Source organism: Paenibacillus sp. RC21 (assembly GCF_044907935.1).
In the GTDB taxonomy this organism is placed as follows: Bacteria; Bacillota; Bacilli; order Paenibacillales; family Paenibacillaceae; genus Paenibacillus; species Paenibacillus terrae_A.
This window is the reverse complement of record NZ_JBIYCS010000005.1, coordinates 230,687-346,029: the sequence shown is the minus strand read 5'-3', so window position 1 is coordinate 346,029 and position 115,343 is coordinate 230,687. Positions and strand designations below refer to the sequence as shown.

Annotated in this window: 114 protein-coding genes, 1 pseudogene and 2 riboswitches (1 of these 117 cut by a window edge); of the genes and pseudogenes, 87 read left to right on the top strand and 28 right to left on the bottom strand. The window is 47.6% G+C overall.

Features of this window, described 5'->3' with window-relative positions:
* The 11 genes from ABIA61_RS18690 to ABIA61_RS18640 all read left to right on the top strand — a co-directional run.
* Positions 1-614, top strand: the 3' portion of a protein-coding gene (locus ABIA61_RS18690) for an SDR family oxidoreductase (RefSeq protein WP_283653239.1). 85 nt of this gene lie to the left of the window's left edge; 614 of the gene's 699 nt are visible here — the last part of the coding sequence; its start codon lies off the left edge, out of view; the stop codon is at positions 612-614.
* A 350-nt stretch (positions 615-964) separates the two neighbouring features.
* Positions 965-1,516 (top strand): TetR/AcrR family transcriptional regulator, encoded by a 552-nt coding sequence (locus ABIA61_RS18685; protein ID WP_283653238.1) that lies wholly within the window; start codon positions 965-967, stop codon positions 1,514-1,516.
* Positions 1,517-1,680: 164 nt separating this feature from the next.
* On the top strand, positions 1,681-2,637 hold the full coding sequence (locus ABIA61_RS18680) for an IS30 family transposase (RefSeq protein WP_404521983.1): 957 nt from the start codon (positions 1,681-1,683) through the stop codon (positions 2,635-2,637).
* 119 nt (positions 2,638-2,756) lie between these two features.
* Complete coding sequence (locus ABIA61_RS18675; protein ID WP_404581116.1) at positions 2,757-3,980, top strand: MFS transporter; 1,224 nt, start codon at positions 2,757-2,759, stop codon at positions 3,978-3,980.
* Positions 3,981-4,110: 130 nt separating this feature from the next.
* Entirely contained in the window at positions 4,111-4,422 is a 312-nt protein-coding gene (locus ABIA61_RS18670) for a LiaF transmembrane domain-containing protein (protein ID WP_283656324.1), read from the top strand.
* Positions 4,423-4,506: 84 nt separating this feature from the next.
* Complete coding sequence (locus tag ABIA61_RS18665; RefSeq protein WP_283653236.1) at positions 4,507-5,178, top strand: PspA/IM30 family protein; 672 nt, start codon at positions 4,507-4,509, stop codon at positions 5,176-5,178.
* 7 nt (positions 5,179-5,185) lie between these two features.
* Positions 5,186-5,674, top strand: coding sequence for a PspC domain-containing protein (locus tag ABIA61_RS18660; RefSeq protein WP_404519509.1), 489 nt, complete (start codon positions 5,186-5,188; stop codon positions 5,672-5,674).
* Entirely contained in the window at positions 5,674-6,378 is a 705-nt protein-coding gene (locus ABIA61_RS18655; RefSeq protein WP_283653234.1) for a PspA/IM30 family protein, read from the top strand. Before ABIA61_RS18660 ends, ABIA61_RS18655 begins: the two co-directional genes overlap by 1 nt.
* Positions 6,379-6,525: 147 nt before the next feature.
* Entirely contained in the window at positions 6,526-7,173 is a 648-nt protein-coding gene (liaF, locus tag ABIA61_RS18650; RefSeq protein ID WP_283653233.1) for a cell wall-active antibiotics response protein LiaF, read from the top strand.
* A 15-nt stretch (positions 7,174-7,188) separates the two neighbouring features.
* A complete protein-coding gene (locus tag ABIA61_RS18645; protein ID WP_283653232.1) occupies positions 7,189-8,268 on the top strand; it encodes a sensor histidine kinase in 1,080 nt (359 codons plus the stop codon).
* Entirely contained in the window at positions 8,246-8,896 is a 651-nt protein-coding gene (locus tag ABIA61_RS18640; protein WP_044648538.1) for a response regulator, read from the top strand. The genes ABIA61_RS18645 and ABIA61_RS18640 overlap by 23 nt, the downstream gene beginning before the upstream one ends.
* Before the next feature lie 143 nt (positions 8,897-9,039).
* Here ABIA61_RS18640 and ABIA61_RS18635 read toward each other — a convergent pair whose 3' ends face one another.
* Positions 9,040-9,675 (bottom strand): hypothetical protein, encoded by a 636-nt coding sequence (locus ABIA61_RS18635; RefSeq protein WP_283653231.1) that lies wholly within the window; start codon positions 9,673-9,675, stop codon positions 9,040-9,042.
* Between the two features lie 50 nt (positions 9,676-9,725).
* Here ABIA61_RS18635 and ABIA61_RS18630 point away from each other — a divergent pair, with 50 nt between their 5' ends.
* The 3 genes from ABIA61_RS18630 (at position 9,726) to ABIA61_RS18620 (ending at position 14,124) form a co-directional block, all read left to right on the top strand.
* The gene (locus tag ABIA61_RS18630) at positions 9,726-10,490 is read left to right on the top strand and encodes a YwmB family TATA-box binding protein (protein WP_349361972.1); all 765 of its coding nucleotides are present in this window, start codon (positions 9,726-9,728) and stop codon (positions 10,488-10,490) included.
* 186 nt (positions 10,491-10,676) lie between these two features.
* Complete coding sequence (zwf, locus tag ABIA61_RS18625; protein ID WP_283653229.1) at positions 10,677-12,233, top strand: glucose-6-phosphate dehydrogenase; 1,557 nt, start codon at positions 10,677-10,679, stop codon at positions 12,231-12,233.
* A gap of 310 nt (positions 12,234-12,543) precedes the next feature.
* Complete coding sequence (locus tag ABIA61_RS18620) at positions 12,544-14,124, top strand: peptide chain release factor 3 (protein WP_044648542.1); 1,581 nt, start codon at positions 12,544-12,546, stop codon at positions 14,122-14,124.
* A gap of 146 nt (positions 14,125-14,270) precedes the next feature.
* Here ABIA61_RS18620 and ABIA61_RS18615 read toward each other — a convergent pair whose 3' ends face one another.
* A complete protein-coding gene (locus ABIA61_RS18615) occupies positions 14,271-14,504 on the bottom strand; it encodes a small acid-soluble spore protein SspI (protein ID WP_044648543.1) in 234 nt (77 codons plus the stop codon).
* A 160-nt stretch (positions 14,505-14,664) separates the two neighbouring features.
* On the opposite strand from ABIA61_RS18615, the pseudogene ABIA61_RS18610 reads away from it, so the two are divergent.
* From ABIA61_RS18610 to yunB, 18 genes and pseudogenes are all read left to right on the top strand, one after another.
* Positions 14,665-15,330: pseudogene (locus ABIA61_RS18610) on the top strand (potassium channel family protein); the annotation flags it as partial.
* Positions 15,331-15,370: 40 nt separating this feature from the next.
* Complete coding sequence (locus ABIA61_RS18605; protein ID WP_404519512.1) at positions 15,371-16,159, top strand: TrmH family RNA methyltransferase; 789 nt, start codon at positions 15,371-15,373, stop codon at positions 16,157-16,159.
* Between the two features lie 231 nt (positions 16,160-16,390).
* Positions 16,391-17,830 carry a 6-phospho-beta-glucosidase gene (locus ABIA61_RS18600; protein ID WP_404519513.1) on the top strand — a complete coding sequence of 480 codons (1,440 nt, stop codon included), beginning with the start codon at positions 16,391-16,393 and terminating at the stop codon, positions 17,828-17,830.
* A gap of 274 nt (positions 17,831-18,104) precedes the next feature.
* Positions 18,105-18,935 (top strand): BglG family transcription antiterminator LicT, encoded by an 831-nt coding sequence (gene licT, locus ABIA61_RS18595; protein WP_404519515.1) that lies wholly within the window; start codon positions 18,105-18,107, stop codon positions 18,933-18,935.
* A gap of 251 nt (positions 18,936-19,186) precedes the next feature.
* Positions 19,187-21,061 (top strand): beta-glucoside-specific PTS transporter subunit IIABC, encoded by a 1,875-nt coding sequence (locus tag ABIA61_RS18590; RefSeq protein WP_404519516.1) that lies wholly within the window; start codon positions 19,187-19,189, stop codon positions 21,059-21,061.
* A gap of 283 nt (positions 21,062-21,344) precedes the next feature.
* Positions 21,345-21,950 (top strand): bifunctional transcriptional activator/DNA repair enzyme AdaA, encoded by a 606-nt coding sequence (locus ABIA61_RS18585; protein ID WP_283653224.1) that lies wholly within the window; start codon positions 21,345-21,347, stop codon positions 21,948-21,950.
* Positions 21,931-22,446: a methylated-DNA--[protein]-cysteine S-methyltransferase gene (locus tag ABIA61_RS18580; RefSeq protein WP_404519517.1), complete on the top strand. Its 516-nt coding sequence runs from the start codon at positions 21,931-21,933 to the stop codon at positions 22,444-22,446. The genes ABIA61_RS18585 and ABIA61_RS18580 overlap by 20 nt, the downstream gene beginning before the upstream one ends.
* Positions 22,447-22,448: 2 nt before the next feature.
* Positions 22,449-23,267, top strand: a complete 819-nt coding sequence (locus ABIA61_RS18575; RefSeq protein WP_404581115.1) for an SPL family radical SAM protein — start codon at positions 22,449-22,451, stop codon at positions 23,265-23,267.
* Positions 23,268-23,338: 71 nt separating this feature from the next.
* Positions 23,339-23,956, top strand: a complete 618-nt coding sequence (locus ABIA61_RS18570) for a DNA-3-methyladenine glycosylase family protein (RefSeq protein ID WP_404581114.1) — start codon at positions 23,339-23,341, stop codon at positions 23,954-23,956.
* Between the two features lie 19 nt (positions 23,957-23,975).
* Positions 23,976-24,665, top strand: coding sequence for a DNA alkylation repair protein (locus tag ABIA61_RS18565; protein ID WP_404519520.1), 690 nt, complete (start codon positions 23,976-23,978; stop codon positions 24,663-24,665).
* A gap of 70 nt (positions 24,666-24,735) precedes the next feature.
* Positions 24,736-25,788 (top strand): response regulator, encoded by a 1,053-nt coding sequence (locus ABIA61_RS18560; RefSeq protein ID WP_404581113.1) that lies wholly within the window; start codon positions 24,736-24,738, stop codon positions 25,786-25,788.
* A complete protein-coding gene (locus ABIA61_RS18555) occupies positions 25,764-26,330 on the top strand; it encodes a helix-turn-helix transcriptional regulator (protein WP_404581112.1) in 567 nt (188 codons plus the stop codon). Before ABIA61_RS18560 ends, ABIA61_RS18555 begins: the two co-directional genes overlap by 25 nt.
* Positions 26,331-26,353: 23 nt before the next feature.
* Positions 26,354-28,210, top strand: coding sequence for a sensor histidine kinase (locus ABIA61_RS18550; protein WP_283653218.1), 1,857 nt, complete (start codon positions 26,354-26,356; stop codon positions 28,208-28,210).
* 99 nt (positions 28,211-28,309) lie between these two features.
* Positions 28,310-29,674 (top strand): ABC transporter substrate-binding protein, encoded by a 1,365-nt coding sequence (locus ABIA61_RS18545; protein WP_283653217.1) that lies wholly within the window; start codon positions 28,310-28,312, stop codon positions 29,672-29,674.
* Between the two features lie 32 nt (positions 29,675-29,706).
* Entirely contained in the window at positions 29,707-30,609 is a 903-nt protein-coding gene (locus ABIA61_RS18540; protein ID WP_404581111.1) for a carbohydrate ABC transporter permease, read from the top strand.
* Between the two features lie 2 nt (positions 30,610-30,611).
* Positions 30,612-31,448 carry a carbohydrate ABC transporter permease gene (locus ABIA61_RS18535; RefSeq protein ID WP_283653216.1) on the top strand — a complete coding sequence of 279 codons (837 nt, stop codon included), beginning with the start codon at positions 30,612-30,614 and terminating at the stop codon, positions 31,446-31,448.
* An 83-nt stretch (positions 31,449-31,531) separates the two neighbouring features.
* Positions 31,532-32,461, top strand: coding sequence for an aldo/keto reductase (locus ABIA61_RS18530; protein WP_283653215.1), 930 nt, complete (start codon positions 31,532-31,534; stop codon positions 32,459-32,461).
* Positions 32,462-32,607: 146 nt separating this feature from the next.
* Complete coding sequence (yunB, locus tag ABIA61_RS18525; RefSeq protein ID WP_283653214.1) at positions 32,608-33,411, top strand: sporulation protein YunB; 804 nt, start codon at positions 32,608-32,610, stop codon at positions 33,409-33,411.
* 28 nt (positions 33,412-33,439) lie between these two features.
* On the opposite strand, the gene ABIA61_RS18520 is transcribed toward yunB, so the two are convergent.
* Positions 33,440-34,543, bottom strand: a complete 1,104-nt coding sequence (locus ABIA61_RS18520; protein ID WP_283653213.1) for a M23 family metallopeptidase — start codon at positions 34,541-34,543, stop codon at positions 33,440-33,442.
* 249 nt (positions 34,544-34,792) lie between these two features.
* Here ABIA61_RS18520 and lipA point away from each other — a divergent pair, with 249 nt between their 5' ends.
* Positions 34,793-35,695: a lipoyl synthase gene (gene lipA, locus ABIA61_RS18515; protein WP_283653212.1), complete on the top strand. Its 903-nt coding sequence runs from the start codon at positions 34,793-34,795 to the stop codon at positions 35,693-35,695.
* 24 nt (positions 35,696-35,719) lie between these two features.
* Positions 35,720-36,646 (top strand): YutD family protein, encoded by a 927-nt coding sequence (locus ABIA61_RS18510; protein ID WP_283653211.1) that lies wholly within the window; start codon positions 35,720-35,722, stop codon positions 36,644-36,646.
* Between the two features lie 144 nt (positions 36,647-36,790).
* On the opposite strand, the gene ABIA61_RS18505 is transcribed toward ABIA61_RS18510, so the two are convergent.
* Together ABIA61_RS18505 and ylbJ are read right to left on the bottom strand one after the other, a co-directional pair.
* Complete coding sequence (locus ABIA61_RS18505; RefSeq protein ID WP_014277899.1) at positions 36,791-37,594, bottom strand: NAD kinase; 804 nt, start codon at positions 37,592-37,594, stop codon at positions 36,791-36,793.
* Between the two features lie 66 nt (positions 37,595-37,660).
* Positions 37,661-38,995, bottom strand: a complete 1,335-nt coding sequence (ylbJ, locus tag ABIA61_RS18500) for a sporulation integral membrane protein YlbJ (RefSeq protein WP_283653210.1) — start codon at positions 38,993-38,995, stop codon at positions 37,661-37,663.
* Between the two features lie 414 nt (positions 38,996-39,409).
* Between ylbJ and ABIA61_RS18495 the strand changes: the two genes are divergently transcribed.
* Both ABIA61_RS18495 and ABIA61_RS18490 read left to right on the top strand, forming a co-directional pair.
* Positions 39,410-39,787 (top strand): globin domain-containing protein, encoded by a 378-nt coding sequence (locus ABIA61_RS18495; protein WP_044645421.1) that lies wholly within the window; start codon positions 39,410-39,412, stop codon positions 39,785-39,787.
* Positions 39,788-39,829: 42 nt separating this feature from the next.
* The gene (locus ABIA61_RS18490; protein WP_283653209.1) at positions 39,830-40,540 is read left to right on the top strand and encodes a DUF2225 domain-containing protein; all 711 of its coding nucleotides are present in this window, start codon (positions 39,830-39,832) and stop codon (positions 40,538-40,540) included.
* Positions 40,541-40,629: 89 nt separating this feature from the next.
* Here the strand turns inward: ABIA61_RS18490 and ABIA61_RS18485 are convergent, their stop codons facing one another.
* A complete protein-coding gene (locus tag ABIA61_RS18485) occupies positions 40,630-40,866 on the bottom strand; it encodes a hypothetical protein (protein WP_082067120.1) in 237 nt (78 codons plus the stop codon).
* Positions 40,863-41,033 (bottom strand): YycC family protein, encoded by a 171-nt coding sequence (locus tag ABIA61_RS18480; RefSeq protein ID WP_283653208.1) that lies wholly within the window; start codon positions 41,031-41,033, stop codon positions 40,863-40,865. The genes ABIA61_RS18485 and ABIA61_RS18480 overlap by 4 nt, the downstream gene beginning before the upstream one ends.
* 96 nt (positions 41,034-41,129) lie before the next feature.
* On the opposite strand from ABIA61_RS18480, the gene ABIA61_RS18475 reads away from it, so the two are divergent.
* On the top strand, positions 41,130-42,917 hold the full coding sequence (locus ABIA61_RS18475) for a M3 family oligoendopeptidase (RefSeq protein WP_404581110.1): 1,788 nt from the start codon (positions 41,130-41,132) through the stop codon (positions 42,915-42,917).
* A 260-nt stretch (positions 42,918-43,177) separates the two neighbouring features.
* The gene (locus ABIA61_RS18470) at positions 43,178-43,579 is read left to right on the top strand and encodes an O-methyltransferase (protein WP_283653206.1); all 402 of its coding nucleotides are present in this window, start codon (positions 43,178-43,180) and stop codon (positions 43,577-43,579) included.
* 124 nt (positions 43,580-43,703) lie between these two features.
* Here ABIA61_RS18470 and ABIA61_RS18465 read toward each other — a convergent pair whose 3' ends face one another.
* Both ABIA61_RS18465 and ABIA61_RS18460 read right to left on the bottom strand, forming a co-directional pair.
* On the bottom strand, positions 43,704-43,943 hold the full coding sequence (locus ABIA61_RS18465; RefSeq protein WP_044645425.1) for an alpha/beta-type small acid-soluble spore protein: 240 nt from the start codon (positions 43,941-43,943) through the stop codon (positions 43,704-43,706).
* A gap of 90 nt (positions 43,944-44,033) precedes the next feature.
* Positions 44,034-44,999, bottom strand: coding sequence for an aldose 1-epimerase (locus tag ABIA61_RS18460; RefSeq protein WP_404519526.1), 966 nt, complete (start codon positions 44,997-44,999; stop codon positions 44,034-44,036).
* A 458-nt stretch (positions 45,000-45,457) separates the two neighbouring features.
* Here ABIA61_RS18460 and trpS point away from each other — a divergent pair, with 458 nt between their 5' ends.
* Entirely contained in the window at positions 45,458-46,447 is a 990-nt protein-coding gene (gene trpS, locus ABIA61_RS18455; RefSeq protein ID WP_283653204.1) for a tryptophan--tRNA ligase, read from the top strand.
* A gap of 46 nt (positions 46,448-46,493) precedes the next feature.
* Here the strand turns inward: trpS and ABIA61_RS18450 are convergent, their stop codons facing one another.
* Positions 46,494-46,661 carry a hypothetical protein gene (locus ABIA61_RS18450; protein ID WP_014277888.1) on the bottom strand — a complete coding sequence of 56 codons (168 nt, stop codon included), beginning with the start codon at positions 46,659-46,661 and terminating at the stop codon, positions 46,494-46,496.
* A 120-nt stretch (positions 46,662-46,781) separates the two neighbouring features.
* Between ABIA61_RS18450 and ABIA61_RS18445 the strand changes: the two genes are divergently transcribed.
* The gene (locus ABIA61_RS18445) at positions 46,782-47,003 is read left to right on the top strand and encodes an alpha/beta-type small acid-soluble spore protein (RefSeq protein ID WP_025686385.1); all 222 of its coding nucleotides are present in this window, start codon (positions 46,782-46,784) and stop codon (positions 47,001-47,003) included.
* Positions 47,004-47,264: 261 nt separating this feature from the next.
* Here ABIA61_RS18445 and ABIA61_RS18440 read toward each other — a convergent pair whose 3' ends face one another.
* A complete protein-coding gene (locus ABIA61_RS18440; protein WP_283653203.1) occupies positions 47,265-48,248 on the bottom strand; it encodes a metal-dependent hydrolase in 984 nt (327 codons plus the stop codon).
* A 204-nt stretch (positions 48,249-48,452) separates the two neighbouring features.
* Between ABIA61_RS18440 and cyoE the strand changes: the two genes are divergently transcribed.
* Positions 48,453-49,397 (top strand): heme o synthase, encoded by a 945-nt coding sequence (gene cyoE / locus ABIA61_RS18435; protein WP_283653202.1) that lies wholly within the window; start codon positions 48,453-48,455, stop codon positions 49,395-49,397.
* Positions 49,398-49,513: 116 nt separating this feature from the next.
* Here the strand turns inward: cyoE and ABIA61_RS18430 are convergent, their stop codons facing one another.
* From ABIA61_RS18430 to ABIA61_RS18420, 3 genes are all read right to left on the bottom strand, one after another.
* Entirely contained in the window at positions 49,514-49,855 is a 342-nt protein-coding gene (locus ABIA61_RS18430; RefSeq protein ID WP_283653201.1) for a toprim domain-containing protein, read from the bottom strand.
* Between the two features lie 165 nt (positions 49,856-50,020).
* Positions 50,021-50,137 (bottom strand): sporulation protein YjcZ, encoded by a 117-nt coding sequence (locus tag ABIA61_RS18425; protein WP_235332204.1) that lies wholly within the window; start codon positions 50,135-50,137, stop codon positions 50,021-50,023.
* A 127-nt stretch (positions 50,138-50,264) separates the two neighbouring features.
* Positions 50,265-51,434 carry an MFS transporter gene (locus ABIA61_RS18420; RefSeq protein ID WP_283653200.1) on the bottom strand — a complete coding sequence of 390 codons (1,170 nt, stop codon included), beginning with the start codon at positions 51,432-51,434 and terminating at the stop codon, positions 50,265-50,267.
* A 213-nt stretch (positions 51,435-51,647) separates the two neighbouring features.
* Between ABIA61_RS18420 and ABIA61_RS18415 the strand changes: the two genes are divergently transcribed.
* From ABIA61_RS18415 to ABIA61_RS18385, 7 genes are all read left to right on the top strand, one after another.
* Complete coding sequence (locus ABIA61_RS18415; RefSeq protein WP_044645433.1) at positions 51,648-52,133, top strand: hypothetical protein; 486 nt, start codon at positions 51,648-51,650, stop codon at positions 52,131-52,133.
* Between the two features lie 16 nt (positions 52,134-52,149).
* The gene (locus tag ABIA61_RS18410; protein WP_404519531.1) at positions 52,150-53,301 is read left to right on the top strand and encodes a transglutaminase domain-containing protein; all 1,152 of its coding nucleotides are present in this window, start codon (positions 52,150-52,152) and stop codon (positions 53,299-53,301) included.
* A gap of 20 nt (positions 53,302-53,321) precedes the next feature.
* Positions 53,322-55,406: a peptidoglycan D,D-transpeptidase FtsI family protein gene (locus tag ABIA61_RS18405; RefSeq protein WP_404581109.1), complete on the top strand. Its 2,085-nt coding sequence runs from the start codon at positions 53,322-53,324 to the stop codon at positions 55,404-55,406.
* Between the two features lie 180 nt (positions 55,407-55,586).
* The gene (locus ABIA61_RS18400; RefSeq protein ID WP_283653198.1) at positions 55,587-57,665 is read left to right on the top strand and encodes a peptidoglycan D,D-transpeptidase FtsI family protein; all 2,079 of its coding nucleotides are present in this window, start codon (positions 55,587-55,589) and stop codon (positions 57,663-57,665) included.
* An 82-nt stretch (positions 57,666-57,747) separates the two neighbouring features.
* Positions 57,748-58,497 (top strand): Cof-type HAD-IIB family hydrolase, encoded by a 750-nt coding sequence (locus ABIA61_RS18395; RefSeq protein ID WP_404581108.1) that lies wholly within the window; start codon positions 57,748-57,750, stop codon positions 58,495-58,497.
* A gap of 54 nt (positions 58,498-58,551) precedes the next feature.
* Positions 58,552-59,031 (top strand): DUF456 domain-containing protein, encoded by a 480-nt coding sequence (locus ABIA61_RS18390; protein ID WP_283653196.1) that lies wholly within the window; start codon positions 58,552-58,554, stop codon positions 59,029-59,031.
* Between the two features lie 131 nt (positions 59,032-59,162).
* Positions 59,163-60,797 (top strand): putative polysaccharide biosynthesis protein, encoded by a 1,635-nt coding sequence (locus ABIA61_RS18385; protein ID WP_283653195.1) that lies wholly within the window; start codon positions 59,163-59,165, stop codon positions 60,795-60,797.
* A 29-nt stretch (positions 60,798-60,826) separates the two neighbouring features.
* On the opposite strand, the gene ABIA61_RS18380 is transcribed toward ABIA61_RS18385, so the two are convergent.
* On the bottom strand, positions 60,827-62,116 hold the full coding sequence (locus ABIA61_RS18380; RefSeq protein ID WP_404581107.1) for a DUF2515 family protein: 1,290 nt from the start codon (positions 62,114-62,116) through the stop codon (positions 60,827-60,829).
* A 219-nt stretch (positions 62,117-62,335) separates the two neighbouring features.
* Here ABIA61_RS18380 and ABIA61_RS18375 point away from each other — a divergent pair, with 219 nt between their 5' ends.
* From ABIA61_RS18375 to ABIA61_RS18340, 8 genes are all read left to right on the top strand, one after another.
* Entirely contained in the window at positions 62,336-62,680 is a 345-nt protein-coding gene (locus ABIA61_RS18375; RefSeq protein ID WP_137060148.1) for a thioredoxin family protein, read from the top strand.
* Positions 62,681-62,894: 214 nt separating this feature from the next.
* Complete coding sequence (locus tag ABIA61_RS18370) at positions 62,895-63,827, top strand: COX15/CtaA family protein (protein ID WP_283653193.1); 933 nt, start codon at positions 62,895-62,897, stop codon at positions 63,825-63,827.
* Positions 63,828-63,957: 130 nt separating this feature from the next.
* Complete coding sequence (locus ABIA61_RS18365) at positions 63,958-65,724, top strand: UbiD family decarboxylase (protein WP_404581106.1); 1,767 nt, start codon at positions 63,958-63,960, stop codon at positions 65,722-65,724.
* Positions 65,725-65,776: 52 nt separating this feature from the next.
* Positions 65,777-66,496: a Cthe_2314 family HEPN domain-containing protein gene (locus ABIA61_RS18360; RefSeq protein WP_404519535.1), complete on the top strand. Its 720-nt coding sequence runs from the start codon at positions 65,777-65,779 to the stop codon at positions 66,494-66,496.
* A 131-nt stretch (positions 66,497-66,627) separates the two neighbouring features.
* Positions 66,628-66,767, top strand: a riboswitch (SAM riboswitch).
* 112 nt (positions 66,768-66,879) lie between these two features.
* Entirely contained in the window at positions 66,880-67,902 is a 1,023-nt protein-coding gene (locus ABIA61_RS18355) for a methionine ABC transporter ATP-binding protein (protein ID WP_404581105.1), read from the top strand.
* Positions 67,899-68,567: a methionine ABC transporter permease gene (locus ABIA61_RS18350; protein ID WP_044645445.1), complete on the top strand. Its 669-nt coding sequence runs from the start codon at positions 67,899-67,901 to the stop codon at positions 68,565-68,567. Before ABIA61_RS18355 ends, ABIA61_RS18350 begins: the two co-directional genes overlap by 4 nt.
* 75 nt (positions 68,568-68,642) lie before the next feature.
* A complete protein-coding gene (locus ABIA61_RS18345) occupies positions 68,643-69,485 on the top strand; it encodes a MetQ/NlpA family ABC transporter substrate-binding protein (RefSeq protein ID WP_044645446.1) in 843 nt (280 codons plus the stop codon).
* A gap of 144 nt (positions 69,486-69,629) precedes the next feature.
* A complete protein-coding gene (locus tag ABIA61_RS18340; protein WP_283657298.1) occupies positions 69,630-70,394 on the top strand; it encodes an SDR family oxidoreductase in 765 nt (254 codons plus the stop codon).
* A 91-nt stretch (positions 70,395-70,485) separates the two neighbouring features.
* Here the strand turns inward: ABIA61_RS18340 and ABIA61_RS18335 are convergent, their stop codons facing one another.
* The gene (locus ABIA61_RS18335; RefSeq protein WP_013311836.1) at positions 70,486-70,731 is read right to left on the bottom strand and encodes a NifU family protein; all 246 of its coding nucleotides are present in this window, start codon (positions 70,729-70,731) and stop codon (positions 70,486-70,488) included.
* Between the two features lie 87 nt (positions 70,732-70,818).
* Here ABIA61_RS18335 and ABIA61_RS18330 point away from each other — a divergent pair, with 87 nt between their 5' ends.
* Positions 70,819-71,076 (top strand): YuzB family protein, encoded by a 258-nt coding sequence (locus tag ABIA61_RS18330; protein WP_134912826.1) that lies wholly within the window; start codon positions 70,819-70,821, stop codon positions 71,074-71,076.
* Between the two features lie 120 nt (positions 71,077-71,196).
* Here ABIA61_RS18330 and ABIA61_RS18325 read toward each other — a convergent pair whose 3' ends face one another.
* Both ABIA61_RS18325 and mqnE read right to left on the bottom strand, forming a co-directional pair.
* Positions 71,197-72,264: an NAD(P)/FAD-dependent oxidoreductase gene (locus tag ABIA61_RS18325; RefSeq protein WP_283653187.1), complete on the bottom strand. Its 1,068-nt coding sequence runs from the start codon at positions 72,262-72,264 to the stop codon at positions 71,197-71,199.
* Between the two features lie 265 nt (positions 72,265-72,529).
* Positions 72,530-73,636: an aminofutalosine synthase MqnE gene (gene mqnE, locus ABIA61_RS18320; protein WP_283653186.1), complete on the bottom strand. Its 1,107-nt coding sequence runs from the start codon at positions 73,634-73,636 to the stop codon at positions 72,530-72,532.
* Between the two features lie 372 nt (positions 73,637-74,008).
* On the opposite strand from mqnE, the gene ABIA61_RS18315 reads away from it, so the two are divergent.
* On the top strand, positions 74,009-74,368 hold the full coding sequence (locus ABIA61_RS18315; RefSeq protein WP_014277861.1) for a HesB/IscA family protein: 360 nt from the start codon (positions 74,009-74,011) through the stop codon (positions 74,366-74,368).
* Between the two features lie 221 nt (positions 74,369-74,589).
* The gene (locus tag ABIA61_RS18310) at positions 74,590-75,363 is read left to right on the top strand and encodes an S-layer homology domain-containing protein (RefSeq protein WP_283653185.1); all 774 of its coding nucleotides are present in this window, start codon (positions 74,590-74,592) and stop codon (positions 75,361-75,363) included.
* Positions 75,364-75,524: 161 nt separating this feature from the next.
* On the opposite strand, the gene ABIA61_RS18305 is transcribed toward ABIA61_RS18310, so the two are convergent.
* Both ABIA61_RS18305 and ABIA61_RS18300 read right to left on the bottom strand, forming a co-directional pair.
* Positions 75,525-75,659: a hypothetical protein gene (locus ABIA61_RS18305; protein WP_404529633.1), complete on the bottom strand. Its 135-nt coding sequence runs from the start codon at positions 75,657-75,659 to the stop codon at positions 75,525-75,527.
* 54 nt (positions 75,660-75,713) lie between these two features.
* On the bottom strand, positions 75,714-75,941 hold the full coding sequence (locus ABIA61_RS18300; RefSeq protein WP_283653184.1) for a helix-turn-helix domain-containing protein: 228 nt from the start codon (positions 75,939-75,941) through the stop codon (positions 75,714-75,716).
* A gap of 351 nt (positions 75,942-76,292) precedes the next feature.
* Here ABIA61_RS18300 and ABIA61_RS18295 point away from each other — a divergent pair, with 351 nt between their 5' ends.
* The 10 genes from ABIA61_RS18295 (at position 76,293) to ABIA61_RS18250 (ending at position 84,087) form a co-directional block, all read left to right on the top strand.
* The gene (locus tag ABIA61_RS18295) at positions 76,293-76,658 is read left to right on the top strand and encodes a hypothetical protein (protein WP_283653183.1); all 366 of its coding nucleotides are present in this window, start codon (positions 76,293-76,295) and stop codon (positions 76,656-76,658) included.
* A gap of 191 nt (positions 76,659-76,849) precedes the next feature.
* Entirely contained in the window at positions 76,850-78,424 is a 1,575-nt protein-coding gene (locus ABIA61_RS18290) for a sigma-70 family RNA polymerase sigma factor (RefSeq protein WP_404581104.1), read from the top strand.
* A 391-nt stretch (positions 78,425-78,815) separates the two neighbouring features.
* On the top strand, positions 78,816-79,562 hold the full coding sequence (locus tag ABIA61_RS18285; RefSeq protein ID WP_283653181.1) for a TetR/AcrR family transcriptional regulator: 747 nt from the start codon (positions 78,816-78,818) through the stop codon (positions 79,560-79,562).
* 26 nt (positions 79,563-79,588) lie between these two features.
* Positions 79,589-80,335, top strand: a complete 747-nt coding sequence (map, locus tag ABIA61_RS18280) for a type I methionyl aminopeptidase (protein ID WP_404581103.1) — start codon at positions 79,589-79,591, stop codon at positions 80,333-80,335.
* 468 nt (positions 80,336-80,803) lie between these two features.
* The gene (locus tag ABIA61_RS18275; RefSeq protein WP_283657297.1) at positions 80,804-81,733 is read left to right on the top strand and encodes a DMT family transporter; all 930 of its coding nucleotides are present in this window, start codon (positions 80,804-80,806) and stop codon (positions 81,731-81,733) included.
* 85 nt (positions 81,734-81,818) lie between these two features.
* Positions 81,819-82,433: a hypothetical protein gene (locus tag ABIA61_RS18270; protein WP_283653179.1), complete on the top strand. Its 615-nt coding sequence runs from the start codon at positions 81,819-81,821 to the stop codon at positions 82,431-82,433.
* Between the two features lie 10 nt (positions 82,434-82,443).
* A complete protein-coding gene (locus ABIA61_RS18265) occupies positions 82,444-82,788 on the top strand; it encodes a YkvA family protein (RefSeq protein WP_283653178.1) in 345 nt (114 codons plus the stop codon).
* Positions 82,789-82,818: 30 nt separating this feature from the next.
* Complete coding sequence (locus ABIA61_RS18260; RefSeq protein WP_283653177.1) at positions 82,819-83,157, top strand: hypothetical protein; 339 nt, start codon at positions 82,819-82,821, stop codon at positions 83,155-83,157.
* A gap of 6 nt (positions 83,158-83,163) precedes the next feature.
* On the top strand, positions 83,164-83,454 hold the full coding sequence (locus tag ABIA61_RS18255) for a hypothetical protein (protein WP_014277850.1): 291 nt from the start codon (positions 83,164-83,166) through the stop codon (positions 83,452-83,454).
* Positions 83,455-83,766: 312 nt separating this feature from the next.
* Positions 83,767-84,087: a hypothetical protein gene (locus tag ABIA61_RS18250; protein WP_014277849.1), complete on the top strand. Its 321-nt coding sequence runs from the start codon at positions 83,767-83,769 to the stop codon at positions 84,085-84,087.
* Positions 84,088-84,238: 151 nt separating this feature from the next.
* On the opposite strand, the gene ABIA61_RS18245 is transcribed toward ABIA61_RS18250, so the two are convergent.
* The 3 genes from ABIA61_RS18245 to ABIA61_RS18235 form a co-directional block, all read right to left on the bottom strand.
* Positions 84,239-85,093, bottom strand: a complete 855-nt coding sequence (locus ABIA61_RS18245) for a 1,4-dihydroxy-6-naphtoate synthase (protein WP_283653176.1) — start codon at positions 85,091-85,093, stop codon at positions 84,239-84,241.
* Complete coding sequence (locus tag ABIA61_RS18240) at positions 85,094-85,753, bottom strand: futalosine hydrolase (RefSeq protein ID WP_283653175.1); 660 nt, start codon at positions 85,751-85,753, stop codon at positions 85,094-85,096.
* 259 nt (positions 85,754-86,012) lie between these two features.
* Positions 86,013-86,258 (bottom strand): hypothetical protein, encoded by a 246-nt coding sequence (locus tag ABIA61_RS18235; RefSeq protein WP_044645463.1) that lies wholly within the window; start codon positions 86,256-86,258, stop codon positions 86,013-86,015.
* 307 nt (positions 86,259-86,565) lie between these two features.
* On the opposite strand from ABIA61_RS18235, the gene ppk1 reads away from it, so the two are divergent.
* Positions 86,566-88,680, top strand: coding sequence for a polyphosphate kinase 1 (ppk1, locus tag ABIA61_RS18230; RefSeq protein WP_283653174.1), 2,115 nt, complete (start codon positions 86,566-86,568; stop codon positions 88,678-88,680).
* Here the strand turns inward: ppk1 and ABIA61_RS18225 are convergent.
* Positions 88,640-90,187: a Ppx/GppA phosphatase family protein gene (locus ABIA61_RS18225; RefSeq protein WP_283653173.1), complete on the bottom strand. Its 1,548-nt coding sequence runs from the start codon at positions 90,185-90,187 to the stop codon at positions 88,640-88,642. The genes ppk1 and ABIA61_RS18225 overlap by 41 nt on opposite strands.
* Positions 90,188-90,405: 218 nt before the next feature.
* Here ABIA61_RS18225 and ABIA61_RS18220 point away from each other — a divergent pair, with 218 nt between their 5' ends.
* Both ABIA61_RS18220 and sda read left to right on the top strand, forming a co-directional pair.
* Positions 90,406-91,062 carry a YheC/YheD family protein gene (locus ABIA61_RS18220; protein WP_283653172.1) on the top strand — a complete coding sequence of 219 codons (657 nt, stop codon included), beginning with the start codon at positions 90,406-90,408 and terminating at the stop codon, positions 91,060-91,062.
* Positions 91,063-91,344: 282 nt separating this feature from the next.
* Complete coding sequence (gene sda, locus ABIA61_RS18215; RefSeq protein ID WP_007431918.1) at positions 91,345-91,488, top strand: sporulation histidine kinase inhibitor Sda; 144 nt, start codon at positions 91,345-91,347, stop codon at positions 91,486-91,488.
* A gap of 161 nt (positions 91,489-91,649) precedes the next feature.
* Here sda and ABIA61_RS18210 read toward each other — a convergent pair whose 3' ends face one another.
* Positions 91,650-92,654 carry an NAD(P)/FAD-dependent oxidoreductase gene (locus ABIA61_RS18210; protein ID WP_283653171.1) on the bottom strand — a complete coding sequence of 335 codons (1,005 nt, stop codon included), beginning with the start codon at positions 92,652-92,654 and terminating at the stop codon, positions 91,650-91,652.
* 245 nt (positions 92,655-92,899) lie between these two features.
* On the opposite strand from ABIA61_RS18210, the gene ABIA61_RS18205 reads away from it, so the two are divergent.
* From ABIA61_RS18205 to ABIA61_RS18190, 4 genes are all read left to right on the top strand, one after another.
* On the top strand, positions 92,900-94,090 hold the full coding sequence (locus ABIA61_RS18205; RefSeq protein ID WP_283653170.1) for an NAD(P)/FAD-dependent oxidoreductase: 1,191 nt from the start codon (positions 92,900-92,902) through the stop codon (positions 94,088-94,090).
* Positions 94,091-94,258: 168 nt separating this feature from the next.
* Entirely contained in the window at positions 94,259-94,765 is a 507-nt protein-coding gene (locus tag ABIA61_RS18200; protein WP_283653169.1) for a MarR family winged helix-turn-helix transcriptional regulator, read from the top strand.
* 118 nt (positions 94,766-94,883) lie between these two features.
* A complete protein-coding gene (locus tag ABIA61_RS18195) occupies positions 94,884-96,221 on the top strand; it encodes an HlyD family secretion protein (protein WP_283653168.1) in 1,338 nt (445 codons plus the stop codon).
* Positions 96,218-97,384, top strand: coding sequence for an ABC transporter permease (locus ABIA61_RS18190; RefSeq protein ID WP_283653167.1), 1,167 nt, complete (start codon positions 96,218-96,220; stop codon positions 97,382-97,384). The genes ABIA61_RS18195 and ABIA61_RS18190 overlap by 4 nt, the downstream gene beginning before the upstream one ends.
* 123 nt (positions 97,385-97,507) lie before the next feature.
* Here ABIA61_RS18190 and hemQ read toward each other — a convergent pair whose 3' ends face one another.
* The gene (gene hemQ, locus ABIA61_RS18185) at positions 97,508-98,287 is read right to left on the bottom strand and encodes a hydrogen peroxide-dependent heme synthase (protein WP_283653166.1); all 780 of its coding nucleotides are present in this window, start codon (positions 98,285-98,287) and stop codon (positions 97,508-97,510) included.
* A gap of 347 nt (positions 98,288-98,634) precedes the next feature.
* Between hemQ and ABIA61_RS18180 the strand changes: the two genes are divergently transcribed.
* The 4 genes from ABIA61_RS18180 (at position 98,635) to uvrC (ending at position 104,125) form a co-directional block, all read left to right on the top strand.
* Positions 98,635-100,152 carry a replication initiation and membrane attachment family protein gene (locus tag ABIA61_RS18180; RefSeq protein WP_404581102.1) on the top strand — a complete coding sequence of 506 codons (1,518 nt, stop codon included), beginning with the start codon at positions 98,635-98,637 and terminating at the stop codon, positions 100,150-100,152.
* A gap of 333 nt (positions 100,153-100,485) precedes the next feature.
* The gene (dnaI, locus tag ABIA61_RS18175; RefSeq protein ID WP_283653164.1) at positions 100,486-101,433 is read left to right on the top strand and encodes a primosomal protein DnaI; all 948 of its coding nucleotides are present in this window, start codon (positions 100,486-100,488) and stop codon (positions 101,431-101,433) included.
* Positions 101,434-101,558: 125 nt separating this feature from the next.
* Positions 101,559-101,876: a thioredoxin gene (gene trxA, locus ABIA61_RS18170; protein WP_010347861.1), complete on the top strand. Its 318-nt coding sequence runs from the start codon at positions 101,559-101,561 to the stop codon at positions 101,874-101,876.
* 158 nt (positions 101,877-102,034) lie between these two features.
* Positions 102,035-104,125, top strand: coding sequence for an excinuclease ABC subunit UvrC (uvrC, locus tag ABIA61_RS18165; protein ID WP_283653163.1), 2,091 nt, complete (start codon positions 102,035-102,037; stop codon positions 104,123-104,125).
* On the opposite strand, the gene ABIA61_RS18160 is transcribed toward uvrC, so the two are convergent.
* The gene (locus ABIA61_RS18160; protein WP_404581101.1) at positions 104,094-105,824 is read right to left on the bottom strand and encodes a CPBP family intramembrane glutamic endopeptidase; all 1,731 of its coding nucleotides are present in this window, start codon (positions 105,822-105,824) and stop codon (positions 104,094-104,096) included. The two genes, uvrC and ABIA61_RS18160, sit on opposite strands and share 32 nt — an antisense overlap.
* A gap of 262 nt (positions 105,825-106,086) precedes the next feature.
* Positions 106,087-106,236: riboswitch (cyclic di-AMP (ydaO/yuaA leader) on the top strand.
* 541 nt (positions 106,237-106,777) lie between these two features.
* On the opposite strand from ABIA61_RS18160, the gene ABIA61_RS18155 reads away from it, so the two are divergent.
* Positions 106,778-108,118, top strand: a complete 1,341-nt coding sequence (locus ABIA61_RS18155; RefSeq protein WP_283653161.1) for a TrkH family potassium uptake protein — start codon at positions 106,778-106,780, stop codon at positions 108,116-108,118.
* Between the two features lie 48 nt (positions 108,119-108,166).
* The gene (locus tag ABIA61_RS18150; protein ID WP_044645478.1) at positions 108,167-108,835 is read left to right on the top strand and encodes a potassium channel family protein; all 669 of its coding nucleotides are present in this window, start codon (positions 108,167-108,169) and stop codon (positions 108,833-108,835) included.
* Positions 108,836-108,850: 15 nt separating this feature from the next.
* On the opposite strand, the gene ABIA61_RS18145 is transcribed toward ABIA61_RS18150, so the two are convergent.
* Positions 108,851-109,756: a LysR family transcriptional regulator gene (locus ABIA61_RS18145; protein WP_044645479.1), complete on the bottom strand. Its 906-nt coding sequence runs from the start codon at positions 109,754-109,756 to the stop codon at positions 108,851-108,853.
* Between the two features lie 226 nt (positions 109,757-109,982).
* Here ABIA61_RS18145 and ABIA61_RS18140 point away from each other — a divergent pair, with 226 nt between their 5' ends.
* The 5 genes from ABIA61_RS18140 to ABIA61_RS18120 all read left to right on the top strand — a co-directional run bounded on the left by ABIA61_RS18140 (position 109,983) and on the right by ABIA61_RS18120 (position 115,320).
* Positions 109,983-110,657: a succinate dehydrogenase cytochrome b558 subunit gene (locus ABIA61_RS18140; protein WP_283653160.1), complete on the top strand. Its 675-nt coding sequence runs from the start codon at positions 109,983-109,985 to the stop codon at positions 110,655-110,657.
* A 106-nt stretch (positions 110,658-110,763) separates the two neighbouring features.
* Complete coding sequence (gene sdhA / locus ABIA61_RS18135; protein ID WP_283653159.1) at positions 110,764-112,509, top strand: succinate dehydrogenase flavoprotein subunit; 1,746 nt, start codon at positions 110,764-110,766, stop codon at positions 112,507-112,509.
* 28 nt (positions 112,510-112,537) lie between these two features.
* Positions 112,538-113,305 (top strand): succinate dehydrogenase iron-sulfur subunit, encoded by a 768-nt coding sequence (sdhB, locus tag ABIA61_RS18130; RefSeq protein ID WP_014277823.1) that lies wholly within the window; start codon positions 112,538-112,540, stop codon positions 113,303-113,305.
* A 172-nt stretch (positions 113,306-113,477) separates the two neighbouring features.
* The gene (locus tag ABIA61_RS18125) at positions 113,478-114,287 is read left to right on the top strand and encodes an AAC(3) family N-acetyltransferase (protein WP_283653158.1); all 810 of its coding nucleotides are present in this window, start codon (positions 113,478-113,480) and stop codon (positions 114,285-114,287) included.
* Between the two features lie 88 nt (positions 114,288-114,375).
* Positions 114,376-115,320, top strand: a complete 945-nt coding sequence (locus ABIA61_RS18120; protein WP_404581100.1) for a metallophosphoesterase — start codon at positions 114,376-114,378, stop codon at positions 115,318-115,320.
* The last annotated feature ends 23 nt before the right edge of the window (positions 115,321-115,343 follow it).

The window sequence follows — 115,343 nt, the reverse complement described above, 5'->3', positions numbered from 1 at the left end:
GGGCTAAGGTTTATGCTGGTGCAAGAAATCCGGATTCCGTTGACATTCCCGGTGTAACACCTGTAAAACTTGATATTACCAATCCTCAAGAGGTATCTGCAGCTATTCTGGCAGCTAAGGATGTTACGCTTCTGATCAATAATGCAGGCACGTCTACAGGCGCTTCTTTGCTTGACGGAGATCTCGATAAAATACACTTGGAGTTTAATACACACGTCTTTGGCACATTATCCATGGTTCGTGCTTTCGCGCCTATTATTGCAAAGAATGGCGGGGGTTCAATTCTGAATATTCTTTCCGTATTATCTTGGGTTAGTATGGGAAGTGAAGGCGCGTATACGGCTGCAAAGGCGGCAGAGTGGGGAATGACAAACGCACTGCGCTTAAATCTGTATCCTCAAAAAGTGAGGGTAGCTAGCTTGCATGTGGGATTTATGGACACAGACATGACGGCAGGCATTGAAGCTCCCAAATCCAATCCTGCGGATATTGCAAAATTGGCTATCGATGGTTTAGAATCCGATAGTTTTGAAATTATCGCCGACAACGTGAGCCGCACTGTCCAAAGCGGTCTTGCCGGCGGTGTTGCCGCGATATACCCACAGCTAACCTAAGGTGATTTTACGAATTTCTTTGTTGAAGGAAAGGGAGCTAATAATACCAAGCATGAATCAACATATTTCAGCATTCAAAAGTCTGCCATTAAAAAAATCTCTCCGATTTTTAGATCCTGACTAATTCAGGATTCAAAATTTTGGAGGGATATTTTTTTGATAACATGCTGTAACGGGCTCTAAACTTTTGACTTACAAAGCGGTTGAAAAGGGCTTCAGGGCCCCTCCTTTTTATTATATTTATGTTTTAGAGCAATGTAAATTTGACGGGTTTTTTAATTATGTAGTAGGATATTGGTACTGAAAAAACGTTTATAGTTTTATTTGGTATAAAGGAATGAGGGATGAATATGAAGGAAAGGATTTTAGAAGCTTTTGTGGAGGAGGCGCATGAAAGCGGTTTGAAATTTACCATGGATGATCTTGCGAAAAGACTTGCTATTAGTAAGCGCACCTTATATGAGCATTTTTCGTCCAAAACACTCATTTTAGAAACGCTTATAGAGCGTACGAATGATGATATGATTCGAAAAACCGAGCAAATTGTCGAAAACGATCAATTAACCTTGCTAGAGAAGATTAAGCAGTCGATCAGGGTCATACCGCAATATTATGAGTTTTATGATTTGCGAATACTGGATCAAATGAAAAAATATTATCCTGAGCATTGGAAAAGGATGTATACCGATTTGAATGATTGGCCCCAGATCAGAACATTAATCCAGCAGGGCATCCAGGAAGGGATTATTGTAAATAAAAACGAGGCTCTCATCATGAGACTTATTATTGATTCTATAAATTTAACGCTTGATCAGCGATTTTTTCTGGATAACAGCGTGACGGTAGAGGATGCTATTTATTCTATTGTAGATATATTGTTATTTGGACTGGTCGAAAAATAGAAAATGGCCTCAACAATATGTTACATATTTGAAGAGGTCATTTTTTTATAAGACGGATTGTAATATGAAGTGCGACACCCGCTGGAAATAAATAAAAAAGGGCCCATGGCCGGATTCGTGTAGAATGAAGTTACCACACCACCTTCTACAAAGGAGAATCCACCATGAGCTACTCACATCTTAGCATAATCGAACGAAGCAAGCTAGAAATCCTGCATCAGCAGGGGAAAAGTGCAAGAGCTATTGCCGTGGAGTTGGGACGACATCATGCGACCATTTGCCGTGAAATCCGCCGGAATGCTCAGCTACCCTCCTACGAAGCAGAAAGCTCCCAACACGCTTACAAGGAGCGCCGTAAAGCTTCTGTACCCCCAGGCAAATGGACAGAAGAACAAGCCAAAGAGCTGGAAGAAAAGCTACAGGCGACCTGGTCTCCGGAGCAGATCGTGGAGCGTTTTAGAACAGAAGGCGAGCCCACCGTGTGCTGCAAAACCATCTATCGCTGGATCTATGCCGGTCGCCTTGCCCAAGCGGACGTGAAGGTGCTGCGGCACAAAGGTAAACGGCAACAGCCTGCTGAAAAACGAGGGAAGTTTGCCGTGGGCAAGTCGATTTCCGAACGCTCCAAGGAGGTGCGTTCTCGGGAAACCTTTGGACACTGGGAGCTGGATACGGTGGTGTCTGGTCGAGGAAAAAGTAAAGGCTGTGTGGCGACCTTCATTGAACGGAAGACCCGCCTGTACACTGCGATTCAAATGCCGGATCGCACAGCCTTGTCGATGGAGATTGCCTTTGGCGTAGCAGCTTCACAGTACCCCGCTGGAGCGTTTCGAACCGCTACGGCCGATCGTGGAAAGGAGTTCGCTTGTTATGCAAATCTGGAAGCCACACATGGCGTGCAGATCTACTTTGCTGACCCATACTCTTCCTGGCAAAGAGGGTCGAATGAGAATGCGAACGGCTTGCTTCGAGAGTTCTTTCCTAAAGGCACAGACTTTGCCCAAGTATCCGATGGGGCATTGGAGCTTTCGCTTGATTTAATCAACCATCGCCCCCGAAAATGTCTGGGGTGGAAAACTGCTCACGAATCTTTCACACAGGAATTGTCGCACTTAGCTTGACAATCCGTCATAAGAAAACTAATAAAACAATTTAAGTTTTATTGTTTCCGAAGATACGGTAAGCAAGTTTAAGAAATGATAAATAATAAAAGATACACAGGAAAAGGAAGGGTTGAAACATGTCTATGCTGACACGAAATCGGGGAGCTATGCTGTTACTGATGCTTAACATCTTTTTGGCATTCATGGGAATTGGATTGGTTGTTCCCGTATTACCTAAATTTATAAGCGAGCTGGGAATGAATGGCTCATCGATGGGACTGATGGTCGCGGCTTTTGCCCTGACACAGCTTTTATTATCACCATTGGCGGGCAAGTGGTCTGATCGTTATGGACGTAAAAAATTGATTGTTTCGGGTATGTTTATTTTTATGTTATCCGAGCTTGTCTTTGGGCTGGCTAGTTCTGTACCTACATTGTTTGTAGCTCGAATCATGGGTGGGGCGGGGGCCGCGCTGCTTACTCCTTCTATAATGGCGTATGTCGCTGACGTGACCTCATTCGAGGAAAGAGGCCAGGGAATGGGGATGATTAACGCGGCGATTAACACTGGGTTTATTATCGGACCAGGCATTGGTGGTTTGCTGGCCACGTACGGCATACGTATTCCCTTTTTTGCAGCCGCAGGAGCTGCGGGGATAGCCGCTATCTTGTCTTTGCTAGTGCTACCCGAATCCTTAAGCAAGGAAAAGCAACGGGATAATAGAGAGCTTCCGCTGCAAAAGGAAAACCTTTTGCAGCAGTTTGCCAAGTCGTATCGTTCTCCTTATTTCATGGGATTGGTCATTGTGTTTGTGGTTGCTTTTGGGCTGGCTAACTTTGAAACGGTGTTCGGATTGTTTGTAGATCATAAATATGGTTTTACGCCAGTGGATATTGCCATCATTATAACCACAGGTTCCATTCTGGGGGCAGTTGTCCAAGCGACTATATTTGGCTGGATTATTAATCGTTTTGGCGAGAAAAAGGTCATTCATATCTGTCTGGCAGTTGCGGGACTATTCATTTTTCTGACACTGTTTGCCGAGCAGTACGCCATGATTATGCTGACGACCTTCATCATTTTTCTGGCCATGGACATTCTTCGTCCGGCGGTAAGCACATCCTTATCACGGCAGGCCGGGGACGAGCAGGGGTTCGTGGCTGGAATGAACTCATCTTATACAAGTTTGGGTAATGTGATCGGACCACTGATTGCAGGACTGCTGTTCGATGTTCATATTAACTTGCCTTATATGGTTGCAGCTATAGCGTTACTGGCTTGTCTCGTCCTTTCACTACGCTCCAAGCAAGCGGGTGAGCAACAACCAACAGCCCGTGCGGCAGAACAACATAGAGGGTGATAGCCGCAGGTCTGTATGCACCCCCGACTTAGGTCTAGGTTCAAAAACCGTCTGGGGTCCGTTTTGGCGAACTCCGGATCAGCGTACAATAAGGACATAAGCAAGACACAGTGAAAGGCGGTGAGAGATGATGAGAGTTAACAAAGGGAATGGGTTGGCTATTGTACTGATTGTATTGGGTTCGATTATGCTGCTCGGTAAGTTTACTCCATTTTTCGGTTACTTTATAGGACACTTGATCGGTTACTTAATCCCGATAGCGATGATCATGCTAGGTTACTACGGTGTGAAAAGAGGAAATGTGGTCTTCGGCTGGATCGTACTTGTAATCGGGGTACTGGTTTTACTCGGCAAACTGTCATGGCTTTTGGGGCCGCTGCTGGCAATTGGTTTAATCATATTTGGTGTTTCACTGCTGAGTGACCGCAGAAGACGTTACTGAGATTGATGGATTCGCGGGTAATGTGAATTACAGAAACGAAGTATGAAGATATGAAAATACGAAATGTGAAAGGAGCAGACGCAAATGAGTGTGTTTCGTAGAATGCGTGATATTACCGTAGCGACCTTCAATGAGCATTTGGAACAAAGTCAAGAACCGATACAACTGATTGATCAGTTCTTGTATAACACCCGCGAGGATATTGCCGAAGCGGAAAAGCTTCATCAGCAATATGCAGTGCACACAAGACAGATGAAGCAACAGCTGGATCACGCAGTGTCCATGCAGATTAAACGGGAGGAACAGGCGCTGCTGGCTTTAAAGGCAGATGAAGAACACATTGCAAAGCTGGCCCTTCAGGAAAAAATGCTGTATGCAGAAAAAGAAGAGCAGTATAGAGAGCTGTGGGAGCAGAGCCGTGAATCGCTACGTGAATTGGAGCATCAGCTAGATACCTTAAAAACGGAATATCAAACGGTAAACAGTAAGCGCCAGTATTATGCGGCACGTGTACAAACGTTGAGACTCCAGCAGCAGATGAACGAACGGGCAGGTACATACGGTGGACGAAATGTTCCCCGAATGTTCAACCGCTTGGAAGATCGGGTAGCCGATATGGAAGCAGAAACGCTGAGCTTGCGTGATTTGCGGCGGGGAGAAGGCGGTCACACGCAGGATGCCCATGGCGGCGAATCGCTGCTCGAACAAGAGTGGGCGAGACTGAAGAGCAAGCTGAACAACAGCGGGAAGGAGTAAGTTGATTATGACCCGAATTTACCGATCAAACCGGGATAGAGTATTAACAGGTGTATGCGGCGGTCTTTCTGACGCAACAGGGATGGACTCAACTTGGATTCGTATTCTGGTTGTGATCAGTTTCTTTATAACAGCAGGAACCACATTTATGCTGTATGTAATTGCGGCGCTGGTTATCTCCAAGGAGCCGAGATCTCCTTATGATGGAGGATTTGGTCCCAACAGTGGGCCTTACAATCAACAGGATTCACGCTATTATGGCGGGAACAGCACCGGTTCACAGTACGGACCGGGAACTGGTTACAATCAGGGCGGAGCATACGGTAATCCGAGCCAATCTTTTGGTCAAGATGCCCGTCATTCATCCAAATTTAACACAGGTCCTAACAGTGATCTGGATTCCATGATGGAAGATATCGAGAGAAAAGCAATGAAAAAAGAGTTGGCAGAGTTACGCAAAAAAGTAGAGCAATTCGAGAAGGGAGATCGTAAATAATGGGAATCTTTAAAAGAATGAAGGATATGACAAGAGCATCGGTGAATGAAGTGCTGGATAAAGTGGAAGACCCGATTATTATGCTAAACCAATATCTGCGTGATATGGAAGCGGAAATTCACGAGGCAGAAGTAACGGTTGCCAAGCAAATGGCAAATGAACGTCGCATGAAACAGCGCTTGGAGGAAGCAGTAAGAGTATCTAATGAGCGTGAACAACAAGCAGAATCCGCATTGCGGAACGGCCAGGAGGAAGTAGCGCGCAAGCTGCTGGGCGAAAAGATCTATTTTACACAAAAACAAGATGAATACCGCGACCTGCACACGCAAGCCGAGCTTCAAGCCAAAGAATTGGTGCAACAGCTTCACGACATGAAGGATGAGTTCTACAAAATGCGCAACAAGCGCAATGAGCTGGTATCCCGCGCTCAAATGGCAAAAGCCAAAAAACAAATGTCGCAAATCAACAGTCTGCACACGATTGAAAGCGGATCTGCTTCGCTGGGCTTTCACCGCATGGAAGAAAAAATCATGCAAATGGAAGCAGAAGCTGACGTACTGCGTGCCCCTTACCGTCAAGCTCCGGGAGAAGCGTACGTCAATCCGGCAGAGGCTGAAAAACTGTTCAAAGTGAATGAGCAGCTTCAACAGCTCAAATCCAAAATTCAAACGGGTGCTAAACCAGTAGATATAAAGAAGGACTGACTACTCGAAAATAAGACATTATGATATGCTGTATGGAATGGACACTGGTCAATTATAGTGCTCAATCTGTATGGTTCGGGAAAGCCATATGGCGGAATGTCGCGCCACTATGGCTTTTCCTTCCTGTATAAATAAAGGGGGTGCAGCATGGAGAAAAGGAAATCAGTCTTGGCACTGGCAGGTATCGCAATCGGGATTATCATTTTATTCGGTCAGTGGATTGGCTTCCTCTCCGTGATTGCACTGATCCTGATGTTGGCCGGAATATATAAGATTCGTAATTCCAAAATCAAAAAGGGCTATACAATGCTCGCAATTGGGGCAGGGCTGCTCGTACTGGATCATTTATTTCTTTTTGTGGTAGTAACTCTAGGGTCGCTAGCTGCATTCTATTCACGTTCAAGAAAGCTGCATAAGGGTCAAAGCTCGATATTCAAGCACAATTTTATATCCAATCATAAATGGGACGAAGTGCCGTGGAGCTTGCGCAGCACAAGTATATGGCATGTGGTTGGGGATGTGGATGCTGATTTGACGTTGGCACTTCCGGAAGAACGTGAACCCGTTATATTTTTGCAGGGGATCTTCGGTGATATTGACATCACGCTACCGGATAATTACGGTGTAGAGGTGGAAATGTTCGTGTTGTTCGGGCAGATTCAATTTGACCGTGATCATGAGGCGGGTATGCTCAATCGTCTGGTTTGGAAGTCACCCAATTATGCACAGAGTGAATATAAAGTGAAGTTTGTCATTTCGTATTTGGCGGGCGATGTGCGCGTCCGATTTTATTGATCAGGAGGAGCCGGGATGAATCATAAAAAAACGTCCAACATGGTAACCCGCAGTATGGGTGAAGGTATCCTCCTGTGTGTTGTTGTGGGCGTAGTTGTTTTTTATATGCTGTATACATATGGATATGTGAAGTCGTTCCCAACCTGGGGAATGATATTGAAATTTGTGGGAGCCGTCGTCATGGTACTGATTGGCACCGGGGCAATATACGGTTTTTATGAGAGCTACCGCTTCAAAAGCAGGCTGGAAAAGCTGCGGGAGACGCTGCTGATGTGGGAAAAGGGGACCCCTGCCCGGGAGCTGCCGCCACTGGGTCATGATGAGTTGGGCAGGCTGGGTGAGCAACTGGAGCGAATCGGGCACAAATGGCAAGAGCAGGTTACTTCTTTGCAACGCCTGTCCACCAACAATGCACAGCTGGCAGAGCAGGCCAGAGTAACCGCGATTGTCGAGGAAAGGCAGCGATTGGCGAGGGAGCTACATGATGCAGTGTCGCAGCAATTGTTCGCCATTTCGATGACGGCGACGGCTGTAGGCAGGACGCTGGATAAGGATTTTGATAAGGCGCAGCGTCAGGTTGCATTGATTGAAGAAATGTCCTCGGTGGCGCAATCCGAAATGAGGGCGTTACTGCTTCATTTACGACCTGTTTATTTGGAAGGCAAGCGGCTGGAACAGGGATTACGTGATTTAATACAGGAATTGCAGGCCAAGGTTCCCATGGAGATTGATTTTGAGATGGAGAGCGGAGTACAGTTGGTTAAAGGCATTGAGAACCATTTGTTTCGCATCGTTCAGGAAGCTATGTCTAATACGTTGCGTCATGCCAAAGCAAGCCGCATGGAGATTCGTATCGTGCAACGCCCGGATTCCGTTCGGTTAACGATTAGGGATAACGGAATTGGATTCGAGCTGGACGAGAAAAAGCAGACTTCGTATGGATTGTCCACGATGCAGGAGCGGGTCAGCGAGATTGGAGGAGCTATACAGTATATAACGGCTCCGGAGAAAGGAACACGAATTGAGGTATCGGTGCCGGTTATAAATGATGAAAGCGGAAGGAACGATGATCATGGAAACGGAATTGCCGATTAGCGTACTGCTGGTAGACGACCATGAAATGGTGCGGATTGGTCTGGCGGCGGTGTTGGGCACGGAAGAAGGCATTGAAGTGGTAGGCGAGGCCGGGAGCGGGGAAGAAGGCATACGACTGGCTACGGAATACAAGCCGGACGTGATTTTAATGGATCTGGTTATGGACGGCATGGATGGAATCGAGACGACTCGCCAAGTGACACGCCTGCTTCCAGAGACGAAGGTCATCGTACTGACGAGTTATTTGGACGATGAGAAAATGTATCCGGTTATTGAAGCGGGCGCGTTCAGCTATCTGCTCAAAACCTCCCGTGCATCCGAGGTTGCGGATGCGATCCGTGCAGCGGCACGCGGACAGTCCGTGCTGGAATCGCAGGTGGCTTCCAAGATGATGAATCGATTTCGCCAGCCGCAGGCTGAAGCGCCTGCGCATGCGGAACTGACGGATCGTGAAATGGAAGTACTCCGGCTGTTGGCACAGGGTAAATCCAATCAGGATATTGCAGATGAGCTGATCATCGGGATCAAGACAGTGAAATTTCATGTCACGAACCTTCTGGCCAAGCTGGGGGTAGAGGACCGCACACAGGCGGCAATCTATGCCTACAAAAACGGATTAGCGGAGTAGCGTGTAGAACGGACTGATACTATGAAATACAAAAGAATGGAGTCATTTTACGCTGCTGAACAGGTTCCAAATTAAATAGGTGAATACAACGAACCGGAGACTTGTAGTAGTTCTCCGGTTTTTTTTCGATCCTTAAACGGTATTTAAATAAGTAAGAACAGAAAGGCGATTAAGGCCAAATCCAGCGCAAGTCCGGCTCCGTATCCATATCCACCATATCCGCCGCCATAGCCTGGTCCACCATTTCCATATCCACCTGTGTCATAGGGAGGGGATGGACTGAGGGGCTCCCTAGTGGGTTTGATTAAACTGCTTATTTTGGCAGAGGAATTTGCTTTGTTTTTAGAATTTCTTTTTTTCTTTTTGGAGGATATCTTCTTGGCTTCTTGTTTTCCCTTGTTATTATAGTTTCCGGCGTAGAGACTATTAGAAAAGGAGGATGGATATCCGTTCAGCATCAGCTTACCTTTGCCACACCCGCTGAGAATGCCAACATGTCGTGTACCGTCATGCAGAACAGCACAGACCAGACGTCCACGGTGAGGTGCCACATTGGCTTCATTTACAGGATATATGGGAAACATGATTTCACCTCTTTCTGAATAAGATACGTTGTGATCATAGTCTATTCTCACGCTGCCTATAATGTATGGTCGAACACCCAGCAGGTGAACGAATATTTTTAAAAGATGTTCTTCTGCTTCTAGCGTGTATAAAACCTCTTGCAACGGGAAAGCTATTGATAGATTGATAGAATCCAAGCCAGCCGAAAAAAACATCCAGAATGTGCCTCCAGGAATCGGATGCTTGTGGAGCGGGAGGAACCATGATGTTAAAAGCAGAGGTCATCAAAAAAGGGATTGTCGCTATCGCGGTGTTCGGAACGTTGCTGTTACTGGTAGGCTGGCGTTACGGGACGTTTCAAGCTACCGGATATGATTCCCTCAAGGCAGGAACGGACTTGCGCTCTGTATTGACCGTCTCGGATCAGGCTCCTGGTACACTGGATAAGCTGGTTGTGAAATGGCAAGGTAACTGGACTTCTTACGGTGATGATCCAGCAGCCATGGCGGCCCGGATAGCCGATCAACTGAATATTCCCGCCGTAAGCAAGGTTGAGGAAAATGGACACACGGTGTATCGATCTGTTGGCAGTAGCGGAGAACTGAAAATCCGCTTAAATGTGATGGAACAGCTAGCTGGTCAATGGTATACGGTCGTTCAACTTGAGAGTAGCAATGCAGGACGTGAGCAGTTAATCCGACTGCATGAACTTTGTGCTGAACAATTGGCGGCTGTGGGAGTACAAGCAGTATGGAATACGTCCATTCAGCATTCGCTGAAATCAAATGAGCCCGTGGACCAACTGATGAAGCTGACAGAGACACGTTTAGCAGGAAGCTTGTCCATGAAAGCAAAAGAAAGATATACAGATGCGACGACGGTAGCTGTATCCTATGAAGCACCGAAGCTACCTCTGACAGTTCAAAGTGGTGAGCATCAGGTGCATATGCAGATGGCTGTGCATGAAGATGAGGAGCATCAGGATACTCGTATTACGATCGGTTTTCCGCTGATTACGATAGAATACTGACTTATAAGGTAAATTTATGATTCATCGGATAGCTTATCCATGCTGAATATGCTAAAATGTCATCAAATCTTCAGTTCCATGTTTGTCGAAAATCAAGTATGATCTTGAATAAATATACACAATACTACATGCGGATTTCGAGGGTTGTGGAAGCGGAATCTTGTCATGGGAAGAATGAGGTACTTCATGGCTGACATACCTAATAATGAATCTGTTGTGATGCAAGGCGCTGTGTTATTTATTTTTGGTGCTACGGGCGATTTGGCCCGCCGCAAGCTTTTTCCTGCGATCTACAGCTTGTACCGCGAAGGGAAGCTGGGTGAGGATTTTGCCGTTATTGGCGTAGCGAGACGCCCTCGCACAGAGGAAGAATTCCGTAATGACCTGTACGCTTCGATACAGGAGTTTAGCCGTTACAAGGCAGAAAACGATCAAGAATGGCAGGCATTTGCCGAGCATTTTGAATATAAATCACTGGATATCAACAATGTCGAAGGATTTCATGAACTGAAACAGCAGACAGAGACCATAGAGAAGAAATTCAGCATTCCGGGGAACCGTTTGTTTTATTTGGCTTTGGCCCCTGAACTGTTTGGAAGCGTATCGGAGAGCCTCAAAGAAGGCGGTATGATGGATGGCAAGGGCTGGAATCGTCTTGTCATTGAGAAGCCGTTTGGTTATAACCTGGAATCTGCGCAAGAGCTGAATGTTGAAATACGCGAAGTATTTGAAGAGGAAGAAATTTATCGGATTGATCACTATCTTGGTAAGGAAATGGTGCAAAATATCGAAGTCATCCGCTTCGCAAACGCCTTCTTTGAACCATTGTGGAATAATAAGCATATTTCCAATGTGCAAATTACGCTTAGTGAAACCGTGGGCGTAGAGGAACGCGGAGGTTATTACGATCATTCCGGCGCTCTGCGGGATATGGGACAGAACCATATGCTGCAAATGCTGACGATGATTGCAATGGAACCACCGAGTCGTTTGCTCCCTGAGGATATCCGTGATGAAAAGGTGAAAGTGCTGCGTTCGTTGCGTCCTTTTGAATCCGCAGAGGATGTGTTGACTAATGTGGTACGTGGTCAATACACGGAAGGAAGCTATCGCGGTCAGCAGTTGCCGGGGTATCGTGAAGAGGACAAGGTTGATCCACAGTCGAGCACAGAGACTTATTTTGCTTCACGCGTATTTGTGGATAATTTCCGTTGGGCAGGGGTTCCTTTCTACATTCGTACTGGCAAACGTCTTCCTGTAAAGACAACCGAAATCGTTGTGGAATTTAAGAGCATGCCTACGAACGTATATCTTGGTCAAAAGCATAAGCTGGAACCGAACTTGCTCGTGATCCGGGTTAATCCGATGGAGGGCATTTACATCAAAATTAATGCCAAGAAGCCGGGTTCGGAATCGGATATTGAACCGCTGGCTATGGATTTCTGCCAAAGCTGTATGGTCGGCATCAACTCACCTGAGGCTTATGAACGGTTGTTGATGGACGCGATTGAAGGGGACTCTACGTACTTCACGCGTTGGGATGAGGTTGCGACAGCATGGAGATTCGTGGATCGGATCGCCAAAGCATGGCAACAAGCCCCGGATACGCTGGAAACCTATGCTGCAGGCTCATGGGGACCGGAAGGAGCTCATAAGCTGCTGGAGCAAGATGGCTTCAAATGGTGGCCAGTCAGTGGCCAGGATGAAGATAATGTCATCTGGCGGGTAGGCGGCACTCAGTAATCCTGATAATTGTTCAGCATCCCCCTACGTCCTGTTCAGGATGTAAGGGGATGCTTTGCGTTCGGAGTGTGCTATAATAACTTAGTCTCAGGTTTTCAGTTTGCAACTGATTATACGTTAAAGGCAGGCTAAAACATGTAAATAGATCGTATTTATAATGAATATGGTAACGGAGTACGTCGAATACTGGATCTAACGGTAAAGAAACCGATAGCACCGATGAAATTACGAAAACAGGCGTGCATCATGGCCTTTTTATGAATAGCTTGAGCAGGAACGCAATGGATTTGATCATGAAGGGATATGTGAAATGAGTAAAACACTGGATATACTTCAACAGGAAGTCGACAAACGGCGCACGTTTGCGATTATTTCTCACCCGGATGCGGGGAAAACGACACTGACGGAGAAGCTGCTGCTGTTCGGGGGCGCGATTCGTCTTGCCGGTTCAGTTAAAGCGCGTAAGGCAAGCAAGCACGCCACGAGTGACTGGATGGAGATTGAAAAGCAGCGGGGAATTTCGGTCACATCCTCAGTTATGCAATTTGATTATAATGGGCATCGCATTAACATTCTGGACACCCCAGGTCACCAGGATTTTAGTGAAGACACTTATCGTACATTAACAGCAGCGGATAGCGCAGTCATGCTGATTGATGTAGCGAAGGGTGTGGAAGCGCAAACGATTAAGCTGTTTCAGGTTTGTGCCAAGCGTGGCATTCCGATTTTCACCTTCATTAACAAGCTGGACCGTGAGGGACGCAGTCCTTTTGATCTGATGGAGGAGCTGGAGCAGGTGCTCGGCATCCGTTCGGTGCCTATGAACTGGCCAATTGGTACAGGACGTGAGTTGTGTGGTGTCTATGACCGTGTCAAAAATCAGGTCGAGCTGTTTCAGGGAGACGACCATTCCACGATCAAGGTACAAAAAGTGGAGGGTTACAATGATCCAATCATTCGCGAAATGGCGGGTGAATATTTGCATGACCAATTGTGTCAGGATCTGGAGTTACTCGATGTTGCGGGTGACCCTTTTGACATGGAGAAAGTACAGCGCGGGGAATTAACGCCTGTATTCTTCGGTAGTGCGATTAATAACTTTGGAGTTCAAACGTTTTTGGAAAACTTTCTTCAGCTTGCCCCTAAGCCGGAGCCGCGTCACAGTACAGCGGGGGAAATCGAGCCGACGAACGAGAAATTTACCGGCTATGTATTTAAAATTCAAGCAAACATGAACCCGGCTCACCGTGACCGCATCGCATTCCTGCGTATTGTGTCTGGTAAGTTCCAACGGGGGATGAGTGTTAAGCATGTACGGATGGGCAAGGAGATTAAGTTGTCCCAACCACAGCAGTTTCTCGCGCAGGACCGCGATATTGTCGAGGAAGCTTTCCCGGGCGATATTATCGGCTTGTTTGATCCGGGTATTTTTCGTATTGGGGATTCCCTTAGTCAAGGTGGAGAGGTTGTATTTGATGAGTTGCCAACCTTCTCGCCTGAGATTTTTGCCAAGGTAACGGTGAAAAATGCCTTGAAGCACAAGCAGTATTTGAAGGGTATTGACCAGTTGACCGAGGAAGGTATGATTCAGGTGTTCCGTACGGTAAGCTTTGACGATACGTTGCTGGGCGTTGTCGGTCAACTGCAATTTGAAGTATTTGAGTACCGCATGAAGGGTGAATATGGAGTTGATGTACAGCTTCAGCGTATGCCATTCCAGTTTGCACGCTGGATTGTGGATGATCAGATTGATCCAAGCAAATTCCGTATTAACTCTACGTTGGTGAAGGACAAGAAGGGCAATTATGTTGCCTTGTTCGAAAATGAGTATGCGATGCGGACAGCTATAGAGAAAAATCCTACAGCTAAGTTTTTGGAGATGGCTCCATAAGATTAGGATTTGATAAGCAGGACAGGAATGAAAATTGTTATTTGATCTGTACAACGAATAGTCCACTCGGTGTTACGGCGAGTGGACTATTCTCGTATACGGCCAGTAGGATGAAGCAGGATTGAACAAAAGTTTGAATATAGGACTTAGGTTAGCGGGACGGGCTTGATTTTATCAAGCTGCTCATGTGCCAGGTGGACAAACTCTTGTTGCTGGGTCTGGTTCATGTGCTTCCATGCCACCTCAAGAATGACACCCAATCCGGGCAAAGCGGCCTCTGGTCCATCCACTGACCCGATAATCATATCGGTAAGATCAGCTTCTGATTTGCCGTGAACTTTGTGAACAATGGCTTGTCGTAAATCCAGTGTAATGGGCATGTGTACCTCCCGTATGTTTGTAATCGTTGTCGGATGTATTATGGCTTGGGCTGCTGCCCGGTATACATGAAGAAGCATTTGGCATAAGCATGCCAAATTTATGTTTTTGGCGGGTTATGCTATACTATGACGGACAGTATGGTGATCGGGAGGTAAGGAAGGAATGGCTAAGAAGCAGTATGCGGTAATCGGTATGGGTCGTTTTGGCTCCAGTGTTGCCACTGCATTGAGCGAAATGGGTTTTGACGTGCTGGCGATTGATTCGGACGAGCAGCGCACACAGGAAATGTCGAATATTGTGACACATGCAGTATCTGCCGATTCGACGGATGAGGAAGCGTTACGAGCACTTGGCATCCGTAATTTTGATGTCATTGTGGTGGCGATTGGCGAAGATATACAGGCAAGTATATTGACGACATTAATCCTCAAGGATATGGGGGTGCCAGCTCTGATCGTAAAAGCGCAAAATGAATTGCACGGGAAAGTGCTGCAAAAAATAGGCGCGGATAAGGTGGTTTATCCTGAGCGGGACATGGGGTTACGAGTAGCCCATCATTTGACGTCCCCGAATATTCTGGATTATATTGAGCTGTCCAAGGATTATAGTATTCTGGAGATAAAAGCCGCAGATTCCATGATAGGAAAAAATTTGAAGGAACTTGATATACGCGCTCGTTTTGGCTGTAACGTGATGGCGATTCGCCGAGATCAGGAAATGAATATCTCCCCTTATGCTGAAGATCGGCTGGAGACGGGGGATGTGCTTGTTATTGTAGGCCACAAGGATGATTTAACCAAGCTGGAGCTAGCTTTTGCAGTGTGATGATAAATCATTTATTTATAAAGGAACGGACGGATAACGAATGGAAATCATTTCACCAAACAATACACGTGTAAAAGAATGGGCACAACTGCTGGAAAAAAAGCATCGCACCCGGCAGCATAAATATATCGTCGAGGGCATTCATCTGGTGCAGGAAGCGCTGCGTTCGAACGCGGTTGTCGAAAGCGTTGCCTATGATTTGGACAAGGGCATTCCTGCCGAGTTGAATGGCCTGGACCAAGCAGACCAGCCGGTGGAATGGGTTCCCGTGTCGGCGGCGGTCATTGCCAAATGCACCGATACGAAGACACCGCAGTCCGTTTTTGCTATCGTGCACAAGGAGGAGCGCGGCGCATTCCCGGCGTTGCTGGAGCAGCCGGATGCGCTGGTGATGGTGCTGGACGGGGTACAGGACCCCGGCAATGTAGGCACCATCATCCGTAGTTCCGACGCCGCCGGAGCCGCAGGCGTCATTCTGGGTCACGGCTGCGCCGACCTGTACAACCCGAAGACGATCCGCTCTACGATGGGATCGTTTTTTCACCTGCCCGTGATTGAGGGCAGTCTGGAGGAGCTTTTGCCACAGGCTAAAAGCAAAGGTGCCCGACTGATCAGCACCTCGCTGGACGCAAGTCTGTCGTGCTATGCCGTTGATTTGCGTGTTTCTACTTGGTTTGTGATTGGGAACGAAGGCCAAGGTATTTCCGCTGCTACCGCACGTATGGTGGATGAATCGGTGTTCATCCCGATGCAGGGGCAGGCGGAATCGCTGAACGCAGCGATGGCCTCCACGGTGCTGCTTTTTGAGGCGATGAGACAGCGAAACTAGTGGAAATAACTATATATTTGTCGATTGTAGCATCAAATCAATTTGACAGGCTTCCAAATCTTTGTTAGAGTTTCAATCAAATACGTATAACCTTTTCATGGGATGTTACCGTTAGGGCATAACCTGAACCGGCTTGTCTACACTACACGTGTATCTGGGCTAGTTTGGGTTTTTTTATTTCTCCAACCCCTTTCGGCTTTCCCCCATCACACATTTGGAAGGAGAACGTTTATGTCCAGCTTTATTTTTCCGAAAGACTTTTTATGGGGTGGTGCTCTTGCTGCCAATCAGGCCGAGGGTGCTTATCTGGAAGACGGCAAAGGATTGAGCCTGGTGGATCTGTTGCCGACTGGAGAGAAAAGAAGAAGTATCATGCAGGGGAATGTTCCCTCGCTCATTCCGCTCGAAGGCGAATTCTATCCTTCTCACGGAGCGATTGATTTTTACCATCGCTATCGCGAGGATATTGCGTTATTTGCGGAAATGGGTTTCAAGGCGCTGCGTGTTTCCATTGCTTGGGCCCGTATTTTCCCAACGGGAGAAGACGCCACGCCGAATGAAGCCGGGTTACAATTTTACGATGATCTGTTCGACGAATTGCTTAAACATGGCATCCAGCCAGTGGTTACCCTCGCTCATTTTGACGTACCGGTAAATCTGATTGATAAATACGGCAGCTGGCGAAGCCGAAAACTGGTTGCTTTGTTTGAAACATATGCCAAAACAGTATTCGCCCGTTACAAAGATAAAGTGAAATATTGGATGACGTTCAACGAAATTAACATGCTGCTCCATTTGCCGTTTATTGGTGCCGGGCTTGTATTTCAAGAAGGTGAAAACGTCAAACAAATTCAGTATCAGGCTGCACATCACCAGCTTGTTGCAAGTGCATTGGCTGTAAAAGCGTGCCACGAGATCATTCCAGACGCCAAGATTGGCTGTATGCTGGCTGCCGGCAGCTTCTATCCGTATACGTGTAATCCCGAAGATGTTTATCAAGGAATGGAAAAAGACCGCGAGTCCTACTTCTTCATTGACGTGCAGTCACGCGGGGAATATCCTGGTTATGCGAAGCGCTTCTTCAAGGATCATGGACTCTCCATCGAGATGGAACCGGACGACGCGGACATTTTGAAGCATCATACCGTTGACTATATCGGATTCAGTTATTATTCTAGCCGGACGACCAGCACAGACCCGGAAGTTGTCAAAAACATGACGAGCGGCAATGTGTTTGGCTCCGTATCCAACCCGTATCTGGACAAGTCCGATTGGGGCTGGACGATTGATCCGAAGGGGTTCCGTATCACGGCAAACCAATTGCACGACCGCTACCAAAAGCCTCTGTTTGTGGTGGAAAACGGCTTTGGTGCCAACGACGTGGTTTCTCCTGAAGGAGAAGTCAACGACGATTACCGGATCGACTATTTGAAGCGGCATATTGCGGAAATGGGCGAGGCTCTTCAGGATGGGGTTGAGATTATCGGTTATACGAGTTGGGGTCCTATTGACATCGTCAGCGCTTCCTCTGGAGAGATGAAAAAACGCTACGGCTATATTTATGTGGACCGGGATAACGAAGGCAACGGCTCGCTGAACCGGATTAAAAAGAAAAGCTTCCACTGGTACAAAAACGTAATTCATTCCGATGGCGAGAATCTGGGAGAGTAACGTCCCACAAGAAAATAGATCGGACATCCCGTAAGTATGGGGATGTCCGGTCTTCGTTTCTTGGTTGAAAGCGTTGACAATCGACCCTCTTCGGGCTATACTTGACGCAATTCCATCATTTTTAGGATTGTTACTGCATAGGCAGGCAAAACCTAAGCCACGAATAAGCGGATATTACAGTCTTGTTTATTTGTTGAGCTTTGGTTTTTTCTGTTTGTCAGAAACAGGATGGAATAGGTGTGGCTCTTGCTGGCATATGGAACGGGGGATCGAGATGAAAATAGCAAAGGTCATCAACAATAATGTAATTAGTGTCTACCAGACGGACGGTACAGAACTCGTGGTGATGGGCCGCGGGGTTGCTTTTAAGAAAAAGCCTGGAGAAAAAGTAGATGAAACCAGAATTCAGAAAGTATTTGCCCTGAAAAACAAGCAGACGTCCGACAACTTCAAAATGCTGCTGCGTGAGGTTCCGCTGGAACTGATTGTGATTGTGGAAGAGATCATTAATGATGCCAAGCATAATTTAAACAAAAAGCTGAACGAAAATATTTATGTTTCCTTGACTGACCACATCAATTTCGCCGTTGAAAGATACCAGGAAGGATTGGAGATCAAAAACGCGTTATTGTGGGAAGTCAAGCAGTTGTACAAAGAAGAATTTGCGATCGGTCTGAAAACGCTAGAACAAATTAAACAAAAGCTCGATATTGAACTGCCTGTGGACGAAGCGGCTTTTATCGCGATTCACATCGTGAATGCCGAAATGAACGAGGAAGTTATCACCACAATGAGTATTACAAAATTTATGCAGCAAATTATCAATATTGCAAAATATCATTTTAAGGTCGATTTTGACGAGGACTCTCTGAGTTATTTCCGCTTTATTACGCATCTGAAATTTTTCGCCCAGCGTGTGTTTAAGGGGAATCACTACGAAAACAACTACGATCATTTGTATGACATGATCAAGGAAAAGCACAGAGACGCGGCTGCTTGCACGGAGAAAATCGGAGCTTTTGTGGAAAAAGAATACAACCACGAATTGACGAACGAAGAAAAGCTGTATCTGACCGTGCATATTGAGCGGGTGGTTAACAGATAAGCTGGATTTTTCCTGCAAACAGGATAGAGAATATATGGGTAAATATTTTTATTGACAGATATGGTTGATTAATTATATTATGAGAACAACAGGAATTTAATACAGCTTTAACTGGGATTGTTACTGGTTATGCAGGCAAAACCTAAGTCATGAAAAATTGCGGGACAAAAAGCGCCCACCATTTTTCAAGGCTTAGGTTTTTTGTGTGCCTAAATACGTAAAATGCCCATTAGAACATGGAGGTGTCTAGCATGAGTTATGAAAAATTGGCTAAGGAAATTGTTGACCTGGTAGGTGGTGAAAAAAATGTGGTATCCCTCGTACACTGTGCCACCCGCTTGCGTTTTGTGCTAAAGGACGAGGCGAAAGCGGACAAAGAAAAACTGGAAAAAACCGATGGGATCATCACGGTTAAGCAGAGCGGTGGTCAGTTTCAGGTCGTAGTCGGTAACAAAGTACCGGAAGTATACAGTGCTATCAGCAAGGTATCCAACATTTTGGACGAGTCCAAAAAAGATGAAAAACCTGCTAAAGCCAACAAAGGCTTCGGTGCCATTATAGACGTTGTTTCCAGTATTTTTGCACCGCTACTCGGAGTCATGGCGGGAGCCGGTATTCTGAAAGGCCTGCTGCTTATTGCCAGCAACGCTGGATGGCTGACACCAAAGGACACTACCTACATTATTTTGCTGGCTGCCGCGGATAGTCTGTTTTATTTTCTGCCCCTCCTGTTAGCGGTTACAACGGCCCGGAAATTTGAAGGTAACATCTTCGTTGCCCTGACGATTGCCGGAGGATTGCTTTACCCGTCCATCGTCACGTTGAAAACGGAAGGTACACCTACTGACTTTTTCGGTATTCCAATTGTCATGATGAGTTATTCGTCTACGGTTATTCCCATTATTATTGCTATCATTGTCATGAGCAAGCTGGAAAAATGGTGTAACCGGTTGATCCATGAAAGCGTCAAAAATTTTATTACGCCATTGATCCTGCTCGTGATTATGCTTCCTCTGACTTTGATCGTGTTTGGTCCATTCGGGGTCTACGTGGGCAACGGTATCGCAACTGGACTCATTGCCGCGTTCGGCTTCAGCCCGTTGTTGGCTGGCGCAATCATGGGTGCTTGCTGGCAAATTCTCGTTATTTTCGGCGTCCATTGGGGTCTCGTACCTGTATTTATTAATAACATTGCTGTGAACGGAAGAGACGGAATCAAACCTTCCGCTGCGGCTTCCATCTTCGCTCAAACCGGTGCTGCGTTTGGTGTCATGCTTAAAACAAAAAATAAAAAGTTGAAGACCTTGGCGGGTTCCGCTACGCTTACCGCATTGTTCGGTATCACAGAACCAGCCGTATATGGAGTCACGCTTCCGCTGAAACGTCCGTTTATTGCAGGTATTATCGGCGGTGCTATCGGTGGTGCAATTATCGGCCAAGCGGGAACGCAAGCATTCGCTTCCGGCGCGCCGGGACTGCTGACCTTGCCCATCTTCTACGGCCCCGGCGGACAAGGCTTCCCGGGACTGATTTTAGGAATTTCGGTATCGTTTCTGGTTTCAGCCATTCTGACTTATATTTTAGGGTTTGAAGATCCGGTTGAAGCGGAAGAATCACCCGAAAATTCGACTAAAGAACCAGTTCATACAACAGATGTTTCTAACGAAGAGGTATTTAGTCCGATTGAAGGAACCGTTGTCTCCCTCTCGGAAGTTCCCGATCCCGCATTTGCGTCGGAGGCTATGGGTAAAGGCGTCGCCATCGAACCGACATCGGGCAAAGTTGTAGCCCCTTTCGACGGGACGATTACCGTGGCGTTCAAGAAAAAACATGCGCTTGCGGTTGTTTCGCCCCAAGGCGCAGAAATTCTGATTCATGTGGGAGTAGACACGGTTAGGCTGGACGGTAAACATTTTATCTCCCATATCAAAGAAGGCGACCAGGTAAAAGCGGGGGACCTTCTGCTCGAATTTGACGTTGAGCAGATCAGGGCAGAAGGCTACCCTACGATTACGCCGATTATCGTTACGAATTCTTCCGCTTATTCAGAAATCCTTCCAACCACCAAAGGACAGGTGCAGATGCAGGACCCACTGTTAAAACTGTTCGGCGGTACGAATGAGTAAGAGGGAATTGCCTGAATACGTCTGTTGAATAACCAGAATAAGTGATTTAGTGAGTTGAACAAGCCGCTCTTTTCGGGGTTAGTAGGATACAAACCTATAACCGAAGAGGCGGCTTTGCGTATTATCAGGTTAGCTGGTTTTTATGAATAGGTGGCTCCGATGGAGTCATCTTTTTTCGTTATCTTGCCTTTACATTCCAAGAGGGGTACATATGTTCACTGTTTGGTTTATAATTTAAACATAGATATGTGGGAGGCTACATCGCAAATGAGAGGTGAATGTAATGAAGAAATCCGAGTTGCCCATAACTAGCGAGAAGTGGAAAGCTATTGTGGAGAACGACAAGTCTTATGATGGTGAATTTTTTTATGCTGTGAGGACAACAGGAATATTTTGTCGCCCCTCCTGCAAATCCCGCCCTCCCAAAAGAGAAAACATCCGCTTATTCAAAACAGCAGAACAGGCTTTAGCGGAGCATTTTCGACCATGCAAAAGGTGTAAACCGACGGGGCAACGCTTGCCTGATCATGAATGGATTGCGTTGGTTACAGAGTATGTGGATTCTAACTATAAGGAAAATTTAACGCTGCACTTGCTTGCAGAAATGAGTCATGGGAGCCCTTACCATTTACATCGTACCTTCAAGCGGGTCATGGATATAACCCCGATGGAATATATACAGCAAACCAGATTGGAACAAGCCAAGCAACAGCTAATGAACTCGGATAAGTCAGTTGCGGAAGTAGGGGAGAGCGTAGGTCTGTCCAATACCCCTTACTTTTCTACGTTATTTAAAAAGAATACAGGCTACACGCCTTTGCAATATCGCCACCTTAAATCAGAAAAATTACAAAATGGAGGTATACATCATGTTAACCCAAACCCCTAAAACGATCTATTGGTCATTGTTAACCCATGAAGATTGGAATTTATATATTGCAGCTACACCGGATGGATTATGTTATGTAGGCTCACCCGATAAACCTTTAGAGGAATTGGCTTTGTGGGCAGGAAGCCGATTTCCTGGCAGTCCATTGGTTGAAGATGATGAGGTCTTGCAGCCCTATGCCACAGAACTAATGGAATACTTTCAAGGGAAACGCACAAGTTTTACCGTTCCTTTTGACTTTCGGGGGACTGCGTTTCAAATGGCGGTCTGGAACGCGCTGTGTGGCATTCCGTATGGAGAGACACAATCCTACTCAGACATTGCCCACGCTATCCAAAAGCCTGCCTCTGTTCGGGCGGTGGGGGCTGCAATCGGTGCTAACCCGATTCTGGTCACCGTCCCATGCCATCGGGTCATCGGCAAAAATGGTGCTTTAACCGGATATCGCGGTGGTTTGGACATGAAAGTAAAGCTTTTGCAGCTTGAAAGAGGTTAACAATGGAAGCACATCATATATACAAATCCCCCAATACCCTTCTGAATAAAGGAACAGGCTTCTTGTCCGGGTATACGCACTCGCTAAATCCGTATACAGGCTGCACATTTGGTTGCTCGTATTGCTATGTGCGCCAAATGCCAGTCTCCACGTTCCGTAAGGAAGCTTGGGGAACATGGGTTGATATTAAAAAGCAGGCGGCAGATATTCTTCGCAAGGAGCTTCGGCGGGCCAAATCCAGGGGGAAAGTCACTATTTTTATGTCTTCCAGCACAGATCCTTATCAACCTGTCGAGTACAAGGAAGAAGTGACCCGTTCACTGCTGGAGGTGATGGTGGAAGATCCGCCGGATTTCCTGTTTGTACAGACTCGCAGTCCGCTTGTACGGCGGGATATCGACCTGTTGCTCCAACTAGAGGATCGCGTACGGGTGAGCATGACGGTAGAAACAGACCTCGAAGATATACGCAAACATTTTACGCCGGATGCGCCCCCTATTCAGGCCCGTTTCAAGACGCTGCAACTGTTAAAAGAGGCAGGAGTACCGACGCAAACCACAATCGCTCCGATGCTTCCAAGTAGCGAACATTTTGCGGACAAGCTTTTGCCACTGGTCAACCGTATCTGTATTGATGATTATTTTATGGGAGACGGCAGTGGAGGAAGGCGTACACGAAGCTTAAATATCGGTGCGCTGTACGAGCCGTTAGGGCTGGAGGATTGGTATCATCCGGCTGCCTACAAGGCGGTCTACGAACAATTTCGCAACGTTTTTCCTGAAGAACAGCTTTTTGTGAGCCGTGAAGGATTTGAGCCCTGAGTTTGGAATAGACCTCATTCCAATGGAATGTGGGTGGGACAGTATAAGGGTTTTAGAGGGGGAAGTTGAGTTTGCAAACTGTGATCACGAGAAATTTTGACTATGGGGAGAAGGAAATCAATTATCTGAAAAATGTGGATACCGTACTCGGTACAGCAATGACGCAAATGGGCAAGGTTGAACGAGTGATTATTCCCGATCTGTTCGCTGCGCTTGTTCATGCGATTGTGGGACAGCTTATTTCTGCCAAGGCGGTTCAAACCATATGGGCAAGAATGCAGGAGAAGCTGGGTGCGATGAATTCGGAAAATATAGCGACCCAGTCGGTTGAAGCTATTCAAAGCTGTGGTATAACGATGAAAAAGGCGGCTTGTATCCTGAATATAGCCCAAACGATAGAGCAGGGTTTGTTGGATTTGCAGGAATTATATGAACTCTCCGATACACAAGTGATTCAAAAACTGTCCTCGCTGCATGGGATAGGTCCGTGGACGGCTGAAATGATGCTGATTAATTCCATGGAACGTCCGGATGTCGTCAGTTGGGGCGATATAGCTATTCGGCGGGGGATGATGAAGCTGTACAATCTGGATACACTTACCAGGGAGCAATTCGAGGAGTACTGTCGAGTCTATTCGCCTTATGGTTCGGTGGCCTCTATTTATTTATGGAGTATTTCATTTCGTTAAGGATCAGGGAGTGGGAATTGTGAAAACAACAATCAGAGAACAAATACTATTATATGTCGATTCAGATTTTCAAAAATTTACGGCGGCATTGCTTCCGAATATTGATAATGTGCTGGGCGTACGTCTGCCGGTACTACGTAAGCTGGCTCAGGATATTGCCAAGGGCGATTGGCATCTCTACCTTGAAACCGCTGAAAGTGAACATTTCGAAGAAGTAATGCTACAAGGTATGGTGATTGGCTATGTGAAAGCAGATATAGAGGAAGTTTTGGGCTACGTCGCCAGTTTTATTCCTAAAATTGATAATTGGTCAGTGTGTGACAGCTTCTGCGCCGGATTAAAATGTACGAAAAATCATAAGGAACGGGTATGGGACTTTATCCAGCCGTATCTGTCATCCAGAAAAGAATATGAAATTCGGTTTGGAGTGGTCATCCTTCTGAATTTTTATATTGAGGAAGAGTATATCATCCGGGTACTGCAATGGATGGATCAAACCCACCGTGAGGATTATTATGTACAAATGGCGGTCGCATGGGCAATATCTATCTGTTATATCAAGCTGCCTGAGATGACGATGAATTACTTGAAAAACAATACACTGGATGATTTTACGTTCAATAAAGCTTTGCAAAAGATCACGGAATCATACCGGGTGGATCAGGAAACGAAAACAACCATTCGCAGTATGAAGCGAAAAAGAAATTAGGATTGGACCCCACCTGTAAGTGTTATACTGAAAAAAACATGCGTGTATGAAAACGACAGGAGGGGAGTCAGTGAATTCGATCCCGCTGGGAGTGCTTGTTGTAGATGATGAAACTAGACAGCGTCGAGGGTTGGCTGCCATGGTCAGGGATTTACGTCCCGAATACGAGGTATGGGAAGCCAAGAACGGGAAAGATGCTCTGACCATTTCGTTGTCCAAACCGATCCAGATCGTTTTTACAGATATTCAAATGCCGATTATGAATGGACTTGAATATCTCCAACAATTGAGAACATCCGGTCAGCATGAGACCAAAGTTATTTTAGTGACAGTCTACCAGGAATTTAGCTATGCACAGCAGGCGGTGCGGTACGGGGCGAATGATTATTTGGTGAAACCCGTGCAATCGCAGAAGCTAATTGAAGTGATTCAACACATGGAAAAGGTAATTGTACAAGAACAGGAAGCACTCAGCGAAAATCGAACGGCGTTGAACCAGATCGAGCAGAGTATGCCTGCATTTTTGGAGCATTTGTTTAGCAAATGGGTGACAGACAAGTTACAGGCTCACGAGAAAAGCCTGTTAAAGAGTCACTTTGGATGGCAGGGGCTAGGAGAGGTTCTCGCGTTGGGAGCATCTGCCTCCCGCCCGGAGGATATTCATGAGTGGGATTCCCTACTCCGTAATACGGTTGCTGAAATATTGCGGCCTTGGGCGTCATCTGTCGTGTTTCCACTCGAATCCCATAAAGAGCATGTGGTCGCAGTTGTAAATTGGAAGGACAGGGTTGAAGGTAAGGAGGCCAAAAGTGCACTTCAAGTTGGACTGGAAAAGATGGGGCAGCAGCAATCTATTTCGATCTGGTCTGCTTGGGGTCAACCTTTTGATTTTGATGAGATGCAAATAAGCCAATCTCTCGAAAAGGCCGTTCGCCTCATCTCCATGCGTTTTTATACCCCTCACATCAGATGTTTGGACCTTGTCGTTTCAGATGATGAACAGCCGGTACAGGAAATGAGCGCACACGAACAAATGACCAATTTGAAATTTATTGAAAGCGCTATCTCGAATGAAGAGACCGATCAGCTATTGGATAGGTGCAACATTTCATTGGACGAATGACGCAAGGGTATCCTGCACCTGAAGCGCTTAAAACGAAATTGATACAGCTCCTATTGGTTAGTTTACAAAGGTTAAATATAGGGTGGAGTGAAGAATTTTACTCGCGTCATTCGGAGCAGATGAACAAAGCTGTCTTGGAAGCCACATGTCTTCAGGACCTCCAGGATCGTGTTGCATCATGGCTTAAAGAACTGATCCTTGAGCTTCATAGCGGTTCCAAAGGCGAACCCATTATGAAAAAGTGCAAGGAATTTCTGGACACGCACCTACATGAAGACCTAAGTCTGGAGATTGTGGCCCGGCGCTTCCACTATAATGCGTCCTATTTTAGTATTCTGTTCAAAAATTATTTTGGACTCTCGTTCACAGAATATATGGTGAAGCTCAGGATGCAAAAGGCTCAGCACTTACTGCTGCATACAGACGCCAAGGTCGTAGAAATTAGTAGACAGGTTGGTTATAAAGATATCAAGTATTTTTTTAAAGTTTTCAAAAAAAACGTAATGCATACACCGGAAGAATTTCGTAGGAAATTTAATTGATCGTTAGGGGAAAGGAAGGTACGATGCGCCAAGTTAAATATATGTATCAAAAATTTTTGGACAGTAGCTTTCGTACGAAATTGATGCTGTCCTATTTTTTGTTGTCTGGTTTTATGGTTTTGATCCTGGGTTTTGTTTACTTCGAAACGAGCGCACGGAATATTACTACAAACGTAACAGATAGCGTTACAAGCGTTCTGCGTAGTAATAACCAGCTGCTGGATAACAAGCTAACTGCTATTCAAAAAACCGTAGATATGATTCCGATCGACCATGACCTTCTTCAGACCATTACGGACGTGGATATTTCGGATTCTTCATCGCTTTTACGAGCTGATCGCAGCATTACGAAAATTTTGTACAGATACTTTGGCAATATGGAGGAAGTATACGCTTCCCAGATTATGACGCGAAATTATGCATACGGAAGCACCAATCGGATGTATATTCCCGTTCAGCCGTTTTATTCTTCTCCCTTGGCGACAACGGCGGTGGAAGCAGAGGGGGCTACCAAGTGGATTCCCGCCTATTCGTATGCCGATACATTTCATCAGCAGGATTTAAAACGAGGCTCCTATGAGTTTAGTTCTTTATTTGCTGTGGTGAAGCAGCTTCACTTGACTGCAATAGATGATGCGGGAACCTTCCACACGCTTCCGGAGGGAAAGGAAAAGCCAATACTTATATTGAATTTCCGTCCTGACTTGTTAAAAGGGGGTTTTGAAGATTACGCAGCCCGTAGCGGATTTGCACATCTATCCTACGGTATGATTCATGATAAAAACGGGATGGTCATTAGTTCAGACCTACAGCAACAAGAGGGAGAGCCCGTGGCGGATTGGCTTAAGGATGCCATTACTTCGGAACAAGGGATGAAAATGGTAAACGTTAAGGGTCAAACTATCCTACTTGTTTACGAAGCGATGAAGACAACAGGCTGGGTATCTTATATAGCTATTCCCATGGAAGATGTATTGGAACATCTGTCGACGATTCGCACCTACACGTTGTTTTTTTTAGGCTTTATGATGCTCATTGCCGTTATCCTTGCTTATTTACTGTCTGTATACATCAGCAAGCCCATCACGGATATGAAACAGGCGATGAAAGTGATGGAGAAGGGGCATTTTGATATTCGAATTCCTGAACGAGGCTATGATGAACTAGGGGATCTGGTGATCCGATTTAATCAAATGAATGAAAAAATTAAAGATTTAATCGAGGAAAATTACAAATCACGCCTGCGAGCCAAAGAGTCGGAGTTAATGGCACTTAATCTACAGCTTAATCCTCATTTTTTGTATAACACCTTAACGACCATGTATTGGATTGCATTAGAACATAAACAGCAAGGATTAGGGCAGATGATCATTAGTCTGGCGGAAATGCTGCAAATTACGACCCGAAACAAAAACGACACATGGAGCTTGGAGACAGATCTGAATTGGCTGGAAAAATACATTTATATTATGCAGAATCGCTTTGAGGACAAGTTTACGGTGGAATATGATATTGATCCGGTTTTGCTTCAGATGGAAGTTCCCAAACTTTTTTTACAGCCTTTCGTGGAGAATTCAATTATTCACGGCTTCGCCGAAATGGAATCAGGTGGTCGGATTAGGATCACAGCCTGGATCGAGAAGCAATTGGTGTGTTTTAAAGTCGAGGATAATGGATTAGGAATTCAAGAAGATCATATACGCCGAATTCAAGCTGGAGAAATCCGTTCAACGGGCATTAAAAATGTAGACAGAAGAGTACGGCTGTTATATGGGATGGAATATGGGGTTACGCTCCACTCGCCAGCAGGCAAGGGGACATTTGTCCTGATTCGAATCGGAGAAATTCATAGATCTAATCAAATGACACCAATCCAATGAGAGTACGACTTTTAATAATGTAAGCGTTTGCTAAAATGGGTTTAGTGACGAAGTAACAAACGAAAGGATAAAAAAATAAACGGTTTGGGGGCGTTACTCATGTTAAAACGAAAGTTATGGATCGTCTGCATGTGCTTGATCGTTGGGCTTATGTCAGCCTGTAGTTCAAATGAGAGCAGCAGCAAGCCAGTAGATTTGCAGGGTCACGAGCAAGTGACACTGACTTATGCCAGTTGGGGGAGCACCAATGAAAAGAAAGTTCAACAGGAAATCGCCAAAAAATTCACAGAGAAATATCCGTGGATCAAAATCAACTATATGCATATCCCCGGGGACTACGTTACCAAATTAACGACGATGTTTGCTGCCAATCAGGCACCCGATGTATTTCCCATTTATAAAGCACAGGCTCTGCAATGGGCCGAACAAGGCAAACTATATAATTTAAATGAATTTTTGAAGGAGGATAAGGAGCTAACGAAGGAAAGTCTCATTCCTAATTCAGTCATCTATTGGGATAAGGACAAAGTGGCAGGGATCAAGGTAACTGAGGAAGCCTTCGCGCTCTATTACAATAAAGATTTGTTTGATAAGGCTGGTGTTGCTTTGCCGCCAGTAAAGACTGAGGAGGCTTGGACATGGGAGCAGTTTTTAGAGACCGCACAAAAGCTCACCATTGATAAAGCGGGAAATAATGCGCTCAGTCCCAATTTCGATGCAAGTAACATTAAACAGTATGGAGTTCGGTTTGACACATGGATGTGGCATCTGCTTGTGCCTTCCAATAACGCAAGTGTCATTTCAGACAAAGGGGACTCGCTTAATCTTGAGAATCCTGATGTGATTGAAGCTGTTCAGAAGATGGCTGATCTGATCAACGTTTATCATGTGGCACCGTCGCCGACGCAGTCCAAAAATATACCTTCCCCAGCCGTAGCACTGCAAAGTAAACGTGTAGCGATGGATCTGGATGGGCAGTGGGTTCAACTGGATCTTGGAGAATCGAAGGTGAATTTCGGTGTAGGCGTGTTACCTAAACTGAAAAGCAGCAAAACGATCCTGTTTGGCGAACCGGAAGTGATTTCTGCCAAAACCAAACATCCTGAAGAAGCATGGATGTTTTATAAATTCTTGCTGGATGCTGAAAGCGGACTTGACATGCATTCTAGCGGATTGTGGATGCCTGTCATGAAAAAATGGTACACCGAACCAGACTTGATTAGCAAATGGGCGGATGTTAAACCAGGTCATGCGGATGGGTACCGTGATGCTGTCATGAACCAAACGCTGCATAACGGTGTCAATTCTTACGACTATTATCTGAAAAACTCGGAAAAAATCAATGCTATCATTAACCCGGCGTTGGATCAGGTATGGCTAGGCAAGAAAACGGTGGAGCAAGCATTCAAGGAGGTTTCCGCAAAGGCTAACGCGGAATTTAAGGGTACGTATCCGAAAGAATAGGGTGAATGTTTTGACAGAAAGAGAGGGATAGAATGCAATCATTATCTTCTATTCGCAAGAGAGAAAATGGGTTGGGGTGGCTTTTTGCCGCCCCTGCTATTCTCGGCTTTGTCATTTTTGTTCTGGGACCGATGATCGCCAGTCTGTGGTTCAGTCTTACTGATTATAAGGTTGCTTCACAGGCCCATTTTATTGGTCTGGATAATTACATCCAATTATTTGACGGAACGGATCAGTTTTTTTATAAATCGCTTGGGGTTACGTTTTATTATGTGTTTCTGAGTGTGCCCCTTCAAATTATTGTAGCTTTCTTTTTGGCGATATTACTTAATCAAAAGGTAAAAGGTCTGGCTTTTTTCAGGACTGTTTTTTACCTGCCGACCATTGTGCCACTTATTGCATCGTCTATGATTTGGATGTGGCTGTTTGATCCGGATCTTGGCTTGCTAAATGTGGTCCTGCGTGCGCTGCATTTGCCCGAAAGTCAATGGATTTATAGCGAAGGGTCGGTAGTCCCTACTCTTGTTTTAATGAGTTTATGGACCGTTGGAGGGAGCATGATTATTTTTCTGGCGGGCTTGCAGGATATACCTAGACATTATTATGAAGCCATTGAAATTGACGGTGGGAATGCTCTTCACAAGCTTATCTATATTACAATTCCATTGACATCGCCCACTATTTTCTTCAATACGATTATGGGCTTCATTGGAGGCTTTCAGGTGTTTGTTCAGCCTTACGTCATGACACAGGGCGGACCCAACAACTCCAGCTTGTTTTATACATTTTATTTGTTCCGTGAGGCATTTACGTTTTCGAATATGGGTTATGCCTGTGCTATTGCCTGGGTGCTCTTTATTGTCGTTTTGATATTCACTGCCTTTCTGTTCAAGACGGCCCGAAAATGGGTGTATTACGAAGGCGGGGGGGCTTGAGGATGAAAAAACGTGGTTGGAGCTGGAGCAGGGTGTTGCTATACACAGTTCTCATTGTGGGCTCACTTTTTTGCATGTTTCCTTTTTACTGGCTGGTGCGAAGCTCCATGATGGATTTAAGCCAAATTTTCCTGATCCCGCCAAAATGGATTCCCGAGCCTTTTGTATTCGAGAATTTTTTACAGCCGTTTGAAGAATTATCGTTTGGGCGCTATTTTGTGAATACGTTTATCGTCGTTGCAGGGACTTTGGCGGGTGTACTTCTGTCGAGTACGATTTCTGCTTATAGCTTTGCACGAATGAGATGGAAGGGAAGGGATAAGGTATTTGCCGTGCTATTAAGCAGCATGATGCTGCCGTTTGCGGTTACGCTAATACCGTCTTTTATTGGTTGGCAGGCATTAGGCATGGTCAATTCGTACGTTCCACTGGTGTTACCTTCGTTTTTTGGTGGAGGCGTTTTTAATATCTTTTTGCTCAGACAATTTTACATGACTCTTCCGCGAGAACTGGATGAAGCTGTATTTGTGGATGGAGGCAACCATTTTACCATCTTTACTCGCATTATTTTACCTTTGTCGAGGTCGGCAATTTTGGTTATCGGATTGTTTACATTTTTGAATACATGGAATGATTTTATGGGACCGCTGGTTTATCTTAATGATGAGAGCAAATTTACGTTGGCGATTGGGCTACAGCAGTTTCAGGGAATATATTCGGCTCAATGGGGCGTTTTGATGGCAGCTTCTTTAATTGTTGTCTTGCCTGCTATTATTTTGTTTGCCATAGGACAGAAGTATTTTATGGAAGGGATTGCCTTAACGGGGATTAAAGGATAAGAGCCACTGCCAGGTACGCACTTTGATTTTTTTGGAATTTAATATTAAAATGGAAGTAACTTTCGAAAAGGAGATGACGTGAATTGGCAGAGCAAGTGCGTATTGGCAAAACAGATCTATATGTAAAGCAAATCGGTTTGGGTGCAAATAAGGTGGGAGGACATAATCTTTTTTCCGGTTTGAACGATGAAACGGGCAAAGAAGTCGTTCGCACAGCTTTGGACAACGGCATCAATTTTCTGGATACGGCTTTTATTTATGGACCTGAGCACTCAGAGCGGTTGATCGGTGAGGTGCTGAAGGAGCGCGGTAAACGTGAGGAAGCTGTCATTGCGACCAAGGGGGCACACAAATTTGTGAACGGAGAGGTTGTTGTTGACAACTCGCCTGCTTTTTTACGTGAATCCGTCGAATCCAGTCTGAAAAGATTGCAGACCGATTATATTGATCTGTTTTATATCCATTTCCCGGATGAAGCTACGCCGAAGGCAGAGGCTGTCGGAGAATTGAAGAAGCTCAAGGACGAAGGCAAAATCAAGGCCATAGGCGTATCTAACTTTTCCATTGAACAACTTAAGGATGCGAATAGTGACGGCTATGTAGATGTGCTTCAATCCGAATATAATTTGCTCCAACGGGAAGCGGAAAAGGAACTGCTGCCTTACACCAAGGCCAATGGCATTTCGTTTGTGCCTTATTTCCCGCTGGCTTCCGGATTGCTGGGCGGTAAGTATACGAAAGACACAACCTTCACAGACAACAGAGCGAAAAGTCCATTATTCCAGGGAGAGGCATTTGCTCGTAATTTGGACAAAGTGGAGCAGGTACGGCAGATTGCCAATGCGTTGAATGCAGAGGTCGCTCATGTTGTGCTCGCATGGTATCTGACCCGCGATTCGATTGATGCCCTCATTCCAGGGGCGAAGGGGCCGGAGCAGGTTCTGGCGAATCTGAAAACGCTGGATGTTCAACTGAGCCAGGCGGATATTGAAAAGATTGACCGTATTTTTTAAATATTTTGCGAAATCCTGAATTAAGAGTCACATCGGGAATTATATATTTTTAGCACACCCAAGGGAGCTGCCGGACGGGCAGCTTCTTTTTCGTGTACCCCTCGCATATCCTTGTAGGGTAAGCTCATCGCTGCGGGGGGATCGGGATGAAGAGAAGACCGCATTGGCATAGCCGGCCCAACAGAAGAAGACAAGGCAGACGCAGAGTATGGCTCATTGTGGGGCTGATACTGCTGGTAGGAATCGTACAGATTGCCTCTTATGTGGAGCAGCATTTGAAACCGCCTATGATGCATTTGGCAAAAGTGCGGGTCAAGCAAATGGCGACGGAGGCCATTAATTCAGCGATTACTGCGCAGGTGGAGCAGGGGGAGACCGCTGATAAACTGATCGAATGGAGAACGGATGCGCAAGGGAAAACCTCCGGCTTTGTTCTGAATTATGCGGAGCATATGAGAATTACTTCGGATACGCTCAAGGCAGTCAAGGCAACGATGGACAGCATGAGCCATTTTGATGAGAGCGTTCCAATCGGTCAGGCATTGGGTAGTCCGCTGTTGGCAGCCTATGGCCCGAAGGTTCCACTCAAGGTGGAGCCGCATGGAGCAATCAAGGTAGATTTAAATACACGTCAGCAGGATGCGGGCATCAACATGATTTTGGTGGAGGTGTATATTCGGATTACGACGGAGGTGTCCGTCGTGATTCCTTTTGAAATGCAGCCTCAGATTGTGGAGACGGAAATTCCGGTGTCTTATTTGCTCGTGGTGGGCAATGTCCCGATGTACTACTATGATAATCAGGGTAAGCCCGTTGGTAAAAATGGAGCCATCGCCCCTAATTTGGCGCTGCCACCCCATTCGATAGAGAGAGGCGCTGCGGATTCCGGCATAGAGAGTGTTCCACAGATGCAGCAAGACGAACCCACCACTTCATCTCCAACGCCATAAGCGAAGGCAAGTGGAATGTGAAGGGACCTTATGTGGAGGTCCCTTTTACTTTACTGGTTTTGAGCGCTTTACGCTCCGTTTGCTCCCATTGTCTTAATAACGGATACGGGTCAAAGGACCAGTCCATCCAACCGTTGTCCCGGTATATGCCGTAGTGCAGATGTGGCGGGAATTTACCCTGGGTACCGGGCTTGCCGTAACCCGAGCTTCCGACCCAGCCGACAATCTGACCTGGCTTGACAATGTCCCCGTTGTGAACGGTCTTGTCAAAGCCAGAGAGGTGCGCATAGTAGTGATAGCGGTTGCTGAGATCCCGAATCCCGATTCGCCATCCACCGAATGGATTCCAGCCTTTCATTTCCACTACGCCGTAGCAGGTACTGCGAACCGGAACGCCATAGCCAGCGAATAGGTCTGTTCCTTCATGAATGCGGTAACCGCCCCAGCTCCGACGACTGCCCCAAGTGCTGCGATAGCTATAAATGCTGCCCAAGGGAAGCGGGAAGGCTTGTTTGCCAAGCTCCAGCTTTCCATATGTCCGATACAGCTTGGCAAACTGCTGTACCCTTTGAACGGCACGGCTGTTGTGGTAATATTCCCATACCGCAATGGAAAACTCATCCTCTGTGCTTCCATATTTACCGAGATAAGAGGCGATGCTGAACAGCAAGTCCCTGTCATCATCACGGTTAGCAATTCCGTCACCCGAACCGTCCTGTCCCAATCCGGAAAAAAAAGAAATGGAACGTGGATGCCGATCCTCGGGATCAGGGTTCATCAGACCCGACCAGACGGGGGCGGTGACAAAGATACCTGTGACTCGCTCCGCATGCTTGCGATCCTTGGGATGCGCAATCGTAAGTGTACGTTCATACTGGTCGATAGCGGCCAGCCTGTACCAGGGAATCCCTGTCAAGGCTTCGACGGAACGATATAGAGCAAGCCTGAACGTATACAATGATGACTGGGAATTTGGAGTAGCCACATGTGCTTGCTGAATGCTTTGGGATGATGTTTGTAAAGGTTTGGCCAAGGCCTGAGCAGGAAGCGGACAGGCCATTGTTAATGTAGTAGCACATAACAGCAGCGGCAACAGGCGAACAGCGCGGACTGTACGTTTAGGGTAAGGCACGTGAACCAACCTCCTCATAAGGGAGCTTGACAGCCCCCGTAGATTACAGGCCCGCATCCAACGGCATCGGTACGGGCGCTTTGGTTTAGATTGAGCCATATCCGTCGCTTTTATCCATATAAGGATTTTACTTTTCCGGCATCAAAGTCATATCAAAAAGGGAACAATGAATGGAGGTTTTTCCATGGCTTTCATGTTATAATGTATGGCAATGACAGCCCAAGCTTATCAGAAAGAAGGTCTATGCCATTGTCTAGAAAAGTGAAGGAAGCCAAGCCCGACTGGATTCGTATTAAACTCACGACAGGCGATAACTATCAGGAAATCAAGAGCATGATGCGTTCCAAGACATTACATACCGTATGTGAGGAGGCGCGATGCCCTAATATATATGAATGCTGGGCCAACAGGACAGCTACATTTATGATTTTGGGTGATATTTGTACGCGTGCGTGCCGTTTTTGCGCAGTGAATACGGGAATGCCTACGGAACTGGACTTACAGGAGCCTGAACGCGTCGCGGAAGCGGCTGAAAACATGAACTTGAAACACTGTGTCGTAACCAGTGTGGCCCGCGATGATTTGAAGGATGGGGGAGCCACTATATTTGCAGAAACGGTGCGGGCGATTCGTCGTCGTTTGCCTTTTTGCAGCGTAGAAGTGTTGATTCCCGATTTTATGGGCGATATCGAATCGCTGCGTATTGTCATGGATGCCAAGCCAGATATTTTGAATCATAATATTGAAACGGTGGAGCGGATGTCCGATAAAGTTCGGGCCAAGGCCAAATACCGTCGCTCCCTGGAGCTTCTTCAACGTGCAAAGCAATTAAATCCGTCCATCCCTACCAAATCCAGTATCATGCTGGGTGTGGGAGAAGAGTGGGACGAGATCTTACAAACCATGGATGATCTGCGTAAAGTCGATTGCGATATTATGACAATTGGACAATATTTGCAGCCATCCGAGAAACATTTGTATGTGCAAAAATATTACCCACCGGAAGATTTTGCGAAGTTAAAGGAAGAGGGATTACAACGGGGGTTCAGCCACGTCGAATCTGGTCCGTTGGTCCGCAGCTCCTACCAAGCGCATGAGCAGGTGAAATCTGCCGCTCAGCATAAGGAAGAAGGCGCCCTTTCGCAGGCTTGATCCGGGAAAGGCGGTCAGATTAGCTTGTTTCATATCGGTGGTAAAAACTATGAAGTGTTGCAGGATCACAAGAACGGGTGGAATCCCGAAGCTTTTCGTGATCGGTATAGTGAAGTGCTGGAGCGCTATGATTATATTATTGGTGACTGGGGTTACAATCAGCTACGTCTAAAGGGTTTTTACCGTGACGGGCATCCCAAGGCCAACAAAGATACATCCATAGCAGTACTGGACGATTACATTAATGAATATTGTAATTTCGGTTGTGCTTATTTTGTGCTGCTTAAGAGCCGCGAAGTGCTCAGCAAGAATGAAAACAATGATGAATCCGTTTCCCCGGATCATCAACAGTTGGCAGAACCTCAAGCGGAACCAATGGAAACGGTTGGAGCCGGAGAGCCGCAAGAAGTGCTGCAACGCGCAGACGGAGAAGAACGGGAATGGCCGGAGCCAAGTCGCGAGTCCAGGGAAACCGAGGAGCTGCGAGTGGAGCAGCCGCGTGAAGCTCAGGAAATTCGGGACTCACGGGAGTTGCAACAACGGGAACCAAGGGAAGTCCAGGAACCGCGTGAGCGACAGCCACGAGAATTCCGTGAAAGTCGTCCGTCCAGAGAAGGACGTGAAGGGAATCGACAGCGTGAGCCACGAGAAGCACGTGATTCGCGTCAGCCGAGAGAACCACGTGAGGCGAAGGATGGACGAATTTCCGGTGAAGGGCAGCAAGCCCGGGAACCACGGAAACAGCGTAATCAGCAAGGGAATTTCGAGAAAAAGGAATCCCGTGGCCCACGCTATGAGCGTCAACCGAAGGAAAACCGGGAGGGACGGCAAGTCCGCGTCTCACGTGATTCTGGAGGCCAGCGTCAGGCGCAGCCTGCTGCCAAAGCCGAAAGAGCTGAGGGAAGCAAAAAGAATAAAACATTCACAGCTCCACAACAAAACGGTTCCTGAATTTCAGGAGCCGTTTTTGTTTACTGGTAAAAAGATCAACTATGGATTGAGTTGGTCCTATCATACAAGCAAAAAGAGCCAAGGTTGGCTCTTTTTGCTTGTACTAGTACTTTTAAGTTCTATGTGTATTCGAAAGCAGCTTGCCTAATTAAGAAAGGCAATGCGTACCCGATCCCAAAATGGAAAGGGACGATAACGAGCGAAGCTGACTTTGTGACTGGAGACCTGACAACGAACAGAAATCAAATCATCCACAGGGAAGTTCAGATGATCTACCGTCAACAGAAGACGCTGATCTTTTCTCGAAAAAATATCACAATGATGGTGCTTGGGCAGCAACAATGGCGATCCAAGTGTCCGATACACCCGGTTGTTAATGGAAGCGATCTCGGTTAATTGCAACGCTTCAATGGTGGGGTGAACCATAGCTCCGCCGAGTGCTTTGTTATAGGCAGTCGTACCTGAAGGGGTAGAAACGCATATTCCGTCTCCGCGGAACATTTCGAAAGTGACATCGTTAATATCCACTTGTGCAACGACAGTGCCATCGACCCCTTTTAACGTAAATTCATTCAACGCAATAAAAGAAGCATTTCCCGACTTCTTGTGAATCTCCAGCTCGATCAATGGATACTTGACGATTCTCGGTTTAAGGGGTCCCTCTGATCCGCTTTGGCTCATCAGGTGGATTAGCTCCTCCAGCTCGTCCGCACGCCAATCGGCATAAAAGCCCAGATGACCGGTATGTACACCAACAAAGGCTATATCCGAAAGTCGGTCGATGAAGGTATGAAACGCATGCAGCATAGTACCGTCGCCTCCAATAGACACGACGATTTCCGGCGATTCGGCATCCAGCTTGAAATTCTTTTCTTGGGCAAGACGGTGAAACTGCTGACTCAAGTCCATGGAGTGCTGATCCCCGCGATCCAGAACATAATATCTCAAGATGAAAAGCTCCTTTGTCATGGGTATATACCGATCATAATCAATTATGAGCAAGAACACAATCGTTCATTGCCTGGACGCTCCCCTCAGACGTGCGAATAAGCGGCTTGTGCCTGCACTCAACCAAGAGAGACAGAGCATGGCTATCAGCAGGCAGGTAAGGAATAGCAGGCTTTGCCACAGCACAGTGGATGAGAAGCCGGGAGACCAGGTGATAACGTATATCGGAGAAAAGACCGGCGAGCTTCCCTCACCCATGAGCGGACGCCATAGCACGAGAGCCAGCAGAGCAGAGATGATGCCGTGCGCAGCCCGAGCCAGCAAAAACGGCAGGTACCGGAGATTCGTCGTATTCAAAATACTCGCGACCTGTGCATGAACCGATAGTCCGCCCCAGGAGAGCACAAAGGCTGCTGCGGCTACCTTGAACGGCAAAGCCGCTCCTGTGGCTTCACCAGCGGCTTGTGACCCTAAAGTGACTTCGAAAATACCACCTACAATGGAATCTGTTAACGTAGGAGGAAGGCCGCAGGCGGACAACAAGCTTGCTGTAAGCAGACGAAGCCCACTCATTAAACCGGAGTTCGTCAAAGCTTCCAGAATGACGCAGAAGAATACAACCAGTCCTCCTACGACAATAATAAGACGGAGGGAGGAAGCAATGGCTTGACGGAGCAGCTCCCCAAACGGACGGCCATCTTCCAAGCGTGCTGTATGCATAGCAAATAACGCTTGGCGCAGTCGTCCGCGTCGTTGCGCAGAAGACGCATCTAATTTGGCATTTGGAGCGACAGCGAGGGATGTTGGTGTTGGCTGCCCGGTGTGGCCAGCTGCGGTTACAGCAGACGGGGGACGGTTGCCGTGAGTATCATCGTCCCCCGAGCGGGAACCGTGAAAGCGCATGAGCAGGCCGATGATCAGCACGCCACCATAATGGGCAGCGCCCAGCACGACTGCAATTTCAGGCTGATGGAAGAAGCCGACGGAAACGGCACCGATCAGGAATATCGGATCAGAGGAAGTTGTAAAGGCGACCAGCCGTTCTCCTTCGATACGGGTGATCCATTTTTGCTCCCACAGCTTGGCCGTTAATTTGGCTCCAATCGGGTAGCCGGATGCACAACTGACAGCGGCAACAAAGCCTCCGCAACCGGGTACACGGAACAAAGGCTGCATAAGCGGGTCCAGCAGTGTACCTATAAAATGAACGATGCCAAAACCGAGCAGCAGCTCGGAAATAACGAAAAACGGGAACAAAGACGGAAACAGCACGTCCCACCAAATGGCTAGACCACGAAGTCCGGCATTCAGAGAAGATTGCGGGTGCGCCGCCATAAGTATAAATAGGAATAGCAGCATAAGAATGAGCAAAGGGAGTGAGTAACGGCGGTACAGCGGCATAGAGGCCCCTCCTTTGGAGTTCTACTACTATTTCTATGGACGAGGATGGACAAAGAGTACCAAAAAGTCAAGAAAGCGTTTGCGCGAAATGCTGTATTTTTGTAAAGATTATGTTAAAATTAAAAAAACAACGATCCATAACCTTAAGGATGGAGTGATCAGGATGAGTATCGTTGCCGGTCTGCTCGTATGTGCTTTTGTGTATGTTATTCGTGCCTCTCTCGTCCATCCCGGTGAAGAGGATTGGCGGAGTTATTAGCTGTGTTTGTAGAATGGCGGACCTGTTTGTAAGTCGTGCAAGCCTGTCTGTATATGTGAAATGATAAGATGACGCTTATTCTTAGCGTCATTTTTTGTTTTTTGTTATAATACGGGTGTATATTTATTACCATAGCACAGAAAGTTGGGGGAAAAGTGAATCCTAGCCTGAGCATTTATGACAATCTTGGGGGTGCGGAAGGCGTTCGTGCTATTATTGAGGCCTTCTACCCGAGAGTTTATAAAGATCCGTTGTTAAGTCCGCTGTTTCCTGAAGACATAGAGTCGGTCAAGGAAAGACAGTATATGTTCCTGAGCCAGTTTTTTGGCGGACCATCCCTGTTTTCAGATGCCTATGGTCACCCGATGTTACGTGCCAGACATATGAAGTTTCCCGTAACGGAGGAGCGAGCAGAGGCGTGGTTGTCCTGCATGGCGGGTGCGTTAACGGATACAGGCATTGAGGAGCCGCTTCGTTCATTTATACTTAACCGATTGTCCGGTCCTGCGCATCATTTTGTAAATACCCCGTAAACTTGCGGGGATTGCCGAATTTTGGAGAGGGTTGTAAAAACATTGGAACTTGAACCGTTATATCAGATTAAAATCTCTTGTCCGCTTTGTGAAGAAGAATTTCAGACATCTCGTGTCAGACCGAGCCTAAAGAAGGCAATTCGTACGGATTCAGACTTCTGCGCGTATTACAAGAATGAAAATCCCGATTTTTATGTCGTACGGGTTTGTCCTCATTGCGGATTTACCTCGACAGAGCATTCTACCGTTCAGTTAAGCGATCAACAGAACAAGCTGTTTAAGGACAAAATTGGTAATCGCTGGCAATCCCGTGAGTATAGCGGACATCGCAACTGGGAAGAGGCGCTGGAAACGTACAAGCTGGGTTTACTGTGTGCGCAGGTCATCGGGGAAAAGGAACGGGTGATAGCCAGCCTGCTACAGCATATCGCGTGGATGTACCGATACCAGGGGAACGAGGAGCAGGAGCTTCGGTTTCTAAAGTTTAGTCTGGACTCCTATATTCGAGTCTATGAGTTGGAAGGTGTCGGGGCGAATAATGCCAAGCTTCTCTATCTGATTGGAGAATTGCATCGACGTACAGGCAACTTTAACGAAGCGGTTCGCTGGTTTTCACGTGTCATTAATGACAAGAAAATTATGGATGCGGCTATGATCCGGGCTTCCCGTGAACAATGGGCTGTATTGAGAGAACAAATGCTGGCTAAAGATATTCAACTGCCGGAGGAAATGCAGGACGCAAGCTCCTCCTGATAAAAAAGGTGTGCACTATGGCCGGTTCAGGCTCATGGTTCACACCTTGTTTATAAAAAAGGTTACCTTTCTCAATACTGCCTCATGAATTAATGATGGCGCAGGGTGGTATCTGACAGCAGATAATCGTTGTCACAATCCACCAAAGTAATCCTGCTGTGGCAGCATGGAAACACAAGCAGCTTTTTCATACCTTCATGTATGAGCTTAAGCTCTTTGGGCTTTAGGGGTAGCAGGACGTTCTCATGGTCGCAAAACGGACAATATTGTACATAAACGTCTCCCATGACAATGTCATAAGGCCAGGTTTTGTGAAAAGGAATCATGATTTGTCCGATTCACCGCCGTTCGGGTTAGCGGTTTCTTCTTTGGCCAGTTCGGCCAGCTTTTGCATCAGAATATGCTGGGGTGTATGCATGAGATGTTCCAGCGGAATGCCGAGCTTTTCGGATAATTTCACAGCCGTTTCCGGCGAAATTTGTAAAGGTCTCATCCTGTATTCCTCCCAATTGTAGTGATTTTACCATCACGATGTAGCTTTATTGTATATGAAACCACATGATTCGCCAAAAAGAAAGGTGGAACTGCTATGAAAACACCATTGAAGCAAACATGGGATTTGGAATCCATATTTAGTGGGGGGTCTTCCTCTCCCTCATTTAAAGCATTTTTGGAGGAACTGGAGAGCAAGGTTCAACAATTGCAGTCCCAGCTTAAATCAGCCAAGGTACCGCAAACGGTATTGGATACCGAGCGTCTGGATAGTGTGCTGAGCGCTATGCAAGAGCTGTTTAACGGAGCATCGCAAGCAGGTTCCTTTGTTTCCTGTCTGACTGCTCAGAACCAACATGACAAGCAGGCTGTTGAACTGGGCGCACGCATAAATACGCTGTATGCACAGGGGAAAAGTGCTTTGGTTTCATTCCAGAACTTGCTTGCACAAACGAGTGAAGACATTTGGCAGAAGTGGATGGAACGGGAAGCGATTAAGCCGATCTCTTTTGTCCTGAATGAATACCGGAACGAGGCTCGTGAGAAAATGGCACCTGAGCTGGAAAGTCTGGCATTGGATTTGGCTGTGGACGGCTACCACGGTTGGGGTGATTTTTATGACACGATTGTCAAAAATATGACGATCCCTGTTCCAGAGAATGGAGAAATCGTAAATCTGTCCGTAGGGCAGGCTGCCAACAAGCTGGATGAACCGGATCGTAGTGTGCGTCAAGAAGTGTTCACACGTTGGGAAGAAGCATGGACCAAGGTTGAGGACTATTGTGCGGATACGCTTAATCATCTGGCAGGCTTCCGCCTCAAGCTGTATGAAAACCGGGGCTGGACGGACGTGCTCAAGGAGCCGCTGGAGATCAGCCGCATGTCGGCACAGACGCTGGATACAATGTGGCAGGTCATTAATGAAACGAAGCCTGTGCTGGTTAAATATCTGGAGCGGAAGGCGAAGCTGCTGGGCCTGGAGAAACTGTCGTGGCATGACGTTGAGGCCCCACTGGGAACGTCTACTACTAAAATCCCATACGACGATGCAGCCGTAACAATTGTTGAGCAATTCGGTAAATTCAGTCCAAGAATGGCTGATTTTGCTCAAATGGCTTTTGAGAAAAGCTGGATTGAAGCAGAAGATCGTCCGGGCAAACGTCCTGGTGGATTCTGTACTTCCCTTCGTCTTAGTAAAGAGACCCGTATTTTCATGACCTACGCCGGATCGCCTTCCAACGTTTCGACACTGGCCCATGAGCTTGGACACGGTTATCATCAGCATGTGATGAATGAATTGCATCCATTGAATCAAAATTATGCGATGAACGTAGCCGAGACGGCTTCGACGTTGGCAGAACTGGTTGTATCGGATGCTTTGCTGGAGGCTGCCGAGGGTCAGGAGAAGGTAGCATTGCTGGAGGATAAAATTCAGCGCGGCGTAGCCTTTTTCATGAATATCCATGCCCGCTTCCTGTTTGAAACCCGTTTTTACGAGCTGCGGAAAAAAGGGGTCGTAGGAGCGCAACAATTGGGAGAATTAATGGAGCAAGCACAGCGTGAAGCGTTCAGCGGCGTTTTGGATGAGGCTCACCCTCATTTTTGGGCATCCAAGCTGCATTTCTATATTACGAACACTCCATTCTACAACTTCCCATATACGTTTGGATACATGTTCAGTGCCGGGATTTACGCCTTTGCGAAGAAAAATTCAGATGGCTTTGCCGATCAATACGATGCCTTGCTGCGTGATACGGGTCGCATGACGGTGGAAGAATTGGCCTCCAAGCATCTGGGGACCGATTTAACACAGGCTGACTTCTGGCGTAATGCCGCGCAAGTCACAGTTCAGGATATTGAGCAATTTTTGCAAATGACGGAATAACGGATATACACTCCAATCAGGTCTCCCGCAAGGGGGGCCTTTTTTGCAATTCCTGCAGAAGATGAGGGATAAAGTCGTAATATGTCGAATTAGAGTTGGTATTACCTGTTGGCGAAATTTAAATTGATGGATATACTTAGAAATTAGTTATAAATGCCCATTTATGTTGTTTATGATTGTAACGTTAAAAAGCTTCGCATATAATTGAGTCATAAGACCTATTAATGGTTTTGAAACAGGTATATAGGGGGATTTTTGTAATGAGTGAAGTAGGTCAATTGTCGTTAGTAAGGCAGATGGATATCGTTTTTAAAGAGCTGGATGATGAACTGGCGGGTTTATCGTCAGGAACTGTATTTGTTCAAATACGTAACAACGTGGTTGGAAAATTTGGTATCCGTCATAATCCGATTGCAGGTAAAGGTGGTACATTTGGAGCGGTGGAACCTGGGCTGTCTGTAGATCATCGGGCGGACTTCCGTCGTATGGCGCTGGATACACTAAATCACAAGCGTAGTTGGACTCATGGTGAAATTGCTTTTGATTTTGCCGTCAGACAGGGAACCATTCTGGTGGATGCTACGCTGGAATCGAATTATAACATGGCGAATCTCATGATCCGTTATAACAAGCCTACATACCGAGCGGCTAATTCGGAATAATCATCCATATTAAAGAGTAAAGAAAGGGCGGCCTTCCTGGGGAAGACCGCCTTTGTTATATGCCCGCCTTATCGCATTTTGGTTAAAAGCGATAAACGGAATGCTTCATGTGGAATAATGACGCTTATTGACCTGAACGACCTGATAATTGCTGTTCGGCCAGCTGTACCAAGCGTTTAGTGATATAACCTCCCAGAGAACCAGCCTCACGGGATGGCATGTCACCATAATAACCGTCTGCCGGAATGGTGATGCCGAGTTCTTGTGCTGCTTCATATTTCAATTGTTGCAGTGCGTTGGTGGCCTGAGGTACGACCAGGTTGTTACTGCGGCGTCCTCTGCCTTGATTAGCTCCATTAGCCATGTGTAGTCACCTCCTTCGGCTGTGATGAGGTTATTATGCGACAGAGTTATGAAAATATGCGCCGAAGGAAGGAAAATGAATAGAGGGAAATTACGGATATATCATATGAATCTGAGTTTTCAGGTTAATGGATTGCTGAGGCTCCAGACGAATCAGCCCGCCTGCCCCCACAGGATCGTGTAAATTGGGTGCATCAGACAGCCAGGTATAAGGCTCGATGCAAAGATACTGATCGCATTCACCCTTGGTATACAACACCCAATACTTAAAGTATTGTTCATCTGCTGTGTAGCGAATCTGATAACCGTCATCACGGGTCAACAGGGCCTCAGCAGGCCCTTCCGATGCTCGCAGCAGCGTATCCAGATTCGTTCCTTTCAGGGAAAGTCCCGTAGAGAGCGGCTCCAAGTCATTCAAAGGGGTGATTGTACCTGTTGGGAGCTGTTCAGCGTCCTGCTCATATATGCCATTCACAGGCAGCTTCAGGCGCCAGCGCTCAGGCTCTCCGTCCACCATAAACCAGGTGTGGTATCCCAAGCCGAACGGGGCTGCTTTGTCACCCAGATTCGTTACACGCAGCGTTTGACTCAATACAGGTCCCTGCAAGCGATAAGTCATCTCCAGCCGTAGGGGAATAGGAAACTGCTCCATCCAGTGCGGATCACTTTCCGTCAACAGCTCAGTGGTCACGCTGCAACCTTCCTCATCTTCTTCAATATCACTGCAACGCCAGGATTGATTACGATGCAGCCCGTGTATATGATTGTCGTTGGCCGTATTCCGATCAAACTGATAGGGAACACCGTCAAACTCGAATTGTCCTTTGCGGATTCGGCCGGGAGGGATCAGAATCGGCAAGCCAAAATGATACGGCTTTTGCAAATAAAAGGCCAGTTCTTCCTCGCCAGGACGCCGTACGATATCCCGATCCAGCTTCAGATCACGCACCGAGATAATATTATTCCCGAGACGGGGGATCATCGTAACTTCCAGCTCAGGGCTATGTAAAACATACGTGTCGTAACCATTCCAATGTTCTTTGGTCACTTGTTTCATATCCATGCTCCTTTGTCCACTATAATCGGTTGAAGCTTCGTGTCATTATGATAACAGATTTTTGCTCGCAGGGTACAATCGTCATTTGACAATTACAGGATGCGGAATTATCATAAATGTAGTTTACGATGTAATGACATGGATAACGCGATGATGAGGACAAGTAAGCCTTCGCATACGCTCTTCAGAAAGCCGGTGGTAGATGCGAACCGGTGAGCCTGCACTGCTGAATGGACCTTGGAGTGCCGTACAGAACAGGAAGCATTCTTCCTCAGTATGACGGCCGATTGCTCCCCGTTAACGGAGCTATAAGATTGCAAGCAGCCACGGGGCATGACTCCGACAAGTAACAGGCTGAAGGCAATGAATAAGGGTGGTACCACGGTCTCGCGTCCCTTGAGGATGCGGGGCCTTTTTGCGTTCAATTGTTTCAATAAATTTCAGGAGGAATGATGAATATGAAAACTGTTCTTTCAGGCATTCAGCCCAGCGGGCAGCTTACTTTGGGCAATTATATCGGTGCAATGAAAAACTTTGTCAAGTTGCAAGAGGATCATCGCTGTTACTTTATGGTCGTAGACCTTCATGCCATTACGGTGCCGCAGGAACCGGCTCAATTGCGTGAACAGTCGGAGGCCGTGGCGGCATTATTTATTGCAGCAGGTATTAACCCCGAGCAATCCAACGTCTTTTTACAGTCCCATGTACCTCAGCATGCGGAGCTGGGATGGTTGATGACAACCCTGACCCATATGGGCGAGCTGGAACGTATGACCCAGTTCAAGGACAAATCGGCGGGTAAGGACTCGGTAGGTGCGGGATTGTTCGTATACCCAGCACTGATGGCAGCTGATATTTTGCTTTACAATGCGGATTTGGTTCCGGTAGGTGAAGATCAAAAGCAGCATCTGGAGCTGACACGCGATTTGGCAGGTCGTTTCAATCACCGCTACGGAGATTATTTCACTGTTCCCGACCCGTATATCCCTGAGGTGGGCGCACGAATTATGTCATTGGATGATGCCTCTAAAAAAATGAGCAAAAGCAATCCGAATGCTGGCAGCTATATCGCTCTGCTGGATGAACCGAAAGTCATTCGCAAGAAAATCAGTCGCGCTACCACTGATTCCGGCAGTGAGGTTAAATATGACCCGGCAAGCAAACCTGAGATCAGCAATCTGATGGGAATTTACAGCCAGTGTACGGGCCTGTCGCTTCAGGAAGTACAGAATCGCTATGAAGGTCAAATGTACGGTACGTTCAAAAAAGAGCTGGCAGAGGCGGTTGTAGCCACCCTGGAGCCTATTCAACAGCGTTATCGTGACATCCGGGAATCCGGTGAGATTGGACGCATTTTGGCCCAATCCGCAGAGCGGGCGCAAGAAGCGGCTGAAATCACGCTGGCTGCGGTCAAAGAACGTATGGGGTTTCTGCCCCGCAAGCGCTAAGAACGCAGGCCAACGCAATTAGGCGTTTGACAGGAATGTGAATGTCTCAGGAGCGACGTTGTTTGGCCTTGATAACAAAGCCCCAGCCGATGTTGCCAACAGAGAGAAGGCCCAGTAAAATGGCAAGCCAAGCGGAATAACTGATGGATATGGCGGCTGCCGTCAGCAGGACAATGGATGAAACGGCGAACCACAGTGATAGACCTTTGCTCATGGAAAAAACCTCCAGCGTTCGAATGTTGAATTTTAGGAATAAGCAGGTGTAAGCGAGCCATAATAATCTTGCAAGCTTGCAATGAACCTCACTCACAAAGAACTGAAAGGAGATTCAAATATGAGCAGACGTCGTTCAAACAACCTGCAAGTACCGCAGGCCAACGCCGCTTTACAACAATTAAAATATGAGGCCGCTCAAGAACTCGGCATCACAATCCCTCAGGATGGTTACTACGGTAACGTCGTTTCCCGCGAAACAGGCTCTCTCGGGGGATACATCACTAAAAAGCTGGTCCAACAAGCAGAGCAATCCTTGTCGGGCAGTGGCCGTATGCAGTAATACACATAAACACTCCATCTTGGAAGCTGTATTATGAGCAACTGTGATGAAGAAAATCCGGAGCAATCATGCTCCGGATTTTTTGCGAGCATGGCTTATGACCATTGTGAATCACACAAGTCCGCTTCGTCAAGAGGGCGCTTTCATGCAGCTATTTATGGAGGGATGTTTTTTTCGGTGAATGGCAAAAAACAGCAAGCTCCAGGGTCAGGGGAGACTTGCTGTTCTTTTGTCGTTCGCGTTGCTTGCTGATATGCTTTTTTAATTCGTATGCAGGGAGAGGCGTTTCTGCATCTTTTCATGGCTGAGCCAGCCGATATAGCTGTTGATCAGTCCAAACTGCTTATCCATGGCGACCACGGCCACGAAGGGATATTGCCTCCGATGCCGATACCGAACATCCGCCCAGCGTACAATGTAGCCCCATTCCAGCTCTTCCACCTCCGCAACAGCAAAGGAAGAAAAATAGCGAAATGCCTGCACGTCACGGTAGGATTTGGATGCTTCTACGGCCGGATGTGTGGACGGAACCGCATGTTTTGTCCAAAAAAGATGCTTTCCGTTCAGTCCACCAATGTCATAACTTCCATTCTGATGAGCTTTTACCACATGCCACCGGTTCCATGAAACCGTGGGAATGATATAATAGATATCGTCCGGCTGACGCTCGGTGTCCATATCACCTACCGCATTTCTGGTACGGAAATGACTCCAGGTGCGCCAAATATAGTACAGGCCTGTAATGATGTACAACGTAATAAATAAGGGAGCTGGTGAAACCAGTCCAGTGACCCACAGTAGAATAGCAGCAACATGGGTGCCGAATATAAAGGGATCAAAGATGTGAATAATATTCCATGATATCCATTTGGGCGTAAACGGTCGAAATGCCTGTGTCCCGTACGTATTGAACAAATCTACAAACACGTGCAGGCAGACAGCAATCGTGACCCACAAGGCGACATGTTCGATAGGTACATCCCTGAAAATAAGGCCAATTAATCCCGTTATGGACAAGATCCATATCAACCAGAAGGGGATGGAGTGCGACAGTCCACGATGATTGCGGATGTAGGCTGCATTGTTTTTTAATCGAAGCAAGGTGTCAAAGTCTGGTGCCTGTGACCCTACGACCGTGGCGAGCAGTATGACTCCCGCCAGCTTAGGATCTGCGGCGACGGCAGGATCGGTGTAGGCCAGCCCGGCCAACCCGATCCCCATGACAAAGTGTGTGGCTGTATCCATATCTGTCGCTCCTTTTTGTATTGTATCCTGTACTTATTACTACCCCAATTTACTGTAAACGATCAGCAAGCTCGATTCGTTATCGAAATTGTGAACGTTTTGTGCGTTTTCTGTCAAACTTTTTACGGAAACTATATGATAAAATTTATATCGGAGTTCAACTTACTCCCGAATTCATATATCTCTAAGGGGGAGTTACTCACTATGGACAATATTAGTTATAAGGCTACTTCAGATACGGCTACCTATTCGGTTAAATCCAAACCACCCGGTAAGGCGGGTACATGGAAAGATTTTATAACAGTCACCAAGCCAGGCATTCTCCGCACTAATCTGGTTGCGGCATTTGGTGGTTTTTGGTTGGCCTCACAATGGGACGTTGACTATATAAAGCTGATTCTGACGTTGCTAGGTACAATGCTGGTTATGGCGTCTTCTTGTGTTTTTAATAACTATTTTGATCGTGAACTGGATTTGAAAATGGAGCGTACACGCAATCGCTCACTGCCAACAGGGCGTTTGACTCCCACAACGGTATTGTCATACGCTATTATTTTGGGTGTTGTCGGGCTGGCTGTACTGTTCTTTTTTTCTGGTGTCAAGGCAGGATTGCTCGGTATACTCGGCATGTTCGTATACGTCGGTATTTACACGCTTTGGCTGAAACGCTCATCCACATGGAGTACATCCATTGGCGGTATTTCGGGCGCAATGCCTCCTGTGATCGGCTATGTAGCCGCTTCGGGTCGTATTGACTTGGGCGCATGGCTCTTATTCGCCCTTTTGTTCCTATGGCAGCCTCCACATTTTTGGGCACTTGCAATCCGCAGGGTCGAAGAATACCGTGCAGCAGGATTTCCGTTGTTGCCTGTCGTGAAAGGTATTCACCGTACTAAAATTCAAATGATTCCTTATATCGTGTTGCTGATTCCGGTACCGATCCTGATGTATGCTTATGGATATGCTGGCATGATTTTTATGATCATTTCCGTATTGCTGTCCGTGCTCTGGGCCTTTTATGCCTTTAAAGGTTTTACCATTAAAGAAGAAGAGACGGATTCCTGGGCTAAAAAAGTATTTTTCTTTTCCATTAACCATCTGACACTCAGCTTTCTGCTGATGATCGTGGATACGGTTCACAAGTTCTAAGACAAGATATTTTTTAAAATTTTATTGCTGTGTAAAATTTAGCTGTCCATCAGGCATAAATCGGCCTGGCGGACAGCTTTTTTTGTGGATGGTTTTCATGACTAGGGTTCTCATAACTATAGAACAGGCGGGTATAAAATATACTCTTCCAGTCCTGCCTTTTCCAATTGGGCGATCACATATTCATCTGGTGTGCCTTCTACTCCTGCGTATCCTTTGCGGGTATACATATGATGCGCATCTGGAAAAGAGTCGGCAAGCACACCACGTATTTTTTTGCCTGAGCTGTCATTGTCCATAAATAAGTATATTTCTTCATGCTTGGCCTTCTTGCGGAGGGACTCCAGTTTTACTGAGTTTAGCGTGCCGAAGGTGCATAAGATATGAACCTCGGGATCAAGTAAACGACGAAGTTTACTGCGGTCATTTTTCCCTTCAACGATAACGGTAATCGTCATCTTGCTCACCCCCTGCTTAAAGCCTGTGCTCGAAATTCCCCGGGAAATGAAAGAATATGTGTATAGTGTAGCTCCAAACAGGGTTCTCATGCAAAAAAGCAACAAAACAGCCTGCCGGGAGTGGCAGGCATGGGTACAGGGCGGCATGTTAGGGCAATTCAGACATTAAATCCAGCAAGTACGGAGAATAATGACGAGCAGGATATAAAGAACGAGAATGGTGCCGGTCGAAGTCCCAAATCCACCACAAGAAACAGGGCTTACAGGATGACAGTGGCTCACGGAATGCACCTCCCTTCATACATAAATGTTCAGTCAAACCAGTCTATGTTGATAAGGGATTTAGGTACTGTGCATTCGCCTTTTTGTAAGGTTCTTTGGGCGTTACAGGGGGAGCATCTCAAACGATCTAGGAATGATACGGCCCTGAAGTAGACAGCGGCGGTGCCGGGAATAACCGTTGAATGGGAATGAACAGCAGGCCGGTCATCAAAATCAGAAAAGCGATAAAAAAAGGTGAAAAATGAACGGGGAGCTGGCCAGCCAGCACCGGTCCGGCAAAGGAGCCGAGAGACGTTGCAATGGATTGCATCGCAAAGGTTTTGCCCAAGCGTGCACCTCCAAGCCGTATAAAGAGTGAGGCCAGTGCTGGAAAAGTAATGCCTTTGGCTGTTCCCAGTATAAAGAGTACGATTCCAATCACGGACTCGGGCAAGGTGGCGAGGGCATAAAAGCACAGCGACATCAGTATGATGCCGCAAATCAGCCGTATCATCGGTGAATACTTGTTTAGAAAAAGCAGACTGAGTGTACAGAGCGCTCCCAGACTGATAATGGAAAAGAGCAGTCCCGTAGACATCATGGACGCAGTACCGTTATTGCGCAACGGGATTACGTAAAATAAAATGCCTTGTGCGCACGCCAAAACAAAAGGCACAAGCAGGTAACGCCAATTGAAGGGTAGAAGCGGTTGTGCCCCGGTCAGTGGAGCGGGTGCCGTATGTCCGTCAGATCGTTGAGCTAGGAGAGCGGGTGCCGTTTTGGGTAACGTAAAATAAGCCATGAGTCCTGTGATCACCAGAATGATGCCGAGGGAACGGAATGTCTCGCTAAAGCCAAAGCTGGCTACGATGAACGCGCCTGCCGCTGGAGACAGGACAGAGGCTAGCGTGTGAACGACGCCATGTCCCGACATATATTTGCCCTGCGTAACCGGGTGATCGGATAGCTGGGCGAGCATAGTCATGCAAGCCGGGGACAAAAAAGCCAGCACAAAGCCGCTGATGGCACGAAGAAAAAGCAGCTCCCACGGCGTATGAATATATGCCTGAATAATCAGGATGAGCCCTGCAGCTGTCAGACTGAACATAATATATCGGCGGCTGCCGTGTTTATCTACCCTTGGCCCCGCCATTAAATTACCAGGCAGATGAGTCAGGGAGTATATGCCCAACATCCAGCCGATAAAGGTGGGCGCTGCGCCCAGAGAGATGGCGAATGGTGTGAGAATAGGATATTGTGCGTGCAGATCAAAAAAAGCGATGAACAAAAACAGATACAGCCAGAGGGCTGTTTTCAAGTGGATGACCCCCTTTCCCTAGATAGACTTTCTATGCTGCTATGTGGCATGAGCTCATTCTAAGTTGTACGCTGGAGTGGACGAACATAGACCCTTTTTGTGCGGACAAGGGGCGGAAAAGAGCTAAGCTGACAGGACGTTATGTAATCATGTATAATTACAGAGACGATTTTACAATTCGAAAGATGCAGTTGAAAACGGGAGTGTAGTGAAATGGATAAGAGTGTCTGGACAGAATTTTTAAAACATAATTGGCAGATCGTTCAGGATAACTGGCTATATATATTAATTGGGCTTGTCCTATTGCTTGTCATATTGAAGATTGTGAGAACCCTTGTTAAATGGCTGCTTGTCATTGTGGTGGTTGTGGGCTTGCTAATCTACAGCGGTATTTCCTTTGATCAGGTCGGCAAGGTAGTTACCCAGGCGAAGGATGATGCGATTAACAAGTTTCAGAGCGAGGCCTTGAGCATGATGATCAAGGAAGGACGGGATGCGAAATACACCTCTAACGGAGACGGTACGTTTTCGGTAACCAGCTCCAACCTGGAGGTAAAAGGCCCGTTCGATGGTGATAAGGTCAAGGTATGGTTTCAAGGCATGCCGCTGGGCGAGTGGAGCATGAGCGACACCGTCAAGAAATATATCGAAAGTGCGAAAGGCTCGACTGTAACACAACAGTCGCCGCAGTCGCCGTAAAGACAGGGGGAGCATGATGAAACCATCCTGGCTGGAGCCTGTCCTTCATTGGAATGGCGTGACGGTGTTGTTGATCGTTATCGTTCTTTTGTCGTTAATACAGGGCTGGCGGCGGGGAGCTTCCAGATCTGTAGGTGCACTATTCAGTCTCATTGTGGATGGCATACTGACTGTTGCCGGAATTCTGTGCTCATTAGGGTTGGCTATGTGGCTTTCACCGAAGGTGCAGCAATGGCTGGCCGCTTATATGGAGCATTTGCCACAACGTGGACTGAGCGGAATTGAGCAATTTTATTATACGCTTGTAGCAGGGCTTGAGGGCTTTCCGCTGCTGCGTTTTGCCGTATTGTTCATGCTCAGCTATGCTGTCGCGCAATTTGTGCTGCGCGCGATTTATGTGATGGTGGTGGGTGGCAGATCGGATAACTCTCTACGTGAGCAGGAAAAGAAATCGGGCTTTTTCAGCAGGCTGGCGGGGGCCGGGATTGGTACCCTTATCGGTGGAGCACGTGCTGTGATGGTCATAGCGTTACTGTTTATAGGTGTAAGCTTATACCCGGACAGCGGGTTTAGCAGCTATGTTCAGGCTTCACCGATTTATAAACAAGGGGCGCAATCGGTCATTGAACCATTGTCCGGTACGCTGATTAAGGATAAACTGCCCGTATTTACGCAGGCCGTCACGAAGGAATTGAACGGCATTTTGCAGCGTAAATATGAAATGATTGACCGGGATATTCCGAACGATATTGAGCAGGCCGCGACCAAGATTACAGAGGGGGCAAGCGGCGATGAGCAAAAAGCCAGAGCGTTGTATCAGTGGGTAGGCACGCGTATTAGCTATGATTACGGCAAGGTGGACGCCTATGAGCAGCGTGGTGACTGGCATGAGCAGACTCCCAGAGATACGTTTGATACACGCAAGGGTGTCTGTATTGACTATGCCCGCCTCTATGCGGTGATGGCTCGTTCTCAGGGACTTCAGGTCAAGGTGGTGACCGGGCTTGGTTACAACGGGCAGGGAGGCTACGGTTCACATGCCTGGAATGAAGTGTACTTGAGTGGGCAGCATCAGTGGGTACCGTTAGACCCGACCTGGGCACAGAGTGGAGACTGGTTTAATCCGCCTGGTTTTGCCCAAACACATATCAAGGATAAAGTGATTTAAAAAGGAGTGGAAAAGGGCACATGAGAAAGATGGACAACGAGCAAGGAAAAGACAACGAGACGTCCGACCGAAAAAGATTCAGCTTCCGGATCAATCTGTTCTTTTTCAGCTCGTTCATTATATTTACGGTCATTATCGTAAGACTGGCGATACTTCAATTTGTGGAGGGCCCTCAGCTTAAGCAGCAGGAGGCCAGTAATGTTACCCAAAACGTACCGCTTACGCCGATTCGCGGAACAATTTATGATTCAACCGGGCAGAACAGACTGGCGTATTCTACACCTGTACAATCGCTGTATATCACGCTCTCCAAGAATTATAGTGACAGCGTGGAAGAAAAGCGTAATCCAGATAAAAAGCTGCTGCCTGAGCTGGAAAAGATGACACAAAAGCTGGCAAATCGATTTGCTCAATATGGCAATAAAGATGAGCCGAAAATGACGGCAGAGCAAATTATGGACGCTATGGACCGGAACTATCAACGGTTTAGCGGTTTTACGCCCCGCCTGATTAAAACCAATCTTAATAAAGATGAAGTTGCCTATTTCATGCAGCATAAAAGCGAGTTTCCAGGGTTAGATGTTGTTGAGGAAACTGTACGCCATTATGATCCTGATACGGTGGCTGTCCAAACAGTGGGTTACATTAAAAGCTATAAAAGTGCCCGTGAAAACCTGAAAAAATATAAAGACATTCAAAAATCCATGTCAGCAGAAAATGATCCGGGACTCATCTATATGGATAACGAATCTGTTGGTTTTGATGGACTGGAATTTCAATATCAGGAGCAGCTACGAGGGAAAAATGGCTACAAAACGGTCCCGATTGATCCGCGTAATATGCCGGAGGGTGTAGATTCCGTTACTCCTCCGCAGAAGGGAAACAACATTTATTCCACCATTAACAAAGAGATTCAGATTAAAACAGAAACCGCCATTATGGATCAATTAAGATGGTTGCATTCCCATGCTGTATCTGGCAAGACTCATCCTTATGCCAAGACAGGCTTTGCTGTAGCCATGGAAGTGGATACAGGGAATGTAGTGGCGATGGCCAGTATGCCGGATTATGATGCGAACTATTGGCAAACCGGAAATATATCATCAGATAACTACAAGAAAATTCAAAATGTATATTTGAATGGTACTATACGCTCCTTCGGCTCCGGTCAATCGGGTCAACATCCAGAGTCGGTTGTATTGCTCGGTTCCACGATCAAACCGCTATCTGTGTTGGTGGGCTTAGAGGAAGGTCTATTCAGTACATCGTCCTATTATCAGGATACGGGTGCTGCTTATTTTGGACGTAACAATTCGTCTCGGGTACGTAACTCTTCGGGTCATGTGTATGGCGGATTGGACCCGGCATCTGCTATTCGACATTCTTCGAATGCATTCATGGTCGATATGGTAGGCAAAAGACTATACAACAAATACATTAATAATGCCAAGGAAGATCAAGGTGTGAATGTATGGGACCGTTACATGAAGGAGTTTGGACTAGGTGTGTCTACGGGGGTAGATTTGCCAATGGAATATCCTGGGTTAAGAGAGTATGGACCTAGAAGCAAGGAGTCGTCACTGTCCAAGTTGGCGTATGCTTCTTTTGGTCAGCAAGGGAAATATACAACGCTCCAGCTTGCACAATATACAGCCGTGCTGGCTACCAAGGGCAAACGGATGGAGCCGCATTTGGTCAGTCAAATTAAAGATACCAACGGCAATTTAGTCCAAACGATTAAGCCGAAGGTGCTGAATGAAGTGAAATTCCCGGATGCTTACTGGAATGAAGTTATACGCGGGATGGCTACAGATGTCAGCGCATTTAATGGTTTTCCTTATGACTTCGCCCGCAAAACAGGTACATCTCAGCAAAGCGTAGGCGGGAAACTGAAGGATAACGGGGTATTTATTGCATTTGCACCACGAAAGAATCCGAAGCTGGCCGTAGCGGTCATTATTCCCGAAGGAGGTTTTGGCGCGACGAGCGCTGGACCTGTGGCACGTAAAATCTTTGATGCCTATGATGAAGTTTATGGATTGGACGGAGTACCTAAGAAAAAGGATGCTACAACATCCAATTCCAATGCAATCAAACAGCCATAATAACGTACTACGTATAATTTTATTTAAGCTTTTCTTGGCCTTTGTGCTGAGAGGAGCTTTTTTTATGATATTTATATGTTTTCTTACAAAATTGTAACCACTAAATTCATCGTTATTTACCACTATTATGGTAGGATCAGGGATATGATAACCCGGTGAAAGGAGTAATGACCTGCTAATATGGACAGAGGCAGTTTGGATAAGAAGTTTTCATTCAAAAAGAAAAGCCATGAAGAAAATGAAGAGGCACAAAAAAAGCGGACGGTTTTTCGGACTAATCTTCTTTTTTTCAGTGTTTTTGTGTTATTTGCCATTATCTTTACCAGACTAGCGGTCTTACAGTTTGTGCAATCGGCAGAGCTGAAGGAGCAGCAGCAATCCGTAAATACGAAAAATGTCCCGTTAGCCCCGAGACGCGGCACGATTTATGACTCTACGGGTCTCGTCAAGCTGGCGTATTCAACTCCGGTACAGTCGCTGTATGTGACCTTACCCAAGGATTATAGCAAACGAGCAGAAAAAGACCGTAAGCCGGGAAAAAAGCTGCTCCCCGAGTTTAATACTTTTGCTGAAAAGCTTGCTGTCAAGCTGAATGAGTTAGGAAGTACAGAGGGCGAGCAGCTTGATGTAGAGAAAATTAAGGAACGGCTGGACAAGGACTACACTCAATACAGGGGCTTTACTCCGCGCTTGGTCAAAGCTGACTTGAATCGGGAGGAAATCGCATATTTTCTGGAGCATCGGCAGGAGTTTCCCGGAGTAGAAGTTGTGGAGGAGAGTGTGCGCCATTATGACCCGGATCGGGTGGCGGTGCAAACGATTGGATATATGTACAAGTTCAAAGGAGCACGTACCAATCGGCCAAAATACAAGGAGATATATCAAGCCAATTCGGAGGTCCTAAGACCCGAACAGGTTTACTCGGAAAGTGAGACCGTCGGATATGATGGCTTGGAGCTTCAGTATCAGGATGAGCTGAGAGGAAAAAACGGCTATAAAACGATAGAGGTAAATCCGCGTAGCATGCCAGAAGGCATTGAATCCATTACTCCTCCGAAAAAAGGATACCATCTGTATTCCACCATTAACAAGGAAATTCAGCAAAAAACAGAACAAGCGATTGTTGATCAGCTTCGTTGGCTTCATACCCATCCGGTATCGGGTAAGCTCCACGGCGATGCCACTACCGGCTTCGCTGTAGCGATGGAGGTCGAGACAGGGAATGTCGTAGCGATGGCCAGTATGCCGGACTATGACTCCAATGTATGGAAAACGGGAAGTACATCGCCTTCGGTATATGACGAAATTCAGCATAAAATGGGGAATGGAACGATTAAATCCGTACCTAGTGGAAAAGCGGGTCCGCATCCAGAATCCTCGGTGCTGCTGGGTTCAACCATTAAACCCCTAACCGTGCTGATCGGGTTGAAGGAAAACTTATTTTCTCCCGGACAAACTTATCTGGATACGGGGAGCGCATACTATGGTAAAAATCGATCAAGCCGGGTCGGTAATTCGAGTGGACATGTATATGGTCCTCTGACACCTAGCAAGGCAATTGAGTTCTCGTCGAATACTTTCATGGTGGATATGATTGGCAAGCCGCTGTATGACAAATACGGAAGTAATGCAGGGGTGCATCAGGGCATTGATGTATGGGACAAGTATATGAAAGAATTTGGATTAGGCGTACCGACTGAAGTCGATCTGCCGGGCGAGTGGGCAGGCAGACTTGAGTATACGAGCAAGCATGAAAGTGCGCTGACACGCTTGGTACAGGCATCCTTTGGTCAACAGGGGAAATATACGGCGATGCAGCTTGCCCAGTATACAACTGTACTGGCAACAAAGGGCAAGCGCATGCAGCCGCATTTGGTCAGTAAAATTGTGGATGATCAGGGCAACCTCGTGCGTGAGTTCAAGCCCAAGGTGCTGAATGAGGTCGCTTTTTCAGATACGTACTGGAATACGGTGATTCGCGGTATGGCTACGGATGTTAAAGCATTTAACGGGTTTCCGTATGATTATGCCCGTAAAACGGGGACTTCTCAGCAGGTGGTGGGACGTGCGGTTAAAGATAACGGGGTGTTCATTGCTTTTGCTCCGCGTCAAAATCCGAAGCTGGCCGTCGCGGTCATTATTCCTGAAGGGGGCTTTGGCTCGACGAGCGCCGGGCCTGTGGCACGTAAAATATTTGAAGCTTATGACGAGGTTTACGGGTTGGATGGTACACCAAAAAAGCCGCAGGCAGCGAAATGAGGACTTGAATTCTTTTGTGGGCTTCTCTTTTTCATGGTAAAATGTCGTTGGACATAAGGGACATACAGGAGGAAGAGAACCCATGGGAGAAAACCGATATAAATACAAGCTGCTTGCGCTCGACATGGATGGAACTTTATTGAACGACAATCATGAAATTACGCTGGAAACGATCAACTGGATTAACAAGGCGATTCAAGAGGGGATTCACGTGTGCTTGTCTACCGGGCGGGCGGCGATGCATGCCTTGCCTTACGGGCAACAGCTCGGCCTGGATACGCCTATGGTAACGGTAAACGGCAGCGAGGTATGGAAATCCCCGCATGAACTGTGGCGCCGTTATTTGCTTGATAAGGAGCTAGTTCGGGAAATGCACCGGATTGCTGTAGAAACCGGGTCCTGGTTCTGGGCATACTCCACTGAGGAATTATTTAACAGAGATCGTTGGCCGGATACATTGGATACACAGGAATGGCTAAAATTTGGTTATAATACGGAAAATGACGAAATTCGTCATCAAATTTTGCTCAAGCTTCAGGACATGGGTGGACTTGAAATTTCCAATTCATCCATGACGAACTTGGAAATCAACCCGGCTGGTATATCGAAGGCCAGTGGGATTGCTGAAGTATGCGATTTGCTTGGAATTACAATGGAACAGGTAGTCGCAGTGGGGGATAGTTTGAATGATTTGGCTGTGATTCAAGCGGTTGGACTGGGTGTTGCGATGGGTAATGCACAGGGTACGGTAAAAGAAGCGGCTGATCTGGTCGTAGCTTCGAACAATGAAGATGGCATCGTTGAAGTTATCCGCGATTATGTACTTGTCTAAGAGAACGAATAATGAAGCATATAGGATAATAATTGGACGAGAAGGAGGGAGCCAATGGACGTTGTAGGCTGGATTATTATTGTGGCGCTGTTCATTGTTGGCATGGCAGGGGCGGTATACCCCGTATTGCCAGGGGCGCTCGCCATCTATTTTGCATTTTTTGTGTACGGCTGGTTTTTCTCGTTTGCTCCTTATAACGCATGGTTTTGGATCATACAGACGCTTATCGTCGTTGCACTATTTGTTGCAGATTATGCCGTCACTGCGTGGGGGGTCAAACGATTTGGCGGCTCGCGTCTGTCCACGATCCTTAGTACCATCGGGATTATTATCGGCCCTTTTGTTATTCCGGCATTTGGTCTGATTCTAGGGCCGTTTATTGGCGCTGTGCTGGGTGAACTAATTAACAAGGCCCCGCTGGATCGAGCGATTAAAGTGGGCTTTGGTTCTGTATTAGGGCTGTTTACCAGCACCGTGATGAAAGTAATTTTACAGCTTGTCATGATTCTTGTATTCTTGATTTGGGTGTTTTAGTTTAACATCCTATGCTTGTGATTTGCAGAGACAGAATCGACATGCGGCTCCGCACCGGTGATGGCTCAGGCCATGACTGCTTTGCGGAGCTTTTGCATGCGTGTCAACAGCAAGAAAGAAGGGAACGCATTTTGTCCAATAAAGAAACATTTCTTAGAGGCACGCTTATTTTAGCCGCAGCCGCCTTGGTGGCGAGAGTGCTGGGTCTGGTGCAGCGAGTTCCGTTAGAGCATTTGCTTGGTTCCGTAGGGAACGCCTCGTTTACGATTGCGAACAATGCTTATTTGATGTTGCTCACGGTGGCTACAGCAGGTATTCCAAGCACGTTGAGCAAAATGGTCTCCGAGCGTTATGCGCTGAATCGGCCTTCAGAAGCACGACGTGTGTACCATGCGGCGTTGCTGTTTGCGGCGGCGGCTGGCATTATCATTACGGTGGTGCTGTATTTTGGCGCGCCTTATTTTGCCGAGCATGTGGCGGGAGTTCCGCAGTCGGCCTTGGCTATTCAGGCATTGGCACCTGCCTTGCTGCTGTTTCCCGCCATTGCCATGATGCGCGGGTACTTCCAGGGGCGAGGTAACATGACCGCAGGTGGTATTTCACAAATTGTGGAGCAGGTCGCACGGGTGGCTACTGCTATTTTGCTCGCCTTTATTATTTTGAAGCTCGGTTATGGAGATCGCGAGGTTGCGGCCGGGGCATCGTTCGGGGGTGTCATGGGAAGCATTGGCGCACTGGCGGTCATGCTGTATTACACGGTGAAAATGCGTCGCCAGGATCGTCAGGATCGACAAGAGCAATTCCATGAGGAAAGCTCCGCACTGCCGATGATGCGCATTTACAAAGACATTTTTACGCTGTCTATTCCAATTGTATTGTCTTCTTTGACGGTTCCGGCCGTTAACTTTATTGATACGTCGATTGTGGTCAGACTGTTATCCGTCCAAATCGGCTTGGATCAGGCAACGACCCAGTTGGGTTATTTGGGAGCACGTGCGCAGAGTGTGGCGGGAATTCCGCCGATTTTGGCTATCGCGCTCAGTCAATCGCTCATTCCGATCATTTCGGCAGCCTTTGCCCGCAAGGATGAACAGCATTTGCAAAATCAGATGACGCTGGCCTTGCGTATCTCTATTTTGACCGGAATGCCGATTGTGCTGGCCTTGTGTGTAACCGCCTATTCCATCAATGGTTTACTGTTTAGCTCGCTTGGAGGCAGCGGGATTATCGCTGTTCTGACACTCGGAACGATATTCCAGATCACGATGATGACCTCCAACTCAATTCTGATCGGTATGGGCAAACCACGTATTTCAATGGTTAATGTTATGGTCGGTATCGTGGTTAAGTTTCTGGCGAGCTGGCTGCTGGCTGGCTGGCTTGGAATTTACGGCATCATTGCCGCAACCGGATTATGTTTCCTCGTGATTACGCTGCTGAATTTGCGTGTGCTCAAAGGCATCGTATCTTTCTCCATCATGGGCCGTCGCTGGGCAGGCTTTCTGACTGCAGTCGTGCTCTCGGGAGTCATTGGATATGGTGTGAATGAGGCTTGTATTCTGCTGGTTCATATCATGCCTGCACGTGTGGCCTTCTTCATCGCATGCTGTACTGCCGGTGCGGCTGTACTGGTATGCTATCTGGTGCTGTTGGTCGTACTACGCGTACTGCGCCGGGACGAGCTGGGTAACTACCCGCGTGTGTTGCAAAAGGTACTGCGTCCACTGATGCGTCTCCAGCGTGAGTCCACAGGACAACGAGGCTAAAAGAAGTAAAGGCAGCCCCCCCAGCTTTTTTAGTGGAAAGGCCGCAGGCTGGCATGAGCGTCATGGGCCATCGCTGTTTTTTGGATGCCATGGCGGTGCTCATGCCGCATGGCAAATAACAGCGGTCGCTTTGGTTCGCTGAGATGCCCAAGTGTGGATCCGTCCTGAAACCAGTCGTAACGGGGGATCGGATCATAAGCGGTATCCGACCAGACGGCGTTCAGCTCGGGGCTGTACAGGCGTTGTCCTTGCGGTAGCCATTCATGCGCCAGGAGCGCTGCACTCTCTTCAGGGGAGCGCAGCGCTTTTTGTTTGTCCGGAGTGAACAGTCCCGGCCAATAGTCGCTGCGTGAGCCAGTGTGGGGCACGCTGGTAGCGAATGCTGTTACTTGGTCCAGCACCTGCTGGTGTCCGAACAGCATGGCATACAGGCTTTTACCAAAGCCAATCCGTTCATCCAGATGGCCAAAGCGCTCCATTATAAGTCCGGCGAGCCCCCCGTTTAATCCGAGCGGAAATATGATCTGATTCAACTGGAGCCAATCATGCAAATAAAAGCCTGGCTTGTGCGTCACAAATTTTTGGAAATATGGATCTTTCACCACCCGGCCTTCAATATAGTTTTGTTCATTGATGATGAGGGCTACGCTTAAGAGAGAGCTGTCCCGCCAAGCCCAGAAACGTTCCCAGAAGGGTCTCATGAATGGTGATACATGAAAATGGGGCAGCAAATGAAAACAGCTTCGGCCCAAATGACGGCTGTGCATGTATAGCTGCAGCTGCGGGTAGGCGTCCTGAAAAATAAGGGCATTGCAGCGCTCCAGCAGCCGATATAACCATTCCTTCTCTTGTTCGCCGAACAGACTGTCGATCAGACCGCCCTTCAAATCGGTCATGTTATAGCCACCATTGCGAGAAACCAGGTGAGCCAGCAGCGCCCAATGCAACTCGGGGTAGCCATGATAGCACTCCAGGTAAGCGGCTGTACGGGTGATGTTGCTGCGATTCTCTTGTGCCGTATCGTTCTTGATCCGCTCGACCAGCTCGCAGTCCGTTTCACATAAGGGCATATTCAGAGAAGAGGGACGGGATGCAGGTCCATTTACCAGCATCAGCGCTTCGGCTTCATCCATGGCGGACTGTGCGGTATGATAATCCCATGGTAACTCACGTAGCGGATAGCGCAGTTTGCGGGACTCGGTCCAGGCCGCCCGCTTGCCTTCCCACGCTTCCTCCGCAACACGTGGTACGGAACCGAGCAGCTTTAGCCCACCCTGTAGCTGACGTGATGCCACATGGAACCATTCGGTTAGAGACATACTTGATAACCTCCTTTCAATGATGAGTACACTCCGTACCCGTTAAGTATACGGGGATGCTCAAAGTGTGTTCTTAAGTTATATGATTAGTATGTCTCGATGGCAGGGCTTCCAATCGGTGATACGAGAATAATAGGGGAGTGTGCAAAAGCGCCACTTGGCGTTACAATAGAGAGCACAAGCTCTTTTATACAAACAGAATTGAAGGAGGACTCATCCATGCAAAAGATCGTCTCTCATGAAGACTTTAATAAGGCAATATCCGCTTCTGGCGTAACGGTGGCTGTGTTTAAGGCGGACTGGTGTGGGGATTGCCATTTCATTGATCCGTTTATGCCTGATGTGGAGCAGCAATATGCAGACAAGCTTACATTAATTGAGATTGATGTAGAGCAGGCGGAGAGCGTTAGCCAGGAGCAAAATGTACTGGGTATTCCCAGCTTTATCGCTTACAGTGAAGGCCGCGAGCTGGTGCGTTTGGTGAACAGATTGCGTAAATCCCGTGAGGAAATCGAGCAGTTTTTGGACCGGGCTGTGGAAGTACACGCCAGCTTGGCTAAATAATTGATGTTATGCTGGTATGAGGGTTCCGAGGGAAATTATTCATAAGGGTATTCAGAGAGCCGCTTCCTTCCAAAGGGGGCGGCTTTCTAACGGGACACGTTCACATTTTGTCAACAAAGCGCGTATGTCAAGGAACGATATATCAGTTATAATTATTTTAAGTGATCATTTCACAACATATAAGGATAATAAATATTTTATCTGGAAGGATATGGTGAGTTCGTTGAACAACAAAATTAGAATATTAAAGTGGCTTGCACTCGTAACATGTATTGTCATGTTTTTGGCTACCTTTGGCGGAGGTGTCGTGACGCGGACCGATTCGGGACTGGGTTGCGGTCGGGAGTTCCCGCTTTGTAATGGTAAGCTGGTTCCGGCACATACGGTCGCATCCATTATTGAGTTTACTCACCGCTCCGTCAGCACGATGGCCGGTCTGCTTTCTATCGCCTCTTTTGTTGGCTTTCTGCTGTATATGAAGCATCGGAAGGATTTGCAGCTGTTCTCGTTGTTGACGCTAGTATTTGTCATTATACAAGGAGCGATGGGGGCCTTGGCTGTGGTCTTCTCCCAATCCGCTCCGGTCATGGCGCTGCATTTTGGCTTTGCCCTGATCGCCTTTGCCAGCGCGACTATGATGACATTGGGAGCCTGGAAGGAACATGCGGATTCGCGCTTCAACCCGCGTTTGGCCACCGTGCCTGTCAACAGGGGCTTTCGTAATTTTATATGGTTGTCGACGATCTATACGTATATTGCGGTATACTCGGGCGCACTGCTCAGTCACTCGGTAATTCAAAAAGTTGTAAATCTCGGCGGTATTATATCTCCGTTGTTGCTTCACCAGCTTTCATCGGGACTGCTGTTCGTGGTCATTTTGGCTGTGGGGCACTATTCTTATCGCTATCACCCAAATCATCGGGATATACGTATACTGGGTGTCGTTGCGGTGGTATTGATTATGCTTCAGGTTGTTATTGGCATTAGCCTGTTGTACGTCACCAGACCGGAAATTTACATGTTTGTGGTACTGGCACACATGCTGGCCATTGCAACACTGTTCTCCATTTTGTGCTACATGAGCTACCGTGTGTGGCAATTGTCACCGGATCGCAACATCGTTCGGACGCATTCACAGCGCACTTAAGTAGTCATGTATGGTTGGTGAAACGGATATTTTGCCCAAGTGGCGTTGAAGCACGTATAATAGTATATAAGAAACAAACCAGGCCCGCGAGTTTCTCGAGGGCTTGATTTGCTTAGGAGGAATCGTCCAGTTGATCTACCAGAATTTGCGCCAATTTATTGAAGCGCTGCGTAAAGAAAATAATCTTCAAATTATAGAAGCACCCGTCGATCCTTATTTGGAGCTGGCCGAGATTCATCGGAGAGTTATTGAGGAAGAGGGACCGGCATTGCTGTTCACCAATGTAAAAGGTACCCCGTTCCCTGTAGCCAGCAATCTGTTTGGCACAAACCGTCGTGTGGACATGGCCTTTGGCCCTCGCCCGGAGCAATTGATGGATGCGATTGTAGGGGCGACCAAAACATTGCTTCCACCTACACCCAAGGCATTGTGGAATGAACGTGGGCTGATTAAGGACATGCTAAAAGTAGGACTGAAAACGGTATCTCATAGCGAGGCTCCTGTATTGGGAGTTCGCCGTACGGATGCTCCGCTGGCTCCACTCCCAAGAGTGACGAGTTGGCAGGACGACGGGGGGCCGTTTATCACGCTTCCGCTCGTATATACCGAGAAGCCGGGTCAGTCCAAGGATCATAATTTGGGCATGTACCGTATCCAGATTTATGATGATCAGACGACCGGGATTCATTGGCAAATTCATAAAGGCGGCGGCTTTCATTATCATGAAGCTGAGCTGCGTAATGAGCCGTTGCCGACGACAGTTATTATCGGCGGGCCACCAGCCCTGATTGCGTCCGCGATTGCTCCGGCACCGGAAAATCTGCCTGAGCTGCTGCTTGCCTCGCTCATTATGGGCGGCAAGCTGCCGATGACTGAGGACCCGCTCGGCGGTCACCGGATTCCGGCAGAGGCCGAATTTGCAATCAGCGGCTACGTGCCGCCTCATGAACGCCGTCCGGAAGGACCGTTTGGCGATCATTTTGGCTACTACTCCTTACAGCATGATTTCCCTGTATTTCATGTCAAGCATATGTACCACCGCAAGGATGCCATTTATCCAGCGACCATTGTAGGTAAACCACGGCAGGAGGATTACTATCTCGGAGAATTTTTACAACGTCTTCTGTCACCTGCCTATCCGCTTGTGATGCCTTCCGTCAAGTCGCTGTGGGCTTACGCAGAAACGGGCGTACATGCATTGGCAGCGGCAGTTGTGCGTGAAAGCTATTCCCGTGAAGCACTGGTCTCAGGCTTTACCATTTTGGGACAGGGCCAATTGTCGTTAACCAAATTCCTGATGCTCACGGATCGGGTCATTGATTTATCCGACTTTAACCTGCTGCTGGAAACCATTCTGGAGAGATTTAATCCAGCGACAGATTTGTTTATTTTCAATCATACGTCTCACGATACACTTGATTATACGGGCCGTAAGCTGAATCACGGCAGTAAAGCGATCCTGATGGGTGTAGGTGAGCCTATACGTGAGCTGCCTCGAGCCTATGAAGGAGGCGACCTGCCGGGTATTCGCGAGATTGAGCCGTATTGCGGAGGCTGTCTCATCGTATCCGGTGCGACCTTTGAGCAGGAGCCTGAGTTGGCGGCGCGGGTGCTGGAGCGTCTGGCTGCGGGTGAGCAGGAATGGCCACTTGTCTTTATTGTAGATGATGCCAAGGAAGTCGTTCGCTCACAAGCATCATTCTTGTGGACGGTGTTTACTCGATTTAACCCGGCTACGGATATGTATGCAGATAGCGAGGTGCGTTTGCATCATCTGAACTACAAGCTGCCAATTGTGGTGGATGCACGCATGAAGCCGGGGTACCCGGATGAAGTGCTGCCGCGCGAGGATATTGTTAAGCTTGTAGACCAACGATGGACGAGTTATTTCGCTTGACGCCCTAGTCAACCCAACAACCGGATTTACATTCATAAAAGGAGGCGTGAGCATGATACGCAAGCTGCTAGGCGAGCCGCCACGTGTGGACAAGGGCATCCTGCTGAATGCTATGAACAGCATGTCAGACATGCTAAAAGTACTGGAGCGGCATATTCAGGCCAGTGGAGATCCGACTCATGATTTTCGCAAGGCGGATATTTTGACACGCGGCCTGATGTCATCTTTGGATGAGCTGGAGCAGAGCCATCATGCTGCCGCCTTTTTCCGAACGAAAGTGAAGGCCGGATATGCCGAGGATATGAGCGTTGATGAAAAATCGGATTATGCGCTGTACGTATTCTTTTATAAGGATGGGTTTGTGAGGGTATTTTCCATTTTGGATAAGCTCGGGAACTGGCTCAATGATCTGTATGATCTGAAAACAGGCGAGTATAAGCCGCATTATTCTTATTTTACCGTGCTACGGCAATTCAAGTATTTGAAAATGCATCCTGTAATGACCGACGATCTGAATGATATCAAGGACTCATACACTGACGCGATCAATCGGCTGCGCAAGCGGCGTAACACGGAAATACACTATATGAATACGGAAATGCAGGATGATCTCTGGCAACGGCATCGTGCTTTGTACGGCAAGATACAACTGGAGGATTTGGATCATCACCTGGAGGATTTGAAGCAAGGCCTGGAGATGGTGAACCGTTCCTTGACAACTGCCTTTCGTTATACGGTGAAACAATGGGAGAACAGGGAAGCTCGCCCATAATTATGTGAGAAAATATCCTTTGACAAAGCTATGTAAACTATCTATACTGAAATCTAGTTTCAGAAAAATGATTGAATTATGATTTTAAATATAAACTTAACAGACAGCTAAAGCTGGAGTTTAACATATTTTTCTTATCCAGAGAGGTGGAGGGACTGGCCCGATGAAGCCCGGCAACCCGTTCTTTCCCGGTGTAACACACCGGGAGGGGACATGATGGTGCTAATTCCTACAAAACCGCTAGAGTTATAGCAGTTTTGACAGATGAGAAAAGGTTCGCATAGCGGGGCCCTTTTCATTCTGTGAAAGGGGCTCTTTTTGTATCATCATAGAGATGAACGTTGCTTAAAAGGGTAAGGAAGAGTGAAGGGGGTCGCAGCACGTTGATAGAGCTTAAACAATTAACCAAGCATTATGGCAAAGGCATCCGACGCGTTAGTGCGCTGTCCGGTTTGAATCTTTCTATAAAGCGTGGTGAAATTTTTGGAGTCATCGGTCATTCCGGGGCGGGAAAAAGTACGCTGATCCGCTGTATTAATCTATTGGAACGGCCGACTTCGGGTGAGGTATGGGTAGATGGTGTGAACCTCGCCACCGTGAGCCAATCCCAGTTACAGAAACAGCGTCGTAAAATCGGAATGATCTTTCAGCATTTTAATTTATTATCCTCGGCGACGGTGTATGACAATATTGCCTTTCCGTTGCGTCTGGTGAACACGCCCAAGCAGAAGCTGGACCAGAAGGTTCGTGAATTGCTGGAACTGGTCGGTCTGGAAGAACACAGCGCTAAATATCCGTCACAGCTCTCGGGTGGACAAAAGCAGCGGGTAGGTATTGCACGGGCGCTTGCCAGTGATCCTCATGTACTGCTGTGCGACGAGGCGACCTCAGCGCTTGATCCGCAGACGACAGGGTCCATCCTGAAATTGCTGTTAGACATTAACCAGCGCTTTAATTTGACCATCGTGCTGATTACGCATGAAATGCATGTCATTCAAAGCATCTGTGATCGTGTCGGCGTCATTCATCAGGGCGACATCGTGGAGCAAGGTCCGGTGGCAGAAGTATTCCTCAAGCCGCAGCATCAGGTGACCAAGGACTTTATCCAGCGGGAGTCTGAGCATCCCGAGGAGCTGCAAGCAGCCATAGCAGCAGCAGGGGGCGGGGAATCAGCGCATGTTGTACGGATTTCATTTTTGGGCAGCAAGACATATGATGCGATTCTGTCACGTACAGTCCGCAGCACCGGCGTTGATTTTGCGATCTTGCAGGGTACCATCTCCACGATTAAAAACGTACCGTATGGACAGCTTATCGTCCGTTTTGAAGGTAATCAGGAGGATATTGAGCATACGCTACGCGAAGTGTCCGGTCAGGGACTTGATGTGGAGGTGATCGGACAATGAGTGAACTTGATTTTTCGCAAGTGAGTTGGGAAGAACTAGGTAACTCTACATTAGAGACACTTCAGATGCTCGGTGCATCTGCGTTGTTCACCCTTATTATTGGTTTACCGCTCGGGATTTTATTATTTCTGGCAAGCCGCTCTTCATGGAGTCTGATGAAGGTGATATACGTTGTACTTTCCTTTATCGTAAACATTTTGCGGTCCGTACCGTTTATTATTTTGATTGTTGCACTAATTCCTTTTACGCGGTCGTTGGTTGGTACCTCTACCGGGGTGCTGGGTACGATTCCACCGCTGGTCATTGGCGCTGCGCCATTCTTCGCCCGTCTCGTAGAGACGTCATTGCGCGAAGTGGACAAGGGTGTCATCGAGGCTGCACAAGCCATGGGCGCCTCTACAGGTCAGATTATTAGGCGGGTGCTGTTGCGTGAGGCACTGCCGGGTCTGCTCGCCGCATTAACGATTACCGTCGTTACGCTCGTATCCTATACAGCAATGTCCGGTATGATCGGGGGCGGTGGTTTGGGTACACTGGCTATCAACTACGGATACTACCGTTATGAAACGGCTGTAATGATCGTTGCGGTCATACTGATGGTCGTACTGGTGCAATTGCTGCAAATGGCGGGAGACCGTCTGGTGCGGCATTATACTCGAAAATAGGGAAACCATATAGATATCCTTATTGATCAGGAAGTCTGAATCCTGAACACTACAATTTATTGGAGGGGTAATCACATGAAAAAATGGGTATTGGCCGTATTAAGCTTGACATTAATTGCGGTATTGGCTGCTTGCGGCACGAAAAGCACAACATCCGATACAAACAATGCGACCCAAAATACAGGCGGGTCACCACGTGAAGTCGAGCTGAAAGTTGGCGCTTCTCCTGTGCCACATGCGGAAATTTTAGAAGCGATCAAGCCTCAGTTGGAAAAAGAGGGCGTTCGTCTTCAAGTCGTTCAGTTTAACGACTACGTACAACCGAACGTACAATTGTTCGACAAGCAACTGGATGCTAACTTCTATCAACATGTACCATACATGGATGTTATGAACAAAGAGCGCAAAATGGACCTGGTATCTGTAGGCGCGGTTCATCTGGAGCCATTCGGTATCTACTCCCAAAAATATAAAAAGCTTGATGAAATTCCGGACGGTGCTACCGTAGCCATCCCGAACGATGCAACCAATGGAGGTCGTGCATTGTTGTTGTTGGAGAAACAAGGTCTGATCAAGCTGAAAGACGCAAGCAACATTGAAGCTACAGTAAAAGATATTACAGAAAACCCGAAAAACCTGAAATTCAAGGAGCTGGAAGCGGCTATGCTGCCACGTCAGTTGCCTGAAGTCGACATTGCTCTGATCAACACGAACTATGCTCTGGAAGCGAAGCTAAACCCGACGAAGGATGCACTGGCATTGGAAGATAAAGATTCTCCATATGCTAACGTTCTGGTAGCACGTCCGGATAATAAGGATTCCGAAGCGATTCAAAAGCTGATCAAAGCGTTGCAATCCCCGGAAACTAAAAAATTCATCGAAGACAAATACCAAGGCGCGATTATCCCGGCATTTTAAGCTGGACACAAGAACGCTTTGAACCCCAACCCCGAATTCTCTTGAACAAGAGGATTTGGGGTTTCTTTTTGCTTGGAGTTGTAGGCGAAGCGTAAATATTTTATACTTGGGGGTGACCGTTCTCTGTGAAGAGGAGGAAAACTGTTGAGACACAAAGTCGCGCTTATAACGGGCAGTGCCAAAGGATTAGGTAAAATGACCGCTCTGCGCCTGGCTGATGAAGGCTGTGACATTGCACTAAACTATGTGCATAGCCAAACGGAAGCCGAAGAGCTTAGGCAGGTGATTGAAGCCAAGGGAGTACGCTGTCTGTCTTTGCAAGGGGATATTTCGATTCAGGAAGATATTACAAGGCTGATCGGCGAAGTACAGGATCGGCTGGGCGGCGTAGATATTATGGTGAATAACGCCGGACCGTTCATCCGGGAACGTCGCTTGTTTGCGGAGTACAGTGTAGCTGAGATCCATACTATGATTCAGGGGAATCTGGTTGGTACGATGCTGCTGGATCATCTGGTATTACCTCATATGCGGAACCAGCAATGGGGACGTATTATTCATTTTGGCTTCGGTCATGCTGGAGAAGCACGGGCTTGGCCGCATCGTGCTGTGTACGCAGCCGCCAAGGTGGGGCTGGTGTCTTTTACGAAGTCACTGGCTGTGGAAGAGGCTCCTTATGGTATCACGGTCAATATGATTTGTCCCGGGGATATCCGGGGTGCGAACAAGGAAAAGTCAATTGCCGACGTCATCGGCTTGCAGGATAAAGAGACACCGCGCGGACGCCCGGGGAGTGGAGAGGATATTGCGCGTGTGATTGCTTATTTGTGTGATGAGCATTCGGATTTTATCACGGGTAATATTATGGATGTGTCGGGAGGACTGGACCCGATTCGGCCGACCATATAAGGGATTAAGATCAGTACATCCCGTCACACAAAAAAGAGTCTTGAGCTTCGTTACCGAAGTCAAGACTCTCATGATCATTATGCATCAAGCATTAGAATACTTGTACCACTTCTTGGACGCCGTCGACTTCTTCGAGAAGAGCGCGTTCAATCCCTGCTTTCAGCGTGATTGTGGAACTTGGGCAACTGCCGCAAGCGCCTACCAGCTTCAGCTTAACGATGCCGTCTTCTACATCAACCAGTTCAACGTCGCCACCATCGCGTTGCAGGAACGGACGAAGCTTATCCAGTACATCCGCTACTTCATCATACATTTGAACGCTTTGTGTTTCGCTCATTAGAATTCAACTCCTTTCCTATACCTTATTTATTATATTACAAAGCGGGCCAAATTAAAATGCCCGTCGACCAAAGCAGGTGAAAAAATGTTAAGACCCATCATTGAATTTTGCACCAGCAATATGCATTTTGGCACCGATGAAATGATGTCCAGACTGGAGCAAAATCCGGATTACGACGTCATTGAATACGGCTGTCTCAGCAATTGTGGTCAGTGTAACGCAGAACCGTATGCGATGGTCAACGGTGAGATTGTATCTGCCGATTCAGCCGAGCTGCTGTACGAAGTGATTATGAACAAAATCAAGGAAGCCGAGGCATGGGATAACCTTGATCTGGACTAAGATGTTAATCATTCGTCAGCCTTCTTCGTTCTATCTATGATATACGCACCGTCCATACATGTTTAATACAAAGAAGACCCGCTCCCAGAGCAGGTTTTCTTTGTGTGTTGTACCAACAGATTAGCCAAAATGGCGTTTGGATTTCCAGAGCACGCCGCTTTTGAGCAGGCGGGGTACACGACCACGCAGCGAGGTGCTGCCCATAAAACCATAGCCGAATCCGGCTTTCTTGCCAAGCGCACCCAATGTGCCACGCAGCTTCAAAGGATGCGGGTGAGGCGTTTGGCCTTTCCACAGGTCGTGTACAATGTGTGCAATCTGCTCACCTTGCACCTCGGCCGCCTGAGCACTTGGGGAGTAGGGGAGACTGGCGCAGTCTCCAACTACATACACCTCGGGATGATCCGGAATTTGGTAATATTCATTTAGTACAATGCGGCCCTGAGGATCTTTGGGCACAGCTAAATCCTGCACGATTTTCACGGGTTGAATCCCGGCAGTCCATACAACCGCATCCGTCACAATTTCTTCATCATGGTTGTAAATAGCGCCCGGCTCAATGCGGCAAACCCCCACATGATTTAACGCATCGACTTGATGCTCCTTAAACCAGGCATGCACATAGGCAGACAAACGCTGCGGGAATGCCGACAGCACCCGCTCGCCCCGATCCATAATGGTAATATTCAAATCCGTGCGGCTTTCGCGCAATTCCGCCGCAATCTCAACACCGCTCAGACCGCCACCTACAATATGCACATGTCCGTAAGGCTTGATTTCATTCAGGCGCAGATACGTTTGACGTGTATTGTTAAAGGACTGGATGGTACAGCTATGTTCTTCAGCCCCTGGTGTATTGTGAAAACGGTCCGTACAGCCCAGTGCAATCACAAGCTGTTCATAGGGCAAAGGCTCGCCGTCCTGGAAATGTACAATTTTATTTTCCAAATCCATCGAGGTGACTTCTCCGTATTTGCGAATGAGCCGTTGTTCATCGGGAAAATGTACCCGTAAATCAAAATCAGATACCGTCCCCGCCGCGAGTGCGTAGTATTCTGTTTTCAATCCCTGAAAGGGCATTCGATCCACTAGAATAACCTGTACATCATCGGGAATATATTTATTGATTAATTCCTTGGCAATGGTAAGGCCACCGTAGCCGCCTCCCAGAATAACGAAATTTTTCATCAAAATCCGCCGTCCTTTCGCTGCCGTGTCCCCGGCAAATGGTCTGGTGCCTCATCAGGAAACCTTGTTCGCCTTCAAATTACGTCTTATCCCGGCGACATGCAAATTCAATGTTTCCGATCAGACACAAGTTTTTTGTTGTTATAAAACCCGGCTTCCCGGCCCGCCTGTAGGCAGACCAGAAAATTCCGAGGCAGCTTGACGCTGCATGGTGTGAGGTATGGGGATGAAATGCACGCGGGAAAATACGAATCCGATATGGCTTTTATTCGAAAACTTCGATTTCGTTATAGAAGGTGTCCCGTTCAACCGGGGTGCGTCCTGCACCTTTGACCAGCCAGATCAGCTCTTTACGGGTCAATCCGGCCGGGGTCAGTGCGCCTGCGGCATGGCTGATTTGCTCGCGCACAATCGTGCCGTGGACGTCCGATGCACCGAAGGTCAGAGCGACCTGCGTCAATTGCGGACCAATATTAATGAAGTAAGCTTTAACATGATCGATATTGTCCAGCATCAGGCGGCTGATCGCAATCGTTTTGAGATCCTCGTAAGCGGAGTTACGGCGCATAATGTTGGCATTTTTGCTTTTCGGCTGCATGGACAGTGGAATAAATACCATAAATCCGTTCGTTTCGTCCTGCAATGCGCGAATTTGCAGCATATGTTCAATACGATCCTCGTAGGATTCAACCGAACCGTACAACATCGTCGTATGAGTTCTCATGCCGAGATTGTGAGCCGTGCGATGAACCTCAAGATAGCGATCTACATTCGCTTTGGTGACACGCATTTTTTGGCGATACTCATCCGATAAAATTTCTGCGCCACCGCCGGTCAGTGTTTGCAGCCCTGCCTTTTGCAGCTCCTGAAGCACTTCTTTGATACTCAAGCCGCTAATGCGTGTGAAAAAATCAATCTCTGCCGCAGTATAGGCTTTCAGTGTAACATTGGGGTACTTTTCATTCAGCGCCTTCAATGAGTCTACATAGTATTGGAAAGGCACATGATTATTATGACCGCCGACGATATGGAATTCTCTGACGCCCGGATGGATATGCTGCTCAACATAATCAATCATTTCCTGCCCGGACAACGTATAAGAGCCTTCTTCCCCCTGATCCTTGCGGAAATTGCAGAACGCGCAGCGCGCTTCGCATACATTGGTGAAGTACAGGCTCATGTTCTCAATAAAATAAACCTTTTTTCCGTTCTTGCGTAAATTCGCTTCGTTAGCCAACTGACCCAGTGTGAGAATATCGTCAGTTTCGTACAAATATATACCGTCTTCAAGGCTCAAACGAATACCATTCTGTACCTTTTCTACAATCTCCGCCATTCTGCGGTCTGTAAAGGGTGTAACTAATGTGGACATGCCTATTCCTCCTTCAAGTTGCTCTGTGCGAGGCTGTCCGCCTGATAAGCGGCACAAGCGCTTAATGCACACAGGATGTCCCGTTCCGTCGGTACGAATCCGGCAGCGCGGATATGTGATATGTGAAAAATGTTACAATGACAAGCTACAATGATGAATGTCTCAGAACTTCATCTGTGAAATGACAAATTTCCGACAGTTTCTTTTACACACTCTTCACCTATTATAAACCTCACCTCACAGGTGTTCAATACAAACGAATAGAAAAACAGGTCTTTTAGCCTGTAAGGGAAGGACATTCCATGACTTGAGCACCTGCAAATAGTGGAGTATACTAAAGGAGAACATGAAGTAAAAGAGGAGGATGGAGTCATGATTAACATCACCGATTCCGCTGCCGAGCGCTTGAAAGATATGCTGGAGCAGCAGGAAACGCCGAATATGTTTTTGCGTCTGGGTGTTACGCCGGGCGGTTGCACCGGATTCTCGTATGCCATGGGCTTTGACGACAACGAGACGGATCAGGATATATATATGAACGTACAGGATATGAAGATTGTAGTGGAAAAGGAAAGCATCCGCTACCTGGACGGTCTGGAAATCGACTTTGAAGAGTCTGGTATGTCAGGCGGTTTTACCATTCATAATCCGAATGCAATCGCTACCTGTGGTTGCGGTTCAAGCTTCCGTACAGCTACGGATGCAGGGAAGCCGAACGAAGAGCCTTGTTAATTAATGTTTTTCGAGTGGTGGTCTGAATTATAGAAGCCTAAATGTCAGGTTTGTTAGGGAATGCGGATAACGGCCTTTGTGACGGGAATTACTCGTTGCGAGGTCGTTTTTGTGTTGTTTTTTCTGATTATTATTATCATTTGCTTTTGAGATGCCGATATAACATGGAGTTCTGAAGAACTATTTTCTACATAAATTTTACCTGAAGGAAGTGGAAAGAGATGTTGAAAAAGAAATGGCTTATCACTCCGCTGGTTGCGGTGGCACTGTTTTTTAGCCAATCCGCATTCGCGGCAAATACGTTTACTGATGTGAACGGGACAAAATATGAGTGGGCTGCTGAATCTATTCGTTCGATGGTCGACAAAGGCGTTGTCAAGGGCTATGAGGATGGGACCTTCAAGCCAGGCAAAACCATAACGAAAGCGGAATTTGTAAATATGTTTCACAAGCTTTTTCCAGAGATCAATCATTCGTCCGGAAAAGCTTCAGAATTTGTTGATGCGCGTAAGCACTGGGCGAATAAAGATTTTGCAGCATTATTCAATGGGGATTATGTTTGGGGCTTCACTGAAAGAGTAGGAGGCAAATATCCAAACTATCAATTCTATATCAATCCCGACAAACCGCTGACCCGCTGGGATGTTATGATGATTGCTTCCGTTCGGACGGATTATACGAATCAGACTCTTCATCCTGAGATCAAGGAAGTAATCTCTGCAGCTGCGCAGTATAAGGATATAAAAATTCGTAAGGCGAATTACAATGACAATTACTCGTTCAGCTATCCAGTAATATACATCGACACGACTCAAGAGGAGCCCTATTATGATGGAGATTCCCAAGATCAAAAAGGAGAAGCATTCTACACCCTGACTAATATGGGCGTCCTTACCGCCAATGATGGATACCTTCACCCCAAAGCGCTAGTCACACGGGCTGAGGCGGTTACCATTTTACAGCGTTTGTACGAAGCCACAAAGCAATCGAAGTGATTTTTAAATAGGATCAGACGAAAGCAAAGAAATGATCTAACTATAAATGAAGGCCTCTATAGCGGTATAGTCGTATAATACTATATTGCTATGGAGGCCTTTTTGAATGTGTTAAATGATCATAATCACTACACTATATAAAGTGATTACCTTGACATGACTTATAAAGCCGTGGAGGAACTGATCAAAAGATCGAATATATAAATGGAACTGCCACTTCGCAGACGGATGGTGCTTCCGAAGCGACCGCTTGGCTTGTACAGCACCAATCCGTCTTCTCCGTTTTTCTTGTACATTATTTAAGTTTAGCCAGTGCAGACGAAAAGTACTTAACGAAAATAGGACCGTTTTTATAGGCGATCCTTTTCAGAATTTTCAATTGCTATGAGTTCAGATATATCATCAATTTCAAGTGCATCCGCGATTTTGATAAGTGTTTTTAGATTTATTTGTTCACGAATGTTCCGTGACATTTCTGATATAGCCGCCTGACGAACACCAGATAGTTCGGAAAGTTGAGTTTGCGTAAGTCCCCGTTGTGTCATAACCTCGTTCAATTTAAGCCGAATCGTTCTCATATGTACACCATCCTCTAGCCCATTATATCCAATATACGAATATCCGTAAAATTGATGTTGACTCTATACTAAAAGTCGTATATATTATACTAATAAACGAATATACGAATATAAGTATTAAATTTATTTTCTCTCAACATTGTTAATTTGATCACTTGGTACTTGGTTCTAAAGTAGAACGGTACTGGATACTGAATTTAAGTATTGATAAAAAATTTCTTATAACAATGATTTAGGGAGTGAAGGGGCGTGTCGTTTATGTTTTCCAGATCATTCATACAGTAATCATGCTTATGCTGGATATCAATACATAAATAAATCAGTAATATTATAAGGTAGGGGGAATTATTTATGAGCGAATCTGTTGAATTGAAAAGAGTTGCCATGGTATATGGACTTGATGATGATCCTCATATGTATGAATTATTTGAGGGAGTCCTGTATGATCGTAGCTATTTTTTTTATCTTGAACATGGAATATTGTGTCTGCGATATGTACGAAAGGTAGAACAACCGGATCATCCGTATCTTTATGTGGACGGGGAAAGCGGGGGACTACAACTAGCGGAGAATGTGCAACGTGAGATCATGGAGGTCGTCACAGAACTGATCGAGCGTTTGCGCAGTAAGGATGGATTAGCATTTTTACTGGATGAACTGCTATGGCTACATGGTAGAAGTCACATTGAACTTAACCTCGTGAAAAATAAAGGGTGATTTATTTCGGTTGGAAACTATCAGCTGTAACTACAGTATGCTCCTATGAGAAAGAATCTGTTCATATTGTTGCAGTGTTCGGTGACGCTATGTATCAATCATTTCATTTTTCCATCAATATAATTTGTAACCTTCCCCCATTGAGTTGGCACTTAAGATTAAGAACACGAAAGAAACGAGGCTAGGGACGTATGAGGGAGTGGGTTGAAAAGGCGCGGCTAGGGGATGCGGAAGCGTTTGGGCAGCTGGTGCTGCATTTTCGTGGGATGGCCTATGCGGTGTCCTATGACATGCTGAAGGATGTCCATCTCGCGGAAGATGCCGTGCAGGATGCGTTCATAGAGGCTTATCAGAATCTGGAGAAGCTACAGAACCCGGCCGCTTTTCCAGGCTGGTTCAAGACCATTGTCGTAAGACAGTCCCAGCGGACGCTGCGGCGCAAGCATCATTCGGTGCTTCCTCTGGATGAAGCGGTGCAGGTATCGGGAGGAGTACCGGATTTGGCAGAAATTTCGGAGCGTAGGGAGGAGAGTCAAGTTTTGCAACAATCGGTGAAGGCACTGTCTGCCAAGCTGCGCGTGCCTCTGCGGCTATTTTATTTTTACGGCTACTCTCTTCAGGAAATTTCCGATTATCTGGGCACTCCGGTCCCGACGCTTAAGAAGCGGCTGCACGATGCCCGCCGAAAGTTGAAAGGTACACTCCCGGTGGCCGACCTCGTCTCCGTGTTCAATCATTTGTATGAGGGAGGGCAAAACATGCTACATATTGTTAACGGTGATGTTGTAGGTGAGATGTTGAAGCAGGGCGTTGTACAGGGTGATGTGCTTGTATGGAGAGAGGTTTATCCATCAGGGCCGATATTTGCAAATCCAGCAGGGGCTGAAGAACGGTCACTGCGGGCCCGGGTTCTGGAAGAAACGATGGGTATTCCGGCCAGCGAATACATAACGGGCTGTGAGGAACAAGAACAGAAACTTCGTGAATATACCAAGTACGATGAAGTCGTGTTGTGGTTTGAGCATGACCTGTTTGATCAGAGTATGCTCGCCTATCTGCTCCACTGGTTCAAAAGACAGAAACTGGGCTGCACGAAGCTGAGTCTGCTCTGTATTGGGGAGTTTCCAGGAATTGAACGGTTTCATGGTCTGGGACAGCTCACTCCGGCACAGCTTCAGACATTATCCGGGACCTGGCGGACCATTGGGCGGCAAGAAATGGAGCTCGGAAGCGAGCTTTGGCAGGCGTATGCTTCTCCTGATCCTGGTCAAATGGCTAATCTTCTGGAAGACAAGAAGGCAACATTGGCAGCATCCGGCCTGCCTTTTGCCTATGAGGCCTTCACAGCGCATCTCAAACGGTTGCCCTCGGAACGGAATGGTCTTGGCATTGTGGAACAGACCACGCTTCAGGCCGTTCGCAACGGAGTGGATACGCCTTTGGAATTGTTCCGTCAGGTAACTGACGTCCTGCATGTGCTCGGCATGGGCGATCTCGAATATTGGAAAGTTATTCGTTCTTTGGTGGAAGGTGAGCATCCTTTACTGATTATTGACGGGGCTGAGGACGGCTTGGATTTCAGGCAAATCCCGGAGTTTCTGAACCGCCCGGTAATTCTGACTGAGTTGGGTAATGAGGTACTAAATGGATCAGCGGACCGTATTGCAGTTCAAGGGATCGACGAGTGGTTTGGGGGGCTGCATCTTCACGGACATGAGGTTTCCTGGCGCTGGGATGATTTGGCTGGAGGTTTGGTCCGTCATTGACGAAACTATATAAGCATGCCGAAAACCTTGAGCGGTATGTCGGTGAAAGGGATCGTTCTAAGTCTATGATGGCTCAACCCAAAAGATAAATAGCGAAAGAGTTTTCCGTTCATGGAAAACTCTTTTTTATTTTTAAGCACATCACGTAAAGACAGGAAAACCACCTACTTTTGAAAAGACACCCCTTATAATAACGATCTCAATCAGTATTTAAGGAACATTATACACCTGCCAAAATCTCGTTACTATTGCTTCCTATTTTTTCGCATCCGTAAACAGCTCCGATTTCTAGGTAAGCCGTAAATTCTCCAGCTAATTCCTTGTTATTCGCAAGCCGATGTTTTATATTGACATAAGAGTAGGTCAAAAATAAAAGAGGTGAACGGACGAGATGTCTCCACGCACGAAGGAACAAAACGAAGAGATCCGGCTGCGGCGTCTGGCGCAAATCCGGAAAGCCGCTGCCGATGTGTTTTTGAATAAAGGGCCTTTACTGGAAATGCGCGATGTGGCCGCGCAGGCGGGACTCGGCTATGGCACGGTATACCATTATTACAGCAATAAGGGCGATTTGCTCCACGATCTGCTATGGGACGCGTTGGAGCGGGCCGGGGGATGGCAGAAGGACACGCTAGAGGCCCCGCTGGAGGTCCCTTGCGCTTCGGCTTCGGGGGAGGCGCCGGCGGGCGGGCATTTCGGCTTGGCTGCTGCGGCGGACACCGGGAACGCGGCTGCCGCGGATTCCCGAAGCGGAAGTCGCGAAACGGCCGCTGCCGCAGAGTTTGGCCCCGTCGCCGCCGCTGGGGTCCGGCTGTTACAGCTTTGGGCGGAGGACCACGCTCTGTACCTGCTGCATAAGCTGGCCGGTGAGGGCTTTGCCTCGCTGCCTGAAGCACGGTCGGCTCCGCTCTCGGCCGCCTTTCGCCGGGAGGTGCTCGCGCCGCTTGCCGCGCTGCTGGAAACTGGGCGTGCGGCGGACGGGGCTGCCGCTTCCGGCAGAAACGCAGCGGAGCCGCCGGATCGGCTACAGCGCGCGGAAATGCTGCTGGCCGCCTTGGTCGGCTGCGCCTCACTTTCGCTTCGCCGCGGAAAGCTGCACGAGGAGGCCAGGGATATCGCCGGGTTTTTAAAATTATAGAATGGATAAGGAGCGAATAAACAAAGATGATCATTTTAAAATCACCTAGGGAAATTGAAGAGATGAAGCCGGCGAGCCAAATCGTTGCGGATTGCTACCGTAAGGTGGCCAAACTGATCGAGCCTGGGATTACCACCCAGGAAATCAATGACTTTGTTGCCAGACACATCACCAAGCTGGGCGGCAAGCAGTTTACGAAAGGATACAACGGTTTCCCCGCCGAAACCTGTATTTCGATCAACGATGTCGTGGCTCACGGCATTCCTTCCAATCGGGCGCTTATGGACGGGGACTTGTTGAAGCTCGACATCGTCGCGGAATACGGCGGATGGCTCGGCGATTCGTGCATGACCTATGCGGTGGGCAATATCCGGCCTGAGGCGCAACAATTAATGAAGGTGACGAAGGAATGTCTGGATCTGGGGATCGCCCGGGCGCTCCCCGGGGGCCGGCTCGGCGACATCACGTCAGCAATTCAACAGCATGCGGAGGCGAATGGGTATTCCGTCGTACGCGATCTGCTGGCGCACGGGATTGGGCGGAGCCTGCACGAAGAGCCGAGCTACGAGCATATCGGCACAGCCGGCAAAGGCATTCGGTTAAAGGAAGGCATGGTATTTACGATTGAACCCATGATCAACGAAGGTACGTTCCGTATCATGATCGACGACGATCAGTGGACGGCGAGAACGGCCGACGGCAAGTTGTCGGCGCAATATGAGCATACGATCGCAGTCACGCCGGACGGGCCACTGATTTTAACGGCCCAGTAACAAGAGAGGCGAACGGACGGGAATGCGTCATTTTAGGAAATAAGTCGCCAACCCGGCCTGCTCGGCCTGACGAAAGTTCGTAATCCGAAACGACGAAAAAGCGCTGGGCCCAGCCTGGGACCAGGGAAGCTTTTTTTTACATGGTTTGTAACTTTACCGATTTACGAAAAACTGCTCCCCGGGAAAATGGCTTAGAAGTAAAACACTTTCACCAGCCTAGTAGAACGATCCTGAAATAACGTAAAAGACATTCATGACCTTCAGCCAAAGCGTATTTACGAACGTGCTGAGCTAATAACCGCTGGTTCCAGACTTCGTAAGAATAGCCGAACTCTTTTCTGACAACATTCATTTTATTTATTAAAGCTCACAGTATATGCTAGTAAAGTGAAGCTTTGCAAATGTCTGTAAATGATTATAGCTGTATGAAATGAGTGATGACCATCGCTAGGGGAGAGGAACACAGCTATGAAAACATTAACACCTAAAGCTACGCTGTGGCTTGTATTGATATTAGTGATGGTGTGGGGAATTAACTGGCCGTTGACCAAGCTGGCTCTGCCAGATACACCGCCGATTTTATTTTCAGGCATCCGTACGCTGCTGGGCGGGCTAATCCTGCTTCTGTTCGCTATGCGTCACAGGGAAACCTTACGCTTGAGACAGAATGCGTGGACGTATCTCGTTCTGGCGATATTTAATATTGCAGGCTACTATGGCTTGCAGACGGTGGGGCTACGGTATTTGCCTGCCGGGTTATTTTCCACTTTAGTATTCCTCCAGCCGATCTTGCTTGGATTGTTCTCCTGGTTGTGGTTGGGTGAGCGCATGTTTCCGATGAAGGTCATTGGACTGGTTCTTGGATTTGGCGGGGTGATCGTGATTAGCTCCGGCGGGATGGCAGGGCATTTGTCCGTGTTGGGTATCGTGCTGGGGCTGGCCTCTGGACTGTGCTGGGCACTCGGAACGATTTATATGAAGAAAAAAAGCAAGCAGTTGGACTCCATTTGGGCGGTGACGATGCAGCTCATTTTTGGGGGAATTATTCTCAATGGGATTGGACTTACGACGGAGAAATGGAGCGATATTCACTGGACCCCCTCCTTTATCGGTATCTTGCTGTTTATATCGGTATTCGTGATTGCGATGGGCTGGATGATTTATTTTAAACTGATCGACAACGGAGAAGCAGGAACCGTCGGCTCCTATACATTTATGATTCCGGTGCTGTCTACGATCTTCAGTATGGTGATGCTCAAGGAGTCGCTTACTCTGACATTCGTGGTGGGATTGGTGCTGATCGCGGGCAGTGTGTATCTGGTGAATACGGCTTTACCGGGAAAACGAGGCAACCCAAGCTCAAGGGCCAATGAAACGAAATCCTGTACCCATAAATAGAGAATGAGAAAGCAGGAAGAATATACTAGATTATAAAAGGGGGTCATAGTAAAATATGACTATGTAAATAGAGAGGAAGTTTGCTATGGGGGAATTAAGCAGTCATACTCAGTCTTTGGAGCCGCAACCACAGGCTGTTCGTAAGCTCGCAGTTGTAGCCACGGTCATTTCAGGAATAGCTGTACTCGGATGTATTACCTTGGCGTTATGGAATTATAATCTGACTGCAAAGGTAAATACTTTAACTACAGCGAATGCTTCACTCAACAAGACAACGCAAGCATTGACAAAGCAACAAAAGGATACAGAGGCCCTGCTGCAACGGGTTAGATTAGCAGCCAACCTGTCGTCCATATCGCATGTATTGGAGCAGACTTCCGTCGTTACTGATGATTTTGTATTGGAAAAAGCGACCTTTGATGTAGCAGAGAATGGTACGTTGAAGGGTGTGCTTTTAAATGTGAACAATCAACCGAATCTTGGTTTGGGTGGTGCTTATCGAGGTTATGGTAAATATAATATGGCTTCTTCTACTTTGACGAAGAAGGCGGAGGAAGTCATAGACATAGCTATGAAACAGTATGGTACGTCGGACAAGCTTCCGGTATGGGATAAAAATACGAAGGTGGAAATGACGGTACAAAATTATGAACTTGGAAAGCGGGAAGGTGGAATTTTCAAGCTTGCCAGTCAGAAATAGGAGGTACCTTATGAAGGATTTTGATGTAACTAAAGCCAAATATGATCCGAAGCAGGAAGAACAGGTAAAAAAGGGATTTTTCAAAAAGGTGAAATCCACGGCCGGAAAGGTTCCTTTTGTGAAGGATGCGGTGGCCATGTACTATTGTGCGATAGATCCTGAAACGCCTCTTTATGCCAAAGGGGTGGCCTTCGGGGCCTTGGCGTATTTTATTTCTCCATTGGATGCGATATCGGATGTCATTCCGATGCTGGGCTTCACGGACGATGCGGGTGTCGTGCTGGCGGCCTTAAAAGTGCTGGACATGCATATCAAGCCTGCCCACCGGGAGAAGGCGAGCGAATTTCTTTCTTGAGTATTGGTTAAAGAGCGGGGGAGCTAAAGAATGGATAGGTACACGTCTACAGCGAGGGAACGCTGGCAGATGAGACAGAGTGAGCCGCAGCCGCAGGGCTGGGTGCTTGCTTTGTTTGGCTGGATTTTTGCAGGATTGGGGCTACTATTAAGTATTTTCGTCATTGGTAATCTGTCGGCTATTCTGGGTTTAGTCTTCGGCATTTTGACGAAACGGATAGAGCAACGTAATACACAGGGCATCCTGATTATCGTTTTAAGCTCCGTTGGGATCGGCATCGGGTTGTTGATTTTTATTATTTTTGCAGCACAAGGTTTTGTGGAAGGCCTGATAAGAGGTTATAATGAGCATTATCAGTCAGGGAGGTAAACAGCATTGAGCGTCATTATTTCACAGCAGATTACAGCAACGGGCGTGAAGGAATATACGAAGGTGATTAAAACATTTGATTCCCATTTTACACCTTTGGTTGGACAGAAAATCAGGGATACGGCTTTTGGCGATATGCAATATTATGATGTCGAGGACGTGTTTATTGATCTGGCAGAGAACGAATATTGGGTGATTTTACCTGCGGTTCTGCTGCATACCGATGATATCGAGGATGTACGGGATGCGGTGCGTGAGTATCGTTCACATGGTTGGGAATGTACAAAACCTTTGTAAATCCATACTGCATAAGCATCTATACGGAAACGTCTTTCTTTTGCGAGATAGGCGTTTTTTTGTGTATTTATGTATAAAATCTTCCTAATGATTGGCATGAAAAGAAAGAATTAATGCTGAAAATGCGCAAATTGTATCATTTTTTATCATAAAACGACAAGTTGGGAAATGAAAACGGACTTAATGTGTTATACTTAGTATATCAAAGGACAAGAGTCTAAAACGACCGGTAAGGCCCTTTCTTTGAAGAACCTCGTAAGGTTCAACGTTTATCCAAAATAAATGGTCAAAAGGAAAAGGGGAAATGCTAACGTGAGAGTGAATTTGAAATTTACGAACAAAGGGCAAGTTGCAGTCGAGAAGTTCAACAATGAGGAGCTTATCGAAATCTTTACCCGCTACATTAAAACGTTAAGCAAGAAGTATGATATCTCGGTTACCGTACCGGAAGATCTGAATGAGCAGATCTTGGCAGAGGGCACCGTAAAGGTCGTGTTGGATAAGATTAATTGTGACATGGACGCTTTTTTCAAGGAGCTGAGCCGGGATATTAAGGTGCCACTGGTCAAAAGATTGGGTACCAAATTGGATAACGTGTTTAAGACCGAGGTCGTGGAGCAGGAACAGAACTAAGGACAAGGATCAAGCGAGTCTGAATGATGATTCGCAATATGAAATCATAGAACCTCCCGAATGGGGCGCATGGCTAGGCAATGTGCTCGTTCGGGAGGTTTTATATGTTTAAACTGCTCTATTCAGCTGGAAAACATGCAATGTCGGTCCATTAGCGGGTGGTGGACGCAAGGCGCAGCTTGGCTAAATCAAACGAAGGCACAAGTCCTTCCTGTGCGGCGCGTCCGAGCAGTGCTTCGATGGCTGCGTATCCACTGTCGCCCAGATTGGCGGTAAAGTCGTTCACGTACAGGTCGATATGTGATTGGGCCACATCCGGAGACAGCTCCTGTGCATGGGACAATACATATTCGCGCGAGGCCTCGGGATGCTTCCAAGCATACTCGACAGAGGCGTGTAACCAGCCTGCGATCGCATCGAGGTCCAGAGAACGGCGGGCAATAATGGCTCCAAGCGGAATCGGGAGACCCGTATCTTCTTCCCACCAGTTGCCCAGATCCACTTGCTTGCTGAGACCGTAGGATGGATACGTGAAACGTGCCTCGTGAATGACCAGCCCGGCATCCATATGTCCGTCACGGACAGCAGGCATGATCTGGTCGAACGGCATCACGACAATTTCACCGACCCCTCCCGGCACATGCTTGGCCGCCCACAGGCGGAATAGCAGATAGGCCGTGGAGCGTTCGCTCGGCACAGCTACGCGCTTGCCGGACAGGGCTTCCGGTCCTTCCGCCGTGGTATCTTCCTTGGTCAGCACGAGCGGTCCGCAGCCCCGGCCTAGCGCGCCGCCGCAAGGCAGCAGGGCGTATTCGTCCAGCACCCAAGGGAGTGCAGCATAAGAGATTTTCATAACATCCAGCCCGTTTGGCGTTACCGCCAGATTGTTGGTGATGTCGATATCGGCGAATGTGATGTCCAGCGAGGGTGCGCCCGGAATCAACCCATGCGCCAAGGCATGAAAGACAAAGGTGTCGTTGGGACAAGGTGAAAAAGCAATTTGCATCTATATAACCTCCGTTAATGTAGAAAATGCGGCTTCCAACGCTTGCAAAGCCTCTTTGATCCGCCAGGCGGCGCGGTCACGTGGGCCAACTGCATTGGAGATCGTGCGGATCTCCATCACAGGCAGCTCCAGCCTGTTCGCCGCTACGGCTACCCCATAGCCTTCCATCGCTTCGGCAGCAGCCCCGGGAACGCGCACAGCCAGCTGTTCTGCGGTTGCCGCCGTACCAGTCGCCGTCGTGACGGTCAGGATCGGCCCGGCGACGGCTGTCTGTCCGGCGGCACGCAGCGCCTGAACGAGTCGCTGCGTGGTTGCGCCGTTCACGGCGATTCGGCTGGAGCCGAAGCCCAGCTCGTCCACGCTGCTAAAGCCCTCCGCCGTCTCGGCCCCGAGGTCGGCGGCGATGATCGCGTCCGCGACGACGACGCTCTCCAGTGCGGCTACATCCACGAAGCCGCCGCCGATTCCGGCGCTGATGACCAGGCGGTAGCCGCCGCCAACCAGCGCCAGAGCAGTCGAAGCCGCTGCGGACGGAGCGCCCACACCAGCCAGCTCAACTGCAAAGCGGGTGTCGCCGTTCAGCCCGCGCAGCACGGCTTCCCGTTCGCCCTCAACCGCGGTCATGATCAGGATGCGTCCGTCTGATGTTGTAGGCTCCATCGGTTGATTCCCCTTTAAATTTAGATTTTATGCTACTTTATCATACTGCTTTTTGAAACGATGTTCAAAAAAAACGACAAAAAAAGCGCTCTGTGGCGCCTTTTGGATAAACCTGTAATATTTTCACAGACCGAAAGCCAGCAGCATCGCTGCCTTAAAGAATAACGTTTAGCCTATAAGTAACAGTTAGATAGCAGTTATATTCAAGAAAAAAAGCATTTCTAATCTGGAAGAACAGTACAGGCATAGCATATAATAATTATATCGGCTGATCCTTGGTGATCAACTGAAACATCGTGATATTGCGGTCATAATGGCTTTGGGTCCCATCCTGATTGCGCACCCGAATCATCTCGCTGCTGAACAATTCGATATATCCGCTGCCAATCTCGCAGTATACGCCCGTCGGGTCCTCCTGCCAGACTGAAACGAGATGCTGAGACAGCGCTGCGGTAAAAAATTCGATGTTTTTTTGCAGTACGCGTGGCGTTTTCTTGGGTTCCATAACGTAAATCCTCCCTATATGATGCCATTTGAAAATGAAACAATTGAAAGTGGCTGGTATGTGACAAGTAAAGCGTGATAAATATAAAAAAACGATGAAAAAGTACGATTCGACAATCTACCTCAATGAAACAGACGTAAACACTGTACCCTTTAATACTATTTTTGTAAAGTATCCGATTGACCTTTTCAACAACAGGCTGCGTTTTACACACATTTTACATTGTGTTTACACAGCCGTGATGCTAGTGCGTTTCATCTAATAGTACAATAAAACATAACTATACTGCATGATTGATGGAGGCCATATGTTGATAGAGAGTCAGAATAAGGATAAAGATAAAGCCGGGTCAGAACGCTACTTTAATCGGGATTTGAGCTGGATTGAATTTAACCGTCGTGTGCTTCAGGAAGCTCAGGATACAGACACACCGTTGCTGGAGAGAGCCAAATTTTTGGCGATTGTGTCCAGCAATCTGGATGAATTTATGGCTGTTCGGGTGGCAGAGACGCGCGAGAAGATTAAGGCTGGTTTTATGCAAAAGGATTTTACCGGATATACTCCCTCCGGTTTGTACAAACGGCTGATCAAGCGCACGGTCTCAATGGTATCGGAGCAGTATCGAACCTATCGCGAAATTTCCCGCCTGTTGACGAAAAAGGGGATTTTGCTGCTTGAATATGAGGGCTTGAATGCGACACAGCGCAAGTCTCTGGATACCTACTTTCATGAAATTATATTTCCGGTGCTAACGCCAATGGCGGTCGATCAGAGCCGTCCTTTTCCACTAGTTCACAATAAATATGTATATTTGGCAGTTGTACTGAGACGTCAAGGGGATACGGAGGAGGATAAGCCGTTTTTTGCCATTGTGCAGGTGCCTTCCAATATTCCGCGTGTCGTGTCTGTGCCGCTACGTTCCAATAGCAAGAAGAAATCATTCATTTTAATTGAAGAGCTGATCAAGCATCATATTCAAACGCTGTTCACAGGTTATGTGCCGGAATCGGTCCAAGCCTTTCGGGTCACGCGCAATTCCGATTTGTCCATTAATGAAGAAGAAATCGAAGATTTGCTCGAAGAGATTGAAAAAGAACTGCGTCGAAGAAGACGCGGTGCGCCAGTAAGGCTGGAAGTGGAAAAAGGGATTAATCCCTTTGCTCTGATGGAGCTTCAGCGCGAATTCAAGTTGTTCGATCATGTGTTTGAGATGGACGGGCCGCTGGATTTGACGTTTCTATCGTCCTTTGCCGATCAATTGGAAGGGCATTCGCATTTGAAGTTTCCGGCAATCAAACCGGTGTATCCGGAAGAGCTGCCCCCGCAAGAGGATATCTTCAACGTACTTCGCAAACGGGACGTGCTGGTATATCATCCGTATGAGTCGTTCGATGCGGTAACGGATTTTATCATTGAGGCGTCAGAGGACCCGGATGTGATGGCGATCAAAATGACCCTGTACCGGGTCAACGGGGAATCCAAGCTGATACCGGCACTGGCACGTGCGGCTGAATCGGGCAAGCAGGTCACGGTGGTGGTGGAATTAAAGGCCCGTTTTGATGAGGAACGTAATATTGCCTGGGCGCGTACGCTTGAGAAAGCAGGCTGTCATGTGGTTTACGGGCTAGTCGGTTTGAAGACGCACGCCAAAATCATTCTCGTGGTACGCCACGAGCGTAACGCGCTCAAACGATACGTGCATGTGGGGACTGGCAACTACAATGAAAGCACGGCCCGCGTATATACGGATATCGGGTTATTCACGTCAGACCCGGTCTTGGGCGAGGATGCCTCCGAGCTGTTTAATGAAATCACGGGCTTCTCCGCACTCAAGACGCTGCAAGCTTTTACGGTGGCTCCGACGGGAATGAAAAACAAGCTGTTCGAGCTGATCCGCAGGGAAGCGGAGCAAGCACTTGCAGGCAAGCCAGCCCGTATCATTGCCAAAATCAACTCCTTATCCAGTCAGGAGATGATTGATGAACTTTATGCAGCTTCTCAGGCGGGTGTGAAGATTGATTTGATCATTAGAGGGGTCTGCTGCTTGCGTCCCGGTGTGGAAGGCTTCAGCGAGAATATCAGCGTCATTAGTATTGTGGATCGCTTTCTGGAGCATTCCAGGCTGTTTTATTTTGAAAATGCAGGGGCTTCGGAGCTGTTCCTGTCCAGCGCGGACTGGATGACTCGCAACCTGACACGCCGGATTGAACTGATGTGCCCGATTTACGATGACCGGATCAAGGGAATGCTGTCGGACATTTTGCATTTGTCCTTGAGAGATAATGTGAAGGCGCGGCAGCTTCTGTCCAATGGCAGTTATCAGTTTGTGGCAAGAAACGACGAAGAGGCCCCTATGCGGAGCCAATCCGAAGCCATGAAGGTTAGAAATTGGAAGAAGGAAGAATGGACCACGACAACGTAAGGTTCCATGCTTTTTGAAAATCCTTGGCGACAGCCTCCAGCTCCCGCTGTTCCAGAATCGGTTCACTCATGCTTTCCAGACGAAGATGTAGCGCATCGTCACCTGTGGTGGGATTGATGCTGGTGATGATGCCGGATTCGCTCCGATCCATGCCGATCGCAAGCTGGAGCAGGGAGCCCAACCGATGTACACGTTCTTCGTCGGAAGGCTCCAGAATATCGGCATGTGTGCGCAACAGTCGGGGCGTCCGATTCTTGGGATGGTAGTCTGCGATCAGCGCAGCCAGCACCGTTTCCTGATGGGATAAACCTCCGATGCCCGCATGTAGGATCCAGAACACGGAATGCTGGCGGAAATGATAGTAATTTAAGGCTGCTCCGGTTTTGTACAGCGTTGCGGCGGTAAGCAGCAGACGTTTGTCCATCGCTGAGGATGATACGTCAGCCCATACGTCAACGAGTTCGTCATAGAGTCGGACAGCGTACTCGTTAACCCGCTTGACGTGCTCTTCGCTAACCGGAACAGCGAATGAAAGTATATTGCGGATCGACGCGATGAGCGGATTGTCGACCACAGGCTTTTCGGAATTGACCAGTTCATGAAACAAACCGTCACGCAAGCCCGCTCCGCTGACCAAATAGGTGGAGCCATGAGCGGCCTCGAATATCGTTTTCAATATAACTAGCCCCGGTACAATAATGTCGGCTCTGTCTTTGGACAGGCCGGCTGTTTTTTTGCGTTTTTCATAGGGAAGATGGGGCAGACTGACATAAAAATAATCGACATCTTCTGTCGTCATTTCGTAATGGTGCGTCACGGGCAACGAGTAATCCTGCCGCTTCTGATTGATTTTGGCCAAGGTACGCAAGGTACCGCCCAAACCGATGAACGGCAGGCCCGGATTGGAAAAGATCCAATCATGGTCTTGCAGGGAAGAACGGACGAAGCTCTCCATCTCCTCGATCTGCTGAGAGGACCATTCACCATTCCTGACTTCCTGGCCAAAGCGCGAATTCGTGTTGACCGCGCCAAAAGGAAACGATACGGTATGAAGCCGCTGTCGCTCGCGGAACAGCGTAATTTCGGTACTGCCGCCCCCGATGTCAATAATAATGCCGTCGTTTACATTCATGGTATTGACGACGCCCAGAAAACCGGCATAGCCCTCCTGCTCCCCGCTCAATATTTCCAGCGTTAAGCCTGTTTCCTCCGCAATCCATTGAACAATCTCATCCGAATTCGCCGCATTACGGATAGCGGCTGTCGCTGCTGCACGCATACGAACAACCTCGTGCATACGGCATACCGTTATAAATTGGCGCAGTAATGGAGCGATGCTTCGAATCGCTTCCCGCTCCATACGGCCGTTGGTTCCAACCTTTTCACTTAGTCGGGCAGCCTCTTTGCATTCCTGGACAATCCGGTAGGCTCCTGTCTCTGTTATTTCATAGATCACTAGACGTATGGAGTTGGAGCCAATGTCCATGATGCCGATTTTGCTGTTCATGAGTTGACCTCCTTGTCGAAAAAACAATTTGCCGGCAAACCCGCTGCTCCGTGCAAATATAAGTAGATTATTGTCATTGTACCAGTGATGTCCCGTGCATGCTACCGTTAGCATTGATCTTGTCGAAATGGATATGTTCCTCGGGCAATCATCCAAGAATAGAGCATCCGTGTTGAGTATGTATAAGTATAGTTTGACGGCGAAAGGAGAGAGGATTCATGAGACAACTTGCAAGCAAGTGGTTAAAGACGAAGGCGCTGCTCCGCCATCCGTATACCGCCGTTTATATACCGGAAACGTGTCTGTATAGCGAAGATCAACTGCGCATGATGCTGCGGCGGCAAGCTTTTGTGTTCATAAAGCCTGTGAAGGGCGGCGGTGGAATCGGAGTCATGCGTGTGGCTAGGGGGCGCAGGGAATACACCTGCACGCGCATGGAACGCACATACCGGTTCAGCAGCTTTGGAGAGCTTGCTGTCGGAATCGGAAAGCTCCGGCTCCAGCGTCCGTATTTGATTCAGCAGGGTATTTTGTTGGCTACTATTCAGGGCAGACCGGTTGACTATCGGGTAAAAGTGGTGAAAGTGGGCCAGAAATGGGTTTTCCGGTCGGTGGTTGCACGTCATGCCCGTCCCGGACTGGTCATTACGAACCTGTGCAAAGGGGGAACTTTGATGAAGGGAATGGATGCACTTCGGAAGATTTATCCCCGCCAGGTGGCTACCCGAAAGCGACGTGAAATCGTTAATCTTACACAGCGGTGTATTCCTGTACTGGAGAAAAGATTTCCGGGGATTGGACAATTGGGATTTGATTATGGACTTGATCCGAATGGACGGATATGGATTTTGGAGGTAAACACAAGGCCCCAATAATTCTTGATTTTCTTGAATTCAATCCCATAAAATTCAATTTAGTAGATTGTGAATATAATATATTTGTGTAAACAATAAAAAATTTTTTTTTATTTACCAGCGTCAAAATCCTGTGTATAAGTATTGTCCACATTATCCCCTGTCACATATAAGGCTTTACGACACTTACCAACAATTTATACACAGGATTTCCACAACATGCTGTGGATAACAGAACGCTTGTTCCGTTTTTGGTATTTTGATAGAATAGATTTTGAAATAAAAGGAAAGGTTGTGTCGAGGATGGCTATGCTGACGGATGAAATGCTTTTGGATTCCTATCAGATGGCAATCGAGCTTAAACTTGAATGCGACTTCATTGCACTGTTGCTGGCTGAGATCCACAAAAGAAACTTAGAGATGAATACAGCCGTAGTCCTTCATTAGACCGGACAAGCTCTCGTACTGCGACTGTGAAGTCATTCAGGGTTCGAATGACTTTACGGACAATCACTGCAACGAATAGGCACACCGTAGAAAAGGGTATTTCACTCCAATAATTCAATTTTGGAGTAAAATACCCTTTTTTGTCATAGTCTAAGAATAGACTACAGTTTCATGTTACTACTGTGACCCGGGGACAGCTTGGCGTCCGGATCAACATAAACCTTGGCGTTGTTGACGGCCGTAGGCGCTTCACCGAAGCCGACAGCAATCAGCTTGAGCTTGCCTGGATAGGTCGTAATGTCCCCAGCGGCGAAAATGCCGGGAATATTCGTTTCCTGACGGGAATCGACCACGATGGAGTTACTTTCGATTTCGATTCCCCATTCGGCAATCGGACCGAGAGTGGATACAAATCCAAAGTTAACGATCACATCGTCCACTTCGATTTCCTGAGTTTCTTTGGTTTTTACATGAGCAAGGGTAACCTTCGTAATCGAGTCTTCCCCGTGCAGCTCTGTAATTTCGGTCGGTGTAACGACGTTTACTTTGGAAGCGAGGAGGTTTTCTACACTGTGTTCATGCGCACGGAATTTGTCGCGGCGATGAATCAATGTAACCTGTTCTGCAATCGGTTCCAGCATAAGCGCCCAGTCTACCGCAGAGTCGCCGCCGCCGCTGATCAGCACTTTCCGGCCTGCAAATTTACTCAGGTCGCTGACAAAGTAATGCAGGTTCGTTTTTTCAAAACGATCTGCGCCCGGCAGTTCCAGTCTGCGTGGCTCGAAAGCACCCACGCCAGCGGTAATAATGACCGCTTTACCGTGATACTCGCCGCCTTTATCTGTTTTTACGATGAAGTGGCGTTCTTCCTTTTTCTCTAATGATACGACTTTCTCTTCTAACTGTACTTCTGGATTAAAGTGGTTCATCTGCTGAACCAGATTGTTGACCAGTTCCTGTGCAGTCACTTTAGGAAAGCCAGCGACGTCATAAATATATTTTTCAGGATAAAGGGCTGCAAGCTGGCCTCCGAGTTGGGGCATACTTTCAATTAAGGTGACGGATGCCTGACGCATTCCCCCGTAGAAAGCAGCGAAAATACCGGCTGGACCGCCTCCGATGATAATCAGATCGCGGAGCTCCGCACCTGTGGATTGAGCTGTCACTCTAAAAACACCTCCGAAAGGGATAGTATGGATAATGAATATTAAATGTTGAATCAGCCGCATAGAGGTTAAAAAAAGCCACCGAACGTATGATTCACTGTCTATCATTATAAACTGCCGGGTTCCGCTTGCAAAGTTTAAGCGAATTATTATTTGATGAAGGTTATCCGGCGTGTATAAATAAGTCATTTTGAGAGCAAAGCTGTGAATAATCACTGATTACGTAAACCGGAAGGGGTAGAAGCATGAGCAGTATTCCCAAAATTGTCATTGTGGGTGCCGGGTATGGCGGTATTTTGACGGCTCAGCAATTGCAAAAGGAGCTCAAGCACAACGAGGCGGATGTCACGCTGATTAACCGCCATGATTACCACTATATAACAACGCATCTCCACATGCCCGCAGCGGGTACGGATACGATTGAGCATTCACGTATTCCGATTTCGCAGCTGATCGATGAGTTCAAAGTGGATCTAATCAAAGGGACGGTTAAGGATATCATACCGAAGGAGAAAAAAATCGTGCTGGAGGATGGATCGCTATCCTACGATTATCTGGTAATCGGGCTGGGCGGAGAACCGGAAACCTTCGGTATTCAGGGGATGGATAAGTTCGCGCTTACAATTCGAAGCATTAACTCGGTCCGCTTGATCCGTGAGCATGTCGAATACCAGCTTGCTTTGTATAAAAATGATGGAAACCCCGGACGGCTGAATTTTGTAGTCGGAGGTGCGGGCTTTAGCGGCATTGAATTTGTGGCGGAGCTGGCGGATCGTCTGCCACAATTGGCGAGAGCCTATGATATTGACTTTAACCGGATTCAAATCATTAACGTCGAGGCGGCTCCTACGGCATTGCCGGGCTTCGATCCGGAACTGGTAGAATACGCGATGGATGTCCTTAAGCGCAAGGGCGTTACCTTCCGCATCGGTGTTCCAATTAAGGAATGTCTTGAGGACGGCGTCATTGTTGGTGAGGGTGAGAAAATCGAAGCCTGCACGGTCGTATGGACTGGAGGTATTCGTGGTAACGGCCTGATCGAGAAAGCCGGATTTGAAGTGATGCGCGGACGGGTGAAGATCGACGATTTTCTACGCGCACCGGGCCATGACGACATTTTTATTATCGGGGACAGTTCTTTAATGTTTAATCCCGAAGGACGCCCGTATCCGCCGACCGCCCAAATTGCAATGCAGCAAGGGGTACTCTGCGCGAAGAATCTGGCAGCTACGCTTCGTAAAAAGGAGCTGCACAAGTTTGTATTTTCCAACAAAGGCACGGTTGCTTCTCTTGGAAAAGGGGAGGCTGTCGCCGTCGTGGGCAATCGCAAAATAAAGGGCTGGATAGCCGCGCAACTGAAAAAAATTGTGGATATCCGTTATCTGTTTATCATTGGCGGGATTCCGTTGGTGCTGAAAAAGGGACGTTTTTTCTAAGCTTGAGCATGACATCAAAAGATCTTATGCATTGAGAAGGTTTCCATGACTCCTGGCCAGGGGGCTTGGAAACCTTTTTTATTAATGTACTCCTAAAAAGGGTATTGACACATAACTATACGGCGACGTATAGTGTGGATATTAATTACAGAGGGGGGGGCCTTCACGTTGTATTCTGATTTTAACTTCAAGGGTGATCCCAAAAAGATAAATTTATTGGCAGAAAAATTTCCCCATGTGGACCCCCAATCGTTGAGTACGCTAGCGCTTTTCATGCAGACAGCTCATGAAGTATACAATGGTGTGTGCTCCAGACTGTCCGAATATGGACTATCGATTGGAAGTCTGAAAATTTTAATTCCGCTGTATCTGCATGAACGTGCATTGACTCCATCTGAACTGGCCGAATATTCAGGAGTAACACGGTCAACCGTAACCAGTGTAATCGACAAGCTGGAACGTGACGGTATCATCCGAAGAAGTACGCTGGCGGATCGCCGTATGACCGCAATCTCCTTGACTGAGGAAGGAAGACAGTTAATGACGGAAAGAATTCCGATGTTCATTCAGCTTTTTTCCGATTTATTGAAGGAATTTACGAAGGAAGATCATGTCCACTTCGCGGGGATGCTACAGAAGCTTTCCACAGGTGTGGAGCGAATAAAACGGGAATAAATGCTTTCCCAAGGCCGATAGTTAGACGTCGTACTATCAGATTGCGTACTTGTTTTTTTAAAACAATCATTTTTCCGCTTATTATTGGCTAAATCATCATGAAGGAGAGTTCATTGCAATGAATAAGAAGATCATTGTGTACGTTATACTTATTGCCGCGCTAGGTACTGGAGGTACGCTGATGGCTATGAGCGGCAAGGATGCTGTGAGTATGGCTGCCACACAAAAAAACACGCTGCTTACGGCAGATACCGTAAATGCTGCCTTTCAGGGCGTTGGGGGAAGAGTGAACACCATTGAGGTGAAGGAGGAACAACAGGTGAAAAAAGGGGATGTGCTCATGACCCTCGATCCTGTGGACCTCGACCTGCAAATTGAGAAATTAAAAACGGATATCGCGCAGGCTGATGTAAAAATAAAGCAGGCTAAAGACGGACTGCAAAATCAGTCAGAGAAAATTTCGACTTCAGAAAAACAGGGGCAACTGGATATTCAGGCTGCGCAAGCGGGAGAATCCCTGTTGAACCAAGGCACACGTGTGGAGGATATCCAGAAGCAAAAGCTGGCTATTGAAGCGGCGCAGCAATCGTTGGACGCATCTCTGACAGGAGTGGAGACATCCAAGAGAAATGCAGAGATCGCGCAAAAGACAGTGACCTCCAGACAACAGGCGCTGGAACTGGCTAAAATCAATTACAACCGTATTAAAGCTTTGTACGATGCTGGGGCTGGAACCAAGGCGGAGCTGGATAACGCTAAAAACCAACTGGATTCTGCACAAATTGTGCTAGATACAGCCCGGGATCAGGTGGAGATTGCCAATAATCAGATTACTGCGGCCAGCAAACAATCCGACATTGCTAAAAATAGTATCGCCCAGCAGCAAACCGCTCTGGAAAAAATGGAGGCAGGTGCAACCGCAGAGGAACGCGAACAGGCCCGCATCAAAACAGAAAAGGCCAAGGAAGCACTAACCCAGACCTCCCAAACACGTAAAGATGTTAAAAATAGTGAATACAACGTGGATCTTCTGGCTCAACAAAAGCAGGCATTAAGCGTTCAGCTCAAAACCTTGGAATTGCAGCGCGGACGTACGGTGCTGAAGGCATCCGCAGACGGTAAAGTGTCCCGCATTGTTCCCAAGATGGGAGAAATCGTTGCTACGGGGGCAACAGGCGTCGTTATTGAAACCAACCACCTATACTATGATATTTATGTGGATGAGGATTCCATCTCACAGTTTAAAGCAGGGGGAAATGTGGCTTCACATGTCGTAGCTTTAGACAAAAATATCCAGGGCAAGGTGAGATACGTTACCTCTGCTCCGCAGTATACCAACATGAGAATGAGCCGGGATAAAGGTTTGTCGGATATAAGCTCCTTCCAGGTAAGGGTAGATGTTCAGCGAACACCTGAATTATTACCTGGAATGACGATAGAGGTTGTGACGAAATGAAGGCGTTTATAGAAGAATGGAAGCTATTGATCAGCGGCAAGCTGGTATTCGTTATGCTGCTCGTCCCGATTGTCGTATCGGCATCTTTAGGGTTTGTTTTTAAAAACAATCAGCTTAATGATGCCTCTGTGGCTGTAGTCGATTTAGATCATAGCAATTATAGCCGACAGCTTATTAATAAATTAAATGCATCCCAGTATATTGATGTACGTTATGTGCAAGAGAATGAAACCGATCCGAATTTACTCTTATATAATGAAAAGTTTTTTGCAGTGATTTATCTTCCGGCAGGTCTGGAGGAGAATAGAGTTAAGGGAGTCCAGAGCAACATCGGCTTTTATGTAGATAACACGGTCGGGCTGGCTACAGGGAATCTGCGGTCGGCGGTGACGGAGATCATTGCCACGGAAAATGCGATGCTGGCTGGTGGTGGACTAAGGGGCATGGGAATGAGTGACAGCCAGGTTACAGGGCTTACCTCCAATATGCTACTCCAGCAGCGTCTGCTGTATAATCCGACCAATGTTACTTTGATGACCTCGGTTATGGGGTTCATGAATACGGTCATGATTTCACTGATTGGTGCTGCTGCGCTGACGATTGTTCCTCGCTTACGGGAGGAAGGACGATTAAAAGATGAGCTGCAGCATTCATACGGTCTGATTCTGAGGGTCATACCGTATGCGGTAGTTGGATGTGTATCCTTTTTTCTATCCATTGGTTTGCTCAAGCAGATCGGCGGACTCCGTTTTGAGGCCAATGTATGGCAAATGAGTATTCCGTTTCTACTGTACACGATTACTTTGGGTTTGTTTGCAATGGTTCTGGGATGGAGTGCGGCTAATCCGGGAAAAGCTTCCCCGCGTCTCATGCTGCTTATATTGCCTTCGTTTATGCTGAGTGGTGCTCAATTGCCGGTAGCTATGCTACCTCCATCGTTGCAGTATGTAAGTAACATTCTTCCATTAACCTGGCATTTCAAGTTTTTGAGAGGGATGGGATTCAAGGGCGGAAGCTTGAAGTATTTCATTCCTGAGGTTGGAGGATTTTTGATCCTGTTAAGTGCTTTGTTGCTTCTGATCTTTATTCTGATTGCTCTGGAGAAAAGAAAGCTGGCAAAAAGCGAGGATGCAGCTGTAGTGGTTGAACCTGTGTTACACTAATATCAAAGAATATGATTTTTCAGGCGCCTGTGAGGGGGCCTTTTCTCATCTTGTGCGGCTTTGCAGCATATAAAAAGGATTCCGCATTCCCTAAAGCGGGAGTTCACGAAATCCTTGGTCGTTTTATAGCTTTAACATGTCTTCAAATGTTTCTTCGTTCAGGACGCTGCCGACATAGAAGGAGCCGAACTCGCCGTAACGGGCGCTGACTTCGTCAAAACGCATTTCGTAGATCAGCTTTTTAAATTGAAGTGCGTCGTCGGCGAACAGCGTGACACCCCATTCCCAATCGTCGAAGCCGATAGAACCGGAAATGATTTGCTTCACTCTGCCAGCGTAGCTGCGTCCGATCAAACCGTGGCTGCGCATCAGAGTGCGACGCTCGTCCATCGAAAGCATGTACCAGTTGTCATCCAGATCGCGTTTTTTGTTCATCGGATAGAAGCAAATATATCGAGCCTTGTTCAAAACAGGCTTCAGACGTGCAACAATTTGCGGATTTTGCATCGGATCTTCTTCTTTGCTCAAATAGTTGCTCAGCTCGACCACACTCACGTAAGAGTAGGTTTTAGTCGTATATTTGGCAAAGGTTGTTTTGTTAAAATCATTTTCGAGTTTGTTGAGATCTTCCAGCGTTTCGCGTAGATGTAACATTACAAAATCAGCCTTTTGTCCGATTACAGTATATACGGCAGAGCTGCCCAGACCCGCTTCCTCGGTAACGCTCCATTCCTTCATAAACTCTTGAAGCTCGTCCAGCGCCCCGGCGCGTTCTTCATCGTCTGCTGTTTTCCATGCCGTCCAGTTGATGGATCGGAAATCGTGAAGTGCATACCAGCCTTCCAGCGTGGATGCTACTTCATTTGGCGTTGATGGGGGTTGTTGAGGTTGATGTTGGTTCACAATGGTCACTCCTTTTTCAAATCTGTAAATAATCATCGGCATGGCCGAAACATGTGCGTTGTAAGTATGTCCTGCGAATAAAGAATGTGTAATGCTTAACTATTATATTGTAGCCCAAATAAAGGATTTTCACCAATGAAAGAAATGTGAAGAATTTTATTTTTTCCGTGATGCAGGTCACAAGCAGTAAAATAGTTAGTATTCTCGAAAAAAGGGGAACACGGACGAATGAGGCTGCCAAAAAGGAGGACAATTGGACTTATTTTGCTGGTCTCAGCTGGGGTCAAGTATGATAGAATAGAAAAACATCTTGGAGACCGTTATGTCAGGAAAGGAAGAATGTTGGAATGCGGATGAAAAACCTGCTGCACTATACTGAGAACCACCGCTACTGCGTTTATCGGGAATTCGGCTTGAGCGCACTGGATGAATTGATGCTGGGAAGCGTCTATCAGCCGATGGTAGGCGCATTTGCGGTCAGCCTGTATCGGCTATTGTTCCAGCATGTGCCAGTCGGACAGATCGGTTATTCGCCGCTGGAGCAGCAGCGTCGTCTTTTTCTGACACTAGGGCTGGAGCCGAGTGAGAAGGGACGCAAGCATCTAATTGAACAGACCTCCAAGCTGGAGGCTGTCGGTCTGTTGCAGACGTCCAGGCTGTATGCACCGGAAACGGACGACTATATGTATGAATATGAGATGCAGCCACCGCTTGCACCTGCCGATTTTTTCAGGACGCAGCATCTTACTCTTTTGTTGAGAGACAAAATTGGCAAGTTTGCGGTGCTTTCTCTGCGAGAATCGCTGTGGAGCAGCGAATCTGTGGAATGGTCGCAATCTTCCTATAATAAAGAGAATATATCTATTCCGTTTTACGAGTTATTTGAGCTGAACACCCATGTCATTGATTACGAGTTGGAGCAGGCGCTTTCCGAGGTGTCTTCGGGCCGTCACAATGGGGCTTTGGCCGCAGAGTCGGAGGAAGGGCTGAATTATGCAGACATCATTCTCCGTTTTCCGCGTGAATCCGTTAATCGCAAGCATGTAGAGCGTCTGCGTTTTGAGCACGAGCAGTTAGGCATGGTCAATTACGTTGTTCGCAAATTTGACTTATCTGTACAGGACATCAGCCGCTTGCTGGATGAGGACGGTGTTTTTACCGAAGCGGGCGATTTGCTGCTAGACGAGCTTCAACTCCGGGCCAGCCAGCATTCCAGACAGGATCGGAAGCGTCAGGAGGAACAGCAGGTGCAGGCCGCCAAAGTGGTTGCTCTGCGTCAGAGAGAAGCTGCCACTTCGGAAGAGCCTCCTGCGGAGCAGGCCGTGGAAATGGAGTTCTATGTGGAAGTTCCACCACAGTTCACAGCTAAATGCGACATTCACCAATATAATATGATGCTGCGCAACGAGCCTTATCGTCGTTTGTTGCAAACCTTTTTCCCCGGCACGGTTCCCGGTAACCTGCTGGATATATTCGAAAAGATTGATATCAGCTACAAGTTGCCCGGTGAAGTCATCAATGTACTTATCCATTATTTAATGTCCCTGCTGGTATCAGGAAGCGATCAGCGGATCAACCGAAACTTTGTCGAGGCCGTCGCTTCCAATATGCTGTTAAAGCAGGTAAGTACCTACGAAAAGGCCGTTCAATATATACGTGACCAAGCCAAGGTAAAAGGCAAGCAGTCCGCTGCCTCTCCTTCCGGCGGCCGTTCCCGTTCGTATGCCAAAAACAACGGCCCATCCAAGCCATCCATTCCCATCGTACAGGATCATCCTGCCGAGGAACCGGTATCCGAGGAAGAACTGGATGAATTGCTGCGCCTGGCCGAACGAATGCAATCCGGCAAGCAAAAAAAGGTGTAGTGGATAGCTCTACGCTAAATCAAACTATCAATTGGTTTTGATCCAAAACCAATTAGGTATTATAAAAATGTTCAGCGAAGCCAATTCAAATATGTGTCGACTTTATGGCGGTCGGCAGCGGAGCGGGCAGAATTGTTCTGTAGAAGCGAAGCGTTTGCCTAAAAGCTTTCCGAAGGAAAGCTGGCATCGTAAGCATAAGCTATCCCCGGATTTTAACCTTTAAATCCTTATTCCAATAGGAAAAATCTGAGGATAACAGCAATCGGAAGAACAATCTGCATGCGAAGCATCTCCCCTCCATAATTCTGTACATTTTAGAAAGGAGGAGCGTTCTTGGAATCACTGGGCGATTTGCTACAGCAGATGCAGAACCCTTCGTTTCGCCAGCGCACGCGCAATGTGGCCGATCAGGTTCTCAATGATCCGCTGGTGCAGGAATTTTGTGCTGCGCATCAAGATATTGACGAAACACAACTGCGATTAAACATGAGTATGCTTTTTCAGTATGCCCGGGATCGTCGAAATTGCGACAATTGTCCGGGACTCGAACAGTGTCCTAACGATTTTCAGGGACATTTTTGCAAGCTGGGCGTAGAATACCCAAATGGTACAGCCGAAATGGTGGACATCCGTACCCCTTGCGCCAAACTGGTAGCTTCACAGCACGAACAGCGGGTGCGTCAGCGGATTAAAAGCTTTTATGTGGATGAGCGTGCGCTCTTGGAAGGCTATAATGCCCTTGAGATTGCACGTAAGGATGCACAACGTATGCCCGCAGTCACACAACTATTCCGTTACATCGAAGAAACGAAAAGCCAGGGTTTATCCAAAAAAGGACTCTACCTGGAAGGTACGTTTGGTACGGGTAAGACCTTTTTAATGGGATATCTGCTGCACGAGCTGGCCCTGTCCGGACTGAACGGTGTGATTGTGTATATGCCTGATTTTGTGGAGGACTTAAAGTCCATGATTCAGGAAGGGCAGAAGCTGAAGGAAACGACTGAAATGCTTAAAAATTGTGATCTGCTCGTATTTGACGACATTGGAGCCGAAAATTTGAGTCCATGGGTACGGGATCATGTGATGGGCTCGATTTTAAATTATCGAATGAACCGCAAACCTACCTTTTATACTTCGAATTATTCGTTGCAAGGGCTGGAGAAGCATCTGAGCTTTACGAGCAAGGACGGTGAGGAATTGTACAAGGGACAGCGTTTGATGGACCGGATTCGCCCTTTTGTAGATGTCATTACCGTTAAAGGGAAAAATCAGCGAGGATAATTGTAAATCAATTTGCTATTTTGATATCTTACAATTAAAAAACTATTGTGATATAATTAAAAGGTGTCAAAAAAGAAATTACAGGTTATAATAATCTTGACTTTTCTATAAAGGAGGAACATACAATGGCAATTGTTAACGTGTCCGACCAATCCTTCAACGCAGAAGTCGAAGGTACAGGAACCGTTTTGGTTGATTTTTGGGCGCCATGGTGCGGTCCTTGCAAAATGATCGCTCCTATTCTGGAGGATCTGTCCACAGAAGTTGGCGACAGCGTCAAAATCGCGAAAGTGAACGTGGATGAAAACCCAGAGTCTGCTTCCCGTTTCGGCGTTATGAGCATTCCTACCCTGATCGTCTTCAAAGACGGACAGCCCGTTGATAAAGTGGTGGGTCTGAATTCCAAAGAAGCGCTGAAAAGCATGCTTACCAAACACCAGTAATTATCGCATGTGACCCATGCTCCTGCGGGGGCTTGGGGAGCGGCCATGAACGGTCAATGCCTCCGGTTGTAAATACCGGGGGCGTTTTTGTGTATTATTCCTGTATATTATATAGTAGTCGAGCAGTCATTATAAGAATGGAAGGAGGAACCGGGCGAATGGAATCTTATGCGGAGGACTTGCGGAATCAGGAGAAGGCGCTGGAGAACATACGACACAAATTAGCGTTGCTGCCAGATGCATCGGGCTGTTACTTGATGAAGAACAGCGAGGGCACCATCATTTATGTCGGCAAGGCCAAAGTGCTGAAAAACCGGGTCCGTTCCTATTTTACAGGCAGCCATAACGGCAAGACGCAGCGACTGGTTTCCGATATCCGTGATTTTGAATATATCGTTACGGGCAGTAATATGGAGGCGCTCATTCTGGAGTGCAACCTGATTAAAAAGCATCAGCCGCGCTATAACGTGCTGTTGAAGGATGACAAAACCTTTCCTTATTTGAAAATTACGAACGAGGAGCACCCCAAGCTGGAGGTGACCCGGCGCGTTCTGAAAGATAAAGCAAAATATTTTGGCCCTTATCCTAATTCCTACGCGGCACATCAGACGAAGAAGCTGCTGGACCGTATGTATCCGTTACGCAAGTGCGGTGTGATGCCGAAGGAAGTGTGCCTTTATTATCATATGCATCAATGCCTGGGCCCTTGTGTGAAAGAGGTTGCGAAGGAAACGTATGACCAGATTGGTCAGGAGATCGGTTCTTTTTTGAGTGGCGGGCATGAGGAAATCAAAAAGGATCTTCAACGCAAAATGCAGGAGGCCGCAGAGGAGCTGTACTTTGAGCGTGCCAAGGAGCTACGCGACCAGATTATCAGCATTGACGCGATGATGGAAAAGCAGAAGATCACGACAGCCGATGCGAAGGACCGCGATGTATTTGGATTTTCGGTAGACAAGGGCTGGATGTGTGTGCAGATCCTATATGTTCGTAAAGGTAAAATGATCGAGCGGCATATGTCTACGTTTCCTTTTTATGGCGAGGCCTACAGCGACTTTATGTCCTATGTGACGCAATATTATAGTGATAACCCGGCGGTGCCGCAGGAAATATTGCTGCCGGATACACCGAAGCTGATGAAGCAGGCGGAACAGGGTGATGTCGGTCAATCGGCTGTGACGGAAGCTGTTTCTCACACTGCAACAACCGAGGGAACCGCACAGACCAGTAACAATGCTGTACAAGAAGCAGGGACATTATCGGATGTGGCAAATGAAGAGCAGCCGTTCGAGCGTTCCGCGGATGCACTGCTGGTGGCCGAAGAGCGTGCTTCTTATGGAGAAGCAACGGAGCAGGACCAGACAGAAGCCCAACTGTCCGGCGGGCTGGAGGAACCAGCTACGGCGGCACTCGCTCTGGCTGAATGGCTGGATGTAAAGGTACTGGTGCCTCAGCGTGGACTGAAAAAGCAAATGACGGGTATGGCTACGGAAAATGCACGGGTTGCTTTGGATGAGAAGTTTAAGCTGATTGAGCGGGACGAGGAACGGACATCCAAGGCTGCAAGCAATCTGGGGCGTGCGATTGGGCTGGATAGCCTGCATCGGGTGGAGGCGTTTGATAACTCCAACATACAGGGCTCCGATCCAGTCTCGGCAATGATTGTGTTCATTGATGGCAAGCCTGCCAAGAAGGAATACCGTAAATATAAAATCCGTTCAGTGCAGGGGCCGGATGATTATGAAACGATGCGTGAGGTTATTCGGCGTCGATATGAACGTGTGCTCAAGGAAAATCTGGAGCGTCCGAATTTGATCGTCGTCGATGGTGGACGCGGACAGATTAAGGCCGCTGTGGATGTGCTGGAGAATGAACTGGGTTTGTTCATTCCTGTGTGTGGTCTGGTGAAGGATACCAAGCATAGAACCTCTCAACTACTGGTGGGGGATTCTCCAGAGGCCGTGACACTGGCCCGCAACAGTGAAGAATTTTACCTGCTGCAACGCATTCAGGACGAGGTTCACCGATTCGCCATTACATTCCATCGTGAGCAACGGGGCAAATCCATGGTAACCTCTCGTTTGGACTCGATTCCGGGAATTGGCGAGAAGCGGCGTAAGCTGCTGCTTAAGCATTTTGGCTCACTTAAAAAAATAAGAGAGGCCAGCGTCGAAGACTTCCGGCCTCTCTCTATCGGTGATAAGCTTGCGCGTCAGATTATAGCTGCCCTTCGGGAGGAGGAGTCGTAGAATACGGCTCTTCTTTTTTTATGGGCTCAAACATGACTCGATTTGGTTTCTTTGGACTAAACCAGTACATGATATAGGCCACAATGGCAGGGAGCACGATCCAGAATATACCTGCGAACAGGTTCACGCTATCTCCCAGCGTCATCACACTCAGTCCCATCAGAATGCTGTCAAAAATAACGTGGCTGAACATGGCGGCAATAAAGCCGTAGCGCAGGAACACAAAACTGAACAGCAATCCAAGGAAGGTCAGCTCAATCGGTCTGGAAATGACCGGATAGATCGGATACAGTGTGTGCCCCAGTGCCCAAATCAATGTGGTGATCAGACAGGCAACAAAAGTATTTCTTACTATTTTTTTCACCATCGGAATACCAAACAGACGGTATACGGCTTCCTCTCCAATACCAGCCATCCAGGCCATAATCGGCAGTAGCCATGGATAAGCCATGTTATAAGGAGACTGTGTGGCATCTGTTGTGGAGAACGTATTAAGCGTGCGCTCCAGTACAAAGAACAAAATGGATTGCACCCCAAGTAAAATAAAGGCCCACAAGTAGCCAACATACATACTGCGAAGCACATACAGCCCATAGCCAGACTCCTTGGCGCGTGGCCATGCATTCAGTCCAACCTTGCGCATCAGCCCGTCACCGCCGACCAAGGAGAAGTAGATCGCTACAGCCATTACGAAGGAAACCACAACTTGCAAAATCATAAGAAATATAAGCGCTCCCCGTACGCCTGCTTCCGCTTGCAGTACAGGTAGCATGTTAAATGTTCCTGCCATACTGGCAGCAAAATATACAATGGACAGAACAATGCCGCGTATAAAGGAAGTGTGGCGTCGTGTGAGTGAGGCGTATACGATGGCAAGTATGCCCAAGACCATGCTTAATAAGGCATAACCCGCGTAGGTCATCCAGTTTGCCCAGTACGTTTGTTTTTTGACATAATCCGTATAGGACGATGGGGCAGAAAAGCTTTGTGTAAACGAGCGAACATCCCCGTCTTCAAAAGTAAAAGCCAGTGTAAGCACCGAGGAACCGATTTTCTTATCGTCCACGGTATACTTCAATCCACCCTCGCCATCGGTTGTTGCGAGCTTCAAGTCCGACGGCTTAAAGCCAAAGCGCTTCACCCAAGCTGTCGCTGCCTGCTCCTTCGCATCCAGCGTCATGTCTCCCTCAGCTGCACGTACAAGCCTGTTACGTGCTTGCTCATCCGTAGAAATATCAGCTTGTGTGTAACTGGTGCTGGAGGTAATTCGTTTAAAGCTAACGACTTTGCCAGTGGACAAATCCACATGAATTTGCAACTTGCTCTTCGAAGAAGGTTCCGGCAAATCGACCCGGAAGGTTTCGTAAGGATAACTTTTTTTCCATGTACGGTCATACTGTTGAAGCAGCTTTTCTCTGGATAAATAACCGTACAGGTCCGTTTCGGCCTGATAGGTCACCAGAGGCTCCTTAGACCGTAATTCGGTATAGCTCAGCTCGGAGCGGGCGAAGTCCAGTGCGTGTATGACTGCTTCCTGCTTGCTGATGACCTTGGCATTCGCCAGTGCCTCCGGATTCGGATTACTAAATGAGGGAATAAGCAATTGAAAGACAAAAAAGCAAATCAGGCCAATCGCGCCCAGCAAGCCTAATCTTTTGAAGTTGGCCGTGAGCACGACCGGTTTCCCGATAGGATTCATGAGTTTCCTCCTTAATCTGTAAATAAGAACATCCATTAAAGATATCATACTGCACAGGTTCCCGCCAACAGACCTACGATATTCATGAAAATGGAGTGAAAGCACTTTAAAGTTTCAATAAAATAAGATAAGCTGCGATTAAAGGTGGCCTATTCTCAAATTACCGCTAATTTAACGTTATTTCGACGAAATCGGTTTTGTGCTCTGCATACATAAAGATTATAATCTTGAGGCAATGGATATGAAATACATAGGTAACGATATACATTTTGAGCCGAATTTCCATAGGAAAACGGGGGAACCATGTTACTGGGGTGAATTTCACAGCCGGTCTCGGACCGGAAGTGTGAATAGGGCATACTGTGCTGCCCGAATCCGTCAGCTAACCTCGTAGGCTGTGAGCAGGAACCAAGTCAGGCACTCGGTTTTCCGGTGTCTTTTTTTGTGCGATTAAAACGTAGCTGAGTTAAGTCCGCTTCGCGCTCCATTTGATCTTCCGATCGCTGTTGTCTCTGAATTTTATTGGATTAGATAAGCCCTGTTAAGGTTAAAATTCAGAGACAAAGGCGAGCGCTACCGCTTCTCCAGATTCAAATGGATCGCTGCGCTGCTGCCCGCCTTAAAGTCACTAAACGTTTCATGAGGTAGTGAGGTATGAAGTGTGATGAGTACTGATAGGTAAAAGTATCTTGCTCTGCGGATACTTTTCTGTTTGCTAAAAAAACGGACTAAAGAAACTGAAAAGAGATTGGTGATTTTATGAGCTGGCAGTAGCGGAGGGGGCAGAATTGTTCTGAAGAAGCGCCAGCGTTTGCCTTTACCACCGGATTTTAACCATTAAAAGGGCTTATAAAATCAGAAAAAAATCCGGGGGTAACAGCAATCGGAAGAACAATCTGCACCCGGAGCGTCTCCATGCTCATAATTCACCTAGTAGGAGCAGTGATAAATAGATGAATCCCAATGCAAGATGGCTTCGGCTTTCTCCACCGCAGATATTTGTTGCGGGCTTTGCCATTATCATTCTTATAGGCAGCTTGTTGTTAATGCTGCCGATTTCCAATACAACGGGGAAGCCGCTTGCATTTATAGATGCTTTGTTTACAGCTGCCTCCGCAACCTGTGTAACAGGTCTTGTCGTTAAGGATACTGGTACCTTCTTTACCACCTTTGGTCAGGTGGTTATCGCTGCGCTGATCCAGATTGGTGGTCTCGGCTTTATGACGATGGCTACTTTGATTGCGCTGGTGTTCAAGCGCCGCATTTCCTTGCGGGAGCGCCTGATTTTGCAGGAAGCGATGAATCAGACTTCTGTTGAGGGAATTGTCGGATTGATTCGTAGGGTGTTGCTGTACTCGCTAATTATTGAGGGCGTGTGCGCCACGATATTCGCGATTCGCTGGTCCTTTGATATGCCCGTAGGCAGGGCGATTTATTTTGGAATCTGGCATGCGATTTCCATGTTTAACAATGCAGGCTTTGATTTATTCGGTCAATTTCGCAGCCTGACAGGTTATGTGTATGATCCTATTGTTAATTTTACAGCTATGTTTCTGATTATTTCGGGTGGCATCGGCTTTGTGGTTATGTCGGACCTGGTAGAATACCGCAAGCGCGGGAGACTTTCCTTGCATACCAAGGTGGTACTCAGTATGACGGCTGCCCTGATTGTAGTCGGTACGCTCGTCATCTTTGTATTCGAGTTTACCAATCCGAAGACATTGGGCTCGCTGGATTGGAGTGGAAAGCTGCTGGGATCTTTATTCCAGTCCGTAACACCACGCACCGCAGGTGCCAATACGTTAGATATCGCTGGCTTGCGACAGGCCACGCAGTTTTTCATCGTTATATTGATGTTTATCGGTGCTTCTCCTGGCTCTACTGGAGGCGGTATTAAGACGACAACGTTTGCGCTGCTCATTGGAGCCGTGATTTCGATGCTGCGGGGTCGGGAGGATATTGTGCTGTTCAAATACCGGCTTGCGCAGGGGCGAATTTACAAGGCTTTGACTATTACACTGCTTGGGCTGCTGTTTGTGATTGGCGTGACGATGATTTTATCGGCAACCGAGGATCATCATTTTCTGATGATATTATTCGAGACGGTGTCTGCATTTGGGACGGTGGGATTGTCCATGGGACTTACACCTGACTTGACAGTTATAGGCAAGCTGGTCATTACCCTGACGATGTTTGCGGGCAGATTGGGTCCGCTCACGCTCGCTTATGCAATGACTCCGAAAAAGGGTAAGGAATTATATCGTCATCCGGAAGGCAAAATGATTATAGGATGAATCAATCATTTATGAAATTGATTCAGATAAGGGAGTTTTCGAGTAGATATGAAAACGCAGCAGTTTGTAGTTATTGGTTTGGGACGATTTGGCTCAAGCCTGGCTTTGCAATTGGTAGATATGGGGTGCGAGGTGCTTGGCATCGACCGGAATGAGGATGTTGTGGACAGTATGAGTGAGCTGTTGACGCATACCGTCGTGGCGGACGCTACAGATGAGGATTCACTACGATCACTGGGCATCCGCAATTTCGATTGCGGCATTGTTGCGATTGGTGCTGATATTCAGGTCAGCATTCTGGCTGCCATTTTGCTAAAGGAGCTGGGAGTGAGCAAAGTCGTTGCCAAAGCGATTTCTGTGCTGCACGGACGGGCGTTGGAAAAGCTCGGTGTGGACCGGGTCATTTATCCCGAGCGGGATATGGGGATACGGGTCGCGCATCAACTGGTCACGCCTAATTTGCTTGATTATTTGGAGCTGTCCAAGGAATACAGTATTGTAGAACTCAACGTTCCTGCATGTCTGCATGGCAAAACGCTATCTGAGCTGAATGCCCGCACCCGCTTTGGTTGCAGCATCGTCGCGCTTCATACGGCGAACGGTATCCTGATTGCACCAACAGCGATGGATCGGCTAAAAGCGGACGATATTATGGTCATCATCGGCTCCAATGATAATATCGGCCGCTTCGAGGACGAGGTCGTTAACGTTAACTAGGAAAGCTGTTCTCAGCTACACCATACGATAGCCTGCAAACGATGCACGTGTCTCGCTGATCCAGCGCCGTGCTGTCGGCCCCAGATCGGTTGTCTCCGAGTAGATAAGGGAGGTGGTGCGTCGTGTCTCCTTCAGATCGGGCAAGTACAGCGCGGTTAGCCCATTATCCCGAAGCAGCTCGCTGCGCAAGTAGGATTTGGGCAGCAATGCGGAAGCCTTGCAGGTCGGCAGCAGGCGCACAATCGCCTCGAACGAGTCGATTTCCATACGGATATCCGGCATGATGCCGCTGCGCTGGAACAGGTCATCTGTAAGACTGCGATACCAGGTTCCCTTGGAAAAAATAATCATTGGCAGTCCTTGCAGGTCTTTCATCGAGGCCGTTCCCGTCTTCATCGTTAATTCATGTCCGATCGGAACGACTAGCTCCAAATGATCATCAAACAGCGGAATGCAACGCAGTCCGGCCTCATGAATGGCAGACCCGACAATACCGGCGTCTGCTTTTTTGTCGCGTACAAAAGCGACGATTTCATGGGTTTTGCCCGTGAGTAGTTTCAGCTCGGTTTGGGGATGCTTGCTCATGAAAGCTTCAACGAGGGTAGGTAGCGTCGTTTGGAGTGTCGTCAGACTCGCGCCCAGTGTGAGCATGCTCTGGGCTTCGTTTTTGTGCTGGGACAGCTTTTGCAAAAAGCGGAGCTGCCGTTGCCGTTGCTCCAGTGCGAAGGTATATACAAATCGGCCTGTCGACGTAATTTCGAGTCGTTTGCCCCTCCGATCAAAGAGGTTCACACCCATCTCTTCCTCCAGCTTGGCGATTTTGCGGGACAGGGCCGGCTGGGACAGATTAAGCAGCTTGGAGGCTTTATTCAGGCTGGATTGCTCGACAATGACAGCAAAAGCGTTCAAATCCTCAAACAAATCATCCACTTCCTCTCTATATGCAAAAAAGACATAACAATTAATACGTATATTGCAATTCCATTATAAGCCGAAAAGGAGTAACATGAAAGCGACACAAGATGTTCACACTTTTGTTTTCCCTTTTAAGGAACACCTTGTTGGACATTTCCTGTCGGAAACTGTCATTTCATATGTTATATTACTATTGAAAACGCTATTATTGGGAGAAGGGAGCATTACCTAGATGAGAGGATTTTATTCCAGAAAGCTGCACTCGCTTCTTGGCGTCATCCCGCTGGCTCTGTTTTTTGTAGAGCATTTGGTGACCAACTTCACAGCGGTGGAGGGCGGCAAGGAAGGATTCAATCGCAGCGTGGCCTTCCTGAATGGTCTACCGCTTGTTATTGTGCTTGAAACGTTATTTATTTACTTACCATTGCTGTTCCATGGAATCTATGGCTTGTATATCGCTTACCAGGCTGATCCGAATGTCAAAAATTTTGGCTATTCGCGTAACTGGCGCTTTCTGTTTCAGCGCATTTCCGGTGTGATTACGTTCGTATTCATTATCTGGCACGTATATGATACACGTTTTCAGGTGGCTCTGGGTAATGTAACACATGAGCAGCTAGGCGGCGTGATGCATGGCATTGTAACGAATCCGGTTTATTTTATCCTTTATTTAATCAGTGTTGTTTCGGCATCCTTTCACTTTGCTAACGGACTATGGGCTTTTATGGTCAGTTGGGGGATTACGGTGGGACCGCGTGCACAAAAAGTGTCCTCCTATATCTGCATGACCTTGTTCGTGGTTGTATCCATCGGCTTCATCGCTTCCCTGTTGGCATTCCGCAGCGCGGAATTCCAGGAAACGGCAACCGCCTTGATACAAAGCAGTGCTATTCAACAGCTACTGTAAAAAATGAATGCACACTTTACGTGTTTGCAATACATCGTTTGCAGATTCTATTTCTTATGGTAAAAGGGGATTTGGCTAAAATCCTGAAAAAAAGGAGTGAGCAGAAATGGCAGCATCCAACATCATTGTCGTGGGCGGCGGTCTTGCGGGTCTAATGGCTACGATCAAGGCGGCAGAGGTAGGAGTTCACGTTCATTTATTTTCTTTGGTTCCGGTCAAAAGGTCCCATTCCGTTTGTGCTCAAGGCGGCATCAACGGCGCGGTGAATACGAAGGGTGAAGGTGACTCACCCTGGATTCACTTTGACGATTCGGTCTATGGCGGGGACTTTCTGGCAAACCAGCCTCCGGTAAAAGCGATGTGCGAAGCGGCTCCGGGAATTATCCATCTCATGGACCGTATGGGTGTCATGTTTAACCGGACACCGGAAGGACTGCTGGATTTCCGCCGCTTCGGGGGTACGCAGCATCATCGGACCGCCTTTGCTGGAGCGACGACAGGGCAGCAGCTTTTGTACGCACTTGATGAACAGGTACGGCGCTGGGAATCCGAAGGCTTGGTGACCAAGTATGAAAACTGGGAGTTTTTACAGGCTGTACTAGATGATGAGAGTATCTGTCGCGGCATCTGTGCGCAGGATTTGCGCACGATGGAAGTGAAGACTTTTGCAGCGGATGCAGTTATTTTGGCATCGGGCGGACCTGGCATTATTTTCGGTAAAACCACGAATTCCGTGATCAATACCGGTACGGCTGCCGGGGCGGTATATCAGCAGGGCGTACGCTATGCCAACGGCGAGTTTATCCAGATTCATCCGACGGCTATTCCTGGGGATGACAAGCTGCGTCTGATGTCTGAGTCGGCACGGGGAGAGGGCGGCCGTATCTGGACATACAAGGACGGCAAGCCGTGGTATTTCCTCGAAGAAAAGTATCCGGCTTATGGAAATCTGGTCCCTCGTGATATTGCGACACGTGAAATATTCAGTGTATGTGTCGATGATGGGCTCGGCATTAATGGCGAGAACATGGTGTACCTTGATCTGTCCCACAAGGACCCGAAAGAGCTGGACGTGAAGCTGGGCGGTATTATTGAAATTTATGAAAAATTCGTCGGTGACGATCCGCGTAAAATACCGATGAAAATCTTCCCGGCTGTGCATTATTCGATGGGCGGCATGTGGGTCGATTACAATCAGATGACGAATATTCCGGGACTGTTTGCCGCCGGGGAATGTGAATTCCAGTATCACGGAGCGAACCGTTTGGGTGCCAACTCGCTGCTGTCAGCCATTTATGGCGGGATGGTGGCTGGACCAAAGGCTGTGGAATACATTAAAGGCTTGAAAAAATCCGCGCAGGATGTAGCTTCCTCCGTGTTCGATGCGGCGGTCAACCAGCAGACAGAGAAGTATGAGCGTATTTTGCATATGGACGGGAAAGAAAATGCCTATGTCCTTCATAAAGAACTGGGCGAGTGGATGACGAATAACATGACCGTGGTTCGTTATAATGACAAGCTGGAAGCTACGATCCACAAGATTAAGGAGCTGAAGGAGCGTTATTCCAACATTAACATTAATGATGCTTCGCGCTGGAACAATGCGGGTGCGGCGTTCACACGTCAGCTGTGGAATATGATGGAGCTGGCCGAAGCGATGACTAAAGGAGCGCTGCTGCGTAACGAAAGCCGTGGAGCCCACTACAAACCTGACTTCCCGGACCGTAACGATGAGGATTTCCTGAAAACGACGATTGCGGACTGGACACCGGAAGGACCGCAAATCTCGTATGAAGCGGTAGATGTTTCGTTGATCAAGCCGCGTATTCGGGATTACTCCAAGAACAAGTAAAAGGAAGATACAGAAGGGAGTGTATTAGATGTCGGAGCAAGCAGTGAAATCGGATAAAACCGTGAAGTTCGTTGTGACCCGTCAGGATGAACCTAATGCGAATCCATATACGGAAGAATTTGAGTTGGCTTATCGACCGGGGATGAATGTAATCAGTGCGTTGATGGAGATTCAGCGTAACCCGGTGGACAGCCATGGTAAAGAGACAGCCCCGGTATGCTGGGAGTCGAACTGCCTGGAGGAAGTGTGCGGAGCCTGCTCCATGGTGATTAACGGCAAGCCGCGTCAGGCCTGTGCCGCGCTTGTGGATAAGCTGGAGCAGCCGATTACCATCGCGCCGATGAGCACGTTTCCGGTTGTGCGGGATTTGGTCATCGACCGCAGCCGGATGTTTAACGCGCTCAAGAAGGTCAAAGCATGGATTCCAATTGACGGCACCTACGATCTGGGCCCAGGCCCCAGAATGGCAGAGAAGAAGCGTCAATGGGCGTATGAGCTGTCCAAGTGCATGACTTGCGGTGTCTGCCTGGAAGCTTGCCCGAATGTTAACGAGAAAACGACATTCATTGGACCTGCGGCGATATCTCAGGTTCGTCTGTTCAATAGTCATCCAACTGGGGAAATGAATCAGGAGGAGCGGCTGGATGCGTTGATGACGGACGACGGGCTGGAGGGCTGCGGTAACTCGCAAAACTGCGTACGTTCCTGCCCGAAGGGCATTCCGTTGACAACCTCCATTGCCGAAATGAACAAGCAAACGACCAAGCATATGTTCAAGCGCTGGTTGACCGTATAGCACTCGTCAGTGAATGCTTTATACAAAAACAGGCTTTTTCCCTGAACCGGAGAAAGCCTGTTTTTTGTGCTCAGGACAGATCGGAGTTATCGTGGAGGGAGGAGAGTGGGGCAGCAGTTATGGTATAATTATGGTATTGTGTATCGTTTTTGGAGAAAAGGAGGCTGGACAGGTGGCTGTACAACCGATGACGCGACGGCCTGTTACCGGGTCGGATGTGTTGAAGGGATTAAAGGAGCTGGGAGTTCAAAAAGGCATGACGCTGCTTGTGCACTCGTCGATGCGCAGCTTCGGCAGTTTTGTTCCGGGCGGGGCCTCTGCCATTCTTGCATCGTTAACCGAAGCCATTGGTCCGGAAGGGACGCTGGTCACGCCGACGCAATCCCATGATCTGACCGATCCGTCGACATGGATGAACCCGCCTCTGGATGAGTCATGGTGGGATCTTGTACGCGAGGAAATGCCCGTCTATGATCCGGCCTGGACACTGACCGGGGGGATGGGTGTCATTGTGGAAACGTTCCGTGGCCTGCCGGGAACATTGCGCAGCGGACACCCGCATGTTTCGTTTGCGGCCCGTGGACCTGCGGCTTCACACTTGCTGGAAGGGCATGAGCCTGATTTCGGGCTGGGTGAACATTCGCCACTGGCGAAGCTATATGAGGCAGACGCCTTCGTGCTGTTGCTGGGCTGCGGACATGAGAGCAACACGTCCTTTCATTTGGCGGAATACCGCACGGCGTACAATGGACGTGAAGAATCGACCCATCAGGCCCCGATGATGGTGGACGGGGAGAGAGCATGGGTCACTTTTCAGGATTTTAATATTACCTCAGATGATTTTGAGCAGCTGGGCCATGACTTTGAACGGGATTGCCCTGCGTGCTTTACACGGGTCAACATTGGAGAGGCCTTCTGTTTTTTAGCGAGGCAGCGCGATTTGGTAGACTATGCAGAACGATGGTTAGCCACCAACCGCTAGAGGGCTAAAAGCGTGAGATATTTGAACATTTGAATCATGAGATATCTGAACTGTACAATAGTTGAATAGATAGCAAGGGGGCACGCATATGGAGAAGACGCCGCAAACCCGCCGCGAGAGTCAGGATGGCTCACACGATGAGGCAGCTATCCCTCCCGGTTCTTCGCGGCGTTCCATTTCAAATGAGCCAGCCAATCCTTCGCGCCGCCGTTTTTTGAAAAAAGCCGCTTTAGCGACAGCCGGAACCGCGCTTTTTACTGGAGGATACGCTTCCTTATGGGAGCCTAATCATTTGGAGATTACACGTTTCACACTAGCTTTGCCCCGTCTGCCGTTGGCTTTTGACGGCATCAGGGTGGTGCATTTTAGTGATGTACATTTGGGCTTTCACATGGATGAGCAGGACCTGCGGGAGCTTGCGGATCGGATTGCAGGACTGGAGCCGGATTTGCTTTGTTTTACAGGTGATATTGTGGATGATTATGCCGTATCTATGAAAGCTGCTGTTCCGGTCATGGCCTCTATGCACGCCACACTCGGCAAATTCGCCATTCTCGGCAATCACGATTATAGAGGTTTACCAGCCGGGGTACAGGAGCTATATCCGAAAACCGGGTTTACGTTGCTGAGAAATGAACACGTGATTGTGGAGCGAGCAGGACAGCGAATGGCGATTGTCGGTTTAGAGGATGACATTATGGGCAAACCCAATCCACGGCGTGCCATCCACGGACTACCTGATGAGATGTGCAAGCTTCTGCTTATGCATGAGCCGGATTATGCGGATGTGGCGGCGAGAATGTCCTTTGATCTTCAGCTGTCGGGGCATACGCATGGAGGACAGGTGCGCTTGCCTGTCATGGGAGCGCCGATGCCGCCTCCGGGTGGACGCAAGTACATTCAGGGATTATTTCATGTAGGGACCGACAGAATGCCGCTGTATGTCAGCAGAGGCATTGGTATGACCAAGCTGCCGATTCGTGTGCTGTGCAGGCCGGAGCTGAGTGTCATTACACTGAAATCCGGTCAATAGGCTATTATATGTTTACCTTCATC

Coding starts and splice junctions, on each gene's coding strand:
- ABIA61_RS18685 (WP_283653238.1), top strand. CDS start 965: ATGAAGGAAAGGATTTTAGAAGCTTTTGTGGAGGAGGCGCATGAAAGC.
- ABIA61_RS18680 (WP_404521983.1), top strand. CDS start 1,681: ATGAGCTACTCACATCTTAGCATAATCGAACGAAGCAAGCTAGAAATC.
- ABIA61_RS18675 (WP_404581116.1), top strand. CDS start 2,757: ATGTCTATGCTGACACGAAATCGGGGAGCTATGCTGTTACTGATGCTT.
- ABIA61_RS18670 (WP_283656324.1), top strand. CDS start 4,111: ATGAGAGTTAACAAAGGGAATGGGTTGGCTATTGTACTGATTGTATTG.
- ABIA61_RS18665 (WP_283653236.1), top strand. CDS start 4,507: ATGAGTGTGTTTCGTAGAATGCGTGATATTACCGTAGCGACCTTCAAT.
- ABIA61_RS18660 (WP_404519509.1), top strand. CDS start 5,186: ATGACCCGAATTTACCGATCAAACCGGGATAGAGTATTAACAGGTGTA.
- ABIA61_RS18655 (WP_283653234.1), top strand. CDS start 5,674: ATGGGAATCTTTAAAAGAATGAAGGATATGACAAGAGCATCGGTGAAT.
- liaF (WP_283653233.1), top strand. CDS start 6,526: ATGGAGAAAAGGAAATCAGTCTTGGCACTGGCAGGTATCGCAATCGGG.
- ABIA61_RS18645 (WP_283653232.1), top strand. CDS start 7,189: ATGAATCATAAAAAAACGTCCAACATGGTAACCCGCAGTATGGGTGAA.
- ABIA61_RS18640 (WP_044648538.1), top strand. CDS start 8,246: ATGGAAACGGAATTGCCGATTAGCGTACTGCTGGTAGACGACCATGAA.
- ABIA61_RS18635 (WP_283653231.1), bottom strand. CDS start 9,675: ATGTTTTTTTCGGCTGGCTTGGATTCTATCAATCTATCAATAGCTTTC.
- ABIA61_RS18630 (WP_349361972.1), top strand. CDS start 9,726: ATGTTAAAAGCAGAGGTCATCAAAAAAGGGATTGTCGCTATCGCGGTG.
- zwf (WP_283653229.1), top strand. CDS start 10,677: ATGGCTGACATACCTAATAATGAATCTGTTGTGATGCAAGGCGCTGTG.
- ABIA61_RS18620 (WP_044648542.1), top strand. CDS start 12,544: ATGAGTAAAACACTGGATATACTTCAACAGGAAGTCGACAAACGGCGC.
- ABIA61_RS18615 (WP_044648543.1), bottom strand. CDS start 14,504: ATGCCCATTACACTGGATTTACGACAAGCCATTGTTCACAAAGTTCAC.
- ABIA61_RS18605 (WP_404519512.1), top strand. CDS start 15,371: ATGGAAATCATTTCACCAAACAATACACGTGTAAAAGAATGGGCACAA.
- ABIA61_RS18600 (WP_404519513.1), top strand. CDS start 16,391: ATGTCCAGCTTTATTTTTCCGAAAGACTTTTTATGGGGTGGTGCTCTT.
- licT (WP_404519515.1), top strand. CDS start 18,105: ATGAAAATAGCAAAGGTCATCAACAATAATGTAATTAGTGTCTACCAG.
- ABIA61_RS18590 (WP_404519516.1), top strand. CDS start 19,187: ATGAGTTATGAAAAATTGGCTAAGGAAATTGTTGACCTGGTAGGTGGT.
- ABIA61_RS18585 (WP_283653224.1), top strand. CDS start 21,345: ATGAAGAAATCCGAGTTGCCCATAACTAGCGAGAAGTGGAAAGCTATT.
- ABIA61_RS18580 (WP_404519517.1), top strand. CDS start 21,931: ATGTTAACCCAAACCCCTAAAACGATCTATTGGTCATTGTTAACCCAT.
- ABIA61_RS18575 (WP_404581115.1), top strand. CDS start 22,449: ATGGAAGCACATCATATATACAAATCCCCCAATACCCTTCTGAATAAA.
- ABIA61_RS18550 (WP_283653218.1), top strand. CDS start 26,354: ATGCGCCAAGTTAAATATATGTATCAAAAATTTTTGGACAGTAGCTTT.
- ABIA61_RS18545 (WP_283653217.1), top strand. CDS start 28,310: ATGTTAAAACGAAAGTTATGGATCGTCTGCATGTGCTTGATCGTTGGG.
- ABIA61_RS18540 (WP_404581111.1), top strand. CDS start 29,707: ATGCAATCATTATCTTCTATTCGCAAGAGAGAAAATGGGTTGGGGTGG.
- ABIA61_RS18535 (WP_283653216.1), top strand. CDS start 30,612: ATGAAAAAACGTGGTTGGAGCTGGAGCAGGGTGTTGCTATACACAGTT.
- yunB (WP_283653214.1), top strand. CDS start 32,608: ATGAAGAGAAGACCGCATTGGCATAGCCGGCCCAACAGAAGAAGACAA.
- ylbJ (WP_283653210.1), bottom strand. CDS start 38,995: ATGCCGCTGTACCGCCGTTACTCACTCCCTTTGCTCATTCTTATGCTG.
- ABIA61_RS18485 (WP_082067120.1), bottom strand. CDS start 40,866: ATGATTCCTTTTCACAAAACCTGGCCTTATGACATTGTCATGGGAGAC.
- ABIA61_RS18480 (WP_283653208.1), bottom strand. CDS start 41,033: ATGAGACCTTTACAAATTTCGCCGGAAACGGCTGTGAAATTATCCGAA.
- ABIA61_RS18475 (WP_404581110.1), top strand. CDS start 41,130: ATGAAAACACCATTGAAGCAAACATGGGATTTGGAATCCATATTTAGT.
- ABIA61_RS18470 (WP_283653206.1), top strand. CDS start 43,178: ATGAGTGAAGTAGGTCAATTGTCGTTAGTAAGGCAGATGGATATCGTT.
- ABIA61_RS18465 (WP_044645425.1), bottom strand. CDS start 43,943: ATGGCTAATGGAGCTAATCAAGGCAGAGGACGCCGCAGTAACAACCTG.
- ABIA61_RS18460 (WP_404519526.1), bottom strand. CDS start 44,999: ATGAAACAAGTGACCAAAGAACATTGGAATGGTTACGACACGTATGTT.
- trpS (WP_283653204.1), top strand. CDS start 45,458: ATGAAAACTGTTCTTTCAGGCATTCAGCCCAGCGGGCAGCTTACTTTG.
- ABIA61_RS18450 (WP_014277888.1), bottom strand. CDS start 46,661: ATGAGCAAAGGTCTATCACTGTGGTTCGCCGTTTCATCCATTGTCCTG.
- ABIA61_RS18445 (WP_025686385.1), top strand. CDS start 46,782: ATGAGCAGACGTCGTTCAAACAACCTGCAAGTACCGCAGGCCAACGCC.
- ABIA61_RS18440 (WP_283653203.1), bottom strand. CDS start 48,248: ATGGATACAGCCACACACTTTGTCATGGGGATCGGGTTGGCCGGGCTG.
- cyoE (WP_283653202.1), top strand. CDS start 48,453: ATGGACAATATTAGTTATAAGGCTACTTCAGATACGGCTACCTATTCG.
- ABIA61_RS18430 (WP_283653201.1), bottom strand. CDS start 49,855: ATGACGATTACCGTTATCGTTGAAGGGAAAAATGACCGCAGTAAACTT.
- ABIA61_RS18415 (WP_044645433.1), top strand. CDS start 51,648: ATGGATAAGAGTGTCTGGACAGAATTTTTAAAACATAATTGGCAGATC.
- ABIA61_RS18410 (WP_404519531.1), top strand. CDS start 52,150: ATGAAACCATCCTGGCTGGAGCCTGTCCTTCATTGGAATGGCGTGACG.
- ABIA61_RS18405 (WP_404581109.1), top strand. CDS start 53,322: ATGAGAAAGATGGACAACGAGCAAGGAAAAGACAACGAGACGTCCGAC.
- ABIA61_RS18400 (WP_283653198.1), top strand. CDS start 55,587: ATGGACAGAGGCAGTTTGGATAAGAAGTTTTCATTCAAAAAGAAAAGC.
- ABIA61_RS18395 (WP_404581108.1), top strand. CDS start 57,748: ATGGGAGAAAACCGATATAAATACAAGCTGCTTGCGCTCGACATGGAT.
- ABIA61_RS18390 (WP_283653196.1), top strand. CDS start 58,552: ATGGACGTTGTAGGCTGGATTATTATTGTGGCGCTGTTCATTGTTGGC.
- ABIA61_RS18380 (WP_404581107.1), bottom strand. CDS start 62,116: ATGTCTCTAACCGAATGGTTCCATGTGGCATCACGTCAGCTACAGGGT.
- ABIA61_RS18375 (WP_137060148.1), top strand. CDS start 62,336: ATGCAAAAGATCGTCTCTCATGAAGACTTTAATAAGGCAATATCCGCT.
- ABIA61_RS18360 (WP_404519535.1), top strand. CDS start 65,777: ATGATACGCAAGCTGCTAGGCGAGCCGCCACGTGTGGACAAGGGCATC.
- ABIA61_RS18350 (WP_044645445.1), top strand. CDS start 67,899: ATGAGTGAACTTGATTTTTCGCAAGTGAGTTGGGAAGAACTAGGTAAC.
- ABIA61_RS18345 (WP_044645446.1), top strand. CDS start 68,643: ATGAAAAAATGGGTATTGGCCGTATTAAGCTTGACATTAATTGCGGTA.
- ABIA61_RS18335 (WP_013311836.1), bottom strand. CDS start 70,731: ATGAGCGAAACACAAAGCGTTCAAATGTATGATGAAGTAGCGGATGTA.
- ABIA61_RS18330 (WP_134912826.1), top strand. CDS start 70,819: ATGTTAAGACCCATCATTGAATTTTGCACCAGCAATATGCATTTTGGC.
- ABIA61_RS18325 (WP_283653187.1), bottom strand. CDS start 72,264: ATGAAAAATTTCGTTATTCTGGGAGGCGGCTACGGTGGCCTTACCATT.
- mqnE (WP_283653186.1), bottom strand. CDS start 73,636: ATGTCCACATTAGTTACACCCTTTACAGACCGCAGAATGGCGGAGATT.
- ABIA61_RS18315 (WP_014277861.1), top strand. CDS start 74,009: ATGATTAACATCACCGATTCCGCTGCCGAGCGCTTGAAAGATATGCTG.
- ABIA61_RS18310 (WP_283653185.1), top strand. CDS start 74,590: ATGTTGAAAAAGAAATGGCTTATCACTCCGCTGGTTGCGGTGGCACTG.
- ABIA61_RS18305 (WP_404529633.1), bottom strand. CDS start 75,659: ATGTACAAGAAAAACGGAGAAGACGGATTGGTGCTGTACAAGCCAAGC.
- ABIA61_RS18300 (WP_283653184.1), bottom strand. CDS start 75,941: ATGAGAACGATTCGGCTTAAATTGAACGAGGTTATGACACAACGGGGA.
- ABIA61_RS18295 (WP_283653183.1), top strand. CDS start 76,293: ATGAGCGAATCTGTTGAATTGAAAAGAGTTGCCATGGTATATGGACTT.
- ABIA61_RS18290 (WP_404581104.1), top strand. CDS start 76,850: ATGAGGGAGTGGGTTGAAAAGGCGCGGCTAGGGGATGCGGAAGCGTTT.
- ABIA61_RS18285 (WP_283653181.1), top strand. CDS start 78,816: ATGTCTCCACGCACGAAGGAACAAAACGAAGAGATCCGGCTGCGGCGT.
- map (WP_404581103.1), top strand. CDS start 79,589: ATGATCATTTTAAAATCACCTAGGGAAATTGAAGAGATGAAGCCGGCG.
- ABIA61_RS18275 (WP_283657297.1), top strand. CDS start 80,804: ATGAAAACATTAACACCTAAAGCTACGCTGTGGCTTGTATTGATATTA.
- ABIA61_RS18270 (WP_283653179.1), top strand. CDS start 81,819: ATGGGGGAATTAAGCAGTCATACTCAGTCTTTGGAGCCGCAACCACAG.
- ABIA61_RS18265 (WP_283653178.1), top strand. CDS start 82,444: ATGAAGGATTTTGATGTAACTAAAGCCAAATATGATCCGAAGCAGGAA.
- ABIA61_RS18260 (WP_283653177.1), top strand. CDS start 82,819: ATGGATAGGTACACGTCTACAGCGAGGGAACGCTGGCAGATGAGACAG.
- ABIA61_RS18245 (WP_283653176.1), bottom strand. CDS start 85,093: ATGCAAATTGCTTTTTCACCTTGTCCCAACGACACCTTTGTCTTTCAT.
- ABIA61_RS18240 (WP_283653175.1), bottom strand. CDS start 85,753: ATGGAGCCTACAACATCAGACGGACGCATCCTGATCATGACCGCGGTT.
- ABIA61_RS18235 (WP_044645463.1), bottom strand. CDS start 86,258: ATGGAACCCAAGAAAACGCCACGCGTACTGCAAAAAAACATCGAATTT.
- ppk1 (WP_283653174.1), top strand. CDS start 86,566: ATGTTGATAGAGAGTCAGAATAAGGATAAAGATAAAGCCGGGTCAGAA.
- ABIA61_RS18225 (WP_283653173.1), bottom strand. CDS start 90,187: ATGAACAGCAAAATCGGCATCATGGACATTGGCTCCAACTCCATACGT.
- ABIA61_RS18220 (WP_283653172.1), top strand. CDS start 90,406: ATGAGACAACTTGCAAGCAAGTGGTTAAAGACGAAGGCGCTGCTCCGC.
- sda (WP_007431918.1), top strand. CDS start 91,345: ATGGCTATGCTGACGGATGAAATGCTTTTGGATTCCTATCAGATGGCA.
- ABIA61_RS18205 (WP_283653170.1), top strand. CDS start 92,900: ATGAGCAGTATTCCCAAAATTGTCATTGTGGGTGCCGGGTATGGCGGT.
- ABIA61_RS18195 (WP_283653168.1), top strand. CDS start 94,884: ATGAATAAGAAGATCATTGTGTACGTTATACTTATTGCCGCGCTAGGT.
- ABIA61_RS18190 (WP_283653167.1), top strand. CDS start 96,218: ATGAAGGCGTTTATAGAAGAATGGAAGCTATTGATCAGCGGCAAGCTG.
- ABIA61_RS18180 (WP_404581102.1), top strand. CDS start 98,635: ATGCGGATGAAAAACCTGCTGCACTATACTGAGAACCACCGCTACTGC.
- trxA (WP_010347861.1), top strand. CDS start 101,559: ATGGCAATTGTTAACGTGTCCGACCAATCCTTCAACGCAGAAGTCGAA.
- uvrC (WP_283653163.1), top strand. CDS start 102,035: ATGGAATCTTATGCGGAGGACTTGCGGAATCAGGAGAAGGCGCTGGAG.
- ABIA61_RS18160 (WP_404581101.1), bottom strand. CDS start 105,824: ATGAATCCTATCGGGAAACCGGTCGTGCTCACGGCCAACTTCAAAAGA.
- ABIA61_RS18155 (WP_283653161.1), top strand. CDS start 106,778: ATGAATCCCAATGCAAGATGGCTTCGGCTTTCTCCACCGCAGATATTT.
- ABIA61_RS18150 (WP_044645478.1), top strand. CDS start 108,167: ATGAAAACGCAGCAGTTTGTAGTTATTGGTTTGGGACGATTTGGCTCA.
- ABIA61_RS18140 (WP_283653160.1), top strand. CDS start 109,983: ATGAGAGGATTTTATTCCAGAAAGCTGCACTCGCTTCTTGGCGTCATC.
- sdhA (WP_283653159.1), top strand. CDS start 110,764: ATGGCAGCATCCAACATCATTGTCGTGGGCGGCGGTCTTGCGGGTCTA.
- sdhB (WP_014277823.1), top strand. CDS start 112,538: ATGTCGGAGCAAGCAGTGAAATCGGATAAAACCGTGAAGTTCGTTGTG.
- ABIA61_RS18120 (WP_404581100.1), top strand. CDS start 114,376: ATGGAGAAGACGCCGCAAACCCGCCGCGAGAGTCAGGATGGCTCACAC.